General features: G+C 43.9%; 121 protein-coding genes, 7 tRNA genes, 2 pseudogenes and 1 other annotated feature (2 of these 131 only partly in view). Of the genes and pseudogenes, 101 read left to right on the top strand and 29 right to left on the bottom strand.

What is annotated here, in order from left to right; all coding sequences use genetic code 11:
* Both LR957_RS01845 and LR957_RS01840 read left to right on the top strand, forming a co-directional pair.
* On the top strand, positions 1 to 1035 hold the 3' portion of the coding sequence (locus tag LR957_RS01845) for a replication-associated recombination protein A (protein WP_232272665.1). 138 nt of this gene lie to the left of the window's left edge; only the last 1035 of its 1173 coding nucleotides appear in the window; its start codon lies beyond the left edge, outside the window; the stop codon is at positions 1033 to 1035.
* Positions 1036 to 1070: 35 nt separating this feature from the next.
* On the top strand, positions 1071 to 1640 hold the full coding sequence (locus tag LR957_RS01840; protein ID WP_232272664.1) for a DUF2569 family protein: 570 nt from the start codon (positions 1071 to 1073) through the stop codon (positions 1638 to 1640).
* A gap of 63 nt (positions 1641 to 1703) precedes the next feature.
* Here the strand turns inward: LR957_RS01840 and typA are convergent, their stop codons facing one another.
* The 4 genes from typA to LR957_RS01820 all read right to left on the bottom strand — a co-directional run bounded on the left by typA (position 1704) and on the right by LR957_RS01820 (position 6325).
* Positions 1704 to 3527: a translational GTPase TypA gene (typA, locus tag LR957_RS01835; RefSeq protein ID WP_232272663.1), complete on the bottom strand. Its 1824-nt coding sequence runs from the start codon at positions 3525 to 3527 to the stop codon at positions 1704 to 1706.
* A gap of 149 nt (positions 3528 to 3676) precedes the next feature.
* Complete coding sequence (locus tag LR957_RS01830; RefSeq protein WP_232272662.1) at positions 3677 to 5407, bottom strand: LamG-like jellyroll fold domain-containing protein; 1731 nt, start codon at positions 5405 to 5407, stop codon at positions 3677 to 3679.
* 40 nt (positions 5408 to 5447) lie between these two features.
* The gene (locus LR957_RS01825; RefSeq protein ID WP_232272661.1) at positions 5448 to 6077 is read right to left on the bottom strand and encodes a hypothetical protein; all 630 of its coding nucleotides are present in this window, start codon (positions 6075 to 6077) and stop codon (positions 5448 to 5450) included.
* A 163-nt stretch (positions 6078 to 6240) separates the two neighbouring features.
* Positions 6241 to 6325: transfer RNA gene (locus LR957_RS01820), tRNA-Leu, on the bottom strand.
* A 157-nt stretch (positions 6326 to 6482) separates the two neighbouring features.
* Here LR957_RS01820 and LR957_RS01815 point away from each other — a divergent pair.
* Positions 6483 to 8093, top strand: a complete 1611-nt coding sequence (locus tag LR957_RS01815; RefSeq protein WP_232273260.1) for an FAD-binding oxidoreductase — start codon at positions 6483 to 6485, stop codon at positions 8091 to 8093.
* A 40-nt stretch (positions 8094 to 8133) separates the two neighbouring features.
* A tRNA-Leu gene (locus LR957_RS01810) sits at positions 8134 to 8220 on the top strand.
* A 119-nt stretch (positions 8221 to 8339) separates the two neighbouring features.
* Here the strand turns inward: LR957_RS01810 and LR957_RS01805 are convergent.
* Positions 8340 to 8801 (bottom strand): hypothetical protein, encoded by a 462-nt coding sequence (locus LR957_RS01805; protein ID WP_232273259.1) that lies wholly within the window; start codon positions 8799 to 8801, stop codon positions 8340 to 8342.
* Positions 8802 to 9135: 334 nt separating this feature from the next.
* A complete protein-coding gene (locus LR957_RS01800; protein ID WP_232273258.1) occupies positions 9136 to 9366 on the bottom strand; it encodes a hypothetical protein in 231 nt (76 codons plus the stop codon).
* Positions 9367 to 9635: 269 nt separating this feature from the next.
* Here LR957_RS01800 and LR957_RS01795 point away from each other — a divergent pair, with 269 nt between their 5' ends.
* The 5 genes from LR957_RS01795 (at position 9636) to LR957_RS01775 (ending at position 14581) form a co-directional block, all read left to right on the top strand.
* Complete coding sequence (locus LR957_RS01795; RefSeq protein WP_232273257.1) at positions 9636 to 10163, top strand: TrmH family RNA methyltransferase; 528 nt, start codon at positions 9636 to 9638, stop codon at positions 10161 to 10163.
* Between the two features lie 136 nt (positions 10164 to 10299).
* A complete protein-coding gene (gene hisS / locus LR957_RS01790; RefSeq protein WP_232273256.1) occupies positions 10300 to 11634 on the top strand; it encodes a histidine--tRNA ligase in 1335 nt (444 codons plus the stop codon).
* A gap of 26 nt (positions 11635 to 11660) precedes the next feature.
* A complete protein-coding gene (tig, locus tag LR957_RS01785; RefSeq protein WP_232273255.1) occupies positions 11661 to 12950 on the top strand; it encodes a trigger factor in 1290 nt (429 codons plus the stop codon).
* Positions 12951 to 12957: 7 nt separating this feature from the next.
* Positions 12958 to 13551: an ATP-dependent Clp protease proteolytic subunit gene (locus LR957_RS01780; RefSeq protein ID WP_129635252.1), complete on the top strand. Its 594-nt coding sequence runs from the start codon at positions 12958 to 12960 to the stop codon at positions 13549 to 13551.
* 91 nt (positions 13552 to 13642) lie between these two features.
* On the top strand, positions 13643 to 14581 hold the full coding sequence (locus tag LR957_RS01775; RefSeq protein ID WP_232273254.1) for a thymidylate synthase: 939 nt from the start codon (positions 13643 to 13645) through the stop codon (positions 14579 to 14581).
* 51 nt (positions 14582 to 14632) lie between these two features.
* Here LR957_RS01775 and LR957_RS01770 read toward each other — a convergent pair whose 3' ends face one another.
* Together LR957_RS01770 and LR957_RS01765 are read right to left on the bottom strand one after the other, a co-directional pair.
* Positions 14633 to 14965: a hypothetical protein gene (locus LR957_RS01770; protein ID WP_232273253.1), complete on the bottom strand. Its 333-nt coding sequence runs from the start codon at positions 14963 to 14965 to the stop codon at positions 14633 to 14635.
* Positions 14966 to 15011: 46 nt separating this feature from the next.
* Positions 15012 to 15506, bottom strand: a complete 495-nt coding sequence (locus LR957_RS01765; protein ID WP_232273252.1) for a dihydrofolate reductase — start codon at positions 15504 to 15506, stop codon at positions 15012 to 15014.
* Between the two features lie 104 nt (positions 15507 to 15610).
* On the opposite strand from LR957_RS01765, the gene LR957_RS01760 reads away from it, so the two are divergent.
* From LR957_RS01760 to fusA, 11 genes are all read left to right on the top strand, one after another.
* On the top strand, positions 15611 to 16330 hold the full coding sequence (locus LR957_RS01760) for a dCTP deaminase (RefSeq protein ID WP_232273251.1): 720 nt from the start codon (positions 15611 to 15613) through the stop codon (positions 16328 to 16330).
* Positions 16330 to 16773, top strand: coding sequence for an HIT family protein (locus LR957_RS01755; protein ID WP_232273250.1), 444 nt, complete (start codon positions 16330 to 16332; stop codon positions 16771 to 16773). The genes LR957_RS01760 and LR957_RS01755 overlap by 1 nt, the downstream gene beginning before the upstream one ends.
* A gap of 2 nt (positions 16774 to 16775) precedes the next feature.
* Positions 16776 to 17420, top strand: a complete 645-nt coding sequence (gene tmk / locus LR957_RS01750; protein ID WP_232273249.1) for a dTMP kinase — start codon at positions 16776 to 16778, stop codon at positions 17418 to 17420.
* 169 nt (positions 17421 to 17589) lie between these two features.
* Complete coding sequence (rpoB, locus tag LR957_RS01745; RefSeq protein WP_232273248.1) at positions 17590 to 20931, top strand: DNA-directed RNA polymerase subunit beta; 3342 nt, start codon at positions 17590 to 17592, stop codon at positions 20929 to 20931.
* A gap of 1 nt (position 20932) precedes the next feature.
* Complete coding sequence (gene rpoC / locus LR957_RS01740; protein ID WP_232273247.1) at positions 20933 to 24766, top strand: DNA-directed RNA polymerase subunit beta'; 3834 nt, start codon at positions 20933 to 20935, stop codon at positions 24764 to 24766.
* A 223-nt stretch (positions 24767 to 24989) separates the two neighbouring features.
* On the top strand, positions 24990 to 25772 hold the full coding sequence (locus tag LR957_RS01735) for a hypothetical protein (protein WP_232273246.1): 783 nt from the start codon (positions 24990 to 24992) through the stop codon (positions 25770 to 25772).
* 351 nt (positions 25773 to 26123) lie between these two features.
* Positions 26124 to 26537 (top strand): 30S ribosomal protein S12, encoded by a 414-nt coding sequence (gene rpsL, locus LR957_RS01730; protein WP_129631024.1) that lies wholly within the window; start codon positions 26124 to 26126, stop codon positions 26535 to 26537.
* A gap of 2 nt (positions 26538 to 26539) precedes the next feature.
* Positions 26540 to 27019 (top strand): 30S ribosomal protein S7, encoded by a 480-nt coding sequence (rpsG, locus tag LR957_RS01725; protein WP_129631022.1) that lies wholly within the window; start codon positions 26540 to 26542, stop codon positions 27017 to 27019.
* A 79-nt stretch (positions 27020 to 27098) separates the two neighbouring features.
* Entirely contained in the window at positions 27099 to 27593 is a 495-nt protein-coding gene (locus LR957_RS01720) for a YajQ family cyclic di-GMP-binding protein (RefSeq protein ID WP_232273245.1), read from the top strand.
* Between the two features lie 12 nt (positions 27594 to 27605).
* The gene (locus LR957_RS01715; RefSeq protein ID WP_232273244.1) at positions 27606 to 30095 is read left to right on the top strand and encodes a S1 family peptidase; all 2490 of its coding nucleotides are present in this window, start codon (positions 27606 to 27608) and stop codon (positions 30093 to 30095) included.
* A gap of 104 nt (positions 30096 to 30199) precedes the next feature.
* Positions 30200 to 32290, top strand: coding sequence for an elongation factor G (gene fusA / locus LR957_RS01710; protein ID WP_232273243.1), 2091 nt, complete (start codon positions 30200 to 30202; stop codon positions 32288 to 32290).
* Positions 32291 to 32353: 63 nt separating this feature from the next.
* Here the strand turns inward: fusA and LR957_RS01705 are convergent, their stop codons facing one another.
* The 4 genes from LR957_RS01705 to LR957_RS01690 form a co-directional block, all read right to left on the bottom strand.
* Positions 32354 to 32830 carry a hypothetical protein gene (locus tag LR957_RS01705; RefSeq protein WP_232273242.1) on the bottom strand — a complete coding sequence of 159 codons (477 nt, stop codon included), beginning with the start codon at positions 32828 to 32830 and terminating at the stop codon, positions 32354 to 32356.
* Complete coding sequence (locus LR957_RS01700) at positions 32827 to 34218, bottom strand: threonine/serine exporter family protein (RefSeq protein WP_232273241.1); 1392 nt, start codon at positions 34216 to 34218, stop codon at positions 32827 to 32829. The genes LR957_RS01705 and LR957_RS01700 overlap by 4 nt, the downstream gene beginning before the upstream one ends.
* A 99-nt stretch (positions 34219 to 34317) precedes the next feature.
* Complete coding sequence (locus LR957_RS01695; RefSeq protein WP_232273240.1) at positions 34318 to 34722, bottom strand: hypothetical protein; 405 nt, start codon at positions 34720 to 34722, stop codon at positions 34318 to 34320.
* A gap of 103 nt (positions 34723 to 34825) precedes the next feature.
* Positions 34826 to 36793, bottom strand: coding sequence for an alpha-amylase family glycosyl hydrolase (locus LR957_RS01690; protein WP_232273239.1), 1968 nt, complete (start codon positions 36791 to 36793; stop codon positions 34826 to 34828).
* A gap of 72 nt (positions 36794 to 36865) precedes the next feature.
* Here LR957_RS01690 and LR957_RS01685 point away from each other — a divergent pair, with 72 nt between their 5' ends.
* The 23 genes from LR957_RS01685 (at position 36866) to abc-f (ending at position 52685) form a co-directional block, all read left to right on the top strand.
* Positions 36866 to 38548, top strand: a complete 1683-nt coding sequence (locus tag LR957_RS01685) for a hypothetical protein (protein ID WP_232273238.1) — start codon at positions 36866 to 36868, stop codon at positions 38546 to 38548.
* A gap of 16 nt (positions 38549 to 38564) precedes the next feature.
* Positions 38565 to 39776, top strand: coding sequence for a tRNA guanosine(34) transglycosylase Tgt (gene tgt, locus LR957_RS01680; protein WP_232273237.1), 1212 nt, complete (start codon positions 38565 to 38567; stop codon positions 39774 to 39776).
* A gap of 113 nt (positions 39777 to 39889) precedes the next feature.
* A complete protein-coding gene (gene tuf, locus LR957_RS01675; RefSeq protein ID WP_232273236.1) occupies positions 39890 to 41074 on the top strand; it encodes an elongation factor Tu in 1185 nt (394 codons plus the stop codon).
* A gap of 140 nt (positions 41075 to 41214) precedes the next feature.
* Positions 41215 to 42156 (top strand): L-lactate dehydrogenase, encoded by a 942-nt coding sequence (locus LR957_RS01670; RefSeq protein WP_232273235.1) that lies wholly within the window; start codon positions 41215 to 41217, stop codon positions 42154 to 42156.
* Between the two features lie 96 nt (positions 42157 to 42252).
* A complete protein-coding gene (rpsJ, locus tag LR957_RS01665; protein WP_129630989.1) occupies positions 42253 to 42570 on the top strand; it encodes a 30S ribosomal protein S10 in 318 nt (105 codons plus the stop codon).
* A 70-nt stretch (positions 42571 to 42640) separates the two neighbouring features.
* Positions 42641 to 42973 carry a hypothetical protein gene (locus LR957_RS01660; RefSeq protein WP_129630986.1) on the top strand — a complete coding sequence of 111 codons (333 nt, stop codon included), beginning with the start codon at positions 42641 to 42643 and terminating at the stop codon, positions 42971 to 42973.
* A gap of 98 nt (positions 42974 to 43071) precedes the next feature.
* Positions 43072 to 44160, top strand: a complete 1089-nt coding sequence (locus LR957_RS01655; RefSeq protein ID WP_232273234.1) for a hypothetical protein — start codon at positions 43072 to 43074, stop codon at positions 44158 to 44160.
* 192 nt (positions 44161 to 44352) lie between these two features.
* Entirely contained in the window at positions 44353 to 44967 is a 615-nt protein-coding gene (gene rplC, locus LR957_RS01650; RefSeq protein ID WP_129630980.1) for a 50S ribosomal protein L3, read from the top strand.
* A complete protein-coding gene (gene rplD / locus LR957_RS01645; protein WP_232273233.1) occupies positions 44967 to 45566 on the top strand; it encodes a 50S ribosomal protein L4 in 600 nt (199 codons plus the stop codon). The genes rplC and rplD overlap by 1 nt, the downstream gene beginning before the upstream one ends.
* A 1-nt stretch (position 45567) precedes the next feature.
* Positions 45568 to 45888 carry a 50S ribosomal protein L23 gene (locus tag LR957_RS01640; RefSeq protein ID WP_146423287.1) on the top strand — a complete coding sequence of 107 codons (321 nt, stop codon included), beginning with the start codon at positions 45568 to 45570 and terminating at the stop codon, positions 45886 to 45888.
* Complete coding sequence (gene rplB, locus LR957_RS01635; RefSeq protein WP_232273232.1) at positions 45888 to 46727, top strand: 50S ribosomal protein L2; 840 nt, start codon at positions 45888 to 45890, stop codon at positions 46725 to 46727. Before LR957_RS01640 ends, rplB begins: the two co-directional genes overlap by 1 nt.
* A gap of 6 nt (positions 46728 to 46733) precedes the next feature.
* Positions 46734 to 47000, top strand: coding sequence for a 30S ribosomal protein S19 (gene rpsS / locus LR957_RS01630; RefSeq protein WP_129630968.1), 267 nt, complete (start codon positions 46734 to 46736; stop codon positions 46998 to 47000).
* A gap of 2 nt (positions 47001 to 47002) precedes the next feature.
* Complete coding sequence (gene rplV, locus LR957_RS01625; protein WP_232273231.1) at positions 47003 to 47461, top strand: 50S ribosomal protein L22; 459 nt, start codon at positions 47003 to 47005, stop codon at positions 47459 to 47461.
* The gene (gene rpsC / locus LR957_RS01620; RefSeq protein WP_129635104.1) at positions 47462 to 48097 is read left to right on the top strand and encodes a 30S ribosomal protein S3; all 636 of its coding nucleotides are present in this window, start codon (positions 47462 to 47464) and stop codon (positions 48095 to 48097) included.
* On the top strand, positions 48098 to 48511 hold the full coding sequence (rplP, locus tag LR957_RS01615) for a 50S ribosomal protein L16 (RefSeq protein ID WP_129635102.1): 414 nt from the start codon (positions 48098 to 48100) through the stop codon (positions 48509 to 48511).
* A complete protein-coding gene (rpmC, locus tag LR957_RS01610; protein WP_232273230.1) occupies positions 48511 to 48720 on the top strand; it encodes a 50S ribosomal protein L29 in 210 nt (69 codons plus the stop codon). The genes rplP and rpmC overlap by 1 nt, the downstream gene beginning before the upstream one ends.
* Positions 48720 to 49031 carry a 30S ribosomal protein S17 gene (gene rpsQ, locus LR957_RS01605; protein ID WP_129630953.1) on the top strand — a complete coding sequence of 104 codons (312 nt, stop codon included), beginning with the start codon at positions 48720 to 48722 and terminating at the stop codon, positions 49029 to 49031. The genes rpmC and rpsQ overlap by 1 nt, the downstream gene beginning before the upstream one ends.
* Positions 49028 to 49396 carry a 50S ribosomal protein L14 gene (gene rplN, locus LR957_RS01600; protein ID WP_129630950.1) on the top strand — a complete coding sequence of 123 codons (369 nt, stop codon included), beginning with the start codon at positions 49028 to 49030 and terminating at the stop codon, positions 49394 to 49396. The genes rpsQ and rplN overlap by 4 nt, the downstream gene beginning before the upstream one ends.
* A complete protein-coding gene (gene rplX, locus LR957_RS01595) occupies positions 49396 to 49716 on the top strand; it encodes a 50S ribosomal protein L24 (RefSeq protein ID WP_232273229.1) in 321 nt (106 codons plus the stop codon). Before rplN ends, rplX begins: the two co-directional genes overlap by 1 nt.
* On the top strand, positions 49716 to 50300 hold the full coding sequence (gene rplE / locus LR957_RS01590; RefSeq protein ID WP_232273228.1) for a 50S ribosomal protein L5: 585 nt from the start codon (positions 49716 to 49718) through the stop codon (positions 50298 to 50300). Before rplX ends, rplE begins: the two co-directional genes overlap by 1 nt.
* Complete coding sequence (rpsN, locus tag LR957_RS01585; RefSeq protein WP_232273227.1) at positions 50300 to 50569, top strand: 30S ribosomal protein S14; 270 nt, start codon at positions 50300 to 50302, stop codon at positions 50567 to 50569. Before rplE ends, rpsN begins: the two co-directional genes overlap by 1 nt.
* Before the next feature lie 20 nt (positions 50570 to 50589).
* Positions 50590 to 50991 carry a 30S ribosomal protein S8 gene (gene rpsH / locus LR957_RS01580; protein WP_445082935.1) on the top strand — a complete coding sequence of 134 codons (402 nt, stop codon included), beginning with the start codon at positions 50590 to 50592 and terminating at the stop codon, positions 50989 to 50991.
* An 83-nt stretch (positions 50992 to 51074) separates the two neighbouring features.
* Entirely contained in the window at positions 51075 to 52685 is a 1611-nt protein-coding gene (gene abc-f, locus LR957_RS01575; RefSeq protein ID WP_232273225.1) for a ribosomal protection-like ABC-F family protein, read from the top strand.
* A gap of 455 nt (positions 52686 to 53140) precedes the next feature.
* Here the strand turns inward: abc-f and LR957_RS01570 are convergent, their stop codons facing one another.
* Entirely contained in the window at positions 53141 to 53440 is a 300-nt protein-coding gene (locus LR957_RS01570) for a DUF898 domain-containing protein (RefSeq protein ID WP_232273224.1), read from the bottom strand.
* Between the two features lie 307 nt (positions 53441 to 53747).
* On the opposite strand from LR957_RS01570, the gene rplF reads away from it, so the two are divergent.
* The 5 genes from rplF to secY all read left to right on the top strand — a co-directional run bounded on the left by rplF (position 53748) and on the right by secY (position 57349).
* Complete coding sequence (gene rplF / locus LR957_RS01565) at positions 53748 to 54281, top strand: 50S ribosomal protein L6 (RefSeq protein WP_129632941.1); 534 nt, start codon at positions 53748 to 53750, stop codon at positions 54279 to 54281.
* 2 nt (positions 54282 to 54283) lie between these two features.
* A complete protein-coding gene (rplR, locus tag LR957_RS01560) occupies positions 54284 to 54634 on the top strand; it encodes a 50S ribosomal protein L18 (RefSeq protein WP_232273222.1) in 351 nt (116 codons plus the stop codon).
* 1 nt (position 54635) lies between these two features.
* The gene (gene rpsE, locus LR957_RS01555; RefSeq protein ID WP_129745346.1) at positions 54636 to 55226 is read left to right on the top strand and encodes a 30S ribosomal protein S5; all 591 of its coding nucleotides are present in this window, start codon (positions 54636 to 54638) and stop codon (positions 55224 to 55226) included.
* Positions 55226 to 55699 carry a 50S ribosomal protein L15 gene (gene rplO, locus LR957_RS01550; protein ID WP_232273221.1) on the top strand — a complete coding sequence of 158 codons (474 nt, stop codon included), beginning with the start codon at positions 55226 to 55228 and terminating at the stop codon, positions 55697 to 55699. Before rpsE ends, rplO begins: the two co-directional genes overlap by 1 nt.
* A gap of 174 nt (positions 55700 to 55873) precedes the next feature.
* Positions 55874 to 57349, top strand: a complete 1476-nt coding sequence (secY, locus tag LR957_RS01545; RefSeq protein ID WP_232273220.1) for a preprotein translocase subunit SecY — start codon at positions 55874 to 55876, stop codon at positions 57347 to 57349.
* 51 nt (positions 57350 to 57400) lie between these two features.
* On the opposite strand, the gene LR957_RS01540 is transcribed toward secY, so the two are convergent.
* On the bottom strand, positions 57401 to 57976 hold the full coding sequence (locus LR957_RS01540; protein ID WP_232273219.1) for a hypothetical protein: 576 nt from the start codon (positions 57974 to 57976) through the stop codon (positions 57401 to 57403).
* 106 nt (positions 57977 to 58082) lie between these two features.
* Between LR957_RS01540 and infA the strand changes: the two genes are divergently transcribed.
* From infA to LR957_RS01445, 20 genes and pseudogenes are all read left to right on the top strand, one after another.
* Positions 58083 to 58325: a translation initiation factor IF-1 gene (gene infA, locus LR957_RS01535; RefSeq protein ID WP_129635133.1), complete on the top strand. Its 243-nt coding sequence runs from the start codon at positions 58083 to 58085 to the stop codon at positions 58323 to 58325.
* Positions 58326 to 58379: 54 nt separating this feature from the next.
* On the top strand, positions 58380 to 58496 hold the full coding sequence (rpmJ, locus tag LR957_RS01530) for a 50S ribosomal protein L36 (protein ID WP_129637195.1): 117 nt from the start codon (positions 58380 to 58382) through the stop codon (positions 58494 to 58496).
* 2 nt (positions 58497 to 58498) lie between these two features.
* Entirely contained in the window at positions 58499 to 58885 is a 387-nt protein-coding gene (gene rpsM / locus LR957_RS01525) for a 30S ribosomal protein S13 (RefSeq protein WP_039327369.1), read from the top strand.
* 15 nt (positions 58886 to 58900) lie between these two features.
* The gene (gene rpsK, locus LR957_RS01520) at positions 58901 to 59290 is read left to right on the top strand and encodes a 30S ribosomal protein S11 (protein ID WP_129745336.1); all 390 of its coding nucleotides are present in this window, start codon (positions 58901 to 58903) and stop codon (positions 59288 to 59290) included.
* A 2-nt stretch (positions 59291 to 59292) separates the two neighbouring features.
* Positions 59293 to 59913, top strand: coding sequence for a 30S ribosomal protein S4 (gene rpsD, locus LR957_RS01515; protein WP_129632896.1), 621 nt, complete (start codon positions 59293 to 59295; stop codon positions 59911 to 59913).
* Positions 59914 to 59934: 21 nt separating this feature from the next.
* Complete coding sequence (locus LR957_RS01510) at positions 59935 to 60858, top strand: DNA-directed RNA polymerase subunit alpha (RefSeq protein WP_232273218.1); 924 nt, start codon at positions 59935 to 59937, stop codon at positions 60856 to 60858.
* 2 nt (positions 60859 to 60860) lie between these two features.
* A complete protein-coding gene (rplQ, locus tag LR957_RS01505) occupies positions 60861 to 61247 on the top strand; it encodes a 50S ribosomal protein L17 (RefSeq protein WP_129635136.1) in 387 nt (128 codons plus the stop codon).
* 1 nt (position 61248) lies between these two features.
* Entirely contained in the window at positions 61249 to 61680 is a 432-nt protein-coding gene (gene rplM, locus LR957_RS01500) for a 50S ribosomal protein L13 (protein ID WP_129632888.1), read from the top strand.
* Between the two features lies 1 nt (position 61681).
* Positions 61682 to 62080 carry a 30S ribosomal protein S9 gene (gene rpsI / locus LR957_RS01495; RefSeq protein WP_232273217.1) on the top strand — a complete coding sequence of 133 codons (399 nt, stop codon included), beginning with the start codon at positions 61682 to 61684 and terminating at the stop codon, positions 62078 to 62080.
* Between the two features lie 70 nt (positions 62081 to 62150).
* Positions 62151 to 62963, top strand: coding sequence for an alpha/beta fold hydrolase (locus tag LR957_RS01490; protein ID WP_232273216.1), 813 nt, complete (start codon positions 62151 to 62153; stop codon positions 62961 to 62963).
* A gap of 311 nt (positions 62964 to 63274) precedes the next feature.
* Positions 63275 to 64318, top strand: a complete 1044-nt coding sequence (trpS, locus tag LR957_RS01485; RefSeq protein ID WP_232273215.1) for a tryptophan--tRNA ligase — start codon at positions 63275 to 63277, stop codon at positions 64316 to 64318.
* 12 nt (positions 64319 to 64330) lie between these two features.
* A complete protein-coding gene (locus LR957_RS01480) occupies positions 64331 to 65476 on the top strand; it encodes an RluA family pseudouridine synthase (protein WP_232273214.1) in 1146 nt (381 codons plus the stop codon).
* On the top strand, positions 65477 to 66286 hold the full coding sequence (locus tag LR957_RS01475) for a DNA polymerase III subunit delta' (protein WP_232273213.1): 810 nt from the start codon (positions 65477 to 65479) through the stop codon (positions 66284 to 66286).
* 10 nt (positions 66287 to 66296) lie between these two features.
* Positions 66297 to 66983 (top strand): tetratricopeptide repeat protein, encoded by a 687-nt coding sequence (locus tag LR957_RS01470; RefSeq protein ID WP_232273212.1) that lies wholly within the window; start codon positions 66297 to 66299, stop codon positions 66981 to 66983.
* A gap of 43 nt (positions 66984 to 67026) precedes the next feature.
* Positions 67027 to 67103: transfer RNA gene (locus LR957_RS01465), tRNA-Thr, on the top strand.
* 6 nt (positions 67104 to 67109) lie between these two features.
* Positions 67110 to 67194, top strand: a tRNA-Tyr gene (locus LR957_RS01460).
* A gap of 90 nt (positions 67195 to 67284) precedes the next feature.
* Positions 67285 to 67572, top strand: coding sequence for a hypothetical protein (locus LR957_RS01455; RefSeq protein WP_232273211.1), 288 nt, complete (start codon positions 67285 to 67287; stop codon positions 67570 to 67572).
* Between the two features lie 47 nt (positions 67573 to 67619).
* Positions 67620 to 67695 (top strand) — tRNA-Thr (locus LR957_RS01450).
* A 288-nt stretch (positions 67696 to 67983) separates the two neighbouring features.
* Positions 67984 to 68151 (top strand): annotated as a pseudogene (locus LR957_RS03650) (SAM-dependent DNA methyltransferase); the annotation flags it as partial.
* A 9-nt stretch (positions 68152 to 68160) separates the two neighbouring features.
* On the top strand, positions 68161 to 69267 hold the full coding sequence (locus LR957_RS01445) for a restriction endonuclease subunit S (RefSeq protein ID WP_232273210.1): 1107 nt from the start codon (positions 68161 to 68163) through the stop codon (positions 69265 to 69267).
* On the opposite strand, the gene xerA is transcribed toward LR957_RS01445, so the two are convergent.
* From xerA to LR957_RS01425, 4 genes are read right to left on the bottom strand one after another with little or no spacing between them, the layout of a single operon-like run.
* Positions 69175 to 70143, bottom strand: coding sequence for a site-specific tyrosine recombinase/integron integrase (gene xerA / locus LR957_RS01440; protein ID WP_232273209.1), 969 nt, complete (start codon positions 70141 to 70143; stop codon positions 69175 to 69177). The two genes, LR957_RS01445 and xerA, sit on opposite strands and share 93 nt — an antisense overlap.
* Positions 70144 to 70195: 52 nt before the next feature.
* On the bottom strand, positions 70196 to 71299 hold the full coding sequence (locus tag LR957_RS01435; RefSeq protein ID WP_232273208.1) for a restriction endonuclease subunit S: 1104 nt from the start codon (positions 71297 to 71299) through the stop codon (positions 70196 to 70198).
* 7 nt (positions 71300 to 71306) lie between these two features.
* Positions 71307 to 72755 (bottom strand): HsdM family class I SAM-dependent methyltransferase, encoded by a 1449-nt coding sequence (locus tag LR957_RS01430; RefSeq protein WP_232273207.1) that lies wholly within the window; start codon positions 72753 to 72755, stop codon positions 71307 to 71309.
* Positions 72756 to 72758: 3 nt separating this feature from the next.
* On the bottom strand, positions 72759 to 75383 hold the full coding sequence (locus LR957_RS01425) for a DEAD/DEAH box helicase family protein (RefSeq protein ID WP_232273206.1): 2625 nt from the start codon (positions 75381 to 75383) through the stop codon (positions 72759 to 72761).
* A 347-nt stretch (positions 75384 to 75730) separates the two neighbouring features.
* On the opposite strand from LR957_RS01425, the gene rpmG reads away from it, so the two are divergent.
* A complete protein-coding gene (gene rpmG / locus LR957_RS01420; RefSeq protein WP_129632843.1) occupies positions 75731 to 75949 on the top strand; it encodes a 50S ribosomal protein L33 in 219 nt (72 codons plus the stop codon).
* A 66-nt stretch (positions 75950 to 76015) separates the two neighbouring features.
* Here the strand turns inward: rpmG and LR957_RS01415 are convergent, their stop codons facing one another.
* Both LR957_RS01415 and LR957_RS01410 read right to left on the bottom strand, forming a co-directional pair.
* Positions 76016 to 77218 carry a glycoside hydrolase family 57 protein gene (locus tag LR957_RS01415; RefSeq protein WP_232273205.1) on the bottom strand — a complete coding sequence of 401 codons (1203 nt, stop codon included), beginning with the start codon at positions 77216 to 77218 and terminating at the stop codon, positions 76016 to 76018.
* The gene (locus LR957_RS01410) at positions 77215 to 78417 is read right to left on the bottom strand and encodes a glycosyltransferase family 4 protein (protein ID WP_232273204.1); all 1203 of its coding nucleotides are present in this window, start codon (positions 78415 to 78417) and stop codon (positions 77215 to 77217) included. Before LR957_RS01410 ends, LR957_RS01415 begins: the two co-directional genes overlap by 4 nt.
* Positions 78418 to 78543: 126 nt before the next feature.
* Here LR957_RS01410 and LR957_RS01405 point away from each other — a divergent pair.
* The 8 genes from LR957_RS01405 (at position 78544) to LR957_RS01370 (ending at position 83226) form a co-directional block, all read left to right on the top strand.
* Positions 78544 to 78620: transfer RNA gene (locus LR957_RS01405), tRNA-Trp, on the top strand.
* 60 nt (positions 78621 to 78680) lie between these two features.
* Positions 78681 to 79223, top strand: coding sequence for a P-loop nucleotide/nucleoside kinase family protein (locus LR957_RS01400; RefSeq protein WP_232273203.1), 543 nt, complete (start codon positions 78681 to 78683; stop codon positions 79221 to 79223).
* Positions 79224 to 79225: 2 nt separating this feature from the next.
* Positions 79226 to 79918, top strand: a complete 693-nt coding sequence (locus tag LR957_RS01395) for a YgjP-like metallopeptidase domain-containing protein (protein ID WP_232273202.1) — start codon at positions 79226 to 79228, stop codon at positions 79916 to 79918.
* 30 nt (positions 79919 to 79948) lie between these two features.
* Positions 79949 to 81142: a sensor histidine kinase gene (locus LR957_RS01390; RefSeq protein WP_232273201.1), complete on the top strand. Its 1194-nt coding sequence runs from the start codon at positions 79949 to 79951 to the stop codon at positions 81140 to 81142.
* 89 nt (positions 81143 to 81231) lie between these two features.
* Entirely contained in the window at positions 81232 to 81561 is a 330-nt protein-coding gene (secE, locus tag LR957_RS01385) for a preprotein translocase subunit SecE (RefSeq protein WP_232273200.1), read from the top strand.
* Positions 81562 to 81571: 10 nt separating this feature from the next.
* Positions 81572 to 82117: a transcription termination/antitermination protein NusG gene (gene nusG, locus LR957_RS01380; protein ID WP_129632621.1), complete on the top strand. Its 546-nt coding sequence runs from the start codon at positions 81572 to 81574 to the stop codon at positions 82115 to 82117.
* 66 nt (positions 82118 to 82183) lie between these two features.
* Positions 82184 to 82609 carry a 50S ribosomal protein L11 gene (rplK, locus tag LR957_RS01375; protein ID WP_129632624.1) on the top strand — a complete coding sequence of 142 codons (426 nt, stop codon included), beginning with the start codon at positions 82184 to 82186 and terminating at the stop codon, positions 82607 to 82609.
* Between the two features lie 65 nt (positions 82610 to 82674).
* Positions 82675 to 83226, top strand: a complete 552-nt coding sequence (locus LR957_RS01370) for an L-threonylcarbamoyladenylate synthase (protein WP_232273199.1) — start codon at positions 82675 to 82677, stop codon at positions 83224 to 83226.
* A gap of 75 nt (positions 83227 to 83301) precedes the next feature.
* Here LR957_RS01370 and eno read toward each other — a convergent pair whose 3' ends face one another.
* A complete protein-coding gene (gene eno, locus LR957_RS01365) occupies positions 83302 to 84582 on the bottom strand; it encodes a phosphopyruvate hydratase (protein ID WP_232273198.1) in 1281 nt (426 codons plus the stop codon).
* A gap of 33 nt (positions 84583 to 84615) precedes the next feature.
* Positions 84616 to 85092, bottom strand: coding sequence for a hypothetical protein (locus LR957_RS01360; RefSeq protein ID WP_232273197.1), 477 nt, complete (start codon positions 85090 to 85092; stop codon positions 84616 to 84618).
* Between the two features lie 474 nt (positions 85093 to 85566).
* Between LR957_RS01360 and rplA the strand changes: the two genes are divergently transcribed.
* The 13 genes and pseudogenes from rplA to recR all read left to right on the top strand — a co-directional run bounded on the left by rplA (position 85567) and on the right by recR (position 96240).
* A complete protein-coding gene (gene rplA, locus LR957_RS01355; RefSeq protein WP_232273262.1) occupies positions 85567 to 86253 on the top strand; it encodes a 50S ribosomal protein L1 in 687 nt (228 codons plus the stop codon).
* An 812-nt stretch (positions 86254 to 87065) separates the two neighbouring features.
* Positions 87066 to 87392 carry a WhiB family transcriptional regulator gene (locus tag LR957_RS01350; RefSeq protein WP_232273196.1) on the top strand — a complete coding sequence of 109 codons (327 nt, stop codon included), beginning with the start codon at positions 87066 to 87068 and terminating at the stop codon, positions 87390 to 87392.
* Between the two features lie 37 nt (positions 87393 to 87429).
* Positions 87430 to 87567, top strand: a sequence feature (ribosomal protein L10 leader region).
* 59 nt (positions 87568 to 87626) lie between these two features.
* On the top strand, positions 87627 to 88151 hold the full coding sequence (gene rplJ, locus LR957_RS01345; RefSeq protein ID WP_129744986.1) for a 50S ribosomal protein L10: 525 nt from the start codon (positions 87627 to 87629) through the stop codon (positions 88149 to 88151).
* 65 nt (positions 88152 to 88216) lie between these two features.
* The gene (rplL, locus tag LR957_RS01340) at positions 88217 to 88594 is read left to right on the top strand and encodes a 50S ribosomal protein L7/L12 (protein WP_129632638.1); all 378 of its coding nucleotides are present in this window, start codon (positions 88217 to 88219) and stop codon (positions 88592 to 88594) included.
* A 249-nt stretch (positions 88595 to 88843) separates the two neighbouring features.
* A complete protein-coding gene (locus LR957_RS01335; protein ID WP_232273195.1) occupies positions 88844 to 89359 on the top strand; it encodes a hypothetical protein in 516 nt (171 codons plus the stop codon).
* A 5-nt stretch (positions 89360 to 89364) separates the two neighbouring features.
* The gene (locus LR957_RS01330) at positions 89365 to 90240 is read left to right on the top strand and encodes a DUF2797 domain-containing protein (protein ID WP_232273194.1); all 876 of its coding nucleotides are present in this window, start codon (positions 89365 to 89367) and stop codon (positions 90238 to 90240) included.
* A 47-nt stretch (positions 90241 to 90287) separates the two neighbouring features.
* Positions 90288 to 90521: a hypothetical protein gene (locus tag LR957_RS01325; RefSeq protein WP_232273193.1), complete on the top strand. Its 234-nt coding sequence runs from the start codon at positions 90288 to 90290 to the stop codon at positions 90519 to 90521.
* Between the two features lie 118 nt (positions 90522 to 90639).
* Positions 90640 to 90915: a hypothetical protein gene (locus LR957_RS01320; protein WP_232273192.1), complete on the top strand. Its 276-nt coding sequence runs from the start codon at positions 90640 to 90642 to the stop codon at positions 90913 to 90915.
* 97 nt (positions 90916 to 91012) lie between these two features.
* A pseudogene (gene dnaX, locus LR957_RS01315) lies at positions 91013 to 92350 on the top strand (DNA polymerase III subunit gamma/tau); the annotation flags it as partial.
* Positions 92351 to 92460: 110 nt separating this feature from the next.
* Positions 92461 to 93813, top strand: a complete 1353-nt coding sequence (gene dnaB / locus LR957_RS01310) for a replicative DNA helicase (RefSeq protein WP_232273190.1) — start codon at positions 92461 to 92463, stop codon at positions 93811 to 93813.
* A 21-nt stretch (positions 93814 to 93834) separates the two neighbouring features.
* Entirely contained in the window at positions 93835 to 95295 is a 1461-nt protein-coding gene (locus LR957_RS01305; RefSeq protein WP_232273189.1) for a glycosyltransferase family 39 protein, read from the top strand.
* 32 nt (positions 95296 to 95327) lie between these two features.
* Complete coding sequence (locus LR957_RS01300; RefSeq protein WP_129635271.1) at positions 95328 to 95618, top strand: YbaB/EbfC family nucleoid-associated protein; 291 nt, start codon at positions 95328 to 95330, stop codon at positions 95616 to 95618.
* 4 nt (positions 95619 to 95622) lie between these two features.
* Positions 95623 to 96240, top strand: a complete 618-nt coding sequence (gene recR, locus LR957_RS01295; RefSeq protein WP_232273188.1) for a recombination mediator RecR — start codon at positions 95623 to 95625, stop codon at positions 96238 to 96240.
* Positions 96241 to 96310: 70 nt separating this feature from the next.
* On the opposite strand, the gene LR957_RS01290 is transcribed toward recR, so the two are convergent.
* Complete coding sequence (locus LR957_RS01290; RefSeq protein WP_232273187.1) at positions 96311 to 97378, bottom strand: PKD domain-containing protein; 1068 nt, start codon at positions 97376 to 97378, stop codon at positions 96311 to 96313.
* A gap of 208 nt (positions 97379 to 97586) precedes the next feature.
* Between LR957_RS01290 and LR957_RS01285 the strand changes: the two genes are divergently transcribed.
* From LR957_RS01285 to cysS, 3 genes are all read left to right on the top strand, one after another.
* Entirely contained in the window at positions 97587 to 98567 is a 981-nt protein-coding gene (locus LR957_RS01285; protein ID WP_232273186.1) for a DHH family phosphoesterase, read from the top strand.
* A gap of 210 nt (positions 98568 to 98777) precedes the next feature.
* Positions 98778 to 99362 carry a hypothetical protein gene (locus LR957_RS01280; RefSeq protein WP_232273185.1) on the top strand — a complete coding sequence of 195 codons (585 nt, stop codon included), beginning with the start codon at positions 98778 to 98780 and terminating at the stop codon, positions 99360 to 99362.
* Between the two features lie 142 nt (positions 99363 to 99504).
* A complete protein-coding gene (cysS, locus tag LR957_RS01275; RefSeq protein WP_232273184.1) occupies positions 99505 to 100938 on the top strand; it encodes a cysteine--tRNA ligase in 1434 nt (477 codons plus the stop codon).
* Between the two features lie 40 nt (positions 100939 to 100978).
* Here cysS and LR957_RS01270 read toward each other — a convergent pair whose 3' ends face one another.
* From LR957_RS01270 to LR957_RS01260, 3 genes are read right to left on the bottom strand one after another with little or no spacing between them, the layout of a single operon-like run.
* A complete protein-coding gene (locus tag LR957_RS01270) occupies positions 100979 to 102112 on the bottom strand; it encodes an AI-2E family transporter (RefSeq protein WP_232273183.1) in 1134 nt (377 codons plus the stop codon).
* A gap of 2 nt (positions 102113 to 102114) precedes the next feature.
* The gene (locus LR957_RS01265) at positions 102115 to 103347 is read right to left on the bottom strand and encodes an ABC transporter permease (RefSeq protein WP_232273182.1); all 1233 of its coding nucleotides are present in this window, start codon (positions 103345 to 103347) and stop codon (positions 102115 to 102117) included.
* Complete coding sequence (locus tag LR957_RS01260) at positions 103340 to 104089, bottom strand: ABC transporter ATP-binding protein (RefSeq protein ID WP_232273181.1); 750 nt, start codon at positions 104087 to 104089, stop codon at positions 103340 to 103342. The genes LR957_RS01265 and LR957_RS01260 overlap by 8 nt, the downstream gene beginning before the upstream one ends.
* Positions 104090 to 104152: 63 nt before the next feature.
* Here LR957_RS01260 and LR957_RS01255 point away from each other — a divergent pair, with 63 nt between their 5' ends.
* The 5 genes from LR957_RS01255 (at position 104153) to LR957_RS01235 (ending at position 109370) form a co-directional block, all read left to right on the top strand.
* Positions 104153 to 104821: a response regulator transcription factor gene (locus LR957_RS01255; RefSeq protein WP_232273180.1), complete on the top strand. Its 669-nt coding sequence runs from the start codon at positions 104153 to 104155 to the stop codon at positions 104819 to 104821.
* Positions 104818 to 105768: a sensor histidine kinase gene (locus LR957_RS01250; RefSeq protein ID WP_232273179.1), complete on the top strand. Its 951-nt coding sequence runs from the start codon at positions 104818 to 104820 to the stop codon at positions 105766 to 105768. The genes LR957_RS01255 and LR957_RS01250 overlap by 4 nt, the downstream gene beginning before the upstream one ends.
* Positions 105769 to 105845: 77 nt before the next feature.
* Positions 105846 to 106304, top strand: a complete 459-nt coding sequence (locus LR957_RS01245; protein ID WP_232273178.1) for a GreA/GreB family elongation factor — start codon at positions 105846 to 105848, stop codon at positions 106302 to 106304.
* Positions 106305 to 106373: 69 nt separating this feature from the next.
* On the top strand, positions 106374 to 108890 hold the full coding sequence (locus LR957_RS01240) for a cation-translocating P-type ATPase (protein WP_232273177.1): 2517 nt from the start codon (positions 106374 to 106376) through the stop codon (positions 108888 to 108890).
* A 24-nt stretch (positions 108891 to 108914) separates the two neighbouring features.
* Complete coding sequence (locus tag LR957_RS01235; RefSeq protein ID WP_129743723.1) at positions 108915 to 109370, top strand: GNAT family N-acetyltransferase; 456 nt, start codon at positions 108915 to 108917, stop codon at positions 109368 to 109370.
* 35 nt (positions 109371 to 109405) lie between these two features.
* On the opposite strand, the gene LR957_RS01230 is transcribed toward LR957_RS01235, so the two are convergent.
* Positions 109406 to 109480: transfer RNA gene (locus LR957_RS01230), tRNA-Gln, on the bottom strand.
* 73 nt (positions 109481 to 109553) lie between these two features.
* Here LR957_RS01230 and LR957_RS01225 point away from each other — a divergent pair.
* Together LR957_RS01225 and LR957_RS01220 are read left to right on the top strand one after the other, a co-directional pair.
* Positions 109554 to 110891 carry a class I SAM-dependent RNA methyltransferase gene (locus LR957_RS01225; RefSeq protein ID WP_232273176.1) on the top strand — a complete coding sequence of 446 codons (1338 nt, stop codon included), beginning with the start codon at positions 109554 to 109556 and terminating at the stop codon, positions 110889 to 110891.
* Positions 110888 to 111235 carry an immunity protein Imm33 domain-containing protein gene (locus LR957_RS01220; RefSeq protein ID WP_232273175.1) on the top strand — a complete coding sequence of 116 codons (348 nt, stop codon included), beginning with the start codon at positions 110888 to 110890 and terminating at the stop codon, positions 111233 to 111235. The genes LR957_RS01225 and LR957_RS01220 overlap by 4 nt, the downstream gene beginning before the upstream one ends.
* A gap of 89 nt (positions 111236 to 111324) precedes the next feature.
* Here the strand turns inward: LR957_RS01220 and LR957_RS01215 are convergent, their stop codons facing one another.
* Positions 111325 to 113637: an HAD-IC family P-type ATPase gene (locus LR957_RS01215; RefSeq protein ID WP_232273174.1), complete on the bottom strand. Its 2313-nt coding sequence runs from the start codon at positions 113635 to 113637 to the stop codon at positions 111325 to 111327.
* Entirely contained in the window at positions 113637 to 114125 is a 489-nt protein-coding gene (locus LR957_RS01210; RefSeq protein WP_129635180.1) for a hypothetical protein, read from the bottom strand. Before LR957_RS01210 ends, LR957_RS01215 begins: the two co-directional genes overlap by 1 nt.
* Before the next feature lie 247 nt (positions 114126 to 114372).
* On the opposite strand from LR957_RS01210, the gene LR957_RS01205 reads away from it, so the two are divergent.
* Positions 114373 to 115343 carry the 5' portion of an ATP-dependent helicase gene (locus LR957_RS01205; protein WP_232273173.1) on the top strand. Its footprint extends 2326 nt past the window's final position, so the window shows 971 of its 3297 coding nt (coding positions 1–971); the start codon lies at positions 114373 to 114375; the stop codon falls past the right edge of the window.

Genomic DNA, 115343 nt, shown 5'->3' with positions numbered 1-115343 from the left:
TTGTGGGGTCCGCCGGGAACTGGAAAAACGACGTTGGCGCGGATTATTGCGCGCGAGGTGAAGGCGGAGTTTATTGAGCTGTCGGCAGTTACAAGCGGAAAAAAGGACGTTGAACAGGTAATTGAACACGCCCGTCAAAATTGGAATTTAGGACTCAGGACAATTCTATTCGTTGACGAAATTCATCGCTTCAATAAAGCACAACAAGACGCGTTTTTGCCGCACGTTGAGAGTGGACTAATTACGTTAATCGGTGCAACGACCGAGAATCCGAGCTTTGAAGTCATCACCCCGCTACTGTCGCGTTCGCGAGTTCTGGTTCTTCAGCGATTGACAAAAGACGAAATCATATCTGTATTAAAAAGAGCGCTGAAAGTCCTGAAAAAATCCAAGCAAGTTTCACCCAAGGCACTGGATTATTTGGCGGAGTTATCAGATGGCGACGCAAGGGTAGCACTGGGAAATTTGGAATTGGCGCTGAGTTTTAATGAAAAAGTAACGCCGGAAGTGGTGAAGGCGGCGGCTCAGAAGCGACTTCCGGGTTATGATAAAAAAGGCGATTCGCATTATGACGTGATTTCCGCTTTTATCAAGTCTCTAAGAGGCAGTGACGCGACGGCTGCGACGTATTATTTGGCGCGGATGATTGACGCGGGCGAGGATCCGAAGTTTATTGCTCGGCGAATGGTGATTTTTGCATCGGAAGATATCGGGCTGGCGGGTAATGGTGCACTGAGCCTGGCAATTGCAACGTTTGAGGCTGTCGAGCGCGTCGGTCTTCCGGAGGCGAAGTATAATTTATTCCATTGCGCTATTGCGTTGGCTCGCAGTCAGAAGTCGCGTGAAATTACTGATTTAATGTACGGCGCTTTTGAACTGGCGCGCAAATATCCGAATTCTCCCGTACCATTGCATCTCAGGAACGCTCCGACTAAATTAATGAAAGATTTGGGCTATAGCAAAGGCTACGAGTGGCGAGCTGGCTTTAAGCATGACAAAGGATTTTTGCCAGAGGAAATTAAGGATGTGGTATAATTAGCACATCAATATTCTTAAAAGGAGAAGTTAACATGCCAAAACAAGAACCTCAGCAGCCGCAATATGCGCCGCAGCCTGACCCAAACGCACAATACGGTCCCGCACCACAACCGCAGAACACGCCGTATGAGCAGCAACCGGTCAGCCAGCAATATTTTACACAACCTCAAGCAGCGCCAGTGCAATATGTCGTGATGGCAGAATCTCTGAAGGGTGTTAAGGGTTGGTTAATGTTCTTTGTGGTTTGTTTCGTTATCGGTAGCCTTGTCAATACAGCAGTGTTTTTCCGGGCGATAATGAATCTTAGCCAGCCAGAGAACGTCATTTCTTTGATATTTTCACCTATACTAGTAGTCTTGGCTATTTGTACAGTTGTGTTCATAGCAATGCAGAAGCGTCTTGGTAAATGGTTAGCCGTTATTGCGGTTGCTACAGCTGGATTGGGAAGTACTGCGAATGCGATAGTTATGCATGCGTCTGGAAGGTCGGGGGAAGATACCCCAACGATTATAGGTGCAATTATTGCGATGCTCATAATGGATGGATTGGTAATTCTATACTTTTTTGCCTCCCGCAGGGTCAAAGAAACTCTCGTTAACTAATTGATTCTTGCGTAAAAATAACCGCTCTCTATTACAGGGCGGTTATTTTTGTGGTTAACGCAATTATTGTTTCGCGGCGCGTTTTCGCTCATTAGCGTCCAGATATCGCTTGCGAAGTCGTAATGACTTTGGCGTGACTTCCAAAAGCTCATCATCTTCAATAAAATCGATACACTGCTCCAGGCTAAACTGCGTAAATGGCGTCAATTGCACAGTTCCGTCCGACGATTTGGAGCGCATGTTGGTCAAATGCTTGGCTTTGCAGACATTGATTTCGATGTCTTCTTGGCGATTATAAATCCCGACAATCATTCCAGCATAAACTTCCGTTCCTGGTCCGACCAATAGTTCGCCGCGAGCCTCTGCCGCTTGCAGGGCGTAAGGTGTTGTTGTGCCAGCCTCAAATGCGATAAGAACTCCATTGCGGGTTTTTGGCAATTTTCCGCCAAGCGGTTGATATCCGTGAGGTAGGGAATTCATAATCACCGTACCTCTGGTGGCGGTCAATAAAATGTTTCGCAAGCCAATCAACGCCCTAGTTGGCAGAATGTAGGTCAAACGAGTAGCGCCAGCGGCAGTAGTTTCCTGAGATTTCATTTCAGCGTGTCGTGCGCCAAGCTCTTGGCTGATCGCGCCGATAAATTCGCTGCCGACTTCAATTTGCAATTCTTCAATTGGTTCTTTTTCAGCGCCGTCCTCGGTAATTGTAACGACTTGCGGTCGCCCAACCTCAAACTCAAATCCTTCACGTCGCATGGTTTCAATTAAAACACTCAAGTGCAATTCGCCGCGTCCAGAAATCGTAAAGCCAATTCCGTTTTCCTCGACTCGTAGCGCCACGTTGGTCTCAAGCTCTCGCTTCAATCGGTCGCCAATTTGCCTGGATGTCGTAAACTCGCCTTCGCGCCCTTTCATTGGACTAGTGTTTGGTCCGAGATACATGCTCAGAGTTGGTGCTTCAATGTCAATTGTTGGCAGCGCTTCAGGCTGTTCTTTGTCGGCAATCGTATCGCCAATATGCGCGTCAGCCACGCCAACCAGCGCCACAATGTCGCCAGCAAAAGCTTCGTCAAGTTCTTCGCGATTTAATCCGCGATAGCCAAAAACTTTCTCAATTCGTGCGGAGCCCGCGACTTCGCCATTTTTCATCAAACTGACTTGCAAGCCACGCTTAACAGATCCGCGAGCAATTCGCCCAATCGCGTATTTTCCTTGGAATGTGTCATATTGCAGGCTGGTAACAAGCAATTGAAACGCGCCATCTTCCATCACATCTGGCGCTGGAATGTCGTTAATAATCGCGTCAAAAATTGGCGTCAAATCCGCGTCTTCGTCGGTGTTTGCAGGAATTTCTTTCCATGATTTTCCGTCGCGTCCGATTGCGTAATAAATTGGATATTGCAATTGAGAATCGTCGGTCGCTAGCTCCAAAAACAGATCGCTCAACTCATCTTCAACTTCGGCAATTCGTCTGGCTGGCTTGTCAATCTTATTGATAATCACGACAGGCTTCAGTCCCAGCTCAAGTGCCTTCGCTAATACGAATTTGGTCTGAGGCATCGGACCTTCCTGCGCGTCCACAATCAGCAGAACGCCGTCAGCCATATTCAAGGTTCGCTCAACTTCGCCAGAGAAATCGGCGTGTCCTGGTGTGTCAATAATGTTTATTTTGTAGTCGCCGTAAAAAATTGACGTTTGTTTGGCGGTGATGGTGATGCCGCGCTCGTGCTCTTGATCGCCGGAATCCATGATCAATTCCTGGCTCATCTCGGCTTGGTTGTCGCGGAATGTTCGCGACTGCTTTAATAGCCCGTCAACCATGGTTGTTTTGCCATGATCGACGTGGGCAATAATGGCAATGTTTCGAATCTTGCTAGCGTCCTTCATAAAAATACGGCCTGATGTTAACACAGACCTTCCTTTGGTGTAATTATATCACGAAATAATAGAGGTAGCAATTTATTAACCATTAAATGTATAAATCACATAATCTGTCTAGTAGGCTCAATTGCCGTTAATGAGTCAGCTTAATGCTATTATGGAGCGCCTGCTAGATAGTGATCACGAACTTGATGCTCGGTTAGGGCCGTTGCGTAGACTGAACTATATTGCATACTTCCGTTAAAATATTTAGGCCCATTGTATCCACTGCCGTCGGCATTTTTCCAGTTAAGCACTTTGCCACAGCCAACTTTCCAGTAGCCGCCGCTGAACATCTTTTCTCCAGCAGTCATTGATGGGTTTGAGTCGACTTGATTACCATCTAAATAAAGCGCTGCGCCGTTTGGGGACATAGTAGCAACGACATGATGCCAGTGACCGTCGGAATAGTTTACACCGGCAGGTGAAGTAACAAGCTTAATTCCTCTGTCGTACACACCAAACACCACTCTACCATCTTTATCTATGTATATATGACGATCACTATATCCTCTTCCGTCATAGTCACCCTGGTAGAGAGAGCTGAATCCTATTAGTCGTCCGTTGCTTTTTTGATTGGTATTAAACCATACTTCCAGGCTAAATATATTTGGAGCTGGAGTAATTTTTTTAGCTTCTGACGTTCCATGAGTAAGACAGGTATCTACTCCATTAAACACTGAAACACGATGGTCGTCACGCGTACAGCCTGCGGTTGCTACGGCAACTCGACTTGGCGACTTATCTCCCGGTGCGGCACTGCCATCATTGTTATTACCGGAGAGGTCTGTGACAATAGGGTTTACTACATAGTCACTGTTGAGTGCCCAAGAGAAATAGGGCTGAGGATTGGGGCGAATTTGTGAATTAATCCAGGTGACATCAGAACATTTAAAATAAGCTCGAGATTGGATGCTGTTGATGTTGTTTTGCATGGTTGCAGTAAAGCCCGCCAGGGAAGATAGTTGCACGACCAAAAGTACTATCTCGAATAGTATAATGATAGCGAGCAGTGCCATATTTCGATTGCGCTCATAGGCAAGTTGTAGTCCTGTAATCTCCTCTTCTGGCGGAGGCAGTTTTACTAATAAAGCTATAAATAACGGTAAAAGACACCATAATAATGCGAGAGCCACTCCAGACGGTCCAAGAGATGGTCGTGGAATATAAATGTAATGTCCCTGCCTGTCGGTTTCTGTGGCGCGAACGATTGTAGTTTGACCGGTATATATGCGATTTCCTCTGTCATCTCGAATAGGAAAGATGCCGGTATTAACAATATGAAGTTGTACGTCATTTTTCTGGTGTTTAGCAATACTAAGCATGTCTACACGGAGCCATGGATTAAGGATTAGCGTTGCTAAAATAACCACGAGTGTTCCGCCAATAATGCGAACTGGCCAGCGCCAGTGTTTGTGTATTTTCTTGATACACGAAATCAGATAGACGATAATCCATCCAATTAGTAAAATAGGTGCGGCACGCCATACCCATCCCCATATAGGCGCAATTACTATTGCTTTGCCTATTACATCCTGACCACCTACCGGCAAGGAGTCTTCCGTGATATTGAGGTCTCCTTTTGTTGTATAGCTATGATCATCATTTACTTTTATTAGTCTATGGGTGTAAATGTTGCCGCTACGATAAAACGTAATAATATCATCTTTGTCGTAAGATTGTTGTGGCTTAGTGACTACTAGTGTTCCAACGGGGGCGGTCTCACCCATGCTTGGAGTTACGATGGAGAAAAAGCGAAAACCAGCTAAATGTAATATAAGCACCGAGCCTAAACTCAGTAGACTCAGTGCTGTGATTACCCAGATGCTGGTTTTGCTAAATCTCATTGACCTTCAATATGTATAGTCTTAGAACTGCTATTATTTACTAGGCGCTAAACTGCCAGGTGATTGGTTGTGATATTTGACGGCCCTGGAAGCTGGCGTCAGTATTTGCTGGGAGCGCTGCTGTGATAACTAGGTTAACTGTTTCATTTGGTGCAATTGGATGACCAACAATTGCTTTAATGTCTTGTGCTGCAGCTTGCTGGAACGCTTCCGCGGTACCAGTCCAGACTTGTGTTCCATTGGCTTGAACGGTGATGGTCATTTTGCCACATAAGTTACCAGTACCAGAGACTGATGCTCCTGGCGCGTTCACTGTCGTACAAGTACCGCCCTTAACAGTGAAGGCGCTAGCGGCTATACTACCTTTATTAGTAATCTTTACGGTCGTACTTGTGCTGCCTCCTGGAACAAGTGCTTGGCCGCCGTATTTGTTGATAGTCGCGCATGTCGCACTGCCGGCGCCAGTAGTGGTACATGCAACTGAACCGTCTTGGTTTTTTTCTTCCATAACTAATGTGCCCGTTGAAGCTGTATTTACGCTGTTGGTGATAGTTGCAACAACACCTGCAAAAGTAGGTGTTAAGCTAAACGCTACCATCAGAGTCATAATACCTCCGATAGTTGCCAGACCAATACGCTGCCTTTGGAAATAGTTATTTGATTTTCTCATGCTAGTATAAACCCTCCTCGATTATCTAATTTAGATGTCTCGCATTATTATTTTCCTTGGCGTGATTGTAGCATAGGCGTTTTAGTGTAGTCAATATGATTTTCTATGTCAATTTAAAAAAAGGTCGCCGTATTAAAGGCGACGATTTATAGAATACTACAATTGGTGCGGATGAAAGGACTTGAACCTTCACGCCGTGAGGCACATGCTCCTAAGGCATGCGTGTCTACCAATTCCACCACATCCGCATAATTAAATTGTTAAAGATGCACTTGCGAATTTGTTAGGGGATGGTGTCATCCGCATTGTGTCCGCATTTGCATAACTTGATTATATCAAAACAAATTCTACTTATCAACTGTCCGCGCTTATGCTAAAATTGAAGTAACATACCAAGGAGGATTGATGAATAAAGTTGCGAAATATTTGAATGAACATCTTAGTGGCGAAGTCGCGTCGCAGGATTTTGCATTGAGCCAAGTTGAGGCTGATAATGGGCTTTTGGCGCGCCGACCAGAAATGATTGTCCGAGCAGCTAATATGAACGATATCAGGAAAGTGATGCGATTTTGTTCTCAACTGGCAGAGAAAGGCCATGTTTTACCTGTATTTGTTCGTGGTTGTGGCAATGATGAAACTGGCGCGGCGACGAATAAGGGCATTGCAATTGACGAAAAAACGTATATGAATCGTGTGGTTGGTATTGATCCTCGTCAGCAACTGATTCATGCTCAAGCGGGAATTTCTCTTTCGGCAATCAACGCAACTTTGTCTACCCATAAAGGTTTGGGTTTGCCGCAAACTTCATACGTAGCAGAAGAAGGCACGATTGGTGGTGCAATTAACACGGCTCCATCTGGAATATTATCTGGCGCACATGGTCGTTTTGCTGACGCGATTCAGCAGCTTGAGATTGTCCTAAGTAACGGTGACGTGATTCAGACTGGTCGCATATCTCGACGCGAATTGAATAAGAAAAAAGGCTTATCGACGTTTGAGGGCGAGATTTATCGAGAGATTGACAATTTAATCTCAGACAACGCTGAACTGATTTCGCAAATGGATCCAGATTTGCCAGATACAGTTGGCTATAGTGGGATTTCTCGGGTGAAGCAAAAAGACGGGTCATTTGACCTGACACCGTTGTTTATTGGCAGTCAGGGAAGTCTGGGTGTGATTTGCGAAGTTATTATGAAGGCGCAATTTATTCGTCCAGAATATTCAGTTGTTGTCGCATCATATAAAAAGTTGTCAGACGCGCAATCAGCTGTGGAATTGGCGATGAAAAATAAGGCGTCGGCAGTGGAAATAATCGATGGGCGATTCTTCCGCCAGGCTGCGGTCGTCGGTAAGGTGGTTGAGTGGGCGCCGAAAGAGTGCTTTAAGGGTGCGGTAGTCTTGGCTATCTTTGACGACTTCTCTGACAGAGCGCGTAATAAAGCTGCGAAGAAATTGACTCGAAAATTGGAATCATCAGAAGCGGTTGACATAAAAACGCTACATTTAGAAGAGCAGGATTTGTTCAGTTTGCATTCTGTTTTGGCTTTGGCGGAAACTCCGAGCGAGCCGCATATGATTACGCCACGCGTTTTCTCTGGGATTTTAATGGCACCAGAAAAGATCGATAGTTTCCTTAGCGAGTTGAAGTCACTGGAGTCTAAGTACGGCGTGGATTTGCCAGTTTTTGTTGATTTTTCAAGCGATTATATTTCTCTACATCCGACGTTTGATAGTAAAAAGGTGAGTGAACGCCAGAAGATTCTTCAATTGTTGGCGGAAATTTCTCAGATTGTTAATAAGTATGAAGGTTCTTTTGCGGGCTTTGGTGGTGACGGAAGGCTGAAGGCTAACTTTATCTATAAAAATCTACCAGATGATGAAAAGCAATTATACGCAAAGGTGAAAAAAATCTTTGATCCAGCTGGAATTTTTAATCCAGGAATTAAATCGGAGGCTCAACCAAAGGAGTTGGCAGCGGAGTTAAACGCGTGGTGCAAGCTTCGTAATCAAGCTTGATACTGGGTGAGAATTGGGCTATAATTGACACGTAGCCCATGCGGATGTGGCGGAATTGGTAGACGCGCTAGCTTCAGGTGCTAGTGTACGCAAGTACGTGAAGGTTCAAGTCCTTTCATCCGCACCAAGAATTGAAATTTTTCACCATAAGAAAATCACCCGTAGTCAGGGTGATTTTTAATGTCGTAAATTCAGAGTCTACATGACAGGCAATCGTAAAGAACAATCACCTGCCATGTAGAATCGTCACGACCCCAGAACGGGGTTCTGGGTGTCAGAGAGGGTCTCCAGTGCAGCCTGGAGATCCCCCCTTGTCAGGTATTCGCCTGCATACATCAGTCCGACTGTAATACTGTCGATCTCACTTGTAAGCTTTTCGAGTTCGATATCACCATCGGTCACGCAGACATACTTCTTGACGAAGTCGTAAAACTTGTCTAAAGCCGACGCAATACGTTTTGCGTCGTTGTGGATGTCGGTACCGACAACAATATTTGTCGAGTGTACAGACCTGCATTGCAACTCCCCAATATAGACCTCTAGGTCATACAGGTAGCTGTTCACGTCTCGTATGTCTTGGATCAGTCTCCTGACCTGAATGGCCGGAATACACCCATCCTGACAAGTGAGTTTAACGACATCTCTCCACTTGGAGTTGAGAGTGTTTGTTGTCATCAGTAGCTTATCAGAGAGGTCTGCGGAAAGCATTATGCTATCCCTTTCTGTGTTTTCTCATCTGCGTGAGTGCAGCGTACTGTGTTCTTTACAATACAAGATGAGATCTTATCTCTCTTATGGTGGTTTTAAAAAAGAAATAAAAACTCATCTTGTGTTCGATTGCCTGTCAAAGTTCACTTTCGGACAAGGATTTACTCAACTCATCAACGAAAGCTACTTTCACTTATATCACACTTGTGTAAAAAAGTCAATAGAATGCATAAAAAACAGCCTCAAAACGAGACTATTCCAAAATAATTTCAAGGGGATATATGACAAGCAGCCATAAAGAGAATGAATTACACTCATCATATATTCCGCGTTGTTAGTCTTCTGTCTCTGTGTGATTCAGGAGACTTTGCGCTACTTGCGCCAGCGCAGTGGCTTCTTCGCTTAGCTGGACGAGAAGTTTCCTAACTTCTACATCAGTGGCAATCGCGTGTGATATCAGACCTTCTTTCGGGATATAGTCTAGGGTTAATTTCTTCCCCTCGACAGACGCGGTTGCTCGACGAAGAAAATTCTCCAGTGCCGTCGTATTGGTCTTTTTATTCACGACCCTTCACCTTTCTGGTATTTTCTCGCCCTCAGTGTGATATACGTGCATTCTTTATGCACAAGACGAGATTTTATCTCTTTAAGGTTCTTAGAAGAAGTAAAAACTCGCCTTGTGTTTTGGCTGCTTGTCAATGAGCGTTTTCGGACAAGGATTTGCTCAACTCGTCAACGAAAACTAATATTACCTATACCATTCTATGGTAATTAAGTCAATAGAAGGCTCTCGACTTTTGTTATTTATTCAGGAATTTTGCTAAAATAACAGAGATGGAAGATAAGAGAAATGTCATTGATAAATTTAAGGGTCGGAGCGAATCGGAGATTATAAGCGAGCTGGATTCTGAAGATCACGGTTTGGTGATTGCGCTGGAAAATACCGAGCGGGATTTTAATATGGGGACAATTGTCAGGAGCGCTAATGCGTTTGGCGTGCGGCAGATTTATGTGATTGGGCGTAGACAATGGAATAAGCGCGGTGCCATGATGACGGATAAATATCTGCATATTACGTATCTGGCGACGACGGAAGAGTTTGTTGAGAAAATGCGGACTGAAGATAGGGAAATTATTGCTATTGATAATATTCCTGGGAGTGTTAATATGTCGCAGACGAGTTTACCGAAGCGTGCGGTTTTGGTATTTGGGCAAGAAGGGCCGGGGATTTCTGCAGAGCTGGCTGGCGCTGCGGATCAGATTGTGGCGATTGAGCAATTCGGCTCGACTCGCTCCATAAACGTCGGTGCGGCAGCGACTGTGGCGATGTATTGTTGGCTGCAGCAAAATGTACTACAATAGTATCATGATTTTACCTAAATTCCATCGTTCACACGTGTTGCCGAGGTAGGACTCTGATTTTTGATTGTACGCGCCGAGTTCTGCTTCGGCGTTTTTGATTGCTATAAATAAGAAATAATGACATAATGGAGCTAACATGAGCAGTTTATCGACACAAAGTTACAAAGGTTCGCGAGACTATTTTCCAGAGGAAAAGCGTCTGCAGAATTACATTTTTAATGTTTGGCACAAGACGGTTGAGAGTTTTGGCTATGAAGAATACGGCGCGCCGCTACTGGAGCCGCTAGATATTTATCTGGCGAAGTCAGGTCAGGAATTGGCGGGCGAGCAAACATATGCCTTTGAGGATCGTGGTGGTCGAATGGTGGCGATTCGTCCTGAGATGACGCCGTCAATTTCTCGAATGGTGGCGGCTAGGCGTCAGGAATTAGCGATGCCTGCGCGACTATATTCTATTGCTAATTTTATGCGCTATGAACGACCACAGCGCGGACGCGAGCGTGAGTTTTGGCAATTGAATGCGGATTTGTTTGGCGTGGACGGCGCGGCGGCGGACGCGGAGATTATTGAGCTGAGTCACGCTAGCGTGATGAATTTTGGCGCCAAGCAGGAAATGTTTACGGTTAGGGTTAATAATCGCCAATTGATCAATCGTTTGATGAGCCAATTTTTGAAGCTTGATATTGTTGGTTCGACGATGATGATGAAGCTGCTTGATAGGAAAAATAAGATTCCTGCCGAAGAATTTAAGCGTCAGGCCATTGAGATTTTTGGCAATCAAGCGTCAGAGGGTTTGCCGAAGCTAGCAAAAATGATCAGTATGAAATCTGTTGATGATTTACCGGGCGAATTGATGGAAGATGAAAGCGTCAAGCAGCTTCGCGAAGTAATGAAATTGCTTAGCCAAAAAGGCATTACGAATGCGGTGTTTGATGTTACTCTGATGCGCGGACTGGATTATTACACAGGCATGGTTTTTGAGCTTTTTGACAATTCGCCAGAGAATAACCGAGCGTTGTTTGGTGGAGGACGATATGACGGATTGGTCGGGCTATTTGGCGTTGAACCGATTGCTACGGTCGGCGTTGGCATGGGCGCGACAACGATGGAACAATTTTTGGAAGTGCACGGCTTGTTGCCTAAATTGGCGTCTAAAACAGATGTATATATAATTCCGGTGTCAAAAGAATCTATGGCTGGCGCGGACGATTTGGCGCGAAAATTGCGCAGCGAAGGCGTGCGAGCGGAGTTGGATATCACTGGTAGAAAGATTGACAAGCAGATAAAAGCGGCGCTAAAAAAGCAAATTCCGTTTGCGGTGTTCGTGGGTGAGGATGAGATTGCTAGCGGCGCATACACGGTTCGAAACTTGGTGGAATCCGATGAACAAAAGGTTGGCGCTGAACGAATTGTGACAATTGTCAAAGATCGTCGATATGATGGCGATGAAGACGCTCTGTTTGAGGTATAGCCTGATATCTGTTATAATTAGTCTTTATGAAGACTACTGTAAAAAAACTATCAGATACTAAAGTTCAATTGACGATTTCTTTGGGTGCTAGCGAATTGGCTGACGCAGAACAAGTTTCCTTGACGAAGTTAGCCCGCGATATCAAAGTTCCAGGCTTCCGCAAAGGAAAAGTTCCCGCAAGTATAGCCGCTAAGCACGTTGATCCGAATGCGCTTCAGGAGCAGGTTCTGGAGAATGCTTTGTCAAAGGCGGTAGCTGAGGCGTTTTTGCAGGAAAAATTGCAGGCTTTGGATCGACCAAGTGTTGAAGTGAAAAAGTTTGTGCCGGGCGCCGAGTTGGAATTTACGGCTGAAGTTGAAGTTATTCCGCCAGTAAAATTGGGCGATTATAAAAAATTGTCAGCAAAAAAAGAAGTGGCGAAAGTCGAAGATAAAGAAATTGACGATGTTATTGAGCGAATTCGTAAAAACTATTCTGAAAAATCAGAGGTCAAGCGTGCTGCTAAGCTCGGCGACGAGGCTGTGATTGACTTTACAGGAAAGAAAGACGACGTAGCGTTTGAGGGAGGTTCGGCTAAGGAATATGGCTTGAAGCTTGGCGAAGGTCAATTCATTCCTGGATTTGAAGAAGGCGTGATTGGTCATAAGGCTGGCGAAGAATTTGATTTGAAACTGAAATTCCCAGAGGATTATCACGCTGAGAATTTGGCGGGTCAAGACGTTGTGTTTACCGTGAAACTTCACAATGTTAATGAATTGAAATTGCCAGAACTAAACGATGAATTTGCTGCAAAATGCGGTCCATTTACAGAGATGAAAGAAGTAAAAGAGGACATTAAGCGCGAGCTTACCGCACAAAAAGAGCGTGAAGCTGATGAGAAATTTAAGGACGCGCTAGTTGGTGAGTTAACGGAAAAAAGTAAAGCCGCGCTGCCAGAACTTTTGGTTGAGGATCAATTGCGATCAATCGAGCGTGACTTGACTCAGAATTTGATGTACAGCGGACTGAGTTTGGAGAGTTATTTGAAGACTCAGGGCTTCAAAGATAAAGAGGAATGGACGAAGAAAGAGGCTCGTCCAGCGGCTGAAAAGCGTGTTAAGGCTGGTCTGGTATTGGCTGAATTGTCAAAAGAATTGAAGATTGACGCTTCTCGTGATGAGATCCAAGAACAGATTAATTTCTTTAAGCAGCAATACGGCAAAGACAAGAAGATGCTAGAGCAATTTGACAATCCAAACGTCCACCGCGACATTGCCAACCGAATGATTACAGATAAGACCGTTGCTAAATTGGTCGAATTAAACACGAAGAAATAGGGTAAATATGCCAAAATCATATCTCATTCCAACTGTCGTTGAAAAGTCGGCCGACGGCGAGCGTGCTTTTGATATCTATTCGAGATTGTTGAATGAGAGAATTATTTTCCTTGGCGAAGACGTTAACGAGCATACTGCTAACAGTGTAGTGGCGCAATTACTGCATTTGGCATACGTTGACCCGCAGGCTGATATATCGCTATATATCAATAGTCCAGGCGGCAGCGTTTATGACGGTATGGCAATTTATGACACGATGAATTTTATTAAGCCCGATGTGGCAACGTATGGAATTGGTTTGCAGGCAAGCATGGGCGCGTTTTTGCTCAGTTCTGGCGCTAAGGGGAAGAGGTTTTGTTTGCCGCATGCCAAGGTTATGATTCATCAGCCGTCTTCTGGAACGCACGGCAAAGTGACCGACATGGAAATTGACATGAAGGAAACTTTGGAGGTTAAGGAGATGTTAGCGAAGATTATGGCGAAAAACACTGGTCAGAAATTAGCTAAGGTTAAGTCTGACATGGAACGTGACTATTGGATGACGCCAGATGAAGCCGTAAAATACGGACTGATTGATAAAGTCTTGACTAAATTGTCGTAAAAATTTGCGCATTTGTTGTTAAAACTACTAGTGATTCTGCTTGTGGTTTTTGGAGGATATTGTCATAATTTGAAGTAGGCAAGGAGGGTCTATGAGGCAATATTTAGACGCATTGAAATACGTTCGTGATAACGGTGTGCAAAAAGGTGATCGTACGGGGACGGGGACGACAGAAATTTTTGGCATTCAGACGCGATATAATTTGGCGGACGGATTTCCGGCTATGACCACTAAGAAGTTATATTTCAAAAGCGTTGCTCATGAGCTTTTATGGTTTCTTAAGGGTACGGGCAATATTGAATATTTGGCGCAAAACGGCGTTCATATTTGGGATGAGTGGCCATATAAAAATTATCTAGAAAAAACTGGTCAGAAAATACCAGAAATTAACGGCGATGAGTGGCGCGCTGGAATGAAGGAATTTATTGATAAGATTGCGAACGATCATGATTTTGCTGAAGAATGGGGAAATTTGGGTCCTGTTTATGGTGTCCAATGGCGAAAATGGCCGGACGGGAAGGGCGGAATTATTGACCAGATTCAGAACGCCATTGACATAATAAAGACGAATCCAGAGTCGCGTCGGAATATCGTGAGCGCGTGGAATGTGGCGGAAATTAATGATATCGTCCAAGCTGGCGGGCTGCCTCCGTGTCATACGATGTTTCAATTTAACGTAAGACCTGGTAAAGACTGCGAGAAAGATAGGCTGGATCTAGCTCTGACGCAGCGTTCGGCGGACATGTTCCTGGGCGTGCCGTTTAATATTGCCAGCTATGCGCTGCTTCTGTCGATTGTCGCTCAAGTTACCGACAAGCAACCCGGCGAGCTTATCCATACCTTAAATAGTGCGCATATTTACAATAATCATCGCACGCAAGTTGACGAGCAATTATCGAGGAACCCACTAACGCCGCCTAAGTTGTGGCTCAATCCAGACATCAAGAATATTGACGATTTCACGATTGATGATATTCGCCTGGAGAATTATGAGTGCCATCCAGCAATAAAAGCGCCGATCGCTGTGTAGTGTGATTCTCGCGGTCGGTGATTTACATTCGTCTGTTGAGGTGATTGATGTCTATTCTTCGTCAGATTCTTTAGCTGTAAGAATCATATAATTGTCGTTTTCAATACCAGACGGTTGTAGACCAGTAATCTCTTGATCGGGTAGAATAACGCTAAACTCTCGAGTAGCAGTATCATATAGTATAGTCGCACACTTTCCTATTGCTCTAGCTTTTCCGTTTTCGTCTGTCCATTTTTCCATAACAGGGGCTTTATCTTTGAATATCGCGCCTTCTTCAGTAGGTTTGCCATATAGTATTATTGTTTTACCCTCTGGTAGGTCCGCAACCGTAGTGCCTTTTATACGTTCAAGGGTTGTAGCTCGTATCATAGATCGCTCGTCCATAGTCTCTACTATACCACAAATACCAAATACTGTCAATTTAAGAAGGCTATTTTCTTTTATACGTCACAAAATCAAAATCGTAATTATTTTCGTTATCTGCCGAATGATGTACGCGACCTACTTCTTCCCATGCGTCCATATCTATTTCTGGGAAAAAAGTGTCAGCATCGGGGAATTCGGCGTCAATTTCCGTGGCGTAAATAGTGTCAATTTCTGGAATATCTAGCGCGTCTTTATAAACTTGCGAGCCGCCAATAATAAAAGTCGGATATCGGGATAGAGCCAGGGCGCTTCGTAAATTCATAGCCGTAAGAACTTTTTTAACACCTGTCGGTTTTGATGAGATGACAATATTTTCTCTGTCTGGAAGCGGTCGCGAGCCAATTGACTCAAACGTTTTTCTGCCCATGATGACGTTGCTATTTCTCGTCAAACGCTTAAAATTCACCAAGTCGGCTGGCAGACTTCGCCCCCACGGCATATCGCCATTTTGACCGATGGCGCGGTTTTTATCGTAAGCTACAATAATGGCTTTTTCCATAATTTCAGTTTAACATGCTGTAAAATTTACCGAAAGCTTGATAGGAATGCGTAAACTTGCCATAATAAGAATTGGTAGAAAAATCACGCAATGGGAGGTGTTTAGTGAGCGTGTATTCAAATAAAGACATATTAGCGGCGATTGAAGACGGGACAATTGTCTGTACGCCGTTCAACCCAAAAAACGTATCGGAAGCCAGCTTAGATTTTACGCTAGGCTTTAATTTTTATAAACAGGAATATGATGAGATTTCACGAGTTTATAATCCGTTTGACGAGTCCGATGTCAATCGATACTTCAAGGGTCCACTTAAGGCGATTCCGCATGCCGAATGGTGTGACCGGCACGGTTTTCGGGAATTTAAGAATATTCCGCCAGAGCATCCGATAATCGTACTGAAGCCTGGTGAGCGAATTTTGGCACACACGCACGAATTTGTTGGAATTCGGACGCATGGCGGCGCGGCTGAGGTGAAAAGTCGTAGCTCTTGGGGGCGAAACGGCGTGGCGGTGTGTTTTGATGCTGGCTGGGTTGATCCGGGATATATCAATCGGATTACGCTTGAGATTTACAATTTGAATAAGCATGAGAGTGTAGTTTTGCCTGTTGGCGAACGTATTGGGCAATTGATTTTTCATCACACTGGTCAGGTTGACGGCGGATATGCTAGTGGACGCGGCGGAATGAGCGGTAAATATCAGCACACTGACGATTTGGATGAATTGATAAAGACTTGGCGTCCAGAAATGATGTTGCCGCGGGCATTTAAGGATAATCGTCATAAACCGATGGAAATTCCGGGTCTAAGCGAGGGGATTTTGTGATGATGGCAGGTTCAATGTTTCGATCGCGAACGAAAGAAAAAGAATATATCGATCACAGGAGAAAGCATAAGTCTGACGGCTGCGATTTTTGTCAATTGGTAAAGCATCACACAGATCAGGTAGTTGATGAAACTGCGCATTGCCTGATTATTAAGAATAGATTTGGCTATAATTTTTGGGATGGCTGCGGCGTGGATGATCATTTGATGATTATACCGAAACGGCACGTGGATTCATTGGCGAATTTGAGCGATGAGGAAAAAATTGACTATATGAATCAGATTGCGAAGTTTGAGAATAACGGCTATTCGATTTACGCTCGGGCGCAAGGAAGTAAATCTAGGTCAATGGCGCACCAACATACGCATTTTATAAAAGTTGACGGCAAGGTGAAAAAGATGATGATTTATCTGAATAGGCCACACACTGTGATTATGAGGTAGTGATGAGTAGTGCGGGAAAATATATAGTTATCGAGGGTAATGACGGAACGGGCAAGTCTACACAGGTCGCGAAATTGGCGGAATATTTTCGGTCAATCGGGCGAACGGTTTGCGTGATTGAAGAGCCGGGAAGTGACGATCCGGAAAAATCAACTCCGATAGCAAATGAACTTCGAAAAGTTATTAAAAATGGCGATTTGGCGCGCTCTGCGGCGGTGAATGTGGCACTATTTTCTGCAGCTCGGCGTGAATTGTGGCGGGAAAAAATTCAGCCTGCGTTGGAACGTGGGGAGATTGTTTTGAGCGCGAGAAATTATATCTCAACGCTGGTTTATCAGGGGCGAGGCGAGGGCTTTGATGAATCAGAGATTTTGAGATTGACGGAACTGTTTACTGATGAAAAATATTTGCAGCCAAATGTTATGGTTATTTTAAGTTTGAGCCGAGAGAAGCGGGAATCGCGAATTTCTATGCGCGGCGAGCTGAAAAATCCTGACACTTTTGAGTCGCGCGGGCAAGATTTTCAGAAAAAAGTCGACGATGGATATCTGGAGATTGCCGAGGCGTACGGAATTCCGGTAGTTTCGGCTGACGGGACGATTGACGAAGTTCATGATATGTTGATTGATAATATCGAAAAACACTAGTAAAACCCTTGATTTTATTGACGTTTTTCGTCATAATGAGTAGTTATAGAAGTAGTGTATTCATGGCGGGTAAAAATTGCGAGTAGGCAAATCGTGATTTTGGGCTATGAATTAGAGATCTTCACAGCCGTCTATTAACCACTAATTAAAGCGAGGAGTGTTTACGCCTGTGGCAAAAAAACCAACCACAAGCAGCGAGCGCGTCTATTTCACCTCTGGTGATAATGCCCTGCCGCTGCCAAACTTGATCGCTCACCAAAAAGATTCTTGGCGCTGGTTCGTCGAAGAAGGCTTGAGTGAGATATTTTCAGAAGTTAACCCAATTGACGACTATACCGGTCAGAAGTTGTCATTAAAGTTCGGCAAATACTATTTTGGCGAGCCAAAAAACACTGACCAATTTGCCAAAGAAAACAACTTGACATTTGAAGCTCCGCTACACGCAACAGTTGAATTGACAAACAAGACAACTGGTGTAGTTGAAGAGCAGGAAATTTACCTCGGTGAATATCCATGGATGACTGATCGCGGTACGTTCGTTATCAACGGTACGGAGCGTGTGGTTGTTAGCCAGTTGATTCGTTCTGCTGGTGTTTTCTTCACTGCTGAAACAGTAGCGGGACGTAATTACTACGGCGCAAAAATCATTCCAGGACGTGGAGCTTGGATGGAATTTGAGACGGCTTCTAACGGTACGATTTACGTAAAGATCGACCGTCGTCGTAAGATACCGGCAACAACTTTGTTGCGCGCTTTGGGCTATCCAAAGACTAGCGAAATTAAGGAATTGTTCGCTGATATTGATACTGGTGACGTAAAGTATATTGACGAAACTTTAGACAAGGACACTTCTCGTGGTGCCAATGAGGCGTTGATTGAGGTTTATCGTCGATTACGTCCAGGTGATTTGGCGACAGTTGATAACGCTCGTCAGATGATTGAGCGAATGTTCTTTGACTTCAAGCGGTTTGATTATTCGCGGGTTGGTCGTTATAAATTGAATCAGCGCTTGGGTCTGGATGTCGCTAATACGGCTGAAAATCGTACATTGCAAATGAGCGATTTGGTGGCGATTTTGCGTGAAGTTATTCGCTTGAACAATACTCAGGAGCCAGCTGACGACATTGACGCATTGAGTAACCGCCGAGTTCGCTTGGTAGGTGAATTGATTGCCCGACAATTCCGCGTTGGTATGCTCCGAATGCAACGCAACGCGATGGATCGCATGAGCGTGGCGGATTTGGAAAGTGTTAGTCCAAGTCAATTAATTAATGCTCGTCCGATTGTTGCGGCTGTTCGTGAATTCTTCACTTCAAGCCAGTTGTCACAGCTACTTGACGAAGTTAACCCATTGTCAGAGTTGAGTCACAAGCGACGTTTGAGCTCGACTGGTCCTGGCGGTTTGACTCGCGAGCGCGCTGGATTTGAGGTCCGCGACGCCCACCCAACTCACTATGGTCGTATCTGTTCAGTGGAAACGCCAGAAGGTGCAAATATCGGTTTGGTGCTGAACTTGGCGGCTTATGCGCGCGTTAACGAATACGGATTTATTGAGACTCCATATCTTCGTGTGAAAGACGGAAAAGTCACTGACGAACTTGTTTACTTGGATGCTTCACAGGAAATTGGTGAGGTTATCGCTGATGCTGGCGAGGCTCTTAATGAAGACGGAACTTTCTGCGACGAGCGCGTCAACGCTCGCAGTAACATGCAACCATCACAAGTTGATGCTAGCCAGGTTACTTACATGGACGCAGCTCACCGCCAGATTCTAGGTTCGACTGCGGCGCTGGTGCCATTTATTGAAAAGACTCGTGTCGACCGTGCCTTGACTGGATCAAACATGCAACGTCAGGCTGTTCCTCTATTGTGTCCAGAATCCGCAACTGTTGGTACTGGAATTGAAAAGGCTGTGGCTGAGAATAGTGGTCACTTGATTCAAGCTAGCGCTGACGGTGAAGTCGTTCGCGCTGATGCCGATGAAGTTCACGTTAAATATGCTGACGGCGTAAAGATTTACACATTGAAGCACTTCGTGAAGAATAATGACGATCGTTGTTACAACCAAAAAGTCCGCGTTGAGCGTGGCGACAAGGTGAAGAAGGGCGATATTCTGATTGAAGGTGCCTCAATTGCTGGCGGTGAAATTGCCCTAGGTAAAAACCTTCTGGTTGCCTTTATGCCATGGGGCGGCTACAACATGGAAGATGCGATTATTATGAGTCGTCGTTTGGTTGAAGATGATCGATTGACAAGCATCAACATTAAAGATTACACCGTTGAGGTTCGTGAGACGAAGCTTGGTCCAGAGATTGTGACGCGTGATATCCCGAACGTTTCCGAGGAGAGTTTGCGCCACTTGGATGAGAACGGAATTGTTCAAATCGGTTCCGAGGTTAAGGCTGGCGATGTTTTGGTTGGTAAGATTACACCAAAGGGCGAGCAGGAATTGAGCTCTGAGGAACGTCTGCTTCGCGCAATCTTCGGTGAAAAGGCTAAGGACGTTCGCGATACATCACAGCGAATGAACAACGCGGGCGGCGGTAAAGTCGTTGGCGTTAAGATCTTTAGTCGTGAAAATGGTCACGAATTGAAGGCTGGCGTTTTGATGCAAATCCAGATCTTCGTTGCGCAATTACGAAAGATTGGCGTTGGTGACAAGATGGCCGGACGCTTCGGTAACAAGGGTGTTGTGGCGAAAGTTCTTCCTGTTGAAGATATGCCATTCCTAGAGGATGGTACGCCAGTTGACGTAGTTTTGAACCCACTTGGTGTGCCAAGTCGCATGAACCTTGGTCAGATTTTTGAAACTCACCTTGGTATGGCGGCTCGAGCATTGGGCTACCGCGTAGCAACTCCATCATTTAACGGTGTTCCAAGTGAGAAGATTTCTGATGAGCTAGAAAAAGCTGGTTTGGCGCGTGACGGTAAGAGTCAATTGTTTGACGGTCGCACCGGTGAACCATTTGAGGAGCGAACAACAGTTGGTGTGATGCATATGATTAAGTTGCACCACATGGTTTCTGACAAGATTCACGCTCGTTCAACTGGTCCATACACGATGGTTACTCAGCAGCCACTTGGTGGTAAAGCACAAAACGGTGGTCAGCGATTCGGTGAGATGGAGGTTTGGGCATTGGAAGCTTACGGTGCCGCTGCAACCCTACAGGAAATGTTGACAATTAAGTCTGACGACGTTTACGGTCGCGCTAAGGCATACGAATCAATCATTAAGGATGAGCCGATTGTCGGTCCAAAACTTCCAGAGTCCTTCAACGTGTTGGTTAAGGAGCTTCAAGGTTTGGGTCTTCGAGTTGATTTAGTTGACGACGAGGCAACAGTTGACGCTGAGCACGTTATTGCTTCAAGTGGTCCGGAAGATAAAACTGTCGCTACTGATGATGAGATAGAAGAAACATACTTGGATGAATCAGATGACATCGGTGAAATTGACGATGGTATGAGCGTGCAAGATATTGATGAAGTAGAAGAAATAAAGGAGGACGCGTAAGATGGTAAATTCTGCATTTAACGCAACGGGCATCAGCGATTTTGACGCGGTTCGTTTGGCGGTAGCTAGCCCAGAAGATATTCTGAAATGGAGCTACGGCGAAGTTTTGAAGCCAGAAACAATTAACTATCGCACACAAAAGCCAGAGCGCGACGGATTGTTCTGTGAGAGAATCTTTGGTCCGGTTAAGGACATCAATCCGCACGACTCAAAGCTTAAGGGTGTACGTTCACGCGAAGCTGCTGTCGATAAGAATGGCGAATTGGTCACTAAGTCAATCGTTCGTCGTGAGCGAATGGGGCACATTCAATTGGCAGTTCCAGTTGCACACATTTGGTTTATGCGCGGCACTCCAAGTGCAATGAGCCAGCTACTTGGCATGACGGTTCGCAATATTGAGAAAATCGTTTACTTTGCAACTTACGTCATCTTAAACGTTGACGAAACAACTCGTGATCAATATTTGGCAGATTTGGAAGCGGAAACTGATTTGGCTCGCAAGGCTATCAAAATCCGCTACGAAAAAATGGCTGAAGAAGATGGCGCTGACGTTAAGCAACTAGCTAAAGAGCAGAGCCGTGAAGTTGAGGAGTTGGAGGAAGCTTACGTTGGCAAGAAAACTCAATTGGAAAGCTTGAATTTTGGTGCTTTGATCTCAGAGAGCGAATATCGCAACTTGCCAGAAGAATATGACGAATTGATCGAAGTTGGCATGGGTGCTAGTGCGGTCAAAGAACTCTTGGACAAGATTGAGTTGCCAAAACTCATTGCTGAGTTGACAGAGGAAGCTGAGACTGCGAAAGGTCAACGACAGAAGAAGTTGCTAAAGCGCTTAAAGATGTTGGAGAGTATGGAAGCTGCTGGCATTAAGCCGTCAAGCCTATGTATGACCGTTCTGCCGGTGATTCCTCCGGATCTTCGTCCAATGGTGGCGTTGTCTGGTGGTCGATTTGCGACATCTGACTTGAATGACTTGTACCGCCGAATCATTAACCGCAACAACCGCTTGAAGAAGTTGATTGAGCTTAATGCGCCAGAAGTTATTCAGCGCAATGAAAAGCGCATGCTTCAGGAAGCTGTTGACGCTTTGATTGACAATTCAGCATCTCGCGGTCGTGCGGTTAGCTCGACTGGCGGTCGCCGTAGCTTGAAGAGTTTGAGTGATATGCTAAAGGGTAAGCAAGGTCGCTTCCGTCAGAACCTTCTTGGTAAGCGTGTTGACTATTCTGGCCGCTCGGTTATCGTGGTTGGTCCAAAGTTGAAAATCCATCAGTGTGGGCTACCAAAGCAGATGGCTCTGGAATTGTTTAAGCCATTCGTGATTAGCTGGTTGATTAAGAATGAATTTGCGCACAATATTCGCTCGGCTTCACGTCTAATTGAAGCTGGTGAAGCGGTAGTTTGGGACGCGCTGGACTCAGCAATTGAAGGTAAGTACGTTCTACTTAACCGCGCACCAAGTTTGCACCGTTTGTCAATTCAAGCCTTCCAGCCAGTTTTGGTTGAGGGAAAAGCTATTCAGTTGCATCCGCTAGTTTGTGCCGGATTTAACGCCGACTTCGATGGTGACCAGATGGCTGTTCACTTGCCGCTATCAAAAGAGGCTCAGGCTGAAGCTCGTGAATTGATGAGCGCAACTGCCAACTTGTTGAAGCCTGCTGATGGTGCGCCAGTGCTGCATATTTCGCAGGACATCGTGCTCGGTAACTATTACTTGACTTACGACAAGCCACAAGCTCAGACTGATAAGGTTAAAACTTACAGCTCTGTTTACGAAGCAGAAATGGCTTACGACAATGGCGTAATTCAATTGCAAACTCCAATTCGCATCTTTGCAAAGGGTAAAATGCGTGAAACAACTTTGGGTCGTGTCTTCTTCAATGAGATTCTGCCTGAAGATTTTCCATACGATAATAATGTCCAGACTAAAAAGCAGCTTAAGAAAGTGCTGGCGCAAATCTTTAACAAGTACGGTGCCGAAGAAACTGCTAAGATTGCAGACCGCATGAAGGGTCAAGCTTTTCGCTTTGCTACGGTTGCGGCTGTGTCGACTGGTATGACCGACTACGTCCACTTTGAGGAAATTCCTCAGTTTGTGGCTGAAGGTGACGCTAAGGCGGCTTTGATTTCTGAGCAATTCGACCAAGGTTTAATTACTGAGGAAGAGCGATATAACTTGACGGTTAGCGCATGGCGAAACGTCGACAATAAGATTACAGCATTCCTGAAAGACCAATTGGCACACATGGACACCAGTATTTCTATGATGGTTAACTCTGGTGCTCGTGGTGATATTTCCAACGTGAAGTTGGCGAGCGCGATGATTGGTGTTCAGATGGACGCAACCAACCATGAGATTGAGCTTCCAATTCGCAGCTCTTACACGGGCGGTTTGTCTAGCCTTGAGGCCTTTATCGCAACTCGTGGTGCACGTAAGGGTCTTATTGACACGGCTCTTAAGACTGCCGACTCGGGTTACTTGACTCGTCGTTTGGTTGACGTTGCACAAGACGTCTTTACCGTTGAAGATACTGATGGCGACGATGAAGGTTACGCAATTTACCGATCAGAAACCGAAGAGACAATGATTGACTTCTCAAACCGTTTGGCTGGTCGTTATGCTGCTGAAACAATTCCAGGTCACGTCAATAAGAACGAATTGATCACGCGTGAAATCGCAGATTCAATTGATGACGACGAAAGCATTGAAAGCGTTAAGATTCAGTCCGTATTATCAACAAACAACCTTAACGGTATTCCACAGCGAAGTTACGGTATTGATATGTCGACTGGTAAATTGGTTGGCAATCATCAGCCAGTCGGTGTTATCGCCGCTCAGTCGGTCGGTGAGCCTGGTACTCAGTTGACGCTTCGTACCTTCCACAACTCTGGTGTTGCTGGTGGTGATATTACTCAAGGTTTGCCTCGTGTTGAAGAATTGTTTGAAGCACGCACACCAAAGGGTCAGGCATTCATTACGGAAGTTGCTGGTTTGGTTGACGTTTGGGAGGATGGCAAGAAGTACATCGTTCAAATTACACCAGAATCTGGCAAGGTTGAGCGATTGCCATTAGAAGGACGAACCGTTGTGGTTAAGGCTGGCTCAAGTGTTAAGGCTGGCGATGTCTTGGCAACTGGCGAGAGCGACACTCGACCTTTGATCGCGCCATTTGATGGTGTAGTCGAGGTTGCTGAAGATACTTTAGTGATTGCCGCAGAAGCCGGTTCACCAACTCGTTATGAAATCCCAGGCAATATGCAGTTGGTCGTTAAGGCAAACGATGTTGTCGAAGCTGGTGATCGATTGACAACTGGATCGTTGAACTTGCACGATTTGATGCGACTTAAGGGTGTTGAGGCAACTCAGCGCTATATCATCAACGAAGTTCTGCGAATCTATGCTGCTCAGGGTCAGGACGTGGCTGACAAGCATTTGGAGATCATTGTTCGACAGATGTTTAGTCGCGTGCAAATCGAAGATGCTGGTGATAGTGAATTCGTGACTGGCGACATCGTTTCTAAGGCCGCTGTGGTCAATGCAAATAAGCAATTGGCTGCTGAAGGTAAGAACTTGATTAGCTACACACAATTGCTACTTGGTATCACAAAGGTGTCAATCTGGAGTGACTCATGGCTATCGGCTGCATCCTTCCAGGATACTACTCGCGTGCTGATCAACGCTGCCGTATCTGGTCGAGCTGACCACTTGCATGGTTTGAAGGAAAACGTCATCATCGGCCGCAAGATTCCAGTAGGAACCGGCGCTGTCGAAGAAGATGAAGAATTCGAAGCACCGAGCGAAGACGAATTCAGTGAAGAAGAAATCGCTGTTTAGCAGGTAGATCTGGCCGCAATAATCCGCAACACCCGTACCTTGATTATAAGGTCGGGTGTTTTGCGTATGATGATTATTTTATTTGGTAGCTCATAAAGCACTGTATGTAGATTCGAAGTCTTTGTTTTGGAAGATATGTATTGACTTTTTAGCCCAGGTATGATATAAGTTATATCAGCTTTCACGCAACCGTGTGAAAGAGTACTTCACAGCAAGGGAGACTATGATGTATCTTATCCTGCCAATGTTTGCGGTCCTGACCGGTCTGACAATCTCCATCTTTGTCATCAATGCGATGACGTCCCAGAAAGAGGTAGAGATTAGAAATATGGACGATGGGAAGGATAAATCTTCAGCCAAGCTTAGACTCAAGGTTGAAAGAATGTTATATGTCTTTCTATCCATGTTTCTTGCGTGGTCGCTGACCAATATGCTGTCATATGCGATGCAGGCTAGTGAATGCGAAGAGAAGAGAACCGACGCGACATTATCCGATGTCGTCTCTAGCTTTGGATTAGAGCCTGGCAAGGAATATCCCATATCCGTAGGGGATAGGACTACCGCCGGCAGCGGTCGGGTAGATTACGGTGGTCTGTTCTACATCAAAGGAGCAGGAGAGTGGACGTCGGGTACATCTATTTTAGTTGCCTTCGAGGGCAACAATGGATCGTATGTTTTAGAGATTCCGATCTCTAAGATCACCTTCGACATTCGACCAGACGTCTCAGAGGCGTCTATGTCTATAGACGTCCCTAAGACACCAGAACCTAGGAGTGTAGCTTACTGGCAACACTCCTACGCCTGCGGCAACAGTATCTGGTCCTATGGCTGGGTGCTGATGGACTGCACAGCCCTACCTCCTAACGTCGTCATCTCGGATGACATGTCAAGGCAAGGACTTGCCCCGATAATAGCTGACGCCTTTAAGGAGTCAGCCGGAGCGAGAATCACGCTTTCACCAAGTATGTACAACGACATTCTTGGCCTCAAAACAACTGTGGAGTGACACTCCACTCTCGCCGTGTCGAGTAAAAACTCCACGGACGGGGGTGGAGTTTTTACTTTAATATGCTAGTGATATAATGAAATTACAACTAGGACGCTTAGTGTTATGTTTGGCTTGAATACCTAGAGCGAATTAATCACTTAAAGACAGTGTAATAGTAGCAATCGCTAGACAAATTGTTATCAACTGTGCTAGAATAGACGCAGAGTTTCCTCTTTTCGGAGTGCGCGGTGTTTTGAATGTGTACAGATCGCAATCTCGGCAGAAAAGGTATAGACACGGGGCGGAGTTGCTGAATCCAAACCGTAAGGCAAATTGCCATAATTAGTTAATCAACCAAGGAGAAATTGGATGCCAACAATCAACCAATTGGTGCGCAAACCGCGCCAAACGGCTAAGAAAAAGTCCAAGTCGCCAGCACTAGGTCGTATTCATAACGCCCTAAAAACACGTTATTACGACCAGAATGCACCGCTTAAGCGTGGTGTTTGTGTGCGTGTGACGACTAAGACGCCAAAGAAACCAAACTCAGCTTTGCGTAAAGTTGCTCGTGTTAAGTTGAATAACGGCTATGAAGTTTGGGCGTACATCGGTGGCGAAGGTCACAACTTGCAGGAGCACGCTGTGGTCTTGATCCGCGGTGGTCGTGTGCCTGACCTTCCGGGTGTGCGTTATCACATCGTACGCGGTGCGCTTGACCTTCAAGGTGTCAACAACCGTAAGAAGGGCCGCTCTAAGTACGGTACAAAGAAAGGGGATAAATAATCATGCCTCGTAAAGTTACCAAGAAGTTGCAGCGTGAACTTAAGCCTGATCGCCGATACCAAAGCGTGCTGGTTCAGCGTTTGATCAACAAGTCAATGCTAGACGGTAAAAAGTTGGCGGCTGAACGCGCTGTCTACACAGCCCTGGAAACTGCTGCTAAGAAATTGGATTCTGAAGATCCATTGGCAGTGTTTGAAAAAGCATTGAAGAACGTTAGCCCAAGCTTCGAGGTTAAATCTCGCCGCGTTGGTGGTGCTAACTATCAGATTCCATTCCCAGTTCAGGGACATCGACAATTGCACTATGCGTTCAGTTGGTTAGTTCAAGCAGCTCGCGCTCGCAGTGGAATGCCATATTCACAGCGATTGGCACTGGAAATCGTTGACGCTTACAACGAAGCTGGTGCTGCCTTCAAGAAGAAGGAAGACACGCATAAGATGGCTGAAGCTAACCGCGCTTTTGCGCACTTTGCTCGCGGCTAATCATTGCCTGAAAGTAAAATCAGAAAATCGCTCTAAATTGGGCGATTTTTTGTTATAATAGATAAAACTAGGAGGGAAGATGGCGAGTTTTTCGTTTGATATTGTGTCAGAAATTGACAAGGCTGAAATGAATAATGTTTTCATGCAGGCTGAAAAAGAAATCCAAGGGCGTTATGATTTTAAGGGGACAAGCGCTGGAATTGATTGGTTGGATGATAAAAAAGGTCTGAAAATTACCGGAGATAATGATTGGCAAGTTGATGCTGTTCTGGATATCGTGCGCAAGAGATTGGCGGGACGTGGTCAATCAAGTAAAGTCCTGGATTTATCAAAAGAGAAAGTTGCTTCGAACTTAAAGACGACTTGGGAAATTCCGTTCAAGCAAGGCCTCGATCAGTCGACAGCGAAGCAGATTGCTGCTGATATTCGTGCTAATGCACCGAAAGCTAAGCCGCAAATTCAGGGTGACCTCGTTCGTGTTACCTCTACATCGAAAGATGAGCTGCAAAAAGTTATTAGTTTATTGCGGGAAAGTGATTATGACACACCTTTGCAATTTGTAAATTATCGTTAGGATTGGAGTAGTATGAATCAGAAGTCAATGAAGAAATTAAAAATTGCAGCCATCGTTTTGGGTGCGGTTTTCTTGATCTCCGTTATAGTTGGTCTAATTGTTGTTAATAATAACCGCTCTTCCGGAGTTAGTAAAACCGCAAAAAAGAAGATCCAGAAGATCTTTGCAGAAGAGGATGCTAAGAATTCACAGAAGGTCGTTTCCAAATATGGCTATTCGATTCGATACGACAAGAGTATTTTTACTGGCGAAGGTCACGTCTTAAATAAAGATTCTAATGAAAAGCAGTATAGTGCCACTACGTATGCTGACGACGAGCTGAAAGAGAGCCGCGCTTATGCGATTCTAAAATTGAATTTTAAGAAGAGTTCGGAAAAATCAAAGGATGATGAGAAGTTTTCGTTTACGAAGATTATGCCAGAGTTCTCTATCGTCACTTCTCGTAAGAGTAATTATTTTGATCGCTCGACAATGCCTGAAGAATATAAAGATACAAAGAAGTATTCAGATTTGGATTTAATGCTTCAGGGTGATATTAATAAACTAAAGAAAAATGACCCAAATGCTAAATATCACACTAGCGATGTAGAAATTTCTGGTCTGAAGTTTAAAAAGTTGGTTGTTGATTATGGAAGTACTATTGACGGCAGTTGGCGAAAAACTGGCGAAAAAATTAGCTATCTGACCGTTCAGAACAATAGACCTTATTGGATATCTGTATTTGCATTGAGTAAAAATTCGTACATGCAGCCATACATCGATCAGATGGAAAGTTTGGTTTCTAGAGTTACTTTCCAGAAGCCAGATAATAGCTATTTTATCGCGACTAGTCAGGACAATTTCAGCACAAGTACGGCTTCTGCTACTATAGCTAAATCCGAAACTAAGTCTGATACTAAAGCAGAGAATTTTTCGGAAGATAAAGATACTACAAATACTCTTGATGAGCTGGATGAAGATTCTGTCATTAAGGTGGTGGCGAGGAATCAAATCGCTACAGTTCGAGTAGGAACATTTCGTTGTGCAGATATGATCTATACAGCACAGAACGGTGCTAGTATGCAGCTAAACGGCCTATGTACGGGCGGAATTGGTAGTGGTTCAATAGTTTCTGATGATGGATATATTGCCACAAACGGACATGTTACTGAGGTTTCCAATCAGAGTATGATCAGGGGAGTTAGGACAGAGGATCATTGGAATAGATATTTGCGATTTGTGATGGATGCGGGCTATGTAACTCGAGATACGCTTCGTGACTTGGTAAATAAGGCTCGAAACGGAGATCAGGGCGCACAAGCGGCTATTATGGGATTTATCGATCAAGTTCCTGATAGTAGTATACGTTCGCAGAATGATCGATATGACTATGTCATCCAGACTTCAAGTGAGCCTATTGCTCGCGATGACGACGGGTCGGGTGATATGAAGTGGAAAAAGACAAAGACCAATATTCCAGCTAAGAAAATTGACGCGGAAGTTGATTTGAGGGGGCGTGGACTGGATTTGAAGAGTGATAAGAGTGATGTGGCAATTTTGAAAGTCGAAGGACGTTTTCCAGCTGTGGATCTGGGTGACAGCTCAAAGATATCTAAGGGCGATAGAATAACAGCGATTGGCTATCCAGCAATTGTTGATGGTGGTACGAACACTAAGAAGAGTAAGACTGTGCCGACTGTTACGCAGGGTGATGTTTCTGGCTCGACTAGCGATGCAGGCGGTCATAAATTATTCTCTATGAGTACGCAAATCGCGGCGGGTAATAGCGGTGGTCCAGCATTCGACAACAATGGTAAGCAGGTGGGATTAAATACTTATGGAGGATCGGCTTGTGCTAATAGCGGTAAGAGTAATAATTCCTGCTTCGGAAGGGGGATATTCCGTGATATCGCTGATCTGAAAACTATGGCGAAGAAAAATAATGTCACATTGTCGGCAAGCGGTGAGCTAACTAAACTTTGGAAAGATGGCTTGAATGATTTCTCGCAAGGGAAATATTCTCAAGCAAAGGCAAAGTTTGAGCAATTGGATAGTAAATATCCAGGCAACTATTTGGTTGCAAAAATGATCGAAGTAGCATCTAATACTCCTGATGAAACCACCGAAAGTGAGAGTCCTGGAGATAAGCCTTCGGTAAGTGAATCAAAAGATGACACTATTGTCGTAATTGTGGTCGTAGCGATTCTTTCGACGGGAGTACTATTCGTAACAGTATCGATTATTGCGATTGCAGTTTCTCTCAGAAACCGTCGAAAGATGAATGCTTATCCATATCCTGTCACTGGACAATTCCCGCAGCAGCCTCAATATCCACAGCAGCCACATCAACAACCAATTCCGCCGCAACAACAATATCCGCAACAAAATTACTATCAACATCAACCTGGTCAATATCCGCCAACATACGCGCAGCTGCCTATAGAGCAGCCTCCAGCCAACTATCCGCCTGCGGCACCAGCTCAGAGCGATAACGAGTCTAAAAATCCTCCAGCTCAGAGCTAGTCAAAAACATAGATAACTGATATAATAAAACGCAAGAGTAGTTTTTTGGTGCCAAAAAATTGACCAAAAATCTCGGCAAATTAACGTAATATAAAGGAAAATTTATGGCAGAGACGCATGTTCCGCTAAAGAATTTTAGAAATATTGGTATTATTGCCCATATTGACGCCGGTAAAACGACGACAACTGAGGGTATTTTGTACCGCACTGGCTTGACGCATAAGATCGGTGTGGTTCGTGGTGAAGGTGACGGTGCTACCACCGACTGGATGGCACAGGAGAAAGAGCGTGGTATTACTATTACGTCAGCTGCTGTGACTTGTTTCTGGAAAGATCATAAGATTAACATCATCGACACCCCAGGACACATCGACTTTACCGCCGAGGTTGAGCGTAGTTTGCGCGTGCTTGACGGTGCAGTTACGGTCTTTGACGGTAAGATGGGTGTTGAGGCTCAGTCTGAAACTGTTTGGCGTCAGGCCAATAAGTATGGCGTGCCACGTATTTGTTTCGTTAACAAGATTAATCAGACAGGTGGCGACTTTTACAAATCTCTTGAGTCAATTCACAACCGTTTGAGCAAGCAGGCTTTCCCGGTTCACTTGCCAATCGGTTTTGAGAAGACCATCAACGGTGTTGTCGACTTGATTGACATGAAGGCTTACACCTACGACGACTACACAGACCACGAGCTTAAAGTTGGCGAAATTCCAGCTGATATGCTTGAAAAAGCTAAGAATGCACGTTCTCTATTGGTCGAAAATGCTGTTGAAGCCGACGACGAATTGATGATGAAGTTCTTGGATCAAGGCGAGGACGCTATTACTGTTGATGAGCTGAAAATGGCTCTGCGCAAGCGCGTTTTGGCTGGTGACTTTTATCTAGTTACCGGTGGTGACGGTCGCGGTGTGATCGTTGAGAAGCTGCTTGACTTGATGGTTGACTTCTTGCCAAGTCCACTAGACGTTGATGAAATTTGGGGTAAGAATCCAAAGACTGGTGATGAAGTTAGTCGCAAACCATCAGATAAAGAGCCTTTGTCTGCTTTGGCGTTTAAGATTGCTGCCGACCCATTTGTTGGTAAGTTGATCTTCGTTCGTGTCTATTCTGGTGTTTTGACCTCAGGAAGCTACGTTCTTAATACGACAACTGGTGAAAAAGAGCGAATTGGACGAATCGTTCGTATGTTTGCTGACAAGCGTGAAGAAATTAGCAAGGTTGAAGCTGGTGACATCGCTGCTGTGGTTGGCTTAAAGTCTACTGCGACTGGTAACACGTTAGCAGACGTAGCTCATCCAATTGCTCTTGAGTCAATTGAATTCCCAGAACCACCAGTATCGATTGCTGTTGAGCCAAAGTCAAAGGCTGACCAAGAAAAGATGGCGTTGGCATTGCAGCGCTTGGCCGAGGAAGATCCAACTTTCCGAATTCACACAGACGAAGAAACAGGTCAGACAATTATGTCAGGAATGGGTGAGTTGCACCTGGATATCCTTATTGACCGTATGAAGCGTGAATTTAAGGTTGAAGCCAACATCGGTGAACCTCAGGTTGCCTTCCGCGAAAGCATTAAAGGTCGTTCTGAAGTTCAAGGTAAGCACGCCAAGCAGTCTGGTGGTCGCGGTCAATATGGTGACGTATGGGTGCGCTTTGAGCCAAATGAGACTGGTAAGGGCTTTGAATTTGTTGATGAAATTAAGGGTGGTGTGGTTCCTCAGGAATATCGCCCAGCTGTAATGAAGGGTATTCGTGAAACATTGGAAGGCGGTGTTATTGCCGGTTATCCAGTTGTTGACGTTAAGGCTACACTGTACGATGGTTCATACCACGATGTCGACTCCTCAGAATTGGCCTTCTCATTGGCAGGTTCGATAGCTGCTCGTGAAGGTATTAAGCAGGCTAACCCAATCTTGCTTGAGCCAGTTATGAAGGTTGAAGTTACTACACCTGAAGATTTCATGGGCGACATCATCGGCGACCTTAACTCACGCCGTGGACGCATCGATGCGATGGAAGATTTGATGGGTGGCGCTAAGCTGATTAAGGCCTTTGTGCCATTAGCAAATATGTTCGGCTACACATCAGACATTCGCTCAATGTCTCAGGGTCGCGCCGCTTCAACGATGGAATTGGCTCAATACGAGGAAGTTCCACCAAACGTTGCGCAAGAGATTATCGAAAAGCGAAATAAATAATCTCTACCTCATAAAAAATCCCCGGAGCGAATCCGGGGATTTTTGTTTGGCTAAATTTCAGGCTTATAAGTTTGGGATTGTTAGGTTTCGTTTAGCGAGCTCTTCTTTGATTCGTTTGTTTAATTTGCGCGCTTTTGTCGCCTGAATGCTATCTGTGCCATATCTGTTTTCAATATCTTCCAGTCGTTGACCTATGGTTATCGGATTGCCGTCTGGGCTAGTTGTCATGTCCGCCAAGTTTAATATCAGCAATTCGTCCGTCCAATTGTCCACGTTAGGATCTCCGTGATTAAATACAGAATTAGCCCAATTGAATCCAGATATCTCCAATATCCTGCCGCCTTCATGTTCATGATCTGTCTGATTTTTAACGAAAGCATATGCAAAGTCATGTGTTAATCCCATCACAAATAAGCTGCGTGCCACATCTTCTTTCATTTTGAATACTTCACGAGCTAGATTGTAAGATTTATACGCCACTCCTCGCATATGAAATAGTCGCGAGTCTGACAATCCAATGAATTTTGGGCTATTTTTCATAACGCTTGCGTGTTTCGGCGGAATAAATTGATGAATTGTCGGCGAATTGGGCGGCCTACAACGTTACCGAATGACGCGCCAATTGCCACCGCTACGCCGATGAGGATTGCTCGCGCTAAGATAGCCAAGGCTGGTAGGAAGTTTGCGCTGTTTGGTGGATATAGAACGACGCCCATTAATCCGTTGTAAAGTGACAAGCCTGGGACTAGCGGTACAATTCCCGCCGCGATGATCGCCAGGGAAGGGAATTTCCATAATCTGGAAGTCATAACTGCGACCAGCCCAATTACCGCCGCCGCGATGCCGCTCGCTGTTACAATATCAAAACCAAAGCTCATAGCTAATCTTGAAATCCACCAGCCAAAAATTGCAATTAATCCAGATATAACCATTCCCAAAAATCGAGAATGATTCCTCAGAACGAACGCTGCTGCAATAATTCCAGCGCCCAAATATTGTGTGTGGTTGTCGGCTAATGTTAATCGATCTGGTGTTGCTGGGAAAGTAATACCAAATTTTGTCGCAATGTATAATCCAACCATCACGCCAGCAATTACGCCACCTGTTGCCATTACGACTTTTAATAATCTGGCGTTAGCGGTCATATAATATTCATCGATTGCGTCCTGGAATGCGCCGACAAACATTAGTCCCGCGACTAATAAGACAATGCCGCTAATGACTAATAGTGTCGTATTGATACTTAGTCCTAAATAATTACTGCACCAAGCTGTACCCGCCGCTATCAGTGTTACGAAAATAGCCACGATAGCCTGTGAATAAAATAATGGTGCGCCAATATGTCCCAGCCACCTTAGCAGTCCAGTAGCTAGGAATCCGAGTAGAAACGCGATTGATGCCATGAGTAAACTGCCGCCATATAAAATAACAGAACCCGCGCTCACTAATCCGCCCGCCGCGTAAACGACTAAGCGAGGGTATTTTGTGGGCTTTTTTAGGATTTTCTGTAATCGCTCTTCTGCTTCTTCTAGGGGTAATTGGTTGCGACGAATATCAAGAGCTAGTATTTGTAGGGCTTGGATAAGTTGATAATTAGGGTCGTTAGGAACAATCACACGCGCCATAGTTAGCGGTTCGTGATCAACTCCGCGGTATTGAGAAATTGTCACCAGAGTATAGCTAATGTCAATATGAACGGGTTTTTGGCAATAAGTATTGGTGATTCCTCGCGACATACGCACCACATCGCGAGCAACCACGCCCATACTCAGTAGTTGCTCGGCGACTTTCATAGCCAAACGTAAAGCTCGCATATTTGGCGTTAAACTGTCGTCGATCTTTTCCAGATGATGCTCCGGCTCAAAGCTGTAAAGATTAGCGACTCGGGCTAATGATTGCTCAATGAATTTTGGTACTTTTTTCTTCACAATATCTAGTGTAACAAATTTTATGCCAATAGAAATAGCCCGCCAAGAGAGCTCCAGCCGAGACTAAAAGTCTCAAAGCGAACTATTTCTTGGACGGGCTCAGCCCTTATCATCACTGTCATCATCATCACGCTTGGACGAACATGACGGCGTGATGACCGTTAGAATAACGGAAATGATACCCACGAAGGAGACGCAGTATCTCACGTTCCCTAATTGAGAATAGTCAATAGTAGCCCCAAGAGGGACGTTAAGAATATTGACGTCTTGGAGTGTGGAGACTCCTGCGGCGATGGATAGTACACTCCACAGTGCGACATAAAACCACCGCTCAACTCCTGACGCGTCTTTAATGATCCATCTCAGTGTGAGATGGAGTGACACTGGGCTTGCCGCTGCCGTACAAACTACAGCGATTGCTACGGAAAGGTAGGTGTCTCCCAATAGGAGACTTACCATTCCGGCTAACGCTAGGATTGCTGCAACTAGCTTGAGCTTCAACATCGTTGACTCCTTCATGAAGAACTACTTTTATTGACGGGATTGTCAATAAAAGCTGTATTAATTTATGCCACACTTGTGTAAAAAAGTCAACACTAGGAGGAGTTTAATCAACCTTCTGTAAAATAATGCCCGTTCTGGCTGGCAAGTAAACTTTAAGGTTGTGATTGTTATCAGCTGGGGAAGTGAAAAATCGGGAATTATGGTCTATTCGCTCCTGTCCGCCGAAGTTCTTGTCATCGCTACTTAACGCCAACTTATAAGAGCCGGCTTCTGCGGGTACTTCGTAATCTGAGTGGGATTTGTCGGGCGAAAAATTGATAACAAATAAAAAGTCGCCGTGCATAAAACTTACCGTGTGATCGGATTGGCGAACCGTCAGGTGTTGAATGTCGGAATTGTCAATTTGTCGAATAATCTTCATCAGCGCCGCGTCAAAATCTCCCAGCCATTGATATTTTAAGAAGCCATTGTCGCGTAAATTCCATTGCCGACGAGCGTGCTTAAACGACCAATTATTACCCTCGCGCGGAAAATCAATCCATTCGGGATGTCCGAACTCATTGCCCATAAAATTCAAATAGCCGCCGCCGTGCAGACCAGCTGTCATTAGACGAATTAGTTTATGCAGGGCTATTCCACGTTCGGTCTTAAGATCTGGATCAATTTTATCCATATGCCAATACATATTTTTATCAATCAGCCGGAAAATCAGCGTTTTATCGCCGACAAGCGCTTGGTCATGGCTTTCGGCATAATTAATGACTTTTTCCTCTGGCCGGTGCGAACTCAAAGTGTAAGCTAATCGCCCCAAGTCCCAATCTTCATCGTTTTTCTCTTTCAGAGTTTTTATCCATAAATCTGGCGCGCCCATTTGCAAGCGATAATCAAATCCCAGCCCGCCGTCCTTTGTCGATGCGCCCAGTCCAGGAAAACCGCTCATTTCTTCCGCAATGGTCGTGGCGTCGGGGCGAATGGCGTGAATTACTTCATTTGCCAGCCGTAAATAAGCAAGTGCGTCTTTGTCGACGTTGTCGCGGAAATAATCGTCATAACTAGTGAAACTTTTCCCGAGTCCGTGATCGTGGTAAAGCATACTAGTTACGCCATCAAACCTAAATCCGTCAACGTGATATTCGTCCAGCCACCAACGGCAATTGCTTGCCAAAAAATGCAAAACTTCTGGCTTGCCGTAATCGAATAATCGTGAATCCCATTCTGGATGATTTGTTGGCTTGAAATATTGCGTCGGATCGCCAGCGAAATTACCCAGACCTTCGACTTCGTTTTTGGCGGCGTGAGCGTGAACAAGGTCAATGATGACGCGCAGTCCCATTCCATGCGCAGTGTCGACCAATTTCTTAAAATCGTCGGGAGTGCCAAATCTTGACGAAACCGCAAAAAAGTTGCTGACGTGATAACCAAAGCTGGCGTAATATGGATGCTCGGCGATTGCCATAAGCTGAATGGTGTTATAGCCAGATTCTTTAATTCGCGGCAAAACCTCCGTGGTAAATTCACTGAAACTGGCAACTTTTTCTTTCTGGCTACTCATACCAATATGCGCTTCGTAAATTAGGAGAACTTTTGGTTTGGGTGGGGTTTTATATTGCCAATCATAGGGAGTTTTTGGCGACCACACGACCGCGGAAAAATCGACAGAATCTTTATTCTGAACGACGTAATTTGCGTATGAAGGCAGTCGCCAGCCGTCGCTGCTAGACCAATAGACACGCAATTTATATTTTTGTCCGTGATGAAGTGAATTTTCGGGAAGATTAATATCCCATTCGCCGTTTTTATCGCGATTTAAGGTGAATTCTTCGCGCTCTTTCCAATCTGAAAAATCGCCAACTAAGAACATCCGAGTGGCATTCGGCGCCCATTCGTGAAACGTCCAGCCAGTATCCGTTTTATGAAGTCCGAAATGTAAAAAACCCATCGCGAATTCGGCTGGCGTCTTGTTGATCAAAACCTTTTCCAGTTTCGAGGAAATATACTTCTCGCGCGTCTGAATTGTGGATTTGTGCGGGGCTAGCCATTGATCCAAATCAACAAGAGTTTTATTGCTCATGTTTCTAGTATACAACATACGGAAGGGGCTATGCTTGTAAATATCGATTAAAGTTGTATAATATATAGCAATATGGAGCGCCCAAAGCCTAATACGGAGTTTAATTCTCCCGAACTGTTTTCCGATGAAGACTGGAGGCGAATTGCTGGTGCAAATTTATTGCTTGGTGAAGAAAACGACGAGATTGCAATTGCTGAGATAGAACAAGCTGCGCACGTTGGCGATATTGAGGGCGAGAAGGTTAGAGTTGTTGGATATAGTCGATCTGAAGAGGATTATTCGTATCGTCTGCAGTCAGTTGAGGGTGTGGCGGATTTGATATCTCCCATGGAAATTGATCCTGAGATTTCAGCGCCGTTTGCGACTTACACTAAAGAGATGGCTACTTTGTGTGTGCGAACTTCGCAGAATGACTATTATTTTCCGCTTGACAAGCAGGCGATTGTATCAATAGAGTTGCTGTCAGATGATAGCGGTGTTCCTCGATATGTGCGTAAATTGCGCCACTATGCTGACAAAATTAAAGAAGTTGCTGGTGTCGGCGACATTCAAGATGCGGAGTCGAGGCAGCTTTTGATAGATGAGATAAATGATGTCTTGAATGAGATTCCGTATGATGGCGGAATTCAAGTGAAATGTCAGGCGTATAAGGTTAAAATTGACGGCAGAGAAAATAATATAGAAGACGTTAATCCTGCGGTTTTGTCTGGATGGCTACCGAGTTTTACGTGGCGTGATGATCGTCCTGTATTGGAAATGTTTGATATTAAAAATCGATTTGCGACTTTTTGTGTGGATATGAAAGACGTGCTTGATATGGTGTCAATTGACAAAGAGGAGATCGGGGCCTCTATTGATTTATTTGAAACGGTTTTTAATGACGATTTTCAAGAGACCGCTTGGCAGCTAGCGACGGATCTTTCTTATGTTGACGAGTCGGAGTTTGATGAAGTGTCAAGAGAGTATACCCAAACATTAAATGATCATTTGTCTGAGTTTCCCGAGGTTGTCGATGTTAGTTTGACTGGTTTTGCATTGGCTCCTGATGCTACGAAAAATAATGAATTACAGTATGAATTTATGGACATTTCTGGGGCGTATATTGATGGGATGTGTTTCGTTAGCTATCATGATAAATTTTACGCGGCGATTGAAGTGACGATAGATGGTGAGTCTGAAGACTTTCCGAAGAAGGTTTATGTGATACCCGACAGAGATAAGATTATTCGCTTGGAAGGATTTGATGGTGAAGCTGAAGAGCTTAAAATGGCGGTAAATGAACTTCATAAAATTGCAAATTTTGCAAGTGAAGTAGTTAATGATGAGTGTTTCTATAAATTGCCTCTTAATGAGCAGCTTGATGTATTGAGTCAGTATGAATGCGCCGCTCGTAATGTAATCCAGGATATTAGCAGAGTGCGGGAGTTTAAGGGTGAATGTGTAGTTTCGGCATACCGATGTTTGCCTGGTGACTTGCTGAATGCGGTTTCGTGGAATGATGTTCCGCTAGAAGAAGTGCGTAGTCATGAATATGTTGAAAAATTTGCGCTGCGTGCGGATAGTTTGGTGGTCTGGAATCCAGAAATTAATGATAGACCAGATGTTTATGGTCGAATATTAAGCGTGTCGGAATTGTCACTTAGTTGCGGCGAGCCTGTGCTAATAGTTAATAATGCGGAAGAGAATAAATATTACTTGGTACGATGTAGCGATGTGATTAGCTTGTCACGAAACGATCCGTCTACCATTTCGTGATATAATCAAACAGATTATGCAGGGAAAACCTTTTTCTTTTGAAATAACTTCACGATTTAACGACACATTGGCGCGAACGGGAATTATTCACACGCCGCACGGTGATATTAAAACGCCGGCGTTTATTGTGGTTGGAACTAAGGCTAATGTTAAGGCGATGATTCCTGAGATGGTGAAGGATGTTGGCGCGCAGGCGGTGCTGGCGAACGCTTATCATCTATACTTGCAGCCGGGTCATGAATTGATTGAAAAGACTGGATATCTTGGCAAATTTATGAACTGGGATGGTCCGACTTTTACAGATAGCGGTGGTTTTCAGGTGTTGAGTCTGGGCTCGGGCTTTAAGAAAGTTTTGGCGATGAGTACTGATGTTGACGAAGAAATTGCGATTGCTAAAAAATCGTCAAGGCATGCTTGGGTGGACGAAAACGGCGTAATGTTTAAGTCGCATCTGGACGGCTCTTACCATAAATTCACGCCAGAATTGTCTATGCAAATCCAAGCCGGAATCGGTGCTGACATTACTTTTGCGTTTGACGAATTGACATCTTTGATTGATCCGTATGAATATCAAGTTGAGGCGCTGGCCAGGACGCATGCCTGGGCGGAGCGAAGTTTGGCGGAAGTCAAGCGCTTGCGGGAGGCTCGTCCAGATAAGCCATATCAAGCTTTATTTGGCGTTTTGCAAGGCGCGAATTACGAGGATTTACGAAAGCAAACTGCCGAGTTTTTGGGCGCGATGGATTTTGATGGCTATGGAATCGGTGGCGCGTTGGAAAAGGAAACTATGGCGCAAACGATTCAGTGGGTCAATCAAATTCTGCCTGAAAATAAACCACGTCATTTACTGGGAATTTCCGAGCCTGATGATATTTTTGCGGCGATTGAGCAGGGGGTTGATACCTTTGACTGTGTGAGTCCGACGCGAGTGGCTAGGAATGGCGCCGCGTATACGCCGTTTGGTCGGGTCAATGTGCGTGGCCGAAAATACCGTGAGATGTTTGCACCGATTATGGATAATTGCGATTGCTATACTTGCAAGAATTACACGGCGGCTTATCTCTGTCATCTTTTACACGCTCGCGAGTCGTTGGCTGGAACGTTGTTATCAATCCACAACGAGCGATTTATCGTTAAGTTGGTTGATGATATTCGAGCCAGCTTGGAGGACGGGACTTTTTACGAGTTCCGTGATTCGTTCCTGGCGAAGTATTATAGTAAGAAATAGGCTATTTACAACTGATTAGAAAATCGTTATAATTAAACTCATACGCCGTGAGGTCTTTTTTATGGACTGTACCCGCGTGAAAATAATAACTAAATTAAGGAGAACTTCTACAAATGGCAGATGCATTTGACCGAAGCAAACCGCACGTTAACGTTGGTACAATGGGCCACGTTGACCACGGTAAGACTACGCTGACTGCTGCGATTACTGCAGTGTTGGCAAAGCGCCTACCAAGCGCAGTTAACAAACCTGTTGCGTACGACCAGATCGACAACGCACCAGAAGAGAAGCAACGTGGTATTACTATCGCGTCTTCACACCAAGAGTATGAATCAAACAATCGTCACTATGCGCACGTTGACATGCCAGGACACGCTGACTATGTTAAGAACATGATCACCGGTGCTGCTCAGGTTGACGGTGCAGTTTTGGTTATTGCCGCAACTGACGGTCCAATGCCACAGACTCGTGAGCACGTTCTGCTTGCAAAGCAGGTTGGTGTGCCTAAGCTAGTTGTCTTCTTGAACAAGATGGACATGGCTGACGAGGAAATGGTTGAACTGATCGAAGAAGAAGTTCGCGAATTGCTTGAAGCTAACGGCTTCGACAAAGACGCTCCAATTATCAAGGGTTCAGCTTTGAAGGCTCTTGAAGGTGAAGAGAAGTACGAAGACGCTATTATGGAATTGGTTGAAGCTATGGATAGCTACATTCCAGAGCCAACTCGCGACATGGACAAGCCATTCATCATGCCAATTGAGGATGTTTTCTCAATTAAGGGTCGTGGTACAGTGGCAACTGGTCGTATTGAGCAGGGTGTTGTTAAGATTAACGACGAAGTTGAAATCGTTGGTTTGAAGCCAACTCAAAAATCAGTTGTTACTGGTATTGAAGCCTTCAAGAAATCTCTTGACCAAGGTCAAGCAGGTGACAACGCAGGTGTCTTGCTACGTGGTATTGAGCGTTCTGACATTGAGCGTGGTCAGGTTTTGTGTAAGCCAGGTACAATTACTCCACACACCGAGTTTGAGGCTGAAGTTTACATCTTGAAGAAGGAAGAAGGCGGTCGCCACACTCCATTCTCAAAGGGCTACAAGCCACAGTTCTACTTCCGCACAACTGACGTTACTGGTGAAGTTGAATTGCCAGCTGACAAAGAAATGGTTATGCCAGGCGACACTGTAACCTTCAAGGTTAAGTTGCTTGCACCAATCGCTATGGAGCAAGGTTTGAACTTTGCTATCCGCGAAGGTGGCCGTACTGTTGGTGCTGGTGTGATTACAAAGATTGACAAATAATCTCTGTAGCGCAAGCCTAATTAAATCCCCCGAAAGTTCGGGGGATTTTTTGATTGCTATAAGAAGGGGTTAATTGACAAAGCGGTAATGTTTATGGCAGAATAAATACATCTAATATAAAACAGAAAAAGGAGATTTTGGTGAATAAACAGAAATTGCTAATTGTTGGCGGAGGCGGAATGGTCGGTGCGACGGCGGCTTATGCGTGCGCATTACGTAGTGTCATCGAAGAGATTGTGCTGATTGACCGTAATGAGGATTTAGCTTGGGGTCAAGCAGCTGACATTAATGACGCTATGGGAATTGACAGAAGTGTGGTGGTTCGTACGGGAAACTATTCTGATATCAATGACGATGACATCGTTGTGATTACCGCGGGTGCACCGCAACTTCCTGGTCAGACTCGACTGGAGCTGGTTGATGTTAACGCAAAAATTATGCGTGATATTGTGAAGAATATTATGGCGAATGGCGCGAAGCCGTATTTGGTGATTGTCAGTAATCCGGTTGATGTTCTGACTTATGTGGCGCTTAAGGAATCTGGTTTGCCGAAAAATCGTGTGTTTGGGACGGGCACGACGCTTGATACTTCGCGAATGAAGTCGTATTTGGCGGACGCGTTCAATGTCGACAGTAAAGCGGTTGATGCTTATATTCTGGGCGAGCATGGCGATTCGTCGTTTTCGACAATTGAGACGGCGCAAATTGGTGAAGTGCCGATTAAAGAATATCCTGGATTTACGGAGGAAATGATTGACGGAATTGAGCAGGAGGTTCGCGACCGAGCGTATCGGGTGATTGAAACAAAGAAATCGACGTATTTTGCGATTGGGTTTGTCGTGTCTAAGATTGTTTCGGCACTCCGAAAATCGACACATACGGTTTATCCCGTTTGCTCGTTGGCTGAGGGTGAATATGGACTGAATAATGTTGTGCTTGGATTGCCGTCAATAGTTAATAGCGATGGTGTGAAGATTTTGGCAGGCTATCCACTTACCGAGCGAGAAAAAGAATCACTGAATAAATCCGCTGGAATTATTGCGGAAATGATTTCTCATCTTGATAAAGCGGAAAATTGCTGATATAATCGCATAGTTAATAATAATTTATCTCGAGAACTCGATTGACCATAAATAGGGCAATTAGAGGTTACGAGATTGCACATAAGAGGAGGAGCTATGGCTCAAGATACAGGAATTAAAATCCGTATTCGCCTGAAGGCTTATGACCACAAAGTCATCGACCAATCAGCAAAACAAATTATCGACACCGCAATTCGCACAGGTGCTAACGTGGCTGGTCCAGTACCTTTGCCAACTCGACGCAGTACTTACACCGTCGTAAAGAGCCCGCACGTTTACAAAACTGGTGGTGAATCTTACGAGCGTCGCGTTCATAAGCGTCTAATCGACATTACAAACGCTACGCCAAAGACGATAGACAGCTTGCAGAACTTGAACTTGCCAGCTGGCGTTGACGCTGAAATTCGTATGTAATTTAACGATATATAAAAATTTCCGCCTCTTGAATGGGGTGGATTTTTTATGCTATAATTCCATTTAGCTTATGACAAAACAAAAAACTCGTACTTATGCTCGTAATCGCTCGAAGTCTAGTGAGCTGTTTAGTCGCAAAGGTCGCGAACGCATTTATGATAATGACGGCTCATTTTTCTTGAAATTGGTGGTTTTTGTGATATTAAGTGCGCTGTGGCTTCGTCTAAAAAATCCAGTTGAAGTTGGCGGCTTAGTTGTCCAGGCCATTCCTGTCGGTCTATTTATTGCGTTGCTATTAGTCTTAAAGATTGAGAAATACCAATTCAATCGGAAAATTTGGTATGTCACGATAATTTTCATGGCAATTCTGACTTCGTTTACGCCGGTTGGCGTGATGATTTAGCTTATGCTTACGAAATACTAAGGGGTATATCAATAATCTCCGCTATTAATGTAAATACTATGATTGACATTCTAGCTATTTTTTAGTATAATAAAAACATGGAAAATACTAGATTTAACTCTCCGTCGATCCCAACTAGTTTAGGCGGTATTAAAGCTGCTGATATAAAGGTTAATTATGGGCCGGATCTGCCATCAGATCAAGAGGTTGTAGAGTATTTTAACAAACGACGTCCAGATACTTGGCCCATAATTCCACCAGAAGAGGAGTTGAATCCTCAACAGAGAGAAGCCTTGGCTGTCTTCGACAATGCTGACAATTTACGGGAAGATCCCAGCTATAAAATCATAACGACTACATCTCGTATGTTAGTAGAGTCAGAGGCAAGACGCCTCAGTAGGCAAAAAACAACACAGGTAGTAGATAAAGGTATAAAGTCAGGGATAATTGCTAAAGAAGATAGGGATCGCATAATAGATAGGTATGCTGAGCCAACTGAAGGGACGATTCTTACTCTGCGCCGTCAAGTGTCCAACAATGACCTAGATGAGGACAGTCTCTTTCGTGAATATCTTCAGCCTGGAGCTTCAAACTTAGGTAGGCTAGCTATACTGGAGTGTCTTGGCTTCAGCGAAGCGAGCGTCCGAGGAGCTATATCATGTGGGAGCATAGATGATTACGAGAGTAAGAAATCTAAAAGTGAAGAGTTTTTTGCCTTAACTGACGAGGAGCGCGAAGAGAAATTAAAAAAGCTTCTTAAACAATCCGAATCTGCAATCAGGCAACGGCGAGCAGACAGAGAAAAGCGCGAACAAGAAGCTGCCCTGGAAGCTGTCAATAAGAAAATGTTCGGGGATGACTTGGAAGAGGCTACTCGGCGGATCGAGAGAGACGTAGAATCACTGCAACAAGATGGCTATGCATTTCTATGTCTATCAGCAAAGCTTACGCACAGTAGAGAGAAGGCCGAACTTACTACAGGAAATCTAGGTGAGCTACGCCAATCCTTTCCGGATTTATGTTACCCAAGCGGACTAAACGTGCTTGATTATTTAGCAGAAAAATATTCCGCAGACACGAAAATGGCAGTTTTAGTGGGTGCTCAAGTTATGGGAACAGGCAAAGTGCGTGCTCTTGGTCCAGACTTAGCAACTATTTATAAAAAATCAGATTCCTCAGAGGGCTGACCTTAGTCGGACTCGTTGACAGTCTAGCGCTTCATGTGCTATAATTACGAGGTAATTTCTATTACGCGTAATATCAACTGTTCTCCTTGGTGAATGAGCAGGTCTGGTTATGAACGGGTGTTTATATTTAATATCCTCTCAGAATCCAGAAACCGCACATCATCAGGAGTATTTAAGTGGGAGTGAGGAAAAGTGAAAACACTTCTCGGTACCAAACTTGGTATGACCCAGCTCTTGGCTGAAGACGGCAAAGCCATTCCGGTAACGCTGATCCAAGCCGGCCCTGTCACCGTTACTCAGGTGAAGACTGTCGAAACCGACGGTTACAATGCGGTACAGGTAGCTTTTGGAGAGGGTAAGAACCTGAGCAAGGCCGTGGCTGGACACGTTAAGCCAGCCCAAGTGACCCCGAAACATATTCGGGAATTCCGTGTCGACCAGATTCCAGAGGATCTGAAAGTCGGCAGTGAAATTAATGTTTCCGCGTTTGAAGTCGGCGATTTTGTCGATGCAACCGGAACCAGCAAAGGTAAAGGTTTCGCTGGAACCATTAAACGTCACAACTTTAAGCGTCATCGTAAGACGCACGGTGGTAAAGGTAATACTCGTAAGCCAGGTTCAATTGGCTCGATGTATCCACAAAAAGTTTTCAAGGGTAAGACGATGGCTGGCCATATGGGTCACGAACGTGTTACTGTTAAGAACTTGGAAGTGGCATATGTTGATCCAGAGACCAATCTAATCGGGGTTAAGGGCGCTGTTCCTGGACCACGAAAGGGGCTGATTATTTTAGGAGGTAACAAGTAATGGCAGATTCAACCAAACTTCCTAAAGACATTTTTGCTGTGGAAGTGCCAAATCACGAATTGTTGAAATTGGCATACGACAGCTACTTGGCAAACGCACGCCTAGCTAGCGCTACAACCAAGCAGCGCGGCGAAGTTTCTGGTGGCGGTAAAAAACCATGGAAGCAAAAGGGAACTGGTCGAGCACGTTTTGGTTCAAGCCGTAACCCAATCTGGCGCGGTGGTGGTGTGGTATTTGGCCCACGCGGTAACGAAAACTACACTAAAAAATTGTCAAAGACTGCTAAAAAAGTGGCAGTCCGTCAAGCACTAACCTTGGCTAACGAAGCTAAGAAAATTGTCGTTAAAGATGTTAAGACTACTGGCAAGACCAAGGAAGTCGCAACATTCCTAGCTGACAATAAGTTCGAGCGCCGTGTTCTGATCGTTGTAGATGAGAAGACGCCAGAACTTATGCGTGCTACAAATAATATTCAGAACGTTTTGGTGGTTCGCGCTAATTATCTAAGCGTTTATCACATTCTGAATGCGGATACAATCGTTATAACACCGAAAGCTCTACCTGTAATTACTGCATGGTTGGGTAAGGAGGAAGCGTAATATGAAACAGACGATTATTATCCCACGCGTTAGTGAAAAGGCTTACGCACAGAGCGCTAACGGCGTATATGTGCTGCGAGTTCCACTTAACTTGAATAAGAACGAAATCAAATCAGCAGTAGAAGAACAATTTGGCGTTACTGTAGTTAAGGTTAAAACCTTAGTACAAGACGGCAAAGCTGTACGCTTCTCACGTGGCAAGAATCGTTATCCTGGCACAACAACGCGCAAGGATTGGAAGAAGGCTTACGTGACACTGAAAGAAGGCGATAAGCTCGATGTGTTTGACGCAGTAGAGCAGCAGATGGAGGAGACCAAGTAATGCCAGTGAAAGCTTACAATCCAACCACTCCTGCTCGTCGCGGCATGACGAGTCAGGATTTGTCAGACATTACAACAAGAAAACCTCTTAAAAGTCTGATTAAAGCTAAAAAGCAAAATGCCGGTCGCAACAACCAAGGTCGAATTACTGTTCGCCATCGCGGAGGCGGCGTTCGTCGTCACTACCGCTTGGTGAATCACAATTTGCCAGCAGGCTTGACCTTGACGATTGAAGAAATCGAATACGATCCAAACCGCTCAGCTCGTATTGCTCGAGTTAAGGATCAGTACAATTTGTACCACTACATCTTGGCTGACACATCAATGGTTAAGGGTAAAACTATCCGAACTGGTGAAGAAGCTCCAATTGAGGTTTCAAACCGCTTGCCATTGTCAGTTATTCCTGTTGGTACGATGATTTACGCTATTGAGTTGACCGCTGGTAAGGGCGCACAAATGGTACGCGCTGCCGGTGCTAAAGCTCAGTTGATGGCGAAAGAAGGCAACTACGCAACTATCAAATTGCCATCTGGCGAAGTTCGTAAAGTTCGCTTGGAAGCTACCGCTGCTATCGGTGTAGTCGGTAACGTTCAGCACCAAAATGTTAAGATCGGTTCAGCTGGTCGTAAGCGCCGCAAGGGTATTCGCCCAACTGTTCGCGGTGTCGTTATGAACGCAGCAGATCACCCACATGGTGGTGGTGACGGTGGTCGCCACGGTACTGGTAAAGCACCACGTACTCCTTGGGGCCAATTGACATTAGGTTATCGAACTCGTCGCCGTAAAGGCTCGAATAAATTAATCGTACGCACGCGTCACGACGCGAAGAGGAAGAGGTAAATCACGATGAGTCGTTCATTAAAGAAAGGTCCATTCGTCGATGTAAAGCTAGCAAAGAAAATTGCTGCTCTTAGCCTTGACGATCGAACCGTTATCAAAACGTGGGCGCGCGCTTCGACTATCACCCCAGAAATGGTTGGTCGAACGATTGCTGTTCACAACGGTAGGGTGCACGTACCAGTGCTGATTACCGAAAACATGGTTGGTCATAAGCTCGGTGAGTTTAGTCCAACTCGTAAATTCCGTAAACATGGTGGAAAGGATAAGAAGTAATCATGGCTGATACAACTTATACCGTCCGTGCTTACGCTAAAGGTGTCGATCAGGCGCCACGTAAGGTAAGTCTAGTCGCAGCCTTGGTGCGAGGTCGTACTGTAGCTGATGCGCTAGTTATCTTAGAGCACGTTCCAAAGCGCGCTGCTAGCCCAGTTAAGAAGGCTATCGAAAGCGCTAAGGCAAACGCCATCAACAACCACGGCTTGGACGCTAAAAGTTTGATAATTACTACTTTGAGTGTTACTACTGGTACGCGTTTGCGCCGCTTTAAGCCTGCATCACGTGGCCGCGCTTTGCCATTCCAGAAAAAGACTTCAAATATTTTAGTTGAAGTAACTGGCACGGAAAAGCCAAAGAAAGTGCCTGCAAAAAAGGCCGAAGCTAAGGCAGAAGCAAAAACTGCTAAGCCTGCAGCTAAAAAAGCCGCTAAACCGGCAGCAAAAAAGGAGGAGAAGTAAATGGGTCAAAAAGTGAATCCAATCAACTTCCGCCTACAGGTCAATAAGAACTGGAGCTCTCGTTGGTTTACGGCCAATAAGAAAGAGTTTGCAGAGGCGATTCGTCAGGATCATGAAATCCGCGAGTTGATTGAAAAGAAATTTGCCTCACGCCCAACTATCAATCGCATTGAGATTGAGCGTAGCGCTAACTTGATCACGATTACAATTCACACGGCAAAAGCTGGTGTTGTTATCGGTCGCGGTGGTGCTGGCGTGAACGAATTGAAGAAGCAGATTGAGAAGATTGCTGGTCAGGCTGTTCGTATTAACATCGAAGAAGTTCGTCGTCCAGAATTGGCAGCCAAATTGGTAGCTGAGAATATTGCTCGCCAATTGGAACGCCGAATCAACTTCCGCCGTGCGACTAAAATGACCGCACAAAACACCATGAATGCTGGCGCTAAAGGTATTCGTATTGAGGTGGCTGGTCGTTTGAACGGTGCTGAAATGGCACGTCGCGAAAAGGTAATTGAAGGCTCAGTGCCTCTACACACCTTGCGCGCTGATATTGACTTCCACTGTGCTCGCGCTCAGACACCAGCTGGTATCATTGGCGTGAAAGTGTGGATTTATAAGGGAGAAAGGAGTCGCTAAATGCTGTTACCAAAGAAAACTAAGCACCGCAAAGTGCGTATTGGAAAAAACCGCGGTCAAGCAACTCGTGGCAATTACATAGCGTTCGGTGACTTTGCATTGCAATCACAATCAAATGAGCGCATCAACTCCCGCCAAATCGAGTCTGCTCGTCAGGCGATGACTCGTTACATCAAGCGTGGCGGTAAGATTTGGATTCGAATCTTCCCTCACACTCCAGTTACCCGAAAGCCACTTGGCTTGAAGATGGGTGGCGGTAAAGGTAACCCAGAATTCTTCGTTGCTAAGGTAAAGGCTGGTACTGTTCTGTTTGAGATGCAGGGTGTTTCAGAGGAAGTCGCTCGCGAAGCAATGCGTCTGGCTAGCCACAAATTGCCAGTCAAATGTAAGTTCATCAAGCGGGAGGACGCATAATGACTGAAACGAAGAAATCTGTTAAAGCGGCAGTTGTTAAGACGATTGACGACTTGAAGAAGGAATTGGCTGAAAAGCGAAACGACCTACTTCAGGCAAAACGTTCTCACGCTGCTGGCGAATTAGTTAATCCAAAAGCGTTGCGTTCACTCCGAAAGGAAATTGCACGCCTGCTGACACAAATTAATAACACAAAGGAGAGCAAGTAATGGCCCGACGAACATTGATTGGCGTCGTAACGAGTGCCAAGCGCGACAAGACCATCACCGTGACGGTCACTAGCCGCGAAACGCATCCGCTATACGGCAAGCAGTACACCGTGACTCGCAAATACACTGCTCACGATGAAACCAACGAAGCAGGTGAAGGCGACAAGGTGCAGATCGAAGAGACTCGCCCAATTTCCAAGACTAAGAGCTTCACTCTAGTTAAGGTGATTGAAAAGTCTCGCGGTTCTATCAAACTAAAGGACGAAGTTTCTGGCGAAACTAAGGAAGAGGCTAAGGAGGACGACAAATGATCCAACAAGAATCTCGCCTTAAGGTAGCCGACAACTCAGGCGCTAGGGAAGTTTTGTGTATCCGCGTTCTTGGCGGTACACGACGCCGTTACGCTCGCGTTGGCGACGTAATCGTCTGCTCAGTAAAAGACGCTAGCCCAACCGGTAACGTTAAGAAAAAATCTGTTGTTAAGGCTGTAGTTGTTCGTACTCGCGATCAAATTCATCGCAAAGATGGCTCAACAATCTGTTTTGACGACAACGCCGTAGTGATTATCAACGATGACAAGCAGCCAAAAGCTACTCGTGTCTTCGGTCCAGTTCCACGCGAACTTCGCGATATGGGCTACATGAAGATCGTCAGCTTAGCTCCGGAGGTACTCTAATGGCTCGAATTCATAAAGACGATATCGTAAAAATTATTGCTGGTAAAAATAAAGGCACAACTGGTAAAGTTCTAAAAGTTAACACAAAAGATCAAACTGTTTTGGTCGAAGGTGTTGGCGTTGGACATCGCCACGTTAAGCCAAGCCAGTACAATCCAAAAGGCGGCAAAAAAGATATTCACGTACCAATGGATATCAGTAAAGTCGCTTTGGTTGTTGATGAGAAATCAGGCAAAACCAGTCGGGTTGGTTTAGTAAAGAATGCTGACGGCGGCAAAACTCGTGTTGCTCGCCAGGTAAAAAATAAGGAGATTAAATAATGGCAGAAAAGAAAACTGTCGTGCCAGCTCCTCGCTTGAAAGCCTTGTATCAAGGAACTTACCTTAAGGAACTACAAGCCGAATTGAATCTAAAGAACGTGCATGAAGTGCCAGCTTTGGAAAAGATCGTCGTGAGCGTTGGTACCGGCAAAAAGAAAGATGACAAGCGTCATTTTGAAATTGTTAAAAACACTGTCGAGAAAATTACCGGTCAAGCACCAGTGGCTCGACAAGCCAAAAAATCAATCGCGACATTTAGCATTCGTAAAGGTATGGGTGCGCCAATTGGTGTTAGCGTAACTTTGCGCGGCGCTCGTATGTACGAGTTCATGGATCGTTTGATTAACGTTGCTTTGCCTCGTGTTCGTGACTTCCACGGCGTTGGCTTGAAGTTTGATAAAGGTGGCAATTACAATCTAGGCATCACCGAACAATCAATTTTCCCAGAATTGACATTCGAGGAAACTCAGGTTTTGCACGGATTGCAGATTACATTCGTTATCAAAAACGGCAACAAAGAAGCTTCTAAGGCATTGCTAGAAAAATTCGGCATGCCGTTTGAGAAGAAAGGAGGCATCAAGTAATGGCTAAGAAATCAATGGTCGCTCGTGATAAGAAGCGTATGAAGATGATTGCCAAGTTTGCAGCGAAGCGTGCTGAGTTGAAAGAACTTGGCGACCTCGATGGTTTGCAAAAATTGCCTCGCAATTCTAGCCCAACCAGGCACAAGAACCGTGATAACATTTCTGGTCGCCCACGCGGCTACATGCGTCAATTCGGCTTGAGCCGTATCAATTTCCGCGAAAAAGCAGCCAAGGGTGAAATCCCAGGCATAACAAAGAGTAGTTGGTAAGAAGGAAAGGAGATTAGAATATGTCTATGCAAACTACAGACCCAATCGCCGACCTTCTGACTCGCATCCGCAATGCGAAATTGGTTGGCAAAACGGAAGTTCGTGTTCCGTCCAGCAAGATGAAGAAAGTTATCGCTGAACAATTAGTCAAAAACGGCTACTTGGTAGATGTCAAGCTGGAAGATGCTAAGCCTCGTGGCGTGTTGGTAGTTACTATCAATGAAAAAGGAACTAACAGCACTATCAACGAAATTACCCGCATCTCAAAACCTGGTCGTCGCGTTTACGTCGGCTCGGCAGAGATTCCAAAGGTGAAAAGCGGTCGTGGTTTGGTACTTATCTCAACATCAAAAGGTGTCATGACTGGCGCTGAAGCAGCTAAGGCTAAACTTGGTGGCGAATTGTTGTTGAAGGTTTACTAAGCCTCACGCAAATCAAATAAACGTCCTCATTGCAGGGCGTTTATTTTTTATATCTATCTATACAGAGATAGTATAATAGTTATATGATCGACCTTAAGGATGTGTCTTATGAAACTAATAGTCGAGAATTGTTTAGTGATGTAAGTTTTGCTATTAACGCCGGAGATAAGATTGGACTAGTTGGTCCGAATGGTGCTGGAAAAACTACTTTATTAAAAATAATAAACGGAGATATCCAGCCTACATCAGGTGATATTATTTCGAGTGGTGAGGAGATAGGTATTTTACCGCAAAACCTGAATAAATGGCTTGATAAGACAGTTTATGATTTTATAGAAGAGGTGACCGGTGTTAAGTCGGCTAGAGAAGAATTTGATTATCAGTGTGAGAGGTTAACTCAAGAGGCTAGTGAAAAGACGCTCTTAATTTATGGCGAAGCTCTGGAGAGGTATGAAAAATTCGAAGTAGCAAATTTTGACACGACGATTAAAAAGGCTTTATCACGAGCAGATCTGGGTGACATTGATCCGGATAGATGTCTGAATACATTTTCTGGGGGACAACGCACACGGATAGCTTTGGCGGCAGTTTTTGCGTCTCGTTATGATCTAATTTTGCTCGATGAGCCAACTAATAATCTTGATGACAGCGGAGTAATTTTGCTTGAAGATTTTATCGACAATTCGCCAGCTTCATTTTTGATCGTGTCTCATGATCGGCATTTCTTACGTAACACTACGGAACGGATTATAGAATTGACTGGCGGCAAGGGTGTGAATAAGTACAATCTTGGTTACGATGAATATATTGAAGCAAGACGTGAAGCTCGTCAAGCAATGACCGACCGCTATGAGCGATATGAAAAGGAGAAAAAGCGACTATATCGTGTTGCGCGGGATGCGAGAATTCGTGCGAATTCGGCCAAAGCTAGCCACAAAAAATCGGATAGTGATAAGTTAAATGATAATTTTCGTAAAGAGCGCGCATCTTCAAATATTGCAGGGGCGGCTGGAGGCGTGGAGTCTCGCCTGCGACAATTGAATGAACCTGAGAGAGTGGAGGATGAAATTGCTATTAAGTTTGCTTTCGATGAAGTATCGTCTAAGAAGCATAGCCTTATTTCTGTGCAATCGCTAAGTATTTCACATGATAGAGAGAAGATGATAGGACCCGTTACTTTTAACGTACGTCCTGGTGATAAAATATTGATCCAGGGAGATAATGGTTCAGGAAAATCTTCGCTCCTCAACTTTATTATGGGATATAATACACCCGAGTATCATCGCGGAGAAATAAAAAAAGGCGAAAATGCAAAAATAATATATATGAATCAGTCGCAGTCATTGCCGCTTAAAGACAGCTCGCCTTTGGACAATTTGCGGTATTTATCGCCAAAACTTGAACTACACGACGCGATCAATATATTAATTCGTTTTGGTCTGGATAAACGAACAATCTCTTCGACAAAAGCAATAGATCTCAGCGGTGGCGAACGGGCTAAAGTTTTGCTTGCTGCTATGTCAACGAACTCTCCTGATCTTATCGTCCTGGATGAGCCGACGAATAACCTTGATATTCTTACGATTGAAGCTTTGGAACTGGCGCTAGGTCAGTATAGAGGAGGTATTGTGATAGTGTCTCATGATCAAGACTTTATCGAAAATATAGGGATAACAGAGAAAATTAAAATATAAAAAATACTTGATGGAATAGCTTTTACTATCATTAGAATTAAAGTGATTCAACTTCAGCCATCAGTCAATTATAAAGGTGGCAAATATTCACCAAAATATGCTTTGTTTGGACGTGATGATACTAATTCTACTGCTTTTTGTATATTATAATTTAACTAAGGGGTGATTTACATATATCATTAAGAACATATAATTCATCGTTTTTTTAATGTAAAGCAAGCGATTTCGGAAGTCTATAGGGTGTTAAAGAATGGTGGTAGTATGATTGTATCAATTATCATAAATATCGAAAAATTGCTAATTTGACGGTATTATAATATCATCGAACCAAGCAATGATAATTTCATCCATATACAAAATAGCCGATAACGACGGGCTAATCGCTCATATTTACGAGTATTTACTTGCCCAATACGTTATGAAAGCTCTTCAGGGAAACCCTGGCTTTTTTGTTTCTACACGATATGTGTGTGGCTGACGCGCCATTGCTCTAGGCGTAGGCCGACCCAGAACCCGTAGATTCCGACTGTAATAATGATGAAAAAGAGCCATTTGAACCATTGACCCCATAATTGAGCGGCAGTGCCGTCAAAACGAAGTTGATTTCCATCAATAATTGTGTGGGATGCAAGATAGCGATAGCGATAACAGGTAGCCCAAGGAATTAGAAGACCTAGAGAGAATGCTGAGACAAGCCCAGCTGCAATGTTAACGATAATGAGTTCTAATAATGAGCCAGTAAATTTACTTTCCATCGAAGGCTCCTCCTTTCTAAAAGTACTACTAGTATAGCATAGTTTATAAATTTCATTAAATGTTCGCATAATTACGAACAAGTGTTGCTGGGTAGGGATACGTTGAATTCAATTCTTGGCGGCTGTGTTGTTGGTGGTAGGGGCTGGCTGGAGATGGCAGACGACACGCGAATACGGAAAATGATAGATTTAATTGAGATTGATGCATATGAAATTAACTATTAGCTAGAAAATGTTGCATTTTATCTCTAATCTATGTTAAAATATCAGGGTTAATATCAAATCACACGAAAGGTGAGTAATGAGTCTGAGTCGAATCGGAAAACTGCCGGTGATTATTCCGGCCGGTGTGACAATCACGGTTGACTCTGGTGATGTGGTCGTTAAAGGGCCAAAAGGTGAATTGAAACAATTCATCACGCCAGCAGTTGAGGTGAAAGTCGAAGACGGACAAGTCACGGTACATCCTAAGGACGAGTCTAAAGTAGCTCGTAGTCAGCATGGTCTGATGCGCGCGCTAATTAACAACATGGTAATCGGCGTTACCAAGGGTTATGAAAAACGCCTAGAGGTTAACGGTGTCGGTTTCCGTGTTAGCTCAAGCAATAATGAGCTAGAAATGGCGCTTGGATTTTCACATCCAGTCAAATACAAAGCCCCAGAAGGCGTAACTGTTACCAACGAAAAAATGATTATCGTTGTTAGCGGTATCAATAAACAACAAGTCGGCCAAGTTGCAGCGGAAATCCGCGCATTGAAGAAGCCTGAACCATACAAGGGCAAGGGTATCAAGTATGTCGACGAGCAGATTTTGCGTAAAGCAGGAAAGACAGGTAAGTAATCATGGCTGAAAATAAGAAGCTACTCAACCGCGCTCTTCGCAAAAACCGCGTTCGCGCTAAGGTTTCAGGTACGGCAGAGCGCCCACGCTTGACAGTTACTATTAGCAATTTGCACGTTAGCGCACAGTTGATTGATGATGTAGCTGGCAAGACGTTAGCTGCAGCAACTACGGTTGGTACAAAAGCAACTGGCACGATGACTGAAAAAAGTGCTGCTATTGGTGCTGAAATTGCTAAGAAAGCAAAGAAAATTAAGATTAGCGCAGTAGTGTTTGACCGCAATGGTCGTCAATACGCTGGCCGCCTAAAGGCTTTGGCTGATGCTGCGCGCCAAGAAGGATTGGAGTTTTAGTATGGCAGAGCAAGCTGCAAATACTACCCCACGTGCAGAAGGTCGTCGACCTCGAAATCCACGTGGTGGTCGCCGCGATGACCGGCGAAATGTGCGCGATGACGCACCAAAAGAGTTTGAGGAATTGGTAATCAACATTGACCGCGTTTCTCGCGTGGTTAAAGGTGGTCGCCGTTTCCGATTTAAGGCTTTGGTGGTTGTTGGCAACCGCAAAGATAAAGTTGGTGTCGGTGTTGCTAAGGGTGCAGACGTTCAAGCTGCAGTCGCTAAGGCTACATCAGTCGCTAAAAAGCACTTGATTACATTGCCATTAAACGGCGAAACAATTCCGCACGACAGCGAAGTTAAATTCTCTGGCGCACGCGTATTGATCAAACCTGCCGCTCCTGGTACCGGTATTATCGCTGGTGGTGTAGTTCGTCAAATTATCGGTGTAACAGGAATTCGCAACCTATTGACTAAATCTCTTGGCTCAACCAACAAGGTTAACATTGCTTACGCGACTATTGAAGCTCTAAAGTCATTAGTTCCACGCGATCAATGGCTAAGCGCTCAGCCTGTAAAAAAGGTTGCTAAAAAGGAGGCTAAATAATGAAGTACAATGATCTCCAAGTTTCAGCAAACAGGAATAAAAAACGTGTTGGTCGCGGTATTGCTGCCGGTCAAGGTAAAACTGCTGGTCGCGGTACTAAAGGTCAGAATGCTCGAACAGGTAAGAAGCTCCGCGCGATGTTCCAAGGTGGTCAGCGTCCGTTGGCTCAAGCTATACCAAAGGCTCGCGGATTTAAGAGTTTGCGAACTCCAGCTCAAGTTGTGTACATGGATCATTTGAACGCATTTGACGGCAAAACTGTCGACAATGCTTTGTTGTTCACTGAAGGCTACATTGCAACTCCATTCCATACGGTTAAGGTGATTGCTCGTGGTGAATTGAAGGCTAAGGTTGACTTGAAAGTACAAGCTGCCTCAGCTTCAGTTGTTGCCGCTATCGAAAAAGCTGGTGGCTCATTTGAGAAAGTAGCTACACCTCTACGCCAAAGTGCGAAAGAAGCTGAAGAGAAATAATTTTTCTCGTCAATGATAAACCTCCTTCGATAGAGAAGGGGGTTTTCTTTTACTCTAAAGCCGTGGCTTTATTAATAACGCATACGCTTTTATGTTTTTAGTATGGAAATATCCGCTAAGGTAATGTATAATTAACAGAGTTAAGAATTGTTAGTGACTATGAGGGGCTAAGACATGAATTGGAGAATAATTTTCCGCTCGCTGAAAAATAAAGATATGCAAAAACGACTATTTATCGTCGTGGGAATAATCGTTGTCTATCGATTATTGGCGCACATTCCAGTGCCGTTGGCGGAACCAACGCAACTACGTAATGCAATTTCGTCGGTGCTTGGGCAATCTGACCTTGGTGGAATTTTGAACTTGCTATCTGGTGGCGCGTTGTCGAGCTTCTCTCTGGTATTGGTTGGACTTAGTCCATTTATTACCGCTAGTATTATCATTCAGCTTCTGACCAAAGCCATTCCAAAGCTTGAGGAACTACACAAAGATGGTGAATCTGGACGTCGAAAAATTCAGCAATGGACGCGTGTTATTACCGTGCCGCTTGCTATTGTCCAGTCAATCGCTTTCATCTTTATCTTAAGGCAAACAGTTCTTCAAGGCGGCAGTACGACATTGGCCGACCCTACGATGATGGAATGGATTGTTTCAATCACTTCAATGACGGCAGGATCTGTTCTTCTGATGTGGCTCGGTGAGTTGATTACTGAGCAAGGAATCGGCAACGGTATTTCTATCGTAATCTTCGCTGGTATCATTAGCCAATTGCCACAAATGCTCGCGTCATTAATCTCATCATTGTTCAACACTTCATCTGGCAGCTTAAATGTCTTCAACTGGTTCACTCTCCCTGTAAACCCAGTTATGTTCTGGACGATATTAATCATGTCAATCGCCGGACTCATCGTCCTTTACTTCCTAGTTAAAATCAACGAAGCTCAACGTGTCATTACGATTAACTACGCAAAGCGCGTTCACGGAAACAGTAATTACGGTGACGTAAAGAGCATTTTGCCAGTTAAGCTGATTGCGGCGGGAGTTATTCCAGTCATCTTCGCGGTTGCGTTCCTGAGCTTGCCGCAATTCGTCGGTCAAGTTATGAAAGCGTCTGGTAACGCCGATCTTTTGCCGACCGCCAACAAATTGATCACTTGGTTCCAAGCTCCAAACGCAGGTTCGTTTACAGGAAACACCGCTGAAGCGTTTATTTACCCAACGCTATACTTTATCTTGGTTATCGCCTTTACATATTTTTACACTGGAATCGTCTTTAACGCTAATGAAATTGCCGAAAATTTGCAGAAGCAGGGCGGATTTATTGAAGGTGTACGTCCGGGTGCTCAGACTGAAAAATACCTTATGAGAACCGTCAATCGCTTGATTTTGTTCGGCTCAATTGTCCTAGGAATCGTGGCTATTTTGCCATTTGTCGCGGAATATCTCACGTACAATTTAACAGGCCTGCAAGGTTTGCGTTTATCAATCGGCGGTACGGGAATCTTGATTATCGTATCAGTTGCCCTTGAAACTCTGCGACAAGTCAACTCTCGTGCGCTGATGGTTACATATGATGACTTTGATCCAGACGAGCTGCTTGATAGCGACAAAAAGAAGAGTAAGAAACGCCGTTTGTTTAAGAAAAAATAATTGACATTAAAATTCCCCGCCAGAAAGCGGGGAATTCTTTTTGTGAATGGATTATCGTATTTTGTAATCGTAAGATAAATTGTCGCCAATTTTTTTCTCATTTTGGCAGACTGGCGCAATTTCATTACTAATGTTATTTTCATCAACCATCTTACAGCTCGGAATTTCAAATAGGTTAAATTGATTGGTTGGGGAAATCGCTTTCCATCCGCCATCTTGCTTAACTGCAAACATTCGTGCCGCAGAATTGCCGCAACCATAGCCCAATAACAACTGTTTCTCATCCTGGGAATGGGCAATTACCGCAGTTACGCCGTTGTTATCCTTACAGCCCGACTTTTTTACGTCTGCTTTCAGAAAATCGCGAAGCTCTTGTGTGGCTGAATCGTTGCGAATAACCGCTTTACCTCCTTCAACTCGGAAGCCCAGAGATCCCAAGTTCACAGATCCATTATCAACCTTTTCTGCCGTCTGAGATGTCTTGTCGGAAGTTTGGTTGGCGTGTAGTAAAATTACGCCAATAACTATCACTATAAAAGCAGTCACCAGACTAATCAGCACCGCGGCCATTATCTCATTCTTCGATTTTGTGACCTTAAAGTTTGCTGGTTTTTTCTTGCTTGCCATAAAAATCCTTATGTTAAATTTGATGACTCAATTATAGCACGCAAATTTACAGCGAAAACCCCTTGTCAAACTGTATCTAGTACTGTATAATTGACAACTGTAACTTATGGCGAGTCAAAAGGAAGTCATCAAAATGGTAGGAAAGGTAGTGGAAGCACTGCCTAATACTCAATTTAAGGTAGAACTGGAGAATGGCCATAGTATCATCGCGCACATTTCAGGACGAATGCGCAAGCATTATATCCGTCTGGTGCCTGGTGATAAGGTTGAGGTTGAGATGACCCCTTACGATCTTACAAAGGGACGAATCAGCTTCCGCCTACGTGACGATCGACCTCAAGGTCGGTAGTTAAATATTAACGGTAATCTCGGGTTTACTCGGGAAGGGAGATTTAAGCACTTTATGAAAGTTCGTGCAGGTGTGAAAAAAATCAGTCCCGATGATAAGTTTGTTCGCCGCAAAGGCCGACTATATATCATCAACAAGAAAAAACCTAAGAACAAGCAAAGGCAGGGTTAAGCATGGCTCGAATTGCTGGGGTAGTTATCCCAACAGAGAAGCAGGTGCAAATTGCGCTCACCTATATTTACGGTATTGGGCCAAAACACGCTTCGAGCATCCTTGCGGCGGCTAAAATTGAGCCGACCACTCGGGTGAAAGATCTCACCGAGGCTGAAGAAAACAAGATTCGCGAAATTATTGACAGCGAATACACCGTTGAAGGTGATCTCCAGCGCTTGGTGACAAACAATATTAAGCGCTTGAAGGATATCAACGCCTATCGCGGTCTTCGCCACAAAGCAGGACTGCCAACACGCGGACAGCGGACTCGTACGAATGCACGAACTCGCAAGGGTCGCGCCATCGCCGTGGGCGGTACACAACCAAAAGCAGCAAGTAAGACCTAAAGAAAGGACTAAGAAATGGCAGACGCAAAATCTACCAAGAAGAAGCAGCGCCGATCAGTCCCAGCTGGTCAGCTGCACATTCAGGCAACATTTAACAATACTATCGTTACTTTTTCCGACAAGAAGGGTAACGTGCTAACTGCTTCATCAGCTGGTGCATGTGGTTTCCGTGGAAGTAAAAAAGGTACAGCCTACGCTTCACAGGTTGCTGCTGAAAAAGCTGCTGAAGCTGCGAAATCTCAATACGGCTTGAAGTCTGTTGACGTTTTCGTGAAAGGTGTCGGCTTGGGTCGTGACGCCGCTATTCGTGCGGTCAGCGCATTCGACATCTCAGTAGAAAGCATTAAGGACGTAACTGGCGTGCCTCACGGTGGTGTTCGTCCACGAAAGGCACGGAGGGCATAATTATGGCACGAGATAATTCACCAATTGTCAAGCAAAGCCGCCGCGAAGGTTATGCGCTTCATCCAAAAGCACATAAAATTTTGGCGAAAAAATCTGGTATTCCAGGTCAGCACGCACATGGTCGTCAGAATAAGCCAAGTCTATACGCTACACAGCTTCGTGAAAAGCAGAAGGTTCGTCGCTTGTACGGTCTAGTTGAGAAGCAGTTTGCTCGCTTGATGGACGAGGCAACACGCGCTCAAGAAGGCTTGGCGGGCGAAAACTTGTTGAAGCTATTAGAGCGCCGTTTGGATAACGTTGTTTATCGTTCTGGATTTGCCGTATCACGCCGCGCAGCTCGTCAACTAGTTAGCCACGGACATTTTGAATTGAACGGCCGACGCGTCGATATTCCATCGATTCGTGTTAAAGCTGGCGATGTCATCACGGTTCGTCCAAAGAGTACCAAGTCAGAGTACTTTACACGAATTGACGATGTAATCAACAATTCAGTCCAAGGTCCACTAAGTTGGCTAAAAGCTGATAGCAAGAAGCTGAAGATTGAAGTAACTGGTTTGCCAAAGCGCGAGGAAGCAGAAGCTGACATCAACGAGCAATTAATTGTTGAGTATTACTCACGATAAAAGAAGGGTTAGGGAAGAATTATGGCAAAAGCAATTTACAATCCAGCACTCGCGAGCGTTGATGATATTTCAGAAACCAGTGCTACTTTTCTAATCGAGCCACTTCACCCAGGCTACGGTAATACTCTTGGCAACTCATTGCGACGCGTTCTATTGTCAAGCGTTCGCGGTGGCGCAGTTGTAGCTTTCAGGATTGAGGGCGCAACTCACGAGTTTACTACTGTTGAAGGCATCAAAGAAGATGTTGTCGACATTATGTTGAACTTGAAGAACGTTCACCTACGCGTATTTACTGATGATCCAGTTGAACTGCGCATTGAGAAATCTGGCGCTGGCGAAGTAACTGCCGCCGACATTAAAACTAATGCTGATGTTGAAGTTGTCAACCCAGAGCAAGTAATTGCTACAATCGACGACCCAAACAAGCATTTGGTTATGGATTTGGTAGTTGAGGCAGGCTGCGGTTACCAGACAATTGAAGAGTCAAGCGAAAAGCGTTTGCACAGCGACATGATTGCTATTGATGCAATGTACTCACCAGTTCTACGCGTTCGCTACAAAGTCGACTCAACTCGTGTTGGCCAGGAGACAAACTTGGACAAATTGGCAATCACTATTGAAACCAACGGCACAATCACACCTCGTGAGGCGTTCGAAGAAGCAGCAGCGATTCTCGTCAACCAATACACAGCTTTGGCTGGCAATACGATGGTAACTGGTGCGCCAGCACTTGGTGCAGCTAAGGAAGACGAAGAGTCAGAGTTGGCAATGCCAATTGAAGAATTAAACCTAAGCGCCCGTACGACGAACGCGCTAATTAACAATGAAATCCGCACTATTCGCGACTTAGTAACTTTGACCGAGCAAGATTTGCGAGAATTGAAGGGCTTTGGTTCAAAAGCGCTAGACGAAGTACGTGACAAGATGGCGGAGTTGGAGTTTTAACTATGCATAGACACGGATATCAAGGGCGCAAGTTCGGCCGCGAACGTGATCAGCGACGAGCCTTGCTTAAGGGTTTGGCTACCAGCTTGGTTGAGCACGGCAAAATCGAGACTACCTTACCAAAGGCTAAGGAACTAAAGCGCCACATTGAAAAAATCATCACCAAGGCTAAGAAGGGTGACCTAGCAAGCCGACGTCAGGTGATCGCGGCATTAAGCACACGTGCTGCTGCTTACAAACTAGTTGATGAAATCGCGCCACAGCTAAGTGGCCGAACTAGCGGACACGTTCGCGTTGAACGAACACGTTTGCGAGTCGGCGACGGCGCTCAAATGGCAATCATCGAGTTTGTTGACGATATTAAACCAATGCCAAAGGAAGGAAAATAAGATGAAGACTTATTCACAAAAACCATCTGAAGTTTCTCGCCGTTGGGTATTGTTTGACGCTAGCGAATTACCACTTGGACGTTTGGCTACAGAAATTGCTAAGCATTTGACTGGTAAATACAAGCCAACTTACACTCCTCATATTGACGGTGGCGACTACGTAGTTGTTATCAATGCTGCGCAGACAGTCGTTACTGGATACAAGGAAACTGATAAATATTACTATCGCCACAGTGGTTTCCCAGGTGGAATTAAGGAAACACAATTCAAAGAAATGCGCGAACGCCACCCAGAGCGAATTATTGAAGAAGCTGTTAAAGGTATGTTGCCAAAGAACAAATTGCAAGCAGAGCGCCTAAAGCGCCTACGCATTTTTGCTGGCAGCGACCACGCTCACACAGCACAAACACCAGAGAAAGTTGAGGTAAAGTAATATGGCTGCTGATACTTATTTCTACGGCCTAGGACGACGCAAGAGTGCTTCAGCAAGCGTTCGCATACTTCCTGGCAAAGGCACCATTACAATCAATGGCAAGCCTGCTGCTGAGTACCTAGACGGCAACAAAACCTTACTAGCAGAAGTAACCGACCCACTTGCAATTGTCAGCAAGCAAAAGGAATACGACGTTACTATCCTAGTTAAAGGTGGCGGCTTAGCTGGTCAAGTTGATGCTATCAAACTTGGTATTGCAAAGGCTTTGACAGCTGCTCATGCTGATCTGCGTCCAGTTCTGAAGAAGGCTGAACTATTGAAGCGTGATCCACGTGAGAAAGAGCGCAAGAAATACGGTCTTCGTTCTGCTCGTAAGCGTGAACAATTCTCTAAGCGTTAGTACAGAAAAGACTATCACAAAATACTCCGTTTCACATGCAGGCGGAGTATTTTCATAGTATACTAAAAATATGCTGGACAAGATTATCCATCGATGGTTACGGATTCCGTATGCATTGAACGTGCATTATTTTTCTCGTCCAGAAAAACCGAAAGCGACAATCTTACTTATTCACGGTCTGGGAGCTTCGTGGCAAACATGGACGCCGCTGGAGCCGTATTTACCGAAGGATGCACGAGTTATAGCAATTGACATGCTGGGATTTGGCAATTCGCCCAAGCCTGATTGGAAAACCTACAATGTTCACGACCAAGCCGCAAGCATCGCCGCTACTTTGCGTAGGGAATTTATAAATCACGTTGATGTTGTCATCGGTCATTCTATGGGGTCGCTGGCCGCGGTAGAGCTTGCTAAGCAATATCCGAAGTTAAGTAAGTCGCTTATTTTGTGCAGTCCGCCAATATATTATCCGAGGGTCGACGAAAAAATCCATCATCCAGAGAAGATTTTACGTACGCTTTATGAATTTTTCAATAGTCATCCGCGCAGTTCGAAACGCTTTTTGCAATTCGCCGATCGGCATAATATTTGGCCTGACGCAGGATTTAAGGCTGATGAGGTTACCTCTGAGTCGTTTTTAATCGCCCTGAACACCGCGATTATCAATCAGACGACAATGAGTGATATCGCCGAACTCACTCTTCCGATTGCTATTTTGTCTGGCAAACTTGACCCGCTGATTGTCGAGAGAAACCTGAAGAAATTAGCAAAAGATCATAACAATATCACCCATACGTCAATGGCAACTCAGCGGCATGAAATAACCGACAAATGCGCAAAGAAGCTGTCGGGAGTTATGAAAGGGTGTCTGGCGGGAAAATAGTTACGATTGATAAAACCTACCTTGAGCCAAAGACTAAGGAATGCACGATAATATTGACGACGAATTATGGAAAATTCCGTAAGACACGGGCATCAGGGATCTACAAAATAACATTATGTCATTACTCGTGAAACAATAGACCTTTACCGGAATTCGCCAGATAAATATGAGGTGGTAGGGTCTCTTAGCTCGTTATGTTTTGCAAAAAATAGAAAAAGACATAGAGTATGTATATAAAAAATCTTTAAAGATTATAAAGCAACAACTATCGCCCCATTACTTAACGATCGAATAATGTTATAATATACCTAATGAAACCATCAAAACCTGTCATCCTCACTGGCGTGCGCGCTAACAACAACATCCACATAGGTAATTACTTTGGGGCTATTTTGCCAATTATCAACATGTCTAAGCGTCGCTCGGACGAATACGATATCAATCTATTCATTCCAGACCTTCACAGTTTTACGACGCCAATCGACCACAGTAAGCTATACGACAGTATCCTGAATAACGCGCGAGTTTATACCGCCGCCGGATTGCCACTGGACAATTCTTCCATTCATCTTTACCGCCAAAGTCGCATTTCGGCGCACAGTGAACTGGCGTGGATTTTGGACTGTTTTACTGGATTTGGCGAGATGAGCCGAATGACACAGTTTAAGGATAAGGGAAGTAAAGGCGATGCCTCCGTTGGACTATTTAACTATCCCGTCCTGATGGCTGCCGACATTCTACTTTACGGCGCGACTTACGTGCCAGTTGGCGACGACCAGACTCAGCATTTGGAGTTCACGCGTGATATTGCCGAGCGAATGAATCGTAAGTTTGGCGATCTATTTATCGTGCCGAAACCCGTAATTCAGCAACATCAATTCTTCGGAAAAGACCAAGGATTGAGGATTAAAGATCTCGTGAATCCAGCGAAGAAAATGAGCAAATCTGACGAGAGCGGCAAGGGGATTATTTTCCTTTCTGACGATCCAAAATCAGCACATAAGAAAATAATGAGCGCAACAACAGATTCAATTAGCAAAGTTCAATACGACAAGGAAAATCAGCCAGGAATTTCTAATTTGCTGGAGATTTTGACTTTGGTTCGCCAAGACGCTGGCAGGGAAGTTACTCTGGAGCAGACCGCCAACGAGTACTTTGGAATGGATCGTTATGGCGATTTCAAGCGAATTGTGGCTGACGAAGTTGCGGAATTTTTGGAGAATTTCCAGAATCGGCTTGCGGCGGTTGATGAGCGAGCAATTGAAGAGAAATTGGCTTCCAGTGAAAAAGATATGAATGTCGTCGCTAATGAAACTTTGTATCGCGTTCAAAAAGCTGTAGGGCTTCGAAAATAGGGAGCAAATCGCGTGAAAATATTACCTCGGACAGTGCTGAAAATAGCTAGATTATACAAACTGGCGGACGATAATACGCCCGTCAAAGCACTGCGTCGGCTGGAAATTCAAACGGACAAATCTCATGTTTTTGCGGAATTTATTTTGAACAAGCAGCATTTTGCGCTGCTTTACGGTTCGATTGTTGATGAAGAATCTATCGATGAGCTATGGACGGAAAAACCGGATAATGCCGAGATTTTGCCGAATCCGCTAGACCCAGAATTTATCGAAACGCCGTTCCAGGGAAAATACGCCATAATGTTCCAAATTTCGCCGACCAAAGTGCGCTTGGATATTTATTTATCGACCAAATTCGACACGACAATTTCTCGAAGTCTTTGGCAAAAATACATAAAAGCTGGATACGTTTCGGTCAATAATAAAGCCGTGACGACGCCGAAGTTTGAGGTTGATGAAACTGATGAAATTGCGCTTAATTTGCCAGAAAAAGAGCAGGCGGACGTTGACTTGCCGATTTTATACGAGGATGATGATGTGATTGTCGTCAATAAACCAAGTGGACTATTGACGCACGCGAAGGGCGGACTTTCTGATGAGCCGACGGTTGCGGAAATAATTCGCCCCAAAACCTCATTCGCAACGGACACTGATCGTCCGGGAATTGTTCATAGGCTTGACCGCGACACTTCGGGACTACTGATTGTCGCCAAAAACTCAGAATCTGCCGCGCATCTACAGAGGCAATTTGCCGAGCGAACCGCCAAGAAAACTTACATAGCGATAACCGACGGCAAGCCGAAGCTGAATGCCGCAAAAATTGATCTGCCAATTGGTCGCAATCCTTCAGCGCCGAGCACTTTTCGTATAGATCCGAATGGGAAGCCAGCTCAGACGACTTACCATGTTTTGGCGGAAAATGATACTCAGTCGCTCGTGGAACTGAAGCCGACCACTGGTCGAACTCATCAATTGCGCGTCCATTTGGCTCATTTGAATGCTCCAATTCTCGGCGATCGAGTTTACGGAAAGTCCTCGGATTGTCGTATGATGCTGCATGCTCAAAAATTAGAGATAACTTTGCCGTCTGGTGAGAGAAAAGTTTTTGAAGCCGCAATTCCTGATGAATTCAAGAGATTCTTCCCAGAGGATTTATAGATGTCTGAAGTGATTATATCCGCTCGAGACGCTCAAAAAATCAGTCATATTTCATCGCAATTGCCTCACGCGCTTTTGGTAATTGCAGATTACGGGCTTGATGGACTGGGCGTGGCTCAAATATTAGCAAAGAATAACGATACTTTTCACCTGAAACCGCTTCCGGAAAAGCAAACCATATCTGTTGATCAAATTCGCGAACTCATCTCCAAGCTTCGAACTTACGCCATAAATCGTCGAGTTATTGTCATTGACGAAGCCGATTCAATGACCGAGCCGTCGCAAAATGCATTCCTGAAAGCGCTGGAAGAACCGAATAAAAATACCAATTTTATCCTTGTCGCGAAAAACCCGAAGTTGATGCTTGATACTATTAGATCTCGTTGTCAGACGTTGACGCTTCATAAAACGACATCCGCCCAAGATAAAAAACTGCTTGAAAAGTACAATTTAGACCCAGCTTCCAGCCAGCAAATCCTTTTTTTGGCGGCTGGGCGCCCATTGTTGATTAAAGAGTTGGCGGAAAATCCAGAAAAATTCGCCGAATATCGACAATTAGCCACAGACGCAAAGCAAATTTTAGCCACAAATCGGAAATATGACACATTCAAGAATCTTGCCAAATACTTTTCTGACCGCCAAAAAGCGATATTACTAACGGATATTATAGTGAATATGATTCGTTTTCAGGCTTTATCTCGCGGGATGAATTCGTCGCTTGAGGAGCAACTTGAAAAAACCACCTCTGTTGCAAGTGTATTAAAATCCAATGCCAACGTCAGGCTGGCGCTGACGCAACTTGTGATATAATAGTATAGATATGTTTGGATTACTCCTCATTCTAATTTTAATGATTTGGGCGATTTTTTATCATCCGTCAATCAAAGAAACTGGCGATTTGCCAACAAAGATTACTGAAAAGCTCGACCAATTATGGGGAATTGCTCAGGAATCAATTCGCGAAAATAAATATCTGCGAGCAGAAAAGGCATTATTGACAATTTTGCGAGTCGACGAGAAAAACGCCACGGCGTACAACCGTTTGGGGATTTTATACGCCAAGCAGCGCGCATATAAAGACGCCATCGAGTGTTTTGAGATTGCCCAGAGTCTGGAGCCAAGCGCTTCTAGTCTTCATAACGTCGGCTTAATTTACTATGAAACAGAGAACTATGAAAAGGCATCGCTAGCGTTTGAACAGGCGTTAGAAATGGAAGATGATCTGGCAGCGCGTTACATCGCTTACGCCAAGGTTCAGGAAAAAATAGGGAATACGAAGAAGGTTATTAACGCTCTGGAAAAGGCTGTTGAGCTGGAGCCGATTCCTCAAACCCTGAAGATCCTAGCGGAAGCTTACGACAATGCCGGACAGGCTGAATTAGCTGAAGAATTACGTAAGAAAGCTACAAAAATGATCGCTCCTGTGGCGTCGACAAATAGTAAAACTGAAGCACCACGCCCACGCCAGCAGCGCAAAATACATCAACCACGAAAAATAGTTATGTAGGCTCTTGTCACGGAGAGAAAAAATTGATAAAATAAATTCAGTTGCCGCTTTAGCTCAGTTGGCTAGAGCAACGGTTTTGTAAACCGTAGGTCCTCGGTTCGAGCCCGAGAAGCGGCTCCACATCACGCTGGAATCGTGTAGTGGCAATCACAGGAGACTGTAAATCTCCCGCCGTAAGGCTTCGTAGGTTCGAGTCCTACTTCCAGCACCAAGATTGAATTATCGCCTTTACGGGCGATTTTTTTAGACAAGAAAAGAGTATAATATTGACTTTTATAAGCATATGTGCTATTATATGAGTATGTTTGAATTTACAAAATCTATTCTGGCATTATGGAATAGCGAAAAAAACCAACGATTGAAATTACAATACGCTTATATTATGTTAGCCATAATTGGGCTGGCTATAGCGGGATTATTGACATTATTTAACGCTTCATCAGCACACTTGGCGGCATCAGCTTCAGGAATATTGTTCGTTACGTTCTTAGTCAATAGCGTAGCGTGGGGAATAATAGAAGCATTTGTCACACCGAAGCTGCCAAAAGAAGCCGGCACGCCAGCCAAAAAATCTACTCGTAAAAAATAACTCAGTTGATTAAACACGGCTTAATATGCTAAAATTAAGCCTGTTACGCCGCGATAGCTCAGTTGGTAGAGCGCATCCATGGTAAGGATGAGGTCTCGGGTTCAAGCCCCGATCGTGGCTCCATAATAAGATATTTAAGGCTCGTAATCGAAAGATTGCGAGCCTTTTGCTCATACGAGAATCGTCCTAGGAAACCCGGTATGTAGTCTTTTCTTAGTGCATTAAGTTCAGGGTGGTGACCCCACTAGTACAAAGAATTAATAATTTTAACCGAAAGGATTCTTGCGAAGACTTGAAAATAACTTTTTACTATATATACTCCGGCTTATACTGCCGAGTACCTCTTTTAGGGGAATGTACGAAAGTTTTTAGAATTATTCGGTGGGATTAGCGCCTATTCTACTGCCTTAAAACGGCTATGACCTAACGATTAATAAATACAAAGAAGTGGAATACAAGAAAGTTGAATATCCACCAACGTCAGAAATTATAGCTGAGATTAAGAAATTAGATCGTGCAGCTTCCGAAAGTCTGGCCGAACTTGAAAAATTATTAAACGAAACAAATCCGGATTTGTAGAGGCGAACAATGAAGATAAGTGAAGTTATAAAGTCCCTTTCAGCATCAAATGCTGCAATTAAAAACACCGCCTCTTCAGAACCAAAAGAAGGCTGGTATCCTGCTTATAGCGCATCTGGTCAAGATGTATGGCTACCAGACTGTCGTTTTACCCAGAAAGGGATTGTAGTGAGTGCGGTAGGTGCTAGATGTGGGAAGGCATTTAAAGCCGATGGAAAATGGAATATTTGCGCCAATACTCATCCTCTCTCAGTTGACGAAACGAAAGCTCTTAGAGATTACTGTTGGTACATGATAAATAATGAAGATTGGTGGATAAAAGGTGGCACTGCGCAACCATTCGTCAAGGTTAAAGATTCTTTTAATCGTGACTTCAATTTTCCGCCCATTTCCGAGCAAAAAATGATAGTATCTAGATTAGATACGATACAAGCCCTTATTAATCAAAAACAGTTACAAATTAAACGACTAGACGAGCTAGTCAAAGCCCGATTTGTCGAGATGTTCGGAGACAAGGACGAGACAAAGATATCAGACTATATCGATTCTCTTGAGGCTGGTAAAAGCCTTGCCGGCACAGAAAAATGCGAAAATAAGGTCCTTAAAACCGGCGCCGTTTCTTACGACTATTTCGACGTTTCTCAAACTAAATATTTACCAAAAGATTATAGACCAGTAGACGCGCATAAAATAAATCCCGGCAATATCGTTATTAGCAGGATGAATACTATTGAGCTAGTTGGCGCTGCCGCATATGTTTGGAATGTGCCAGATAAAATCTATTTACCAGATCGATTATGGAAAGCAAAAATCAAGAATGATGCAAACCCTATATTCGTTTGGCAAACCATTATCCATCCGAAGACAAAAGAGCTAATCCGTCGAATAGCTGGCGGCACGAGTGGTAGTATGAAAAATATATCAAAAAGCAAATTTCTAGAAATGCCGGTTAAAAAAGCAACGCGAGAAGAACAGGGCCAATTTGCCATCTTCGTCACGCAGATCGACAAATCAAAATTTGTATTAAGCAATGAACTTACGATGTGCGACTTTCACATTCGTTTGATTCACGATCGCGTAATGCATAGTTGTATCAATTTGCGAGTGGCCCAATAGCTTCTGGACTTGCTCGATCGGCATCCCCTTATCGATTGCACGTGTTGCCATAGTCCGGCGGAACTTATGCGGATGAACCTTATTTATGCCTAATTCGCGCCCTAAATGCCTCAGACGGATTTCTACACCAGATATCTGCAATCTATCGTAAGGTGCATCAAGCGTCACAAAAAGGGCAGGATTTGTGTCAAAGCGACTATTTATGTAGTCCGTTAGATGTATTTTAGTTTTAGCGTCGAAATATACGCGTCTTTCTTTATCGCCCTTACCGAAAACGATACATTCGCGCTCTTCGAAATCTATATCGTCGATATTTAGCCGCACAAGTTCGCCAATTCTTATTCCAGTCGAATAAAGTAAATCAATTATCGCTAAATCGCGTAAATTTTTACATTTATCTCGCATCTTTTCAATTTCCTCATCGGAAATAACTTCTTTCACGGTTTTCGTGGTTTTGATTTTGTGGATGCGTCGCATTGGGCTTTTGATGATATAATCTTCTTCTTCGAGCCACGTAAAGAAGCTTGAGATATTGCGACGGATATTATCAATAGTTGTTTTACTACAATCATTTAAACCTTGATAGCTAGCCAAATATTCACGTATGTCATCAGTTGTAACTTTCCTGATTGGATCCGTAATCCTATCAAGTAATTTCTCAACTGTAGTTTTGTAATAGGATAGCGTTCGCTCAGAGCATCCTTCAATTTTCTTTGCGTTCAAAAACATCGCCAGATAATTGCTGTTCGAAACACTACTAACTGACTTGGTTTGGCTGGTAAGCCGAGAAGTTAACACTCTCTGTAGTTTCTGCGACTGATTTGCGGTGAGATATTCGTCCATATCCACCAAAATATATTTAATGGTGTCCTCCATTAATAGCTCCTTTCGTTAGGTTAGAACCCCCACTAACAAAAGGAGTAATTTTTTAGCCAAAATACTCCTGCATTAAACTATCAAATAGAAGTTGCGTTTTTTCGAGTGACTTTTGTACGGCAAATTTTGATTTGTCGATTTGTTTAACAAAGTATACAAATTCGGTTTGTTCGGCTATGTCTGCTATTGGGATTTGGAGAGAACTATATTTTTGCGCATTTATTCCAGGCTGTGCAGCGCCGCTTTGGTTAAGCTTTACCCAGTCTAAATATTCTTCCGTCTGCGTATAGGCATATAAATATTCTGGTAAGATTTTCTCTAGATCTAGTTTAAAGCGGATTAAGTAGCCGGCAAATATTTGGTTTCCTCCTCGATAATAGTAAGTTTTGCCTACGGTTGCTCCCATGCGAGCAAATAAAAAGTCACCTTTCTGAAGTCTAAAGACTCCATCGTCACTCTTATTTATTGAGCAGACATAATCGTTATTTAAGGTTCCGTCGTCATTAATATCCGTAATCCTAATATACCTTGGACGGTTAGGATTGTATGGCACCGAAGCTGAAGCTGCACCGTATCCGCTTTTTCCGATTGAAAGATTCTGGAGCAACTCACGCTTTGTCTCACTATTAAACATCTCGACAAATCGGGCTTTGATAAGATTGTCTAGTTTTACTAACTCGGCTTCTTTTTGACTAATTAATTGCTTAACGGCGTTTAAAGTTTGGACAATTATTTTTTGGTCTTTTTCGTCATGGAGACGCAACTCATCAGTAAGCCATCTTTTTAAGTCAAGTGTTTTACCTTGACGACTTCCCCTGTTAGCGTAGATAGAAAACATTCTGTTATTGTTCGCCGTCAATAAGTAATCTAAATAGTCATAGTTTGAAATTTTAATATTATACGTATGATATGCAGGAGAAACGGAGTATATTTCGTCATCGCGTAATATTCCAATATCGATCTGATTAGAACCCATGCCAATTGTTAAGGTTCCTTTATATATTAGTTTATTTTTGGAATAATCTTTTGCTAGCTCCTTCGAGTAAATACTTTCACGCGCCCTAATTCCATATTTACCTACGGCAACCGGCTTGTATTTATTGTCTATATTTCTTTCTGAGTATTCTTCGATCAAATCGCCTAATTTTACCTTCATGATACACCTACAAATCCGGATTTGTTTCGTTTAATAATTTTTCAAGTTCAGCGAGACTTTCGGAAGCCTCACGATCTAATTTCTTAATCTCCGCAATAATTTCAGAAGTTGGTGGATATTCAACTTTCTTGTATTCGACTTCTTTGTATTTATTAATCGTTAGGTCATAGCCATTCTTTATAATTTCATCTTTATCTACGAAAAAGGATTGCTCGTTACGTTTACGATCTTTCTCACCATCAAGGTTTTTAAACCTTGCAAGAATATCTGGGACATCACTGGTCTTGAGTTTTGAGCGCTTGTCATCAAGACTGTATCCGTCTATTTTCATGTCATAAAACCAAACTTTGTCGGTTCTCTCATTATTCGAGTTAGCAAAAACTAAAATCGCTGTAGAAACACCAGCATATGGCTTAAACACGCCCGAAGGCATAGAAATCACAGCTTGAAGCTTCTTATTTTCAACAATTTCTTTCCTGAGTGCTTTGTGTGCAGAGCTACTGTTGGACAGAACACCATCAGGAACAATTACAGCCGCTCGACCATTCGGCTTTAGATGGGAAGCAATATAATCAACGAACAGAAGTTCAGCGCGTTTAGAGGTGATGCCGAACTTCTTGTGCGGGGCGATACCACCTTTCGGTGTCATGAATGGCGGATTCGCAATAATCACATCATAACGGTCATCCCAATAATCTTCCGAGCTGAGAGTATCATGCTCAATAATATGAGGGGATTTAAACCCATGTAGGAACAAGTTTACACGAGCGATACGTGTCATATTTGGCTCGATATCAAAACCATAGAAGTTACGATGAATTTTCTCGATATCCTCACTATTCAAACGTTCTTTTTCAATGTGTTTCTTCTTAATCCAGCTATATGCAGAGATGAGGAAGCCTGCGGTGCCACAAGCAGGGTCTAGAATTTTATCAGATTTGTCTGGATCAATAAGCTCAACCATCATGTCAATGATATGGCGAGGTGTTCGGAACTGACCAAGCTTATCTTGAGATCCCATAGTGGAGAGAAGGTATTCATAAACGTCGCCGATAGAGTCACCAGAACTCTGCTTAATCTTATCAATTTCGCGAAGAAATAAGTTAAGCGTATTTGAATCAGTAAATCCAAGTGTCGCACCATTAAAAATCTCACGGAATAATGGAGGGATGTTTGGATTTCGGCTCATATTTTCAAGCGCATTGCGATAAAGAATTACACGATCTGCGCCGATAATCGTTGGGCTCATCAAATTGTGCCAACTATATTTTTCGTATTCACCAGAAAAGTAAGTACGCTTACCACCAAGCGCAGCAGAATCGTCATCTATATCCGACATAAACTTATAAATAAGTGCGTACGAAATTGCATCCACCTGAGCAATTGGACTTGGTAATTTACCCATGAGAATATCGCGGGAATTATCTATTATTTGTTTAAATTGGGTATAATCCATTCATTAATCCTTTACTCTTAGTTTTTCTACATTAATATAATCTCTAATATAGCTAATGATCTGATTTACTCTTTCGATACCTAGGCGTTTGAGCTGTTCGATTGTAATAGAGCCAAATCCCGCCAGTAGACTATAATCTTTATTATCTATAGCCTCAGACACGCGTCGATCGGTTATATATGCATCAAATAGTTCAAAAGCATCGTTATACGACTCTCCAACCAGCGTTTCACCCAGTCCTCTATCTGAAATAAATTCATTGAACTTTTGCTGAATATATTGAGCTTTAGTCAATGGATCTTTATTGTTCATGATTAGATCCAGAATCTCACGAAGGTCTAGCCTGCGGTCTAGATTGAAGATTTTGCGAATTTTCTCAGGAGTCATATAGAACTTAGGCTTATCTTCGCCGAGTATTTCGGATTTAAGATAGCTTAGCGCCCCATCAATATTGCCATTATTATACAACTTGACGAATTCTTCATTAGACTTCACCTCATCTTGGAAGCTGCGGAACATCTCGCGGTCAACGCGCATGCCTTCTTTACCAACAATCGTCTCATCTATTCCACTCAGTGAATCATCCTCATTTAGGTCTACCGTACGGTTTACCACGATCACGGGAGGATCGACATCGATAAGCAGCGGCGTCACTAAAGTGTTTTGCGTTTGCCTACTCATTGGCACTACCAACTGCGCATTATAATCGTATTTCTCTTCGAAGTATTCGCAAACTGCGAAAAAGTCTATAATGCGGAAGTTTTCTTTCTTAATAGTTTTAACTTTCTCGCCATTTTCATAATCTACATATTTGAACGTATGGAGTCGCGTGCCTCGACCTTTCATCTGAATAAAGTCAGAAGGGCTAAACACTGGACGCATGAACACGAGATTTAATAAATCGGAGCAATCGTAACCGGTCGTCATCATGCCGACCGTGACGGCAACTCTAGTGCGGCTACTTTCGTAATCCGAAAGCCACCTTGTATGTCCGCGCAGATTATTTTCAGAAAAACTAATCGAGAACTGTTGAGCGTCACGAACATTACTCGTAATCTGAATAGCGAAATCAGAATTATATTTGCCGGGGAACTTTTCCATAGCAATTTGGTTAAGCATTTGGACTATTTTTTCTGCGTGTTTTTGGCTAACTGTAAAGATTATGGTTTTACCAATTTCTTTAGATAACGGATCGACCGCCGCGTATTTCATAAAAGTCTCACAGAACACACGATTGGTCTCTTCATTGAAAAATGTTTTCTCGAAATCTCTGATACCAAAATTCTCGTCAACATCTTCGCCGTCAATAACTTTATGGACTGCATAACCTTCATCTGCGAGCAGTCGTGAGGTAATATTCGTTCTAGCATCCAGAATGACAGGATTCACTAAAAACGGACCATCAGGATCGTTTACGCCATCTTTTAGGTCATATCTAAAAGTCGGTTGACCAGATTCGCATCCAAAAGTCCTATAGGTATCTAATAACTCTCTGCGTTCGAATTCTTTTTCTGAATTTTCATCTTGCTTGGTATTCTTTAAAAAATCCTTTGGTGTGGCGGTAAGTCCAATCTTGTACCCAGTGAAATATTCGAAAACAGCTCTCGCGTTGCCGCCAATAGAACGATGCGCCTCATCCGAGATAATTAAATTAAAGTCATTCGGGCTAAAATCACGATAGCGATTACTCGCCAAAAGAGATTGGACTGTACTAATGACGATATCGGCAGTTTTCCAGTTATCTCTATCTTCTTTCCATACCTTAACCACGTAATCTTTACCAATAGATTGCCTAAAAGACTTCTTGGCCTGATTTTCTAATTCAATGCGATCAACCAAAAAGAGGATTCTTTGAGCGTTTCCTGTCTTTAAAAATAGTTTGATAATAGCAGCGCAAGTTAAAGTTTTACCGGTGCCAGTCGCCATCTCGAGCAAGAAGCGCTTATTGCCGTTTTGCGCCGATTTTTGAACAGCCTTAATCGCATTTACCTGATACTTGCGAAGAATTTTCAGTTTATTTTTCTCTATAAATTCACTACGAGTATCTTCGTTTATATAATCGGGATGTGTTTTAATTTCAGGCATTTGCGATTCGGCGATATAGATTCGAGAAATATTCTCGTTTACAAGCGCATCGACATCGGGAACCCATTTCTTTTCATCTTCTAATGAGCTTAGAGTCGGAAAGCTACTAATTGGCTCAGGGTTACCAAATTGCATATCCCACAGATAATGCGTATTACCGTTACTAAGAATTACATACCTTACGTGTAGAGAATTGGCATAATCGCGAGCTTGTTCTTTAGCGGAAAGCGGAGGAATGCTTTCACGCTTAGCTTCAAGGACGGCAATGGGCTTCTGGTTAGAGTCTAGAAGAAGGTAGTCGATAAACCCTCGTTTCGTATTTTCAAAATCGTCGCCCAGGTTTTTGATGTCTACTTTGTTTTCTACATCGACATTAGCGGGACCATCTTCGTTATCCAACAATCTCCACCCGGCATCAGAAAGTAGCATATTTATCTTTAGGCGCGCTTTAGCTTCCTTTTGTGCCACGTTGTTTTCCTCCGCAATTGAATTATAAATATCCTTAATGTAACTATACCATACTTTCACGATTTTTCGCCGCACAAGCAGTTAACAACCTCCTTCGCAGATGATGGCTTTAGGGAAAGTCAAAACTTGCTCTACGTCCAATTCGATCATCTTGCCGGCCTCGTCTATAATAAACAAATCCCAGTTCAAATCCGCCACATATTTTAATTTATTGTGTGGTCTGCAAAAGCTCTATCTCCTTTTAGATCCTGTGATCTTAATAAGGTTAAGAGGGGATGCTACAGCGGAATAATCACTAATATTTAACTAGGCAATCAGTAGAGTAAGGGCAAAATTAGTAAAATCTGATATGGTACTAGCATTTTCACTTCACCCATGCTATAATTAGTCAAGACGTTTTATAAAATCTAACGAGTAAAGAGATGGCAAAGAAGAATACGAAACGAAAGCTGATTGGTTTGGTGAGTAACTTGAGCAACCACCGAACTTACTATACTACTGTTAACACCCAGAACCGTACCACAAAAGGTCAGGGTAAATTGACACTACGTAAGTACGACCCAATTGCAAAGCAACACGCTACTTACACTGAGACTAAGAAGAACCTTGGTCGTAACGAAGTTAAAGCTCGCAAAAGCTAATTTAACAAGATTATACAGAAACTCCCCCGCATTAAGAGGGAGTTTTTATTTGGCAAGAATGTCTGACTATTTCCTCAATCGAGATTTCATATCACGAATGGTATTCATATAGTAAAGAAAAGCGTCGTATGGCGAATCATACGGGCTAAAATAAGCGTGAACATCGCCGTCGGTAAAATTCTTCGTTCCCATGTAATAGAAGTGGTCTGAAGTTTGCAATTTTCGCCAATCGCTAATTAAACCTTCGTCTTTACTGTTCAAGACCTCATCTTCAAGCTCATAGACATATCGCAAAGCTTCTTTCTGCAGGCTGTTTCCGTTCCAAGCAGTCAAATCCCGCTCGGCGTCCGCCCACGTTACAGGCGACGGCATACTTATTTCACCGGCAGGCGCATTCGCGTCCAGTGCTTCGCTAACAGTATAGAAAGTATTGCCATCAACACTCAGCCATTTATCAACAAACTTCTCAAAGAATCCGAAAATCCCAGATTCCGCCCATTGATGTTCACCGAAAGTTTCATAGTCCATGAACAAGTTAAGCAGTGGCGCGTAACGGACAGAATCTTCCACCCAAGTATTAAACTTATCCGCGGTCAGCGGCCATTCATTCCATTTTCGATCACTGAACCTAAACGCCAAATCATCACTCAATCGATAATTCTTAAGTAGCAATCCAATTTTCTTCGTGCCTCTCGGGCGATATACATAATTCGGACTGCGCCAATTCAGAATCGGATCCCAGCCTTCAGCCAACACGCCCTTAAAGCCGTCCTGCTCAGCCCATTTTGCCAAGTCATCGCTATACGCCAATTCCGTATTTGCCAAAACTCGCGTTTCCGCACCAAAAATCTCGCGAATCTTCCAGCGGTGAAGCTCAACTTGACGCTCGAACTCCTTGCGCGAATAGAAAAACGCCAGACTGTGATGATACGGACTTGATAATATTTCTACTTGACCAGTCTTTACCAGGCGCTTGAAGCTCTCCAAAACTTCAGGATTAAACCTTTCGGCTTGCTCTAAAAACGTTCCACTAAAACTCAGTGAGATCTTAAAATCAGGATATTTTTTCAATAATTTTTCAAGCAAAGCATTCATCGGCAAATACGACTTTTCTGCAACTTTTTGGAATATTTTTTGATTGTCCTGATCTGGATTTTGACCGCCAGAGAAATAATTATGCTTCCAAGCCACGTCAAATATACTATACTCGCGTATTCGCCACGGTTGGTGTACGTGTAGATATAAAACTATTCCTTTATTTTTATTCATGCCAGCGCTCCTTTATACAGTTTCAGACATTTTCTAGCGGCATCTTGCCAGGAAATTCTCGCGTATTCATTCTTAACGTTTTTCTTCAAAGATTTCTGTAGGGCAGGTGATTCAGCGATATTAACAATTTCATCCGCCAATTTATTCACGTCCCAATAATCAAATCGCATAATATTATTCAGAACCTCACCAACGCCGGATTGACGACTAATAAGTAATGCCGTATCATGATGCGCCGCCTCCAAGGCAGTCAAGCCAAATGGCTCAGAAACCGAACTCATCACAAAAACATCAATCAAACAGTAAATATCTCGCCACTGTTTTCCGCGCACAAATCCCGTAAAAATCATCTTATCGCTAATTCTCAAATCTGCCGCCAGTTCAATCAGTTCATCTCTTTGCTCGCCATTTCCAGATAAAACAAAAACGATTTTCTCATATTTTTCAAGCGCCTTCGCTGCAGCTCGCACAAAATACGTCAGACCTTTCTGAACCGTGAGTCGCGTCAACGCGCCGACAACCGTATAGCCATCCTTTTTCAACTCCTCCAAATACCTGTAAGTGCTGGCGTCATACTCATGTGGCGGCAAATCAGCCAAATCAATCGCGTTATAAACCACCTCAATTTTCTCTGGCGGAATGTGATAGTTCTTAACAATTATTTCCTTCGTGATTTCACTGACGGCGATTATCCGATCAGCCATCAACAAGCCTTGTTGCTCAATCTCGTGAACCAGAGGGTTTCCTGACTGCTCGCCAGAACGATCAAACTCCGTCGCGTGAACGTGCACAATTAGCGGCGCGCCCGTCATTTCCTTGGCAATTATTCCAGCTTCCATCGTCAACCAATCATGTGCGTGAATCGCGTCAGGCTGATGATTTTTCACAAACTTCCGAACGTATTTACCGTAACGCCTCTGCACAGCGCGCATCGGGGAAAGACCGTATTCATCCTTGGCATTTTCACGGTCTTCCTCTGAGCCGTTATTATATGCACCCAAATCGTGATAATTCGGTGGCAAAGGAGTGGCTGAATATACGTCCATATAGTCAATCTCGGGATGCTTGGCGGTGTAGGGGATGATAAAGTCAATATCAACACCCTCTGAAACGAGTGCTTTCGACATCTGATAACAGGCAACACCAAGTCCGCCACTATTGTGCGGAGGAAGTTCCCACCCAAGCATTAAAATTTTCATCTCTAAGTTAATTGTAGAACTACGCTTATGTTTTTTCAAGGGATTTTGGGATCTTTTTCACGAGTTTTTATTTTTCACAATTTTAACATTTGCGACAAAGCTAATTCGTGATAAAATGGTTGCTATAGGAGTGTAGCTCAGGTGGCTAGAGCACTGGTCTCCAAAACCAGGTGTCGGGGGTTCGAGTCCCTCCACTCCTGCCAAGATTCTCGCTGGAAAGAGAATCTTTTTTATTAGTCAAAAATCTGCTATAATTTCTCAATATGAAACCTTTATCACCTTCATCTCCGCACATCATCGCCATGGTTGGTGCACCAGGTTCAGGGAAGACGCAATTCGCTGTAGAGTTTGCGAAGATTTTCAATTCTCCAGTGGTAAGCTCTCGACAATTTGAAATTTTTACGGACAATACAAAAACCATTTCTGACGCAACATTGTCGCTTTTGGAAGAATTTTTGAAAACTAAGCAAACTGTTATTTTGGACGGATCAACGGATCAGCGCACGAATCGTATGCGTATCAATCGCCTTGCTAGGGAACATGGATATGAAGTCCTATTTGTTTGGGTGCAAACCGATCCAGCCACCGCCAAACATCGCTGGATAAAGACTTACGGCGGAAATGACGAATCTTTTGAACGACGATTGAAGCAGTTTTCGGCGCCACACAGCAGTGAGTCTTATATCGTGATCAGTGGTAGGCACACCTTAAGCAGTCAGGCTCGCACTGTTCTTAAGCAAATTGGTGCCAGTCGCCCAGAAGCTCCACGCCGCCCAATTGCCGGAAATCGCATTAGCATAGGTTAGTTATGACAATTATTACCGACGAAGAATTCGGAGAAATTGTCGTTAAAAAACGCAGCTTAGCAAAGAGCGTTAGCTTGAAAATTGCGCCAGACGGACGAATACAAATTACAATGCCGCCATATGCGCCGCTGTTAGCCGCAAAGACATTGATTAAAACTTCTCGAAAACAAATACGCGAATTAGTTTCTCAATACCGAGAAAAACTTTCTTACACAGAAAATCAGCAAATCGGCAAAAGTCATAATTTATTGATACAAACGACCGCGAAACCTTCGAGTGTAAAAATCGTCGGAACACAGATACTAGCAGAAATAAATGAAGTAGAATCTGTTGAATCTACCGCAAACCAACAACTTATTCGCAGTAAAATTCTGATCGCACTCAGAAAAGAAGCCAAGTCATATCTGCCGAGGCGATTATCGTTTTTAGCGGAAGAACACGGCTTTTCTTTTGCTCGGAGTAAAATCACACACTCATCAAGTCGCTGGGGAAGCTGCTCTTCATCTGGAACGATTAGCCTGAATATCGGGATGATGAACTTGCCGTTTGAGCTGATTGATTACGTAATTATCCATGAGTTGTGCCACACCAGACACATGAATCACTCGACGAAATTCTGGGATGAAGTTGCCAAATTTGACCCGCATTATAAAATCCACCGAAATGAATTGAAAAAATATTCGCCATACATATAGAAACGCATATGCTTATGTTATACTTTAGCTATGTGGGCGCTAATTTTTCTATTGATAACTCTGAGTGTTGTTTTAGGTGTTATAGCTATTGTTTTGCAGAAAATATTGTCGGAAATTAGCGATAAGGACGATTGTAAAAACAATAAAAAAAGCCTCAGTGAACATCAAAGAATGATCACGCTTATCAATAACATCACCGACGCGATTCTCAGTACGGACGAACACGGAATTATCAATACATACAATTCGGCGGCGCTTAATTTGATTGACACGAACAGCGGAATTAACGGCGAGCATATCAGTCAGGTGTTAAATCTTGAGACAACAGATAAAAAGCCGATTGACATTTTTAAGGAGCTCACCAAGTCTTCCGCAATTCGCCAGCGTGACGACATTCTGATGAAAATCGAAGATGGTGATTATATTCGCTTGGAAGTTACGCTTGCGCCAGTTCAAGGCGGCGACAAGATGACGCCGGACGGGTACGTGCTTATTTTGCGCGACATCACGAAGACGAAGAGTCTCGAAGAGGAGCGTGATGAGTTTATTAGCGTAGTTAGTCACGAATTGCGCACACCAATTGCTATTGCTGAAGGCTCGCTGAGTAACGCCAAATTGCTGGTCGAGCGTAAAATGACTAGCAAAATTCCCGAAGCCATTGACGAATCTCATAAGCAAATTTTATTCTTAGCGCGAATGATCAACGACCTCAGTACATTATCACGCGCAGAGCGAGGTGTGGCTGATGAAACGGAAATAATCGACGTAGCAGAGCTGGCGGCTCAGATAAATTCTGAATATTCACCTCAGGCGGGCGAAAAAGGTTTGGCTTTCAATTTGGATATCGGCGGGCGACTTGGCGTAGTTAAAGTTTCTCGTCTATATCTGGAGGAAATTCTCCAAAACTTCATCACCAACGCTATTCGATACACACCAAAAGGCTCTATCACTTTATCTATCAAGAAAACTAAATCTGGCGAAATCATCTTCAAGGTTATTGACACGGGAATTGGCATTAGTAAAGCCGACATGGCAAAAATTTTCGACAAGTTTTACCGCGCAGAAGATTATAGAACTCGCGAGACGAAAGGTACTGGATTAGGCCTATACGTTTCCGCTAAGTTGGCGAAGAAATTGGGCTGCAAAATTGAGGTAGAAAGCCGATTAAACCACGGATCGACGTTCGGATTCAAGCTGAAAGAGTTCAAAAATAATGACAAATAATATTCGGTCAACTTGTTTTTTTGACTCGGATGAATTACAATGACTATTGACAGTCTGTGAAAAACAGACTTTTTAAATTGGGAGAAAATATGGCACAGAAAGGCAAGGCAAGCAGCAAAACTACGGTTCGTCGAATCAAGGCTACCGACGACGCGCCAAAAAAAGAAAAAGCTGTAGCGAAAAAAATCAATAAACCAACCAAAATCATCGCAAAAGCGTCTAAAAAGTCTGGCGAAAAAGGTGGATTGATTGGATATTTCAAGGGAGCTTGGGAAGAGCTAAAGCTAGTTCGCTGGCCAACCCGCTCAGCAACCTGGGCAATGACAGCAGCGGTGCTTATTTTCACCTTTGCGTTTGTCGTTCTGATTTTATTACTTGACGCCGCATTCAACTGGGGCTTTAACCAAATTTTGAAATAGAGGAGATATTATGAGTTCAAAACGATATGATGATAGTAAGCAATGGTACGCAATTCATACCTATTCTGGCTACGAAGAAAAAGTTGCCGAATCAATCCGCCAACGAATCAATGGCGTTGATATGGCTGATAAGATTTTTGACGTTATCGTGCCAAAGGAAAAGCAGATCCAGATTCGCAACGGCAAACGTAAAATTGTTGAAGCTAAGATCTTCCAGGGCTATGTCTTGGTTGAGATGAAATTGACCGACGAAACTTGGTACATCATCCGCAACACACCAGGCGTTACAGGATTTGTGGGCGCCGATACTACGCCAACTCCAGTTTCTGAAAAAGAAATTGCGAAGATTAAGAAGCGAATGGGCGTTGAAGAGCCAAAGCATCAGATTGATTTCTCAGAAGGCGAAGTTGTTTCAATCATCGACGGTCCATTCAAGGGCTTTGACGGCGCCGTGAGCGAAATTGACGCATCTAAGGGCACTTTGAAGGTTATGGTCAGTATGTTTGGTCGCGACACTCCAGTTGAGCTGGATGCCCTGCAGGTTAAAAAAGTTTAGCTTGCAATTTTAAGCATTTTTCGATATAATATTCGAGTTACGCACTACAAACTATAAGGAAGAACTATGGCAAAGAAAATTATTGGTAATTTGAAATTACGCATTCCAGCCGGTCGAGCAACAGCAGGTCCTCCAGTGGGATCAACGCTTGGTCAGTGGGGACTAAACATGATGGACTTTATCAATCCATTCAATGACGCTACAAAAGATATGATGGGTAAGGATGTAATTGTCCACATTCAAGTTTACGAAGACCGAACATTTACTTGGAACTCACTTGGTCAGCCAGTTGACGATATGATTCGCGAAAAAGCTGGAATCCAAAAGGGTAGTGGCAAGCCACACTCAGACAAGGTCGGTAAGATTACTCGTGCGCAATTGCAAGAAATCGCTGAGGCGAAAAAAGACCAATTGAACGCAATCGACATCGAAGGAGCAATGAAAGTTATCGCCGGATCAGCACGCTCAATGGGCGTTGAAGTCGTCGACTAATCTACAGGACTTTTAGCAAATAGCCCCGGACTTATCGGGGTTATTTTATGGTAAAATAAATGATTGTGAAGAATATTTTAGACAACAGTGTAATCTCCGCGCTTAAAAGTGGGCAATTGATAATTGCTAAAACTGATACGATTTACGGAATATTAGCCGCTGCTAATTCAGAAAAAGCCGTCGAGAAATTATACGAAGTTAAGCGGCGCCCTTTGAATAATCCGGTCATTATTTTGGTTGCGGATATTGACGACATTCCTAATCTCACGCCGTCGATCAAACACAAATATCAAGAAATCTCCAAGAACAGACCAACAACAATCGTCACCAAAGTGAATCCTAATTTTCTGCCACATCCTCCGAGGAACGGCGGAACATTGGCATTCAGAGTCGTGCCAGAATCTCCGTTAGCAGAATTAATTCGAACCGTCGGTCTTTTGGTCGCGCCCAGTGCAAATCCATCAGGAGAAGAACCGGCAAAGAACGTTACCGAAGCGATAAATTACTTCCACGAATTAGTGCCGATTTATGTTGATTCTGGAGAAGTCGCCGACACTCAACCGTCGCAAATTATCCGAATTAATGAGGGCGGGGAAATTGAGTTTTTAAGAAGATAATACTCGAATAATTGTCAAAAAATCGCCAAATAAAAAAGACTTCCTCTGAATTACAGGGAAGCCTTTTTGCGCGAGTTACTTCACAAACGGATGTGCAATCTCCAAATCTGGGCGCTTTTCCGCAATTCTCAGCAGCTCGTTATACTTAGCAATTCGCTCTGACCGCGACATCGAGCCAGTCTTAATTTGACCCGTACCCAAACCGACCGCCAAATGAGAAATCGTTACGTCCTCCGTCTCGCCAGATCGGTGGCTCATCACCGTATTCCAGCCAGCATTCTTCGCCATCAAAACAGCCTGAATTGTCTCGGTCAACGTACCAATTTGGTTCGGCTTGATTAAGATCGCATTGCCAGCCTTTTCTTCAATTCCGCGCTTCAATCGCTCGACATTCGTCACCAAAAGATCGTCGCCAACCAATTGCGCAAAATTGCCCAAATCAGCCGTCATTTTCTCCCAATCTTCCCAAGCTTCTTCGTTCAATCCGTCCTCAATCGAGAGAACAGGGACGCGTTCTAACAGGGCTTTATATGTGCGAATCATTTCATCAGCTGACAGAATTCGGTGTTCAGTCGCCAAGTTATATTTGCCGTCCTTATAAAGCTCGCTCGCCGCAACATCCAGCGCAAAACCAAAGTCCACGCCTAATTTATAGCCAGCCTGCTCGATGGCGCGAGATAGCAATAAAATAGGCTCCATATTACCATTCCTGACATGAGGTGCATAGCCGCCCTCATCGCCAACCGTCGTAGGATAGCCTTCGTCTTTCAGGATTTTTGCCAACGCGTGAAAAACTTCCGCGCTCATTCGAACTGCGTCCGCAAAAGTTGCCGCGCTAGTTGGAATAATCATATATTCCTGAAAATCAGTCGCACCCAACGCATGCTGACCGCCGTTCATCACGTTAATCATCGGCATCGGCAGGCACATTGTAGGATTTCCAGCCAAGCTATTGACGTATTGATACAACTCCACGCCACGCGACTTAGCAGCAGCTTTCGCTACAGCCAGCGACACCGCCAAAATAGCATTCGCACCCAAACGTGCCTTATTCGGCGTACCGTCCAGACTCTTCATTTTTTCATCAATTGCAGCCTGATCAAATGGATTAGAGCCTTTCAAAGTCTGCGTAATCTCACCGTTGACATTTTCGACCGCACGAAGCACACCCTTACCGCCGAACGCCAACTCGCCGTCCCGAAGCTCAACCGCCTCAAACGACCCAGTACTAGCGCCAGAGGGAACAGCCGCTCGTCCAAAAGAACCATCACTCAGAATTACGTCAGCCTCAACCGTCGGATTTCCACGCGAATCTAAAATTTGTCTTGCTTGTATGTTTGTAATTGTTATATCCATAATTACTATCTTATCAAAAACGGCAATTATATGTTAATCTCTATTTCCCTCCAGGTCGCGCCGTATTATCACTGGCTCACCGATTTGCGCCTCACCTAGACTTGGATAAAACACTTCAGGACTATCGCACATATAGACACTCACGCGTCTCTCTCCATCAGATGCCTGCAGCCCCAAGGGTCCTGTGCACCCATTAGTTAGCGTGTAAATATCCCCCTGCGTTTTTGCAATATTTTCATCTAGCTCGTCCATTCCACTGGCGGCCATTTTACAAACAATTTTAGTAGATTGATCTTTATCTAATACCTCATCTGTAGCCTTATTAACCAATGTCACCTCATCATCACTAAACGCCATTTCCAGAAGTTTATTTACTGTTTTTCTGTATTCTTCTAAGTCGTTTAACTTTTCTATTATTTTTGGGCAAGACATACATTGCTCTGGGACGTAGATATCTGTCGTGCCTAAAGAACCGTCTTCGTTACCTACAATTTTCGTAAACTCACTCATAATATTACATATTATACAATTCTTCTCTATAAAAGTAAATATTTGCCTCAATCTCTAAAAATATGGTATAATTTCATCACTATCAATCAATGCTGGGAGGTAGATTCGCCGGAGAGTCCCGAATCGCCGTTCGTACCACAGAAAGGATTTTTTATGGCAAAGAAAGCCGAGTTGCTAGAAAAAGCAGCAGAACTAAAACTAGAAGTCAGCGAAAAAAACACAATTGCTGAAATTGAAGCAGCAATTACAGAAGCTACAGACGCAAGCAAATCTCACGACAACAAAGATAAAGACGTTGTCGCTGAGCGCGAAGCTACCGTCGCTAAGTCCGGTAAGCGCAGCCAAAAAGCTCTTGACGAAGCTGCTGAAAAAGCAGAGAAGGAAGCTCGCAAGGAAGCTGGCGACACCACTCCACAGTCTGACGATGCTGAGGCTCACATAAAGAAGGGCCCAAAGCCAGTTACTCGTCCACGCTTGGAGCGCCGCGGTAAAAAATATCAGGACGCCGCAAAAAACGTTGAAAAGAACAAATTGTACAGCTTAGACGAAGCTTTGAAATTGGCCACTGAAACCAGTCCAGTCAAGTTCGACGCTAGCGTTGAAATCCACATCCGCTTGGGTGTCGACCCACGCCAAGCTGACCAAAACATCCGCTCAACCGTAGCGTTGCCACACGGTACAGGTAAGGATGTTCGCGTAGCAGTTTTTGCACCAGAATCAGAACACGCTGCCGCTAAAAAAGCTGGCGCTAACATCATTGGCGATGAAGAATTCCTAAGCCAATTGGATAAGGAAGAATTGAACTTCGACATTTTGGTTGCAACTCCGCAGTACATGCCAAAGCTTGGTAAATACGCACGTTTGCTTGGTCCACGCGGTTTGATGCCAAATCCAAAGTCAGGCACCGTTGCTACTGATGTCGCTAAAGCCGTTTCTGAAGCAAAAGCCGGAAAAGTTGAATACCGCGTTGATAAGCAAGCCATTGTTCACTTGTCAATCGGCAAGGTATCATTCGGCACTGAAAAATTGTCAGAAAACGCACGCGCATTCCTAAGCAGCTTAAACTCTCAAAAGCCATCCAGCTTAAAGGGTGTTTACATTAAGAGCGTCGCAGTCGCTACAACCATGGGCCCTGGCATTAAGGTAGAGAACTCTTTGTAATCTTTACAGCCCAGCAATTAATCCCGTCAATTTTGGCGGGATTTTTTATTAGACTGTTGCTTTTTTCCTATTTTATGCTAAAATAGTAAAGTCCAATCAATTGCTGATGTGTATTTTCTTTACTTTCCAGCATAGTTGGACAGTGAACTTTTACATCAGCCATCTACCACTGAAAGGTAAAGCTATGGCTACCAAGCCAAGGAAGCGAATTCCGCTGAGGGTCGCATTACTGGCGACTATCATCGGACTAATCTGCACACTGTCTCTCTTCGGAGAGACGTCGCAGGCGGCCTCTTCAATGGAGGCGGAGACATGCGAGGGGAAGGGTTGCATTGAGTGCGATCCTTCCATTAAGCAGTGCGTGCCTCCGACACCACCGGCACCCACGCCGGAACCGAGTACGCCGGCTCCCACGCCTAGCGTGACGCCGGAACCTCCGGCATCTACACCGAGTCCGGAACCGAGTGCACCAGCACCGAGTCCGGAACCGAGTGCACCAGCACCGAGTCCGGAACCGAGTCCGTCGACAACTCCGGCACTGGGGTTGGCGAAAACCGGAGCGTCGTCCGCCAATCTACCCTGGATTACACTCGTCTTGGGTGCTCTGGGGTGGGGTGCGTGGAACAAGGCGCAACAGCGCCGTGTCTGAAACGCTCCTAGTCGAGGGGTGCTAGCCCAACCCGCTAGCACCCCTCGGGCGCCAACCATAGGTAGTAAAAGTTCAACACCCGCTCTAATACAGAGCGGGCTTTCTCTTTGATTAGACATGGAGATCTATTGATTTTATTACGCTATTATTGTAAAATAATAATATGTCAAAATTGAATAACGAGAGTCTACTAGAAGGCGCCGAATGCGCGAAACTAGCCCCTGAAAAAGCTGATCGTTTATTTTTCCAGACAAACCCAAACACCCCAGGCCAAGATTTAAGAGGGGTCAGAAAAACAGAAGCCGTGGAAGCTGCCATAGCCATGTGTCGAAAATGCCCAGTCTTAAAGCAGTGCTTAGAATATGCGCTCCAACACCCAGAATCTACAGAATATGGAATTTGGGGAGGTACGACTCCCCCTCAACGCAGAAGAATATCACGATTAGGCAAAAATGCGATAAAAAAGGCGACTGAATCGGCTGGAAAATAATCACCATAACTCTTGTCTTTCGTTGTCATTTCTGCTACAATGGTCTGGAACATTACCAAAGACAGTGGCGACTTGGAGTAAAACAAGTGTAAAAATGCCACCGAGGGATGAAACTGACAGTTTTATTTGACGTCTTTGGTAGTGCGAGAATCAAAGACGTTTTTTTGATTCTCCATTACCGCACGTTAACAAATTGGCACATAACAAATTAACTCAATCAAAGAAAGGATTTTTATGGCAATTTCACGCGATAAAAAACAAACTTTGGTTGCTGAACTGACAGAGCTATTAAAAGACGCTAAGGGCACGGCTTTTGCTCGATATCAAACCCTTACCGTTGCCGACCTACAAGAACTACGCAAGGCAGCTCGCGAAGCGGGCGTTACCATCAAGGTTGTTAAAAACCGATTGGTACGCGTAGCTCTTCAGGAAATCGATACTTACAAAGAAACCGACACCAGCTTATTGGTTGGTCAATTGGTTTACGCCGTAAGTACCGAAGATGAAGTTATGCCAGCAAAGGTATTGGACACGTTTGCAAAAACACATCCAGCATTACAACTTGCAGGTGGCTTCTCAGGCGAAGGCTTGGCAATTAGCGAAGCTGACGTTAAAGCATTGGCAGGCCTACCAAGCAAAGACCAGCTCGTTGCTCAAGTGGTATCACAATTGCTATCACCAGTACACGACACAGTCAACGCGCTTGGCGGCAATTTGCACGGACTTTTGGACGGCATCGAAGCCAAAGCTACTGCTTAAGTTTAGCAATCAACACTAGTAACGTTGCAATCATCGCAACAATATAATAATAAAGGAGAATATCAATGGCTGATATTAAGAAATTGGCTGAAGAACTTGTAAAATTGACAGTTCTAGAAGTTAACGAATTGAAAAATCATCTTAAAGAAGAATACGGCATCGAGCCAGCTGCTGCAGCTGTCGCTGTTGCTGGTCCAGCTGCTGGTGGTGACGCCGCTGCTGCTGACGAAAAAACTGAGTTCACAGTTACTTTGAAAGACGCTGGTTCTCAGAAGGTTGCAGTCATCAAGGCTGTTAAGGAAATCACTGGCCTAGGTCTAGGTGAAGCAAAAGCTATCGTTGACGGCGCTCCAGCACCAGTCAAGGAAAAAGTTTCTAAAGACGAAGCTGAAGCTGCAAAGAAAACTTTGGAAGACGCTGGCGCTACTGTCGAGCTTTCATAATTTGTTATATAACGCCAATTTGTTTCGTTTAATCACCGTCCACTATGGGCGGTGATTTTTATGTCGCCAATCTTAATATCACGAACCGCACATCATTTTCAAGAGTAAAATTTGCAACACTTTTTTGCTCGTATCTTATAGTGCTGTGGAAAATTAGATAAAAATAGATAACGCGACTTGATAGAAATGTAAGGATATGCTATATATTAGTTAAGTATTATAAAAATAGACAAAGGAATTGCGAGAACCATGTCTGAATTACCAGAAAAGCAAATTAAGCGTCTAAGGACACTTATTCAAGAGGCGGAAACCAATTTGGCTGCCGCAAAAGAATTATTGATTAGTATTATTGGCGACGATGGTCAAGTTGTTACGCCAAAAACTTCGTCAGATAACGTATCAGGAAAGATTATCGAGGGTGTATTTGACGGACAAATGATGCTCAGTCCTGATGGCAAAAATTACCCAATCCCAGCCAACTACGCTTCGAAGTCGAAGCTGGTTGAAGGCGACTTGATGAAATTGACAATCGCTGAAGATGGCAGCTTTATCTATAAGCAAATCGGTCCTGTGCCACGAAAGCAGATTATCGGAACGCTCGTCCAGCACGACGGAATTTACTATGTCGAGGCTTCCGGCCGTGAATATCGTATTTTACTTGCTAGCGTAACTTATTTCCGAATTAATGTTGGTGACCAAGTTACAATCATCATTCCTGAAGACAATCCTGACGCGACTTGGGCTGCTGTCGAAGCTGCATTGTAAATATTATGCTACCGAGCGAATTTCTGCTCAGTTACGCAAGTTTTAATGCTGGCAATAAGCCATTCGTCGAATGTCAAGTTGGCGATAAAATTGAGCGTCATGAATTATTCGAGCAAAATTTGTCTCTTGAGTTTGATTTTTCTGTCAAATACTGCACAGGTTGGGTGGATTTTGAGAATCGCTGTAGCCAAATCTGCCCAGACCACGCCACGGTTGATGAAAAATATGAAAATTGCCTAAAATGCCGCAACAAAACTGGCTTTAATCCAGCATTTTATAACGTCAGTTCGGTGTCAGCACAGCAGGAAAAGATTAACCAAAACCCGCACTTTGTCTATCTGGCATATTTCGCGCCGAACGTCATAAAAGTTGGAATCTCGCAAGAAGAGCGTGGAATTCGAAGATTGTTGGAGCAAGGAGCGCGATTAGCTATAAAATTAGAAACATTTTCTTCGGCATTGATCGCCAGGCAGTACGAGGCGAAAATTTCTAAGCTGGACGGAATAGCTGAAACTCTGCCAGTTCATAAAAAGATGGAATTGATAAAACTACCTTTTGACCGTGCAGCCGGCGAGAGAGAATTGCGACAAAAATTACTTGAAATTGAGCAGAAAATTGGCGTGTTGTTTCCGAAATCCGAAATAATTCCTTGTGAAGATTATTTTCAAACCGCTGGCGTCGATTTGTCTCGTGTCGTTTTAATGAAGAATTACAGTCAATTGGTTGGACACGTACGCAGTGTCATCGGCTCAATTGTCATCACTGACTACGACGGTCAGCTGCTGGCTTACAACATTAAAAAGCTTATTGGCTATCGGGCGCAAAAAGTTGATAGAGAAATTGAGCTGGATTTACCAACCGAGCAATTAACGTTATTTTAAAATACAAAAAATTACCATTTATTTACCTAACTCCAGAAGGAGTTATCATGGCTTACTTCGACGGACAGCCTGCTATTGTGTACATGTCTGGAGGACAGATCAGTGCCTATTACGGAGGCATCAGTCCTGGACATGGACACGTCAAAGCCACAGGTGGACCCCTGGGCAAGAATACCGTCTATTGGAGGCTGCCTGAGAGCAAGGGCGGTCAGGTTATTGTAGACAACTCATGGGAAACCATGAACGGCAACGATTTGCGCGATCACCTCACTGATTTCTGAGCCATAAGACCTGGATATGTCTGAAAACTGTCCATCTTACCTGATATAATTTCATAACAATTACTCAAATTTTGTATTTCCGTCGGTAGTTTTTGAAGCATTTCCAATTCTCGAAAAATTGGGTTATGTTCGACAATTCACACCACTGATACCACTTAGTCCAGATACGACTTTTCATCTATTCGGCGGTAAGGATGGATACTTTCTTATACTAGTTATGACCGACTACGCCGGCCCAATAGATCAGAGCCGAGAACTAAAGAATATTTCTGGTGAATATGCGTTTGAGTTTACTAAGCTCATCAAGCCGCATAGCAATGATGAATATATTGAGATAAAAGAAAATGACGAGATACTTGAAGATCCAACCGTGTCAGACCCTAATAGTTACTAACGTTTTTATGTCGCCGAAACAAAACACAAAATCGATCTGCGCTATCCATAAAAAATGCCGTTTTCTGCTATAATTATCTCATGAGGAGCATGAGGGGATGAGTCAGGCGCTATATCGTAAATATCGCAGTCGCAGTTTGGATGAAGTTTTAGGTCAAGATCACGTGACTAGTATTTTACGTCAAGCGTTAGGGCAGGGAAAAATTGCTCATGCGTACTTGTTGACCGGACCGCGTGGCGTGGGAAAAACTAGTGTAGCACGAATCTTGGCACACGAAATCAATCACTTACCATACGACGAAAATTCTTCACATCTGGATATTATTGAAATTGACGCAGCCAGCAATAACGGTGTTGACGACATTCGAGCCTTAAGGGAAAAGGCTCAAGTCGCGCCTGTTTCTGCGCCGAAAAAAGTTTATATCATCGACGAAGTTCACATGCTGTCAAAACCAGCATTTAACGCGCTATTAAAAACCTTAGAGGAACCGCCAGAGCACGTTGTATTTATCCTCGCCACAACCGACGCGGACAAACTTCCAGCCACTATTCTTAGTCGCGTCCAACAATTTTTCTTCCGCCCAATTCCGACGGAAATTATGACGCGCCAATTAATGAATATAGCGAAGAAAGAGGGATTCGCAATTGAAGAGGATGCTGCCAGGTTAATTGCTGAGCGCTCCCGTGGCGGATTCCGTGACGGTATTAGTACGCTTGACCAATTGTCAATTTTAGCAACTCCAGACCAGCCGCTGACCGCGAGTATGGTTACCGAATATTTGGGACTGAGTGACACGATGATGCTCGGAAATTTGTTGGATTCATATCCATCCGACGACAATGAGAAAGTCTTAAACATCTTTCAGGAATTAGAAAATAGCGGTGCGAATTCAGTTGTTGTATCGCATCAATTATTATCGATTGCTCGCAATAGGTTACGAAAAAATCCGAATCTTATTGGGCTGGTTCAACAACTGATCGAGGTTGATCGACACCCACACCCAGACTTGAAATTATTGACGATATTCATGAATAGCAATTCTCAGCCAACAGAAAAGCCAGTCGCGACAAAGAAAGATACAACTCAAGCTGCGTCCCAAAAACCTGCCGCAAAACCAACGCCAATTAAGCCCGCAGAGTCAGCAAAACCGACCGAAAAGCCGATTAAAAAAGAAGAAAAATCCGCCGAGCCAGCAAAAAAACCCGCCGCAAAACCAAAGAAAACTGACGCGCCAATAGAGCTAAATTGGGAAAAAGTCATTGAAAGAGCGAAGGAAAAATCCCTCGGGCTGGTGTCATTATTGCAGAAAAGCCAGTGGTCGTTTGACGGTGAAAAATTGACAATTTACGCAGGTTCCGCGTTTTATAAGAAAAAGCTGGACGACGCGAAAAACAAACCATTGATCTCAGAAATTATCTCAGAAGAAACTGAGATAGATTTGGAAATTGATATAATTGGAGAGAAGAAACCGCCAGAGGACGAAAAATTGGCGGAAATTGCAGAATTAATGGGTGGTGGCGAAGAAGTTAAGCTGGAGGATATTTAATGGCAGATAAAAGTGAAGAAGTAAAAGGGAAGATACCGCCACAAAATTTAGACGCGGAAAAGAGTTTGCTTGGGGCGGTTTTAATTGACGAGGAAGTTTTGGCGGACGCCGCAGAAATTACTCACCCTAGCGATTTTTACGACAAGAATCACGGGCTGATTTTCGCTGGAATGATGCGGCTATTTGAAAAACACAAGCCTGTCGACCTTCTGACCCTAACCGACGAATTGAAGCGAAAGGACGAACTGGAATTGGTTGGCGGCTCGGCATATCTAACAGAGCTAACAAACTACGTCCCAACGGCAGCACACGCATCGGCTTACGCGGAAATGATTGCGCAAGCAGCAGTTCGCAGGCGCCTAATAAAAGCGAGTGGTGATATTTCTGAACTTGGCTATGACGAATCGACGACCACGCAGGAATTATTAGAGAAGGCCGAAGCTGAACTTTTCAGCGTATCAGACCAATCAACCAAGCAAGATTTGGTCAGTCTGGAAAGTATTCTGACGGATAGCTTTGATCGAATTGAAGAGCTCAGCAAAAATAAAGGTTCTCTCAGAGGAGTTCGCACTGGATATCGCGATCTGGACAACATGACCGCTGGCTTACAAAAATCGGACTTGATTATTCTGGCAGCTCGTCCAGCCATGGGTAAGACAACGCTGGTGACGAATTTGGCTTATAACGTGGCAACAATTGAAAAGAGTCCCGTCCTATTCTTCAGTCTGGAGATGAGTAAGGAACAGCTGGTCGACCGTATGCTGGCAGATGCATCGGGTGTTGATAGCTGGAATATTCGCACCGGAAATCTGAGCGACGAAGATTTTGCTAAATTGTCTGAAGCTATGGGTGAAATGGCTGAGGCGCCAATTTACATCGATGACACACCGGGGCTGTCAGTTTTGGAAATGCGCACTAAAGCGCGTCGAATTGCCCACGAAAATCCATTAGGGCTAATTATCGTCGACTATTTGCAGCTTATGCAGGCCAACGGAAATCACAATGGAAACCGCGTTCAGGAAGTTTCGGAGATTTCCCGCGGACTGAAGCTTATTGCTCGCGAATTGAACGTGCCGCTAATTGCCCTGAGTCAGTTGAGCCGTTCTGTCGAATCTCGTACGCCGCCAATTCCACAACTAGCTGACCTGCGCGAATCCGGTTCCATTGAGCAGGACGCCGACATCGTAAGTTTTATTTATCGCCCTGGATATTATGAGCCAGACAACCCAGAAGTACAGAATATTACAGACTTAATCATTGCTAAGCACCGTAACGGCCCAGTTGGCAAAGTTCAATTGTACTTCCACCCAGAGCGCCTACGCTTTATGAGTCTGGATCGCAAGCATGAATAGAATTGTGTTATAATCGTACCAATGAAAAAGCAAAAAGTTACCGATATATTCTTTTACCGATGGCGCTACGTTTTCGGCTATACGCTGCTGGCGCTGCTATACATAGGGGCTATTATAATTTCCGCATTGCACGTGCCAGGAGGTTTGTCGCAAGCAGAAATCAACATGGTCAATACAACAAATCACTTGAACTTCAGCATCGAAGGAGTGGCCGTCACAAACTTACCATTTCACCTTCTTCAATTGTTATTCTTCAAGCTGTTCGGCGTCAGTTTATTAACAATTAAAACGCCCGCCGTAATCCTTTCAATCGCCAGCTCCGTTGCTATTTTCTTCCTCTTAAAGCGCTGGTTTAAGCCGTCCACAACGATTCTATCGTTATTAATCATGGCAACGACTGGTCAATTTTTATTCATCGGTCAAAGCGCAACTGTTGGCATTTTATACATCTTTTACACCGCGCTAACTTTACTTTTTGCCACATTAATTCTCCAGAAAGCCCATAACGCCTCTATTTGGCGAATCAGCTTAGCCATCACCACGGCACTCAGTCTCTTCACTCCGTATTTTTGGTATATCAATCTGGGGCTTCTGATCATCGCCTTTCTACATCCGCATCCACGCTATTTCCTCATCTCCCGAAAACACCGTAAGTCTTGGATTGTGCCGTCCGCCATTTTATTCGCGATTGGTTGTGCGATTAGTTTTCTTTGCTATAAATCTCACGCGCTATTTTACAACCTCATCGGTATCAACGGCCTAAGTTTTGACATCATCGCAAACCTCAGGACTTTATATTACACATACATCCGCATTTTTCCAGCAGTCGTAGGGAACCAAATCACACCAATTATGGACATCAACGCAATGGTGTTAATCGGACTAGGACTATTCCGCAGTTTCCAAAAAATCTCCAGCGCCCGCTCGTTTATGATTTGGTCGTGGCTAATCTTAGCATTAGCGCTACTCATCTTCCAGCCAAGCCTCACTCCGATAATTATTATCCCGTTATTTATACTCTTGGCGGTCGGATTGGAATCTCTAATGAACATGTGGTACGGGCTTTTCCCGCGCAATCCATACGCTCGCGGCACAGGACTGGTTCTTATATCAATGCTAATCATCGTTATGGTGGTGGGTGGCAGCTTCCGCTATATTGACGGTTATCGTTATTTCCCAGAAGCAGTTTCACGCTTTAACAAAGATTTATCTCTACTCCGTAAAAATACCGCGCCGACAGATTCATTCTCGCTATTAGTCAGCAGAGAAGAGTCACCAATTTACGAAGCACTTAAAAAGCACAGCTATCACCAAATATCAATTATTCACACAGCGCCAGCAAACGTCGGGCAGACTTTATATGTGAGCCATGCCGCAAAATCACAAGTTCCTAAGAGCTATCAAGGCCACGTATCGTCCATTTTGGTGAACGATCATAAAGACGGTGACCGCTTCTATATCTACACATCCGACCGCAAATAGGGTATAATTGTAAGTGTTAAATAAGGAGGAATATGGCGTTTGATCAGGTAAAAATGCTGCAACAATTACGCAAAGCACAGAAACAATTAGGTAAAGAAATCATCGAAGTTGAGGCTGGCGATGGCGCTGTGATCGTACAAATCACTGGCGAGTTAAAGATCAAGTCTGTAAAGATTGACCCAGAAATGGTTGATTTGGAGAATATCGAAGAGTTAGAACACTGGATCGAAATCGCAGTTCGCGATGGCATGACAAAGGCTCAGGAAGTTGCTGCTGAAACTATGAAGCCATTGATGGGCGGCCTAGGCAACTTGCCATTCTAAAGTCATGTCAATCGATATTTTACCAAAGGCGTTGACGGCTTTAATTGATGATTTTGGTAATTTGCCTGGAGTTGGACCGCGTACGGCTGAAAGATATGCTTACGCGGTTTTACGCCGTAATCCCAAATCCGCAAAGCAATTAGCGCATTCATTAGACCGATTGCACGACCGCGTAAAAACCTGCCCGAAGACATTTGCGTTAATCGACTCAGATGACGATGTGTCGCCTTTATACGCAGATTCGAATAGGAATAAAAAACTCGTTTGTGTGGTCGAGGAGCCGCTAGATATTGTCGCCATAGAAAGGACAGGGCAGTTTACGGGGACATATCACGTCCTAGGTGGAGTTATCTCACCAATTGACAATATCGGGCCAGAACAATTGCATATCCCAGAATTAATTGAGCGTATAAAAACAGACGACGTTCAGGAGATTATTATTGCTACGAACGCTTCAGTTGAGGGTGAGTCTACTGCACTATTCTTACAGCGCTACATCCAAGAAGCTGGATTAAGTATAACTATCACACGCTTGGCTAGAGGTATTCCAGTCGGCGTTGACCTTGAGTATGCAGATCAAATTACACTGACGCACGCACTAGAAGGTCGAAAACAATTATAGACTCAACAGCTTCATCCCCAATAAAAAATACCCGCTATCTCAGCGGGTATTTCGTTGCTAGCTTAGCTTATTACATTTGGCGGCGGCTAGCGATGTAAGCGATAGTAGCTGTAGTTAGTCCACCTAGGCCTAGTGCTGACATGATCACGTCACTTGCACCAGTCTTTGGCAATTCTGGGCTAGGTGTTGGTGTTGAAGGGGTGTTTGGTGTAGGAGTAGGAGTTTCCTTACATTCGTCCAAGTTAGTCTTGTGAATCTTTTCGTTAAACTCTTCCTTCTTAATCTCCTTAGTGTACTTCTTGCCACCTTCTTCAATTACACAAACGATCATTTTTGGCTCTGGTTTGACAACTATAGTCTTTGTACAGCCTTCACTCTGTCGCTTAACTTCACCAGTTTCTTTACCGTTGACAGTTACAGTAACTTTGTAGTTGCCTTCTTTTGCGTAAGTGTATTGAATTTCTGATGAGTTAGTTGTCTTGATGTTGTTATCACCGAAGTTGTATGTGTAGCTGGTGATAGATGCGCCACCCTTGGCAGTTGCCTTAACGCTGAACTTAAAGGTGTTACGAGAAATTTCAGTTACCTGCAAAGCGTCACATGTTAGAACAGGCTTTGCTGGAGGTGTTGTTGGATTACCCCAAACTGGGTTACCACAGTCTTTAATCACACCAGTGATGAATGAACCACTATTATCAAACCATGCATACATCTTGTAGCTCTTAGGTCCGTCAACAAAGCTCTGACCTGTTGTGTACTGATAGTATGAATATCCGTTTGATGTCTTGTAGCTACGTTGTGGCTGAGGCTGACGAGTACCAGCTTTAGACTGTACTGTTATAGCATTTGTAGCTACAACACGACCGTCAACTGTAATATTACCATTGGCATCAACTACACCTTCACGCATATTTGAGCCACCTTGAACCATAGTATCAGTAATATACCACTGTTTATATAGTTCTTTAATTTCTGTACGACTGTATGCTGTTTGCAATTCTGACATAGAATGTGTACCACAGTATACAACGTTAAAACTGTTACAGCCGGCAGCCTGTGAAGGTGATGCCAACCAGATTCCACCGAGCATAGCAAATCCCAGAGAGATAGCGATACCGATTTTCTTAAATTTGTTCATAAAAACTCCTCTTTTCCAGCCCTATCTTCAGGCTTTATGTCCTCATACTAGCACAATCTTTATATTTTGTCAATAATAATTTATAAAAATGTTTATGTTTTTTCGATTGCGCAGTACTTTTAATAGTCCATAACATATTATACCACTTATGTAATTAAAAACAATGTATATCATATTAGAGTAAAAATCATTTGTTATAATAAATAATATGCTAGATACAGCTAAACAATTCATTCAATCCGCAAACAATATAGTTATTATTCAAGCCGAAAATCCCGACGGCGACAGCCTGGGCTCAAGCTTGGCGCTGGAAGAAGTCCTAAGCGACCTAGGGAAGACTGTTACTTTATATTGTCCAGTAGATATACCGAAATATCTTCATTATATTCGCGGTTGGGATCGAGTACAGAACGACTTTCCGTTTCAAGCCGACGCCGCGATAATTGTCGATACAAGCGCGGATGTGCTTCTCAGCAAGGTATTAGAAACTCCTGGAGCGCGACATTTCTTGAAAACGCACCCGACTCTGGTTATCGATCATCACACAGCCGAATCGACACTTAGCTTTGATCATATTATGTTATCAGAAACCGTCGTGGCGACCGGGGAATTGCTGTATAAACTGTTCAAGCATTCCGACTGGAAGATAAATCCTCAGGCGGCTGAAGATTTATTGATAGCTATTATGAGCGATAGCCTGGGGCTTACTACACAAAACACTACGGCTCAGACTTTTCATACGGCGGGAGAACTCACAGAGCTGGGCGCTTCCAACGCGGAAATTGAAGAACGACGACGCGAATTTATGAAGAAATCGCCAGAAATTTTGGCGTACAAGGGAAAATTAATCGAGCGAATCGAATATTTATTAGACGGACAATTGGCACTGGTGCATGTGCCATTTGAGGAAATCCAAATCTACAGCGACGCCTATAACCCTGGAGCGTTGATTGGCGACGAACTGCGGCTGGTTGAAGGCGTGGCGCTTAGTTGCGTTATTAAAACTTACCCTGACGGCAAATTAACTGCGCGCTTAAGAGGTAATTTGCCAATCGCCGACACCGTAGCTGGATATTTTGGCGGTGGCGGTCATCCGTATGCGGCAGGATTCCGCGTATATGAAAGCTATGATGAAATCGTCCGAGAATTAGTTACAGCGACGGATAAGGCTCTACCAGAAGCAGAATAGTATTGACATTTTATTCTATTAGTGATATAAATAATATCAGCTTTCGTTGATAAGTTGAGTAAATTATTATCCGAAAGCGTACTTTGACAAACAGCTACACACAAGGCGAGTTTCTATTCCTTTTGTAAAATTTCAAAGAGGAGTGGAATCTCGCTTTGTGGTAAATTGCCACTTAGCCCTCCATGGGGGCGAGAAGATAGGAAAGGGACCATGCAGGATCAGGATGCGCTGGTTCTCGGAGACAACTACGTACAGGGGGTATTTTACACCCCCTCACGTGGACATCGAGGAGCTTTTCATGTAAAGCTCGACGACGAGGGCTTTGCTCTTGCCGTCGAGATGACGCAGATCATTGGCGAACTTTATACAAGGAACGAGACCAACAATATCTTATACGATATTCAAGGTTCGCTCTTCACAATTTTGTCTGCAGCAAATATGCTACAGGCAAACTACACTCCTAACACGCAACAAGTGTCAGAAGCCATGGAGTTCCTAAACACTGCTATTCCCGACTTCGCGAATGGCTCAGAGCAAGGATGGCGTACAGAGGCAACAATCCGAGAAGTCTTCTCGAAGATCTCCACATACGCCCTCAGGTTTATCCTGGACTCCATGAGCACTACACTCAAGGAGATCCAGGATGACGAAGGTGATGTGCTAGACCTCGCCTTTCTGATTGGGGATATCGCATCCCTCCTGTCTGTGAGATATCTTATTCCTCTCCCTCTGAGGAATAAGCTTGAAGATCTCAAGAACGCTTGCTTCAACCTGGAGGTTGAAAACGAAGAGTAGTCTTCAGAAAAAGTGGCAAGCTGCACTTTAGCAGTGTTTTAGTAGCTGTTTGTCACTTTTCCTTGAAATTATTAAGTCCCAACTGGGGCTGTTTTTTATGTCAATTTTGAAAAACCAGCCAGAGTGCCGTACAATAGAACTAATGATAAAACTCTATAACACGCTCACTAGACGAAAAGATGAACTGAAACCACTTGACGAAGAAACGGTCAAGTTTTACACCTGCGGTCTAACAGTTTATTCGCAACCGCATATCGGCAACTGGGTTGGCTATATTTACTGGGACGTGTTGGTGCGATTGTTACGCTGGCAAGATATTCCCGTTGTTCGAACGCAAAACATCACTGACGTTGGACATTTGACAAGTGATGACGATAACGGCGAGGACAAAATGGAAAAAGGTGCGCGCCGTGAGGGGAAGACTGCTTGGGACGTAGCGGAAAGATATATTTCCATAGCCAATCACGAGGCTTACGACGTGCTGAAATTGATAAAACCAGATTACTTGGTGCGGGCGACGGATTATATTCAGCAGCAGATTGACTTCGCAAAAGGACTGGACGAAAAAGGATTTTTATATAAAATCGACGGCGACGGCATGTATTTTGATACGTCGCTTTTGAAGGATTACGGAAAATTAGCACGGCTGGACGTGGCGGGCCTGGAAGCTGGCGCCAGAGTGAGCGTTGAAGGAAAGCGCAATATTACCGACTTCGCCGTATGGAAATTTTCGCCCAAAAATGCCAAGCGCGATATGGAGTGGGACAGTCCGTGGGGAGTCGGTTTTCCTGGCTGGCATCTGGAATGTTCGACAATTGCCCGTGAAACACTTGGGGATTCTATTGATATTCACGCGGGCGGAATTGATCATATTCCAGTTCATCACACGAATGAAATTGCTCAGAGTGAAAGTCTGACTGGAAAGCAATTTTCTCAGATTTGGCTACATAATAATCACATAAAAGTCGACGGCCGGAAGATGAGCAAATCACTGGGTAATATTATTACACTGGAAGATATTATTTCGCGAGGGTTTAGTCCGATGGCGTTTAAGCTGGCGATTCTCAGCAAGCATTATCAAACGGAGGGAAATTTTACCTGGGAAATCCTGGAAGCAGCGCAGGCGCGATTGAATCATTGGCGGGATTACGCGGTTCTGAGACATCAGACTCACGACACGCTGGAAGATGACGATGATAAGGACGAGCAGGACGATTCGGTTTCGTTATTAGCGGGACGTCAGGCGTTGGTCGAGAAATTGAACGACGATTTGGATACTCCAGGCGCACTAGCATTGATTGATGAAGTATTTTCAAAGTTGGATCATACGTCGCTTGATAAAATTCATCGACAGAGTTTAGTGCAGTTTATTGATGAGATCGACGAGATTTTAGGGCTAGATTTGGCTGAGTCTACGCCTGATATTACTGACGATTTGAAGAGATTGATCATCCAGAGGCATCAAGCACGCGCAGAGAAAAATTGGGAAGAATCCGACAGAATTCGAGATGAACTTCTTCAGGCTGGCGTTGCCGTTCGTGATACGCCAAGCGGCAGCATTTGGACATGGAAATAGCCCGCTAGATTCAACGGGCTATATTTTTTCTCTGCGTTAATTACTCTTCGTTTTTCAATTTCTTAACTAATTTATTAAGCGGTTTTTCGCTTTCAACGCGCTTAGACTTGGCTTGCTCTAAGTAATTGTCCAGTAAAACCTTCACGACGCCAGCGGCTGGAATGGCAACCAAACCGCCCAGTAGACCGCCGACATACAAGCCAATTGTCACCGCCACCAAAACCGTTAGGGCGGACAATTCAACCTTCTTTGATTGAATAGAAGGAGAAACAAAGTTATTTTCAATTTGCTGATAAACAACGAAATAAATTGCGTAAATAATACCAGCTGTCATGTTATTAAAGAACAGTAGCAGAGATATCAACGCGCCAGCAATAGTTGCGCCAAACATCGGAATTAGCGTCAACACAAATGTCGCCATAACGGTGAGCATTGCTAAATTGGAATTTATGACAGGGAATGTCAAACTCAGCACAAACACCACGAAACCTGACAATATCGCATCAATTCCAGAAACCGTCAATTGTCCAGAAACATATCCCGTAATCACGTTATACATTCGGCCAACCAGCTTCTTATGACGCTCCATTTTTTCTTCGTCGTTATATAATCCCCACAAACGCTTCACCCAAGTTGGACCCTCGAGGAGCATCAGGAATGACAGCACCAACACCAAGAATAGCGAGCCTAAGAATGACGCCAAAGAGCCAACGCTGGACAATAGATTCGTGCCGACGCTCGTAGCCCAAGACGAAGATTGCTGCTTGATGTTTTCCATCATCGAATCGACCTGTGGGCGCAAATTGTTCTTATCAATAAAATCATTGACGCCACGCCACTGTGAACTTGCTTGGTCAATTATACTCGGAATGCTTTCGACAAATTTGGCAGATTGTTGGACAATTGGCGGAATAACAAACCAGACCACACAACCCAAAAGCAGAACCAGCGTCGTATACGCCAGCGCCGTGCCGCCCAATCGGCTTTTTCCAGGAAGCTTCTTAGCAATTGCCGCAACCGGACGATTCAACGCCAACGCCAAGAACAGGGAAATTCCCAGTAAAACCAGCGCGTCCTTTGCGGAATAAATTGCCAAACCAGCCAGACCAAAGCCCATCACGACCAGCCAAAATCGCACAAATGTTTTCGTGTCTATCTCTATACGTACTTTCATAATTAAACTTTACCAGCTTTTCGGCGTGTTCGCAACGCCGACAGAGATAATTTACTATCATAAGACATCGCGCCGTAACGGAAAACGCGCACGGATAACCACATAACAAACACTGCCGTAGCGACCAAAATTGCCGTACCGAGCAGAGCTTCCCAAATTGGCAAATTGCCTATTGCGTTTCGTAATAACAATGGAATCGGCGCAGTGAATGGAAATAGCGACAAGAACTTAACGAAGAAATAATCAGGGAAGGAAACAAACGCCGTGATTCCGTAAAATGGACCAATGAATAACATAATCACAATTCCGAACCACTGGCTGGCTTCTTTGGCGGTCGGCATCATCGCACCCAAAGTCACCAACATTCCCGTAAATAAAGTGAAGCTTGCGGAGAAAATTATGATCGCCAGACCAATTCTCACAGGATCAAATACGAGTGCACTCAAGTCTAGATTAGGCAATTGCAGCTTCGAGCCAAATGCCAAATATCCCGCCAAAACTGGCAAAACAATTACCAAAATCTGAATCAAAGCCAACACCATCAAAGACAGAATTTTACCCGTAATTAAAGTATCAGTTTTAACGGTCGTAAGCAGCATTTCCACCGTGCGATTTTCTTTTTCCTCGGTAGTGCTAATAAGCATTTGATTGCCAAAAATACTGATGAGAATGAACAAAACAGCCAAAAACATTCCAGGCACAATCATCTCATTAATGCCGCCATGCTCTTTTCCGTCCAGATATGTGGTTGATGACAATTGGACTTTGTCACGTAAAATCGCAACTTGTGCTGGGCTGACGCCGCTTGCTACTGATTGACTCAATAAGCTCTGCGCCACCGCACCATATTTTCCGTTTTGGAATAACCCAACATCTTTACCGTAAACTTCGACCTTTTGCTTACTCAAATCCCTTGGAAAATAAATATACGCATCAACCTTATTATTTTTTACGTCGTCAATTCCAGATTCTTTCGATTTGGCGGTTTTAGCTTTAATTGCTGCCAGTAATTCTGGCTTTACCAATTTCGAATCGTCCGTGACTTCCAGTGAAAATTCTTGCTTTTCCAGATTTTTTGACGCTTCAATAGTCGTGCTTTGCGACCAAAACATAATGCCATACAGCACGCCAATCAACAAAGGGAATCCCAAGGCCGTCAACCAAAACGTCGGTTTCTTCAGTGTTCTAAGCGTTTCAAATTTGAAAACCGTCCCCAAATTATGCATTTTACTCATCACTCAACTCCTTCGCTTCGCCGCCGTAAACTTGGACGAAAATATCATCCATTGACGCGCCGCCAAATTGTTTTTTCACTTCTTCCAATGTTCCATATGCTGCTGCTTGACCATCCTTCAATAAAATCAAGCGATCGCACAATCTTTCAACTTCCTCCATCTGGTGTGTAACGTAAATAATTGTCGCGCCAGCTTTTCGCTGCTCCTCAATTATATTCATTAACAAACGGCGATTCACCGGATCAAATCCTTTGGCCGGCTCGTCCATAATCAACAGTTCGGGATCACCCATAATTGTTACGCCGAGCTGGATTTTCTGCTGCTGTCCGCCAGATAATTTATCAAGTTGCGTATTAGCCTTGTCGCTCAAATTGACACGCTCCAAAAACTTCAGAGAGAAATCCTTAGCTTCTTTGCGACTCAAGCCTTTCAATTGACCAAAGTAAAGCATCACGTCTAAGACTTTTTCTTTTTTATACAAACCGCGTTCCTCAGGAAGATATCCAAGGCGAATCTGACTTTCCACCGAATATGGCTTGCCGTTTATCAATAAATCGCCCGCAGTCGGCTGGTATAGTCCAAGCAGTGCGCGCAACGTCGTAGTTTTTCCCGAGCCATTACTTCCCAAAAAACCAAAAACTTCACCGCGAAAAACATCGAAACTCAGATCTTTAATGACAGTTTTATCACCAAAACTCATCTTAAAATGACGAATCTCAACCATTTTTTTATTATCTGGCATACGCCTCCTTTTCTTTAAATAAAATTATAACACTTAGCACGGGAAAAAAGATATAATATAAATATGCGACTGTTGGTTATTGAGGACGAACGAAAAATTGCAAGGATCATAACCGAATCTTTGAAGCGCGAGAAATACGCGGTTGATGCGGCGTACAACGGAGAAGAGGGTTTTAATTTGGCGGATAGTCAACCATATGATTTGTTGATTGTCGATCGAATGTTGCCGGGATTAGAAGGCGTGGAGATTGTTAAAAAATTGCGCGAGAATGGGAAAAATATGCCAATTCTGTTTCTAACGGCGCTGAGCACGACCGAAGATAAAACGCTCGGGCTAGACGCGGGAGCTGATGATTATTTGACTAAGCCTTTTGCAATTGATGAATTGTTGGCGCGAGTGCGAGCTTTACTTCGTCGCCCACCGATTAGCCAACCAGACGTTCTGCAAATTGACGATTTGAAAATTGACAAACAACAACATACAGTAGCTCGCGCAGGAAAAATTATCGACCTCACAAGCAAAGAATATGCGCTGCTGGAATATTTGATGCAACATCCAAATCAGACTCTCAGTAAAGAAACGCTGATTGATCATGTTTGGGATTTTGACGCTGATATTTTGCCGAATAATGTAGAGGCATACATAAAAAATCTGCGCCAAAAAATCGACAAACCGTTCAAAAAACAATTAATAAAAACCGTGCGCGGCTTCGGTTATAGGATTGAATCATGAAAATTTTTACTTCAGCAACAATTAAGTTGGCGGGCTGGTATTTGATGATTTTGATGATCGTCAGTTTGCTGTTTAGCAGTATTATTTTTCAGGTGGCGCGCTCGGAAGTTGATGCGCAAATTCATAAAATTATCGTTCAAAGGAAGGGCGATTTTCCTGCAATTAATTTGTCAGAGAGAATAGATAATTCAACTCGGAATCTTTTGATTAGTTTGGGCTATATAAATCTTATCGTTCTGCTCGCTGGCGGTTGGTGCTCATATTTATTAGCGAAAATCACTTTGCGGCCGATAGAAACCGCCCACAAAGCTCAATCGCGATTTGTTGCCAATGCCAGCCATCAGCTCCGAACACCTTTGGCAATTATGAAAGCAGAAACTGAATTTGCGCTAAAAAATCGGAAGGCGAATAAGACGGAACTTACAGAAACTTTGGAAAGTAATTTGGAGGAAATAAATAAGTTGACCGAACTTACGGCGATGCTTCTGGAGTTATCACGGACGGAAAATAAGTTGGCACTGGAAGATAAAAGTTTCAATTTGACGGAATTGATATCCGAACTCGTTCGCGAACGGAAAGCCGAAGCGCGAGTTCAAATGAATTGCCCAGAACACATAAATATTCCGCTTCATCACACCGCCACGCGAGAATTGTGCGCGATTTTGCTCGACAATTCGTTGAAACATAGCCCGAAAAATTCTGTGGTAAAAATTCACATTATCCCATCGAAACAAAACATTACCGTCAACTTCATCAACGACGGCACAATTTCACAACAAACTCTGCCACACGTCTTTGAACGATTTTTCCGCGGTAGCCAAAGCACAAAAGGCTACGGATTAGGATTGCCATTAGCGGAACAATTGACAAAAGCGCTCGGCGGACAAATCTCTGTTAGCACCTCAAAAAACTCAACCATTTTCACAATTTCCTTGCCGATTCTGTAAATTTTCAGCTATTTTTCAGAATTAGATGTTGTAATAGGATTGTTGATTGGCAAAATTGCCGATCCGAAAGGGGAAGTATGAGTACAACATTTTTAAGTAAAAAAGGATTTAAGGAACTGCAAAAGGAAATTTCTGGGCTAGAGATTTCAGAGAAAGCGCTCACGTTAGAATTGAAGGAAATTGGGCGCGCCAAATCACGTGATGACAAATTACGCCGCAACGATGTAATTACACAGCTGGAAAATATTCAATCAAAAATCTTTATGAAGAAGGATATTTTGCGCCACGCCAAGCCGCTGCCAAGGAAACGCGATCGATTGAAAATCGCTATAGGCTCAGTCGTGGATTTGATGGATCAGCAGGGAAAAATTTTCCACTATACGTTAGTTCATAGTCTGGAAGCAAACCCTCTGGACGGGCGAATTTCCGTGGATAGTCCACTAGGAAAAAGCTTGCTGAACCACAAGAAATCCGAAACTGTTTCCTGGAAAAATGGCTTGGTGACCAAGCAATTACAGGTTATCAATATTAGCTAATCTCAATTGTCCACCACGACAGTTTAGCTCTCACTAGCGAGTGAGAGCTTTTTTTCATATAATAAGCATATGCTTTTCTACAATTTATCAATCGACGAAACATTGAAGAAGCTAGGGTCGCACGGTAACGGCCTAACAGTAAGTGAGGTAAAAAAATACCAGAAGAAATTTGGAGAAAACGTTATCAAGATCCAAAGTGAACCACTTTGGCGAAAAATCATTGAGCCATTTGCTGACATTTTTTCGCTAGTATTAATGTTGGCGGCAATTGTTAGTATTATTCACAATGAAATCATCGACGCTGTTATTATAATTATAATATTGGTTATTTCCGCTATCATTTTTTACGTGCAACGATTTTCAACCGATCGAGTACTTAGGAGCTTGTCTCGACACGATGCACAAAAAATCGATGTTTTAAGATCTGGAAAAATCATCTCCATCGATAGCTCAAAACTAGTTCCAGGCGATATTGTCAATTTATCTGAGGGAGAGAAAGTTCCAGCCGACATTCGATTGATGAAAGCGATAAATCTTCGCATTGACGAATCTCAATTAACCGGCGAATCAATTCCAATTAGTAAAAATAGTGATAAGTTAGACGGCGAGCAACAAATTTACGAGCGCACAAATATGCTTTTCCAAGGCTCATTTGTAGTATCTGGAATGGCAACAGGAGTAGTTACGGCAATTGGCAATCAAACAGAATTTGGGAATCTAGCTTCACTATCCAAAAAAGAAATCACCAAAAGCCCAGTTCAGCAAAAAATTGATAAACTAATAGCCAGAATTATTACGATTATTAGTGCCGTGGGTGCTGTAGCGTTTTGTTTAAGTTTATTGCGCGGAATGGACGTTCTAGATAGTCTAAGGTTTGTTATTGCACTTTCAGTAAGCGCTGTACCGGAAAGTCTACCAATTGCTATTTCTGTAGTGCTGGTCCTAGGAATGCGACGAATGGCGAAAAAGAAAGCATTAGTTCATCAAATGCGTGCAATTGAAACTATTGGCGTAATCACTACTATCGCAACAGATAAAACCGGAACTCTCACTAAAAACCTATTAACAGTACAAGAAACATGGACTCTTAAAAAACATAATAATCTTCCAGAATTAATGACATATTTTGTCAATCACGGCGATAGCAAAAGTCATGACCCGTTAGATATCGCACTAGATAATTTTTCTCGAAAAAATAACACAAAGGCACGTGGATTACCTGCAGCAGAATTACCGTTCAATCAAGAATTCTCAATGTCTGCCACAATCTGGCACAATGGTGTGAACTATAAAATATATTATAAAGGCGCACCAGAAGAAATTATCAAACGCTGCAAGTTAACAACAACAGATCTAAAACTTGCCAAAAAATCCATCACTGACCTAACGTCAAAAGGCTATCGAGTGGTAGGCTTGGCGACTAGTGAAAATTCAGAAATACCGACCGACTTTTCTAAAATATCACACCAAAAATTACAATTCACAGGACTCGTGGCGGTGGCTGACGTCTTGCGCCCAGAGGCTTCTCGTGCTATAAAATCGGCAATTTCAGCTGGCGTTTCGGTTCGAATGATCACTGGAGATCACTTTGAAACGGCATATCAAATTGGCAAAAAGCTAGGTATGGTTGAGAACCGAGAGGAGGTTTTTGACTGCCGAGAAATGTCAAAAATGACCGATGACCAATTAGATATGATAATTAAACAAACAAAGGTTTTTTCACGCGTCATACCGGAGCAGAAGTATCGTATTTTAACAATTTTAAAACGTCATAATATTACTGCCATGACTGGGGATGGAGTAAATGACGTTCCAGCTTTATCTGGAGCGGACGTGGGAATTGCTATGGGTTCAGGATCACATATCGCGAAAGATGCTGGTGCAATAATCCTTTTGGATGACAATTTCAAGACGATCATTGATGCTATGCGGGAAGGTAGAACGATTATTGCCAATATAAGGCGAATGTTGTTTTATCTACTGTCAACCAACACGGGTGAGCTGATTACAATGATAGGCGCGCTGCTAATTGGTATTAAAACACCCCTAGAGCCTGTACAGATTTTATGGGTCAATTTAGTTACCGACACGTCAATGGTAATTCCGCTCGGACTGGAACCTGCCGAAAAAAATATTATGAAACAGCTACCAAAGAATATCGACGCACCAATCTTAGATAAGGTTATGGTTTGGCGAATGGCTGTAGCTGCTGGAACTATGGCAGCAATAGCCCTGATTACTTATGTATTCTTTGAAAAGCATTACGGACACAATTACGCACAAACTCTGGCATTCATCTCCCTGGTGGTCAGTCAATGGGCAAATGCATTTAATGCTCGCAGCGACCAAGATTCCGTCTTCACACGCCTAAAAGTAATGAACCGAGGGTTTTATATTGGAATAGCAATGTCACTAACACTGCAGGCTTTGGTATTATTCGGACCACTTGGTGAAATCTTACACATTCATAAGGTTGACATTGCTCATATCGTTGTTGTTAACCTGTTGGCGCTAACCATTCCAATTGCCACCAGCGAAATCCATAAATGGTGGACCAGACGAAAATTAGCTGGTAGAGTGTTATAATATTTTCCCGGAGGAGACATAATTATGGAAATCAGATCAATGACAGCTACCGACTATCCCGATGTCTATGAGCTTTGGACGTCAAATGCAGGCATGGGCCTAAATAACCTGGACGATTCAGAAGAGGGAATTGGCAGATTCTTAGACCGCAACCCAACAACATGTTTTGTAGCAGCAGAAGAAAGCGAGATCACCGGAGCGATTATAGCCGGACACGACGGCCGACGTGGCTATGTTTATCACACCGCGGTTGCCGAGCAATATAAGCGACAAGGGATTGGCCGAAAATTGGCCGAATCAGCTCTAAAAGCATTAAGCGAAGAAGGCATCAATAAAGTTGCTCTGCTAGTATTTAATCACAATGAGGGAGCTAAGGAGTTCTGGAAAAAGATGGGATTTGAAGCACGGACACCAGAAGAAGGCGACGACATTGTGTATTATAATAAAGCTTTAACTGAGATAAAACGAATTGATACTTAACAAATAAAAAACACCTCTCAGGTGCGAAAAATTCTTGGCTGGGACGGCAGGATTCGAACCTGCGAATGCTGGGACCAAAACCCAGTGCCTTACCACTTGGCGACGTCCCACTATTGCCAGGACAATGACGATTATAGCACGCCAGACAGAAAAAATCCACACATCCTGATATAATATAATCTAATGAGAAAACAAATTTTTGAGACTTTAAGATTGGAAAAAATCGTTGGCGGCGGGCAAGCTATCGGAACACTTGACGACGGTCGCAAAGCGTTCGTCTGGGGAGGATTACCAAAAGAACTTGTAACAATTCGCGTGACAAAGAAAAAATCACACTTCGTCGAAGGGGTAGTGACAGAAATTATCGAGAAAAGCCCAGAGCGAATTACGCCGCGGGACGAAAATAGCTATTTAAGCACCAGTCCTTGGCAAATAATGCCGATGTCCAGCGAGCAATTCCAGAAAATCTCGCTAATCGAAGAGGCTTTTTCACTTCATAACATCACATTGCCTGAAAAAATCAAGGTCTTTTCTGACGGCGTGGAATTTAATTATCGCAATAAAGTTGAGTTCAGTTGGTTTGGCGACACAACAGAAAATAGCACAAAAGAAACTCTGGACTTGGCGTTTTTCAAGCGTGGCGGCAAAGGAAAAGTTATCGTTGACGGAACCAGCTTGGCGCATCCGAGTATAAATAAATTGGCAATTGAAATCCGCGACCTCTTACGAACAAAACCGATTGTCGCGCGCCAATTAAAAACACTCTTGATTCGCTCAGACCAACAGGGAAACGCCGTCTGGCAATTGTACGTAAAAGATAAGATAGAAAACCTGATTTCCGACGATGAAGCCAAATTACTATCAGCTGCGGGCGGCGAGATAATTTATTCCAACCCCAAAAGCCCAGCCAGCAGAATCACCGAACGCTTGAACAAATTCGGCGACACGACACTGAGCGACACGATTTTAGGCGTCGCATTCAACTACGCTTGCGAAGGATTTTTCCAAGTCAACATTCCCGTTTACGAAAAAGCCCTGAGCGATATGAAAGCGTGGATTAATTGCAATGAAAAATTGCCGATACTTGACCTTTATTCTGGAGTTGGGACAATTGGTTTGACAATTGGAGGCGATGACGTGACGCTCGTGGAGATTAACGAACATGCCGTCGCGGAAATGCAGAGGAATATCGCCAAGCTGAATCGACCGAGTGCCAAGGCGATTTTGGCGCCGAGCGAAAAATCTCTGGAATGTATAACGGGCGAGCAAATTGTCATCGTTGATCCGCCGCGCGCTGGACTTCACTCGGATGTTACTAATAGACTGCTGAAAACAGAGCCGCCTCGGATTATTTATCTGAGTTGCAATCCTGTCACGCAAGCGCGAGACGTCAGCCTACTTCAGGAAAAATACAAAATCGTACACCATCAAGGCTACAATTTCTTCCCTAGGACGCCGCACATTGAACACCTTGTGGTTTTGGATAAAAATATACAGGATAAAGTCACGGAGGTTTTATGAAATTATTTAATAAAAAAGAGGTTCCTCTTATACAAAACGCTGGGGGCGCTATTATAACTAAGTCGATCTATGAGGGAAAATCTAAGCTAAAATGGCTTTTTAGAGAAGAAGGAGCCAATCCAGCCGATTGTGGATGGCGAGCAATAGGAGATACTGACACTCAAGAATATATAGATAACCCAAATAATCTCATAATTGTAGATTTCAATACCCTTGCAAATATTGAGCCCGCCGTTTTGGCAGTATACGACATGCCTATAGGTACAGACCTAACATTCCATTTTGACGAAAGTGGAAGGTATTTTACTGATTCAAATACTGGTAGCCGAATAAAAATGTACTAGTAGAATCAATAATACCTAAACGCACCCAAGTAAAATATTCTTTAACCCCTATGAAAAATGCATCTAGCTGCATTCCTTAGTATTTATATTTATCGAACGATTCGCCGGCCAGCCCGGCGAGCAATGAATAGCTGGGCTAACATCGCTACGACAATTGCGCCAGCTGCTGGCCACATTATGAATAAATTTGGTACAGTGAAGTCAAAGAAGTTGCGCAAGAAGCCAAAACCAAAGCTTCCAGCTGCTACGATGATCACCGACAGAAGATAAAGCAAGCGAGCGCGTTTGGCGGATTTATCGATGGTTACGTCCAGCATAATTCCCACCAAGAACACCAAATATACACCAAACAAAGTTGCAGTAAGTACGGTCATCGTTGCGACTTCTGCAGCGTGACCAGGGAACATAACAGAGGTAATCCAATAGGTGAACGCGACAGTCACGCCAGTAATTAAAGCAACAGGCGCAACGGCCAGCAAAGTATCGTGCCAGAATCTCTTCGGATTTATTCGATGCTTCGGCGTGGGAGGAAATAGCGTCCACATGAGAGTCGGCATAGTCACCAGAAAGATATTCATAAACGTAATATGGCGAGGCGAATACGGATAATTCATATCAATAAAAATCGTCGCAAGAAGAAGCGTCACGCCGTAAATAATTTTATGAAAAAACAGGACAGCGATGACTTCGATTGCTTGCATTATTTGATTGCCCAATTTCATTCCCATCGGAAGGGAAGTGAACGAATTGTTGAGCAATATAATGTCGGAAACTCGACGAGAAGCCGGCGCACCAGCGTACATCGCCACACCAAGGTCAGCCTTTTTCAGCGCCAGAGCGTCGTTTACACCGTCGCCAACCATACCAGTGAATTTTCCCGATTGCTGGAATCGATTGATCAAGCGCTCTTTTTGGTCTGGCAAAACTCTGGCAAAAATCGTGTAAGTATCGGCAGCCTTATTAAATTCATCTTCACTAAGCGCCGCCAAATCTTCGCCTAAAATCGCCTTTTCTGGATGTTTAATTCCAGCTTCCTTAGCGATGTATTGAACTGTGCGCGGGTTATCGCCAGAGATTACGCGAATAGTTACGCCTTGACTCTGCAAAAAATCCACCGTTTCAACAACGCCATGACGTAGGGAGTTGCGCAAAATAACCGCACCAATTGCCGTTCCAGAGCTGTTTTTCAAATCCTTCAATTTGGTTTTATCGTCCGAAAATTCAGCCAACATCAACACGCGCAAGCCATTGTCAGCCCAATCATTCAGCTTCTTCTGAGTCTCCTCATCTACTGGCGCCAACTTCGACACAAACTCTGGCGCGCCCATCATCAAAGTCCGAATTTCACCGTCAATATTCGCCCTCGCGCCCGCCATTTTACGCGCTGACGAAAACGCCATTACTTCCAGAACTTTCGTATTTTTTGGCGACGCAGCTTCCGCCAAGATTGCACGACCAGTGATATTTCCGCCGCTGGTTTCATGAGCAATTAACGCCGCAAAGCTGGCAATGTTAGAGTCTGAATAGTTATTTTCATCACCAAAAGCCTCGACTCGCTCCAGCGTAACTTCATCGCTAGTCAAAGTACCTGTTTTATCTACGGCCAGCAAATTCAGAAGTGCCATGGCTTCAATTGCTGACAATTTTTGTGGCAAAACTTTCGCCTGGGCTAATCGCAGTGAACCGAACGCCAAAAGCAGTGAACTCGCCAACAACAGACCTTCTGGCACGACCGTAACCGCCGCCGAGGTTATGGTTTTTAAGATAACGACGACGTTATCGCCAGAGAAATAATAGACAATAGCGATAAGTAGCGACAGGACAATTGCGCCATAAGTCAAGAAGTAAATTGCGCGCCAAATTGCTAATTGCAGAGGCGTAAGTTCTGGTTTGTAACGCTTCAGAACTTGGCTAATCGCGCCAGCTTTCGTGTCGTCGCCAATCGCAATTACTCGCGCCGCACCTTCACCAGCCAGAACCGTCGTCGCCGCCAGCACGACATCGCCGTCCTTTTTCTCAATCGACGCAGACTCGCCAGTCAGCATACTTTCATTCAGCTCCAAGCCTTTTGACTCAATAACTTTCGCGTCCGCCGGTAATTCATCGCCAGCCTGAATAAGAATTTCGTCGCCAATTTTAAGCTCGTCATAACTGACCTCGACAATATTTCCGTCTTTTAACAATCGAGCTTTCGGCGCGCTCATCAGCTCCAATTGACGCAAAACTCGCTTGGCCCTTAATTCCTGAATAATGCCAATAGTTGAGTTCACGATAATCACCACAGAAATAAACCACGCATCGCGATATTCGCGAACATAAACCAGCGCGCCAGCCAACAGAAAAATCACCACGACAATAGGTGAAAGCAGATTCCGCTTAATAATGTCCAGGTAGTCGCGCATTAAATTGCCCGAATCCTTCTGTAGCTAAACCTCGCACCAACTCGCCAATTTCCGTACGCGTCAGAGTCGAATTGATATATCTCGCCATTTTTCACTTCAGAAATCAAAACCAAGGCAGGATTATACGGCGCTAAAGTTTTATAAAAATGTAAATCTTCATCCGTAACGTGCTTTCTTCCAGGGAAAACTTCACGGAATTTGCGTTTGCCGATATCTTCAAAATATCGTGGCTGACCTTTTGGCGGAAGAAATAACTCCGCACGCATGCCCATTCGTGAAATTATCTTTTTAACGTCAGACAAAATCAACGGCGAAGTCGCCTCCAAATACATCATCAGCTGCTTTTTATTCGTCAAAAACACCGACGCCTTAGCAGTGCGACTAACATCAGCGTGCCACAAAATTATCGATTGAACATCAATTGGAAAACCAAATTTTTCCTTAGCAATTCGCTCCAGCGCCAGCTCGTCGTACGTCGCCTTATTCATAGATAATATTTTACCATTTTTTTATGAGGTGCGCGAGATGGCAAAGATGTGAAATCTAATAACCAACCTGCCTGGTCGATTCGACTGATTGACGGGAAACATCCAAGCGGCTTTTACCCTTAAACGCATCTTCTGGATGTTTTTTTCATTCACCCTCTTAATACTGAATCTAAAACCTTGGATGAATTCTGCAAATGGCAATTTTAATATCGCGTTCTGAAGCCTGCCAGCATGGTAGAATAAAACTATGGATTTCAATACTCGTTACGCTAAATTAAATGATAATCAACGACAAGCAGTCGACTATATTCACGGATCGCTTTTGGTAATTGCTGGACCAGGAACGGGGAAAACCGAGCTTCTAAGTATGCGCACTGCCCAAATCCTAAGACAAACCGACACTTTACCGAACAGTATTTTATGCTTGACGTTTACCGAAAGTGGTGCCACAAATATGCGCCAACGGCTCCGTCAGATTATCGGCGAGGACGCGTATAAAATTGCGATTCATACATTTCACAGCTTCGGCACGGAAATTATTAATCAACATCGCGAGTATTTTTTCCGTGGTGCTGACGCTCAGCCAGTCGACGAATTGACGCAATATCAAATTATCTCTGGAATACTTGAAGATCTTGATTGGCGGAATCCATTAAGCGTGAAAAACAACGGGGAATTCGTTTATATTAAAGACCTCATCCGAATAATTTCCGAGTTCAAGCAAAGCGGCTTAACGCCGCCAGAATTACGGGCAATTATTGAGGACAATCAAAGCACAATCGCCGAAATCGCGCCAGACATTCAGCAAGTATTTTCCGCCAAAATATCGAAAAAGACAATTGAAATGTTTGCGCCGATAGCTGAGAAAATTGCCAATTTAGCCACCAAAAATCCTGACGAGAAAAACTCAAAATTGCCAGCCTCAATCACGCCATATGCCAACGTTTTAGCACTGAGCATTGCGCACGCCGCCCAGGAAGTGATTGATGAAAACTCAACAAAACCACTGACTGCTTGGAAAAATAAATGGTGCGAAAAAAATGCCAATGGCGAATTTGTCCTGAAAGATTTTACCGCCGCAGAAAAATTATCTGCCGCAATTGACGTTTACGAAAAATACGTAAATATTCTGTCCGAGCGTTCATTATTTGATTATGACGATATGATTTTATCCGTCATCCAAGCCTGCGAATCTCACCCAGAACTGCGCGCAAACCT

The organism is Candidatus Nanosynbacter sp. HMT-352 (assembly GCF_021222645.1).
In the GTDB taxonomy this organism is placed as follows: Bacteria; Patescibacteriota; Saccharimonadia; order Saccharimonadales; family Saccharimonadaceae; genus Nanosynbacter.
This window is presented reverse-complemented; position numbering and strand designations above follow the sequence as displayed.

Coding starts and splice junctions, on each gene's coding strand:
- LR957_RS01350 (WP_232273196.1), top strand. CDS start 87,066: ATGTCAAAATTGAATAACGAGAGTCTACTAGAAGGCGCCGAATGCGCG.
- LR957_RS01265 (WP_232273182.1), bottom strand. CDS start 103,347: ATGAGTAAAATGCATAATTTGGGGACGGTTTTCAAATTTGAAACGCTT.
- LR957_RS01410 (WP_232273204.1), bottom strand. CDS start 78,417: ATGAAAATTTTAATGCTTGGGTGGGAACTTCCTCCGCACAATAGTGGC.
- LR957_RS01690 (WP_232273239.1), bottom strand. CDS start 36,793: ATGAGCAATAAAACTCTTGTTGATTTGGATCAATGGCTAGCCCCGCAC.
- xerA (WP_232273209.1), bottom strand. CDS start 70,143: ATGGAGGACACCATTAAATATATTTTGGTGGATATGGACGAATATCTC.
- cysS (WP_232273184.1), top strand. CDS start 99,505: ATGATAAAACTCTATAACACGCTCACTAGACGAAAAGATGAACTGAAA.
- LR957_RS01815 (WP_232273260.1), top strand. CDS start 6,483: ATGAATAAAGTTGCGAAATATTTGAATGAACATCTTAGTGGCGAAGTC.
- rpsG (WP_129631022.1), top strand. CDS start 26,540: ATGCCTCGTAAAGTTACCAAGAAGTTGCAGCGTGAACTTAAGCCTGAT.
- LR957_RS01770 (WP_232273253.1), bottom strand. CDS start 14,965: ATGGACGAGCGATCTATGATACGAGCTACAACCCTTGAACGTATAAAA.
- tig (WP_232273255.1), top strand. CDS start 11,661: ATGAAGACTACTGTAAAAAAACTATCAGATACTAAAGTTCAATTGACG.
- fusA (WP_232273243.1), top strand. CDS start 30,200: ATGGCAGAGACGCATGTTCCGCTAAAGAATTTTAGAAATATTGGTATT.
- LR957_RS01305 (WP_232273189.1), top strand. CDS start 93,835: ATGAAAAAGCAAAAAGTTACCGATATATTCTTTTACCGATGGCGCTAC.
- rpsS (WP_129630968.1), top strand. CDS start 46,734: ATGAGTCGTTCATTAAAGAAAGGTCCATTCGTCGATGTAAAGCTAGCA.
- rpmC (WP_232273230.1), top strand. CDS start 48,511: ATGACTGAAACGAAGAAATCTGTTAAAGCGGCAGTTGTTAAGACGATT.
- LR957_RS01220 (WP_232273175.1), top strand. CDS start 110,888: ATGAAATTATTTAATAAAAAAGAGGTTCCTCTTATACAAAACGCTGGG.
- rpsE (WP_129745346.1), top strand. CDS start 54,636: ATGGCAGAGCAAGCTGCAAATACTACCCCACGTGCAGAAGGTCGTCGA.
- LR957_RS01335 (WP_232273195.1), top strand. CDS start 88,844: ATGTCTGAATTACCAGAAAAGCAAATTAAGCGTCTAAGGACACTTATT.
- rpsM (WP_039327369.1), top strand. CDS start 58,499: ATGGCTCGAATTGCTGGGGTAGTTATCCCAACAGAGAAGCAGGTGCAA.
- LR957_RS01400 (WP_232273203.1), top strand. CDS start 78,681: ATGAAACCTTTATCACCTTCATCTCCGCACATCATCGCCATGGTTGGT.
- LR957_RS01300 (WP_129635271.1), top strand. CDS start 95,328: ATGGCGTTTGATCAGGTAAAAATGCTGCAACAATTACGCAAAGCACAG.
- recR (WP_232273188.1), top strand. CDS start 95,623: ATGTCAATCGATATTTTACCAAAGGCGTTGACGGCTTTAATTGATGAT.
- LR957_RS01455 (WP_232273211.1), top strand. CDS start 67,285: ATGTTTGAATTTACAAAATCTATTCTGGCATTATGGAATAGCGAAAAA.
- rplD (WP_232273233.1), top strand. CDS start 44,967: ATGGCAGATTCAACCAAACTTCCTAAAGACATTTTTGCTGTGGAAGTG.
- hisS (WP_232273256.1), top strand. CDS start 10,300: ATGAGCAGTTTATCGACACAAAGTTACAAAGGTTCGCGAGACTATTTT.
- rpmJ (WP_129637195.1), top strand. CDS start 58,380: ATGAAAGTTCGTGCAGGTGTGAAAAAAATCAGTCCCGATGATAAGTTT.
- tuf (WP_232273236.1), top strand. CDS start 39,890: ATGGCAGATGCATTTGACCGAAGCAAACCGCACGTTAACGTTGGTACA.
- rplJ (WP_129744986.1), top strand. CDS start 87,627: ATGGCAATTTCACGCGATAAAAAACAAACTTTGGTTGCTGAACTGACA.
- LR957_RS01210 (WP_129635180.1), bottom strand. CDS start 114,125: ATGAATAAGGCGACGTACGACGAGCTGGCGCTGGAGCGAATTGCTAAG.
- secE (WP_232273200.1), top strand. CDS start 81,232: ATGGCACAGAAAGGCAAGGCAAGCAGCAAAACTACGGTTCGTCGAATC.
- LR957_RS01805 (WP_232273259.1), bottom strand. CDS start 8,801: ATGCTTTCCGCAGACCTCTCTGATAAGCTACTGATGACAACAAACACT.
- LR957_RS01290 (WP_232273187.1), bottom strand. CDS start 97,378: ATGAACAAATTTAAGAAAATCGGTATCGCTATCTCTCTGGGATTTGCT.
- LR957_RS01720 (WP_232273245.1), top strand. CDS start 27,099: ATGGCGAGTTTTTCGTTTGATATTGTGTCAGAAATTGACAAGGCTGAA.
- nusG (WP_129632621.1), top strand. CDS start 81,572: ATGAGTTCAAAACGATATGATGATAGTAAGCAATGGTACGCAATTCAT.
- rplM (WP_129632888.1), top strand. CDS start 61,249: ATGAAGACTTATTCACAAAAACCATCTGAAGTTTCTCGCCGTTGGGTA.
- rpsN (WP_232273227.1), top strand. CDS start 50,300: ATGGCTAAGAAATCAATGGTCGCTCGTGATAAGAAGCGTATGAAGATG.
- LR957_RS01435 (WP_232273208.1), bottom strand. CDS start 71,299: ATGAAGGTAAAATTAGGCGATTTGATCGAAGAATACTCAGAAAGAAAT.
- LR957_RS01570 (WP_232273224.1), bottom strand. CDS start 53,440: ATGGAAAGTAAATTTACTGGCTCATTATTAGAACTCATTATCGTTAAC.
- LR957_RS01540 (WP_232273219.1), bottom strand. CDS start 57,976: ATGGCAAGCAAGAAAAAACCAGCAAACTTTAAGGTCACAAAATCGAAG.
- LR957_RS01415 (WP_232273205.1), bottom strand. CDS start 77,218: ATGAATAAAAATAAAGGAATAGTTTTATATCTACACGTACACCAACCG.
- rpsC (WP_129635104.1), top strand. CDS start 47,462: ATGGGTCAAAAAGTGAATCCAATCAACTTCCGCCTACAGGTCAATAAG.
- rplV (WP_232273231.1), top strand. CDS start 47,003: ATGGCTGATACAACTTATACCGTCCGTGCTTACGCTAAAGGTGTCGAT.
- LR957_RS01695 (WP_232273240.1), bottom strand. CDS start 34,722: ATGTTGAAGCTCAAGCTAGTTGCAGCAATCCTAGCGTTAGCCGGAATG.
- rplL (WP_129632638.1), top strand. CDS start 88,217: ATGGCTGATATTAAGAAATTGGCTGAAGAACTTGTAAAATTGACAGTT.
- rpsI (WP_232273217.1), top strand. CDS start 61,682: ATGGCTGCTGATACTTATTTCTACGGCCTAGGACGACGCAAGAGTGCT.
- LR957_RS01260 (WP_232273181.1), bottom strand. CDS start 104,089: ATGCCAGATAATAAAAAAATGGTTGAGATTCGTCATTTTAAGATGAGT.
- LR957_RS01255 (WP_232273180.1), top strand. CDS start 104,153: ATGCGACTGTTGGTTATTGAGGACGAACGAAAAATTGCAAGGATCATA.
- LR957_RS01395 (WP_232273202.1), top strand. CDS start 79,226: ATGACAATTATTACCGACGAAGAATTCGGAGAAATTGTCGTTAAAAAA.
- infA (WP_129635133.1), top strand. CDS start 58,083: ATGGCGAGTCAAAAGGAAGTCATCAAAATGGTAGGAAAGGTAGTGGAA.
- trpS (WP_232273215.1), top strand. CDS start 63,275: ATGAAACCATCAAAACCTGTCATCCTCACTGGCGTGCGCGCTAACAAC.
- LR957_RS01640 (WP_146423287.1), top strand. CDS start 45,568: ATGAAACAGACGATTATTATCCCACGCGTTAGTGAAAAGGCTTACGCA.
- LR957_RS01735 (WP_232273246.1), top strand. CDS start 24,990: ATGATGTATCTTATCCTGCCAATGTTTGCGGTCCTGACCGGTCTGACA.
- rpmG (WP_129632843.1), top strand. CDS start 75,731: ATGGCAAAGAAGAATACGAAACGAAAGCTGATTGGTTTGGTGAGTAAC.
- LR957_RS01285 (WP_232273186.1), top strand. CDS start 97,587: ATGCTAGATACAGCTAAACAATTCATTCAATCCGCAAACAATATAGTT.
- LR957_RS01660 (WP_129630986.1), top strand. CDS start 42,641: ATGACAAAACAAAAAACTCGTACTTATGCTCGTAATCGCTCGAAGTCT.
- LR957_RS01240 (WP_232273177.1), top strand. CDS start 106,374: ATGCTTTTCTACAATTTATCAATCGACGAAACATTGAAGAAGCTAGGG.
- rplN (WP_129630950.1), top strand. CDS start 49,028: ATGATCCAACAAGAATCTCGCCTTAAGGTAGCCGACAACTCAGGCGCT.
- LR957_RS01250 (WP_232273179.1), top strand. CDS start 104,818: ATGAAAATTTTTACTTCAGCAACAATTAAGTTGGCGGGCTGGTATTTG.
- rpsL (WP_129631024.1), top strand. CDS start 26,124: ATGCCAACAATCAACCAATTGGTGCGCAAACCGCGCCAAACGGCTAAG.
- LR957_RS01245 (WP_232273178.1), top strand. CDS start 105,846: ATGAGTACAACATTTTTAAGTAAAAAAGGATTTAAGGAACTGCAAAAG.
- rpsQ (WP_129630953.1), top strand. CDS start 48,720: ATGGCCCGACGAACATTGATTGGCGTCGTAACGAGTGCCAAGCGCGAC.
- LR957_RS01470 (WP_232273212.1), top strand. CDS start 66,297: ATGTTTGGATTACTCCTCATTCTAATTTTAATGATTTGGGCGATTTTT.
- rplE (WP_232273228.1), top strand. CDS start 49,716: ATGGCAGAAAAGAAAACTGTCGTGCCAGCTCCTCGCTTGAAAGCCTTG.
- tgt (WP_232273237.1), top strand. CDS start 38,565: ATGCAGGGAAAACCTTTTTCTTTTGAAATAACTTCACGATTTAACGAC.
- rplQ (WP_129635136.1), top strand. CDS start 60,861: ATGCATAGACACGGATATCAAGGGCGCAAGTTCGGCCGCGAACGTGAT.
- rplB (WP_232273232.1), top strand. CDS start 45,888: ATGCCAGTGAAAGCTTACAATCCAACCACTCCTGCTCGTCGCGGCATG.
- LR957_RS01830 (WP_232272662.1), bottom strand. CDS start 5,407: ATGAGATTTAGCAAAACCAGCATCTGGGTAATCACAGCACTGAGTCTA.
- LR957_RS01330 (WP_232273194.1), top strand. CDS start 89,365: ATGCTACCGAGCGAATTTCTGCTCAGTTACGCAAGTTTTAATGCTGGC.
- LR957_RS01270 (WP_232273183.1), bottom strand. CDS start 102,112: ATGAAAGTACGTATAGAGATAGACACGAAAACATTTGTGCGATTTTGG.
- LR957_RS01765 (WP_232273252.1), bottom strand. CDS start 15,506: ATGGAAAAAGCCATTATTGTAGCTTACGATAAAAACCGCGCCATCGGT.
- rpsJ (WP_129630989.1), top strand. CDS start 42,253: ATGGCTCAAGATACAGGAATTAAAATCCGTATTCGCCTGAAGGCTTAT.
- abc-f (WP_232273225.1), top strand. CDS start 51,075: ATGATCGACCTTAAGGATGTGTCTTATGAAACTAATAGTCGAGAATTG.
- typA (WP_232272663.1), bottom strand. CDS start 3,527: ATGAAGGACGCTAGCAAGATTCGAAACATTGCCATTATTGCCCACGTC.
- LR957_RS01685 (WP_232273238.1), top strand. CDS start 36,866: ATGGAGCGCCCAAAGCCTAATACGGAGTTTAATTCTCCCGAACTGTTT.
- LR957_RS01475 (WP_232273213.1), top strand. CDS start 65,477: ATGTCTGAAGTGATTATATCCGCTCGAGACGCTCAAAAAATCAGTCAT.
- tmk (WP_232273249.1), top strand. CDS start 16,776: ATGAGTAGTGCGGGAAAATATATAGTTATCGAGGGTAATGACGGAACG.
- LR957_RS01655 (WP_232273234.1), top strand. CDS start 43,072: ATGGAAAATACTAGATTTAACTCTCCGTCGATCCCAACTAGTTTAGGC.
- rpoC (WP_232273247.1), top strand. CDS start 20,933: ATGGTAAATTCTGCATTTAACGCAACGGGCATCAGCGATTTTGACGCG.
- rpsK (WP_129745336.1), top strand. CDS start 58,901: ATGGCAGACGCAAAATCTACCAAGAAGAAGCAGCGCCGATCAGTCCCA.
- LR957_RS01755 (WP_232273250.1), top strand. CDS start 16,330: ATGATGGCAGGTTCAATGTTTCGATCGCGAACGAAAGAAAAAGAATAT.
- rpsH (WP_445082935.1), top strand. CDS start 50,590: ATGTCTATGCAAACTACAGACCCAATCGCCGACCTTCTGACTCGCATC.
- LR957_RS01225 (WP_232273176.1), top strand. CDS start 109,554: ATGAGAAAACAAATTTTTGAGACTTTAAGATTGGAAAAAATCGTTGGC.
- rplK (WP_129632624.1), top strand. CDS start 82,184: ATGGCAAAGAAAATTATTGGTAATTTGAAATTACGCATTCCAGCCGGT.
- LR957_RS01280 (WP_232273185.1), top strand. CDS start 98,778: ATGCAGGATCAGGATGCGCTGGTTCTCGGAGACAACTACGTACAGGGG.
- LR957_RS01510 (WP_232273218.1), top strand. CDS start 59,935: ATGGCAAAAGCAATTTACAATCCAGCACTCGCGAGCGTTGATGATATT.
- LR957_RS01490 (WP_232273216.1), top strand. CDS start 62,151: ATGCTGGACAAGATTATCCATCGATGGTTACGGATTCCGTATGCATTG.
- LR957_RS01825 (WP_232272661.1), bottom strand. CDS start 6,077: ATGAGAAAATCAAATAACTATTTCCAAAGGCAGCGTATTGGTCTGGCA.
- LR957_RS01705 (WP_232273242.1), bottom strand. CDS start 32,830: ATGAAAAATAGCCCAAAATTCATTGGATTGTCAGACTCGCGACTATTT.
- rplR (WP_232273222.1), top strand. CDS start 54,284: ATGGCTGAAAATAAGAAGCTACTCAACCGCGCTCTTCGCAAAAACCGC.
- dnaB (WP_232273190.1), top strand. CDS start 92,461: ATGGCAGATAAAAGTGAAGAAGTAAAAGGGAAGATACCGCCACAAAAT.
- LR957_RS01780 (WP_129635252.1), top strand. CDS start 12,958: ATGCCAAAATCATATCTCATTCCAACTGTCGTTGAAAAGTCGGCCGAC.
- LR957_RS01795 (WP_232273257.1), top strand. CDS start 9,636: ATGGAAGATAAGAGAAATGTCATTGATAAATTTAAGGGTCGGAGCGAA.
- LR957_RS01775 (WP_232273254.1), top strand. CDS start 13,643: ATGAGGCAATATTTAGACGCATTGAAATACGTTCGTGATAACGGTGTG.
- rplX (WP_232273229.1), top strand. CDS start 49,396: ATGGCTCGAATTCATAAAGACGATATCGTAAAAATTATTGCTGGTAAA.
- LR957_RS01445 (WP_232273210.1), top strand. CDS start 68,161: ATGAAGATAAGTGAAGTTATAAAGTCCCTTTCAGCATCAAATGCTGCA.
- rpsD (WP_129632896.1), top strand. CDS start 59,293: ATGGCACGAGATAATTCACCAATTGTCAAGCAAAGCCGCCGCGAAGGT.
- rplO (WP_232273221.1), top strand. CDS start 55,226: ATGAAGTACAATGATCTCCAAGTTTCAGCAAACAGGAATAAAAAACGT.
- eno (WP_232273198.1), bottom strand. CDS start 84,582: ATGGATATAACAATTACAAACATACAAGCAAGACAAATTTTAGATTCG.
- LR957_RS01215 (WP_232273174.1), bottom strand. CDS start 113,637: ATGCGCGACTACCTGGACATTATTAAGCGGAATCTGCTTTCACCTATT.
- LR957_RS01715 (WP_232273244.1), top strand. CDS start 27,606: ATGAATCAGAAGTCAATGAAGAAATTAAAAATTGCAGCCATCGTTTTG.
- LR957_RS01360 (WP_232273197.1), bottom strand. CDS start 85,092: ATGAGTGAGTTTACGAAAATTGTAGGTAACGAAGACGGTTCTTTAGGC.
- LR957_RS01235 (WP_129743723.1), top strand. CDS start 108,915: ATGGAAATCAGATCAATGACAGCTACCGACTATCCCGATGTCTATGAG.
- rplP (WP_129635102.1), top strand. CDS start 48,098: ATGCTGTTACCAAAGAAAACTAAGCACCGCAAAGTGCGTATTGGAAAA.
- secY (WP_232273220.1), top strand. CDS start 55,874: ATGAATTGGAGAATAATTTTCCGCTCGCTGAAAAATAAAGATATGCAA.
- LR957_RS01325 (WP_232273193.1), top strand. CDS start 90,288: ATGGCTTACTTCGACGGACAGCCTGCTATTGTGTACATGTCTGGAGGA.
- LR957_RS01390 (WP_232273201.1), top strand. CDS start 79,949: ATGTGGGCGCTAATTTTTCTATTGATAACTCTGAGTGTTGTTTTAGGT.
- LR957_RS01840 (WP_232272664.1), top strand. CDS start 1,071: ATGCCAAAACAAGAACCTCAGCAGCCGCAATATGCGCCGCAGCCTGAC.
- LR957_RS01430 (WP_232273207.1), bottom strand. CDS start 72,755: ATGGATTATACCCAATTTAAACAAATAATAGATAATTCCCGCGATATT.